Genomic DNA, 115,343 nt, shown 5'->3' with positions numbered 1-115,343 from the left:
TTCCGCGTCAGTCATGTCGTCGAGAGTTTTGCTTTGCCAGAAAGGGATGTCGTTCATCAGGATGTCCACACGTCAAAAGAAAGCGCACCTTATAACGAGTCTGGCACGTTGTTGCAAGTTTTGCCGCCCTCTTCAGGCGGCAAGATGGGGTTACAGCACGCGGGTTTTAAGCGACAGGCCGTTGAAACCGACCTCAAGCTCGTCACCGCTGAGTAGCGGGCCAACGCCTTCTGGGGTTCCGGTCAGGATCACATCGCCCGGCTTCAGGGTAAAGAAGCGACTCATGTAGGCGATCAGCGGCACAATCTTATGGATCATGTCTGCCGTGGTGCCCTGCTGGCGGATCTCACCGTTAACCTTGAGGCTGAGCGGCGTGTCCTGCGGATCGCCGGTAAATTCGCTCACCGGCACAAACGCCGAAATCGGGCAGGAATTATCAAACCCTTTGGCTTTTTCCCACGGCTGCCCTGCTTTCTTCATTTTGCCTTGAACGTCACGCAGGGTCAGATCCAGCGCCACGCCGTATCCGGCAATCGCTTTTTTAACATGTTCTTCTGAGGCCTGGCGCAGCGTCGCGCCGATCAGCACGGCAAGTTCAACTTCGTGATGCACCGAACCCAGCCCCTGGGGCAGCGCCAGCGGCTGGCGGATATCGCAAAGCGCCGTTTCAGGCTTAATAAACAGGACCGGTTCTTCTGGCGTCGCGCTGCCCATCTCCTGAATATGTTTTGCGTAGTTGCTGCCCACGCAAACCACTTTGCTGACGGGATAATCCAGTAATGCACCTTGCCAGTTATGATGTTGATACATGGTCGACCCCTAAACGGTTGATGTGTTGTGCCCAAAAACAGTTGAGACTATTTTTTACCGTTCGCCTCAAGATGCTGTTTTAATAAATTCTCGGGTGGCGGTGGAAGCTGTAAATAATAGCCTTGCTCGGCTAAGGCCGTTTTCACTTTATCCAGATCGGCGTTAATCAGTTTCTTACGACCATCGAGCGGCAGCAGCATCGCCAGCTGTGGTCGGCCAAAGTTCTTCATTAATTCTTCAGGCACGCGTGAAAAATCGTCTTTCTTTTCGACATAAAGATAGGTCTGGTCACGGCTTGTACTTCTGTAGATCACACAAAACATGTTTTTACTCTGAATTAATGGGTGGTTGCTTGCCTCAATATACTCCTGACTATAACATGCCTGATACTCTTCGGAATATCGCAGCGAGTGGTTGCGGTTAATAGCAAATTGAGTAAGGCCAGGATGTCAAACACGCCCATCGAGCTTAAAGGCAGTAGCTTCACCTTATCAGTGGTACATTTGCATGATGCAAAACCCGAGGTTATTCGTCAGGCGTTAGAAGACAAAATCGCCCAGGCTCCCGCCTTTCTGAAGCACGCCCCTGTTGTTATCAACGTCAGCGGTCTTGAGGCTCCGGTTAACTGGAAACTTCTCCAGCAGGCCGTCTCCTCGACCGGACTGCGTATCGTGGGCATCAGCGGCTGCAAAGATACTGAGCTGAAAGCGGAAATTGAGCGTGCGGGGCTGCCCCTTCTGAATGAGGGCAAAGAAAAAGCCTCGCGAGCGGCACCCGTTGCCGTGCAAACGCCCCCTCCTGCGGTGCAAAACGTTACTACCGTCACAAAAACGCGAATGATTGATGTGCCGGTTCGTTCCGGTCAGCGCATTTATGCACCAAACTGTGATCTGATTGTTACAAGCCACGTCAGTGCTGGCGCTGAGCTGATTGCAGATGGCAATATTCACGTATACGGTATGATGCGTGGACGTGCGCTCGCAGGTGCAAGTGGCGATCGAGATGCGCAAATATTTTGTACTCACCTGACGGCGGAACTGGTGTCCATCGCAGGTGAATATTGGCTGAGCGACAAGATCCCAGCCGAATTTTATGGCAAAGCGGCTCGCCTGCTTCTGGCAGACGACGCGTTGACCGTTCAACCGTTGAATTGATCCCTTTTTAACAAGGAATTTCTATGGCACGCATTATTGTTGTTACTTCGGGTAAAGGAGGCGTTGGCAAGACCACCTCCAGCGCGGCCATCGCTACTGGTTTGGCCCAGAAGGGAAAGAAAACCATCGTTATCGACTTCGATATCGGTCTGCGTAACCTCGACCTCATCATGGGATGTGAGCGTCGCGTCGTGTATGACTTCGTAAACGTCATTCAGGGCGATGCCACGCTTAACCAGGCGATGATCAAAGACAAGCGCACCGAGAACCTCTACATTCTCCCGGCTTCTCAGACGCGTGACAAAGACGCCCTGACCCGTGAGGGCGTGGAAAAGGTGCTCGACGATCTGAAAAAAATGGATTTCGACTTCATTGTCTGCGACTCCCCTGCGGGCATCGAAACCGGTGCCCTGATGGCGCTCTACTTCGCTGATGAAGCGATCATCACCACCAACCCTGAAGTTTCATCCGTGCGTGACTCAGACCGCATTCTGGGCATCCTCGCCTCTAAATCCCGTCGTGCGGAAAATGGCGAAGACCCGATTAAAGAACACCTGCTGCTCACCCGCTACAATCCGGGCCGCGTGAACAAAGGTGACATGCTGAGCATGGAAGACGTGCTGGAGATCCTGCGCATTAAGCTGGTGGGCGTTATCCCGGAAGATCAGTCCGTGTTACGCGCCTCTAACCAGGGCGAGCCAGTGATCCTTGATACAATGGCAGATGCAGGTAAAGCTTACGCCGATACCGTTGACCGTCTGCTGGGAGAAGAACGTCCTTTCCGCTTCATTGAAGAAGAGAAGAAAGGTTTCCTCAAACGCCTGTTCGGAGGATAAGTTATGGCATTACTGGACTTTTTTCTCTCGCGGAAAAAGAACACCGCCAACATCGCAAAAGAACGTCTGCAAATTATCGTTGCGGAGCGTCGTCGTAGCGACGCCGAGCCTCACTACCTGCCGCAGCTGCGCAAGGACATCCTGGAAGTGATCTGTAAGTATGTGCAGATTGACCCGGAGATGGTCACGGTGCAGCTGGAACAAAAAGACGGGGATATTTCGATTCTGGAGCTGAACGTTACGCTCCCGGAAGCGGAAGAGTCGCGTCCGTAGGTTTGTGTTTTCATCGCCCCGGTAAGCGCAGCGCCACCGGGGAAATATGCCGGGTATATCGCCCGGCATATTTTTTTATCGCGGATAACCGTCCAGCAGCGTATTCAGGCGATCGGCCATCAATTCCCCGCGCCAGCCTGCCATCATCTCCGGCACGCCATTCTGCGGCTTCAGCTTCCAGTGCCAGTTCAGCAGCTGGTTAATCTGACGACGTGAGGCGAGCAGTTCCGCACTCAGCTTGCTTTCCGTTGCAACCGCCTGCACCAGCGCTTTGATATCCTTAAACGCTTTGCGATAGCCCGGCATATCCATCAGGTTCAGCAGCGGTTCCGGCAGCGCATCTTCCGGCAGCTCCTGCGCTTTGGCGACAAGCGCCAGCAGGGTTTTACCGTGGAAGCGGATCTCGCTGCCCGAAAGGCCAATGCTGTCCAGCTCGCCCAGGCTGCCTGGCATATAGCGCGCGACTGCCCAGAGATGCTCTTCGCGAACCACAAAGTTAACGGCCAGATCGCGCTCGCGCGCTTTACGCAAGCGCCAGTCTGCCAGCAGCTGCAGGCATGCCAGCTGACGCGTGCGCAGCTGCCAGGCGTTGCTGATATCGCGCCAGGCCTCTTTCGGGTCAACCACTTCCTGACGACGCTGCTGGGTCATACGGCATTCGTCCAGCGCAGCAGCGAGCCAGCCGGAGGCTTCTGCCTCTTTCATCAGCTGTCCGGCAATCGGCAGCAGGTAAAACACGTCTGCCGCCGCATACTCCAGCTGACGCTCGGTTAGCGGACGCGCCAGCCAGTCGGTACGGGATTCGCTTTTATCCAGCGTCAGGCCCGTATACTCCTCCACCATGGCAGCAAAGCCCCATGAGAGCGGACGATTGCTGAATGCCGCGAGGATCTGCGTGTCAATCAGCGGCTGGGGCATGATGCCAAAGGTGTTCAGAAAGACTTCCAGATCCTCACTGCCTGCGTGCAGGTATTTCGTCACGGCGGTATCGAGCAGCAGGTCACGCATCGGCGTCCAGTCGGTAATGCCGAGAGGGTCAATCAGCGACACGTGTTTACCGTCATACATCTGAATCAAACCCAGCTGCGGATAATAGGTTCGGGTACGGACAAACTCGGTATCCAGGGCAATGGCAGGAAAGTCGCGCGTCACTTCGCACAGCGAAGCCAGCTCGTCGTTGGTCGTGATCATCTGGTAATTCAAAACGGGTTCTCTTTTGTTTGCGCCCATAAAAAACGCCGGCTTAACCGGCGTCTGGGCGATTAGCGTGAAGCTCAGGCCTTATTGTCTACTTTGCCACGGGCTTCGTCACGTAATTCTCGTCGTAATATCTTTCCGACGTTGGATTTCGGCAGCTCATCGCGGAATTCAACCAGCTTCGGCACCTTGTAGCCCGTCAGCTGACGACGGCAAAACGTTACCAGCGCCTCCTCCGTCAGGGAAGGATCTTTCTTGACCACAAATATTTTAACCGCTTCACCGCTGCTGCCGGAAGGGACGCCGACCGCCGCCACCTCGAGTACGCCGCTGTGCTGCATAACCACGTCTTCGATCTCATTCGGATAGACGTTGAAGCCGGAGACCAGGATCATGTCTTTCTTGCGATCGACGATGCGCAGGAAGCCCTCGTCATCCATTACCGCAATATCACCGGTGTGCAGCCAGCCGTCTTTGATGATTTCGTCGGTCGCATCGGGACGCTGCCAGTAACCCAGCATCACCTGCGGACCTCTGACGCAAAGCTCACCCGGCTCGCCCGGCGCGACTTCGTTATCGTTATCATCGACCAGTTTGGCCTCTGTCGAAGGAACCGGCAGACCAATGCTTCCACTGTGATAGTCGATATCGTGTGGATTCACGCTGACCAGCGGAGCACATTCCGTCAGCCCATAGCCTTCCAGCAAATACTGACCGGTGAGCTTCACCCAGCGCTCGGCGACCGCCTGCTGAACCGGCATGCCGCCGCCCGCAGAGAGATGCAGCGTGGAGAAATCCAGCTGCTGGAACTCTTTGTTATTAAGCAGCGCGTTAAACAGGGTATTAACCCCGGTCATGGCGGTGAACGGATATTTCGCCAGCTCTTTCACCAGGCCCGGGATATCGCGCGGGTTGGTGATGAGGATGTTCTGACCACCCAGTTCAATAAACAGCAGGCAGTTCATGGTCAGCGCAAAGATGTGATACAGCGGAAGCGCGGTGATCACCACTTCTTTGCCCGGATGCAGAAGCGGCCCGTAGGTGGCGTTCACCTGTTCAAGGTTTGCCAGCATATTGCGGTGGGTAAGCATGGCCCCTTTGGCGACGCCGGTGGTCCCGCCCGTGTATTGCAGAAACGCAAGATCTTCCGCCACCACTTCGGGTTTCACATACTGCATTCGGTAGCCCGCATGCAGCGCGCGGCGGAAGGAGATGGCGTCCGGCAGGTGGTATTTTGGCACCAGGCGCTTGACGTATTTAACGACAAAGTTAACCAGCGTGCCTTTGGCGGTCGAGAGTTGATCCCCCATGCGCGTCAGGATGACGTGTTTAACCTGGGTTTTGTCGACCACTTTTTCCAGCGTATGGGCGAAGTTGGACACAATGACAATCGCGGCCGCGCCGCTGTCGTTCAGCTGATGCTCCAGCTCGCGCGGGGTATACAAGGGGTTAACGTTGACGACAATCATCCCGGCTCGCAGGATACCGAACAACGCCACCGGGTATTGCAGCAGGTTCGGCATCATCAGCGCGACGCGGTCCCCTTTTTGCAGCCCCAACCCTTCCTGCAGATACGCCGCAAACGCGCGGCTACGCTCCTCAAGCTTACGGAACGTCATGACCTCGCCCATATTCACGAATGCGGGCTGGTCCGCGTAGCGCCTTACCGAGTGCTCAAATAATTCCACCAGGGATTGATAACGGTCAGGATTGATCTCAGCAGGAACATCTGCGGGATAACGGTTAAGCCAAACCTTCTTCAATGCATCACCTCTGAAATGAGTGTTCGTCGTCATCACAACCCCGATAATAAACAGTTTGTTAACATTATATTAACTCAGCGTACCAGTTTATTAATTGTTCACATTTAAGGTTGCGAAGCGCGTCACTCTTTTTTTTCGTTTTATCCGTAAAAAAACAGAGACAGCGGCTGAGCCGCTGTCTCTTTTCTAACAATAACAGTAAGTTACTCAGTAACGATCGTCTGAACCTGTGCAGGACCCGGGTTATACCAGCCCCAGCCCGGGTAGCCGTAACGATAAGGATGTGGACCCCACATCCACGGATCCATCGGCTGAGGCGGCATGATCACCTGCTGTGCCAGCCGCCAGCGTTTATATCCGTTGACCTGCATGGTCATAAATTTATACGGCGTGCTGCCGATTTTGCCCTGCACGGCGCCGGTAATCGGCCCGACGACGGTCACCAGCTGCCCGCGAAAATCGACCGGATCGAGGAAACCGCTGACGTCCGCATAGATACGTCCGCGAGAGGCCTCACCCAGTACCGGCCGCGCGCCGCTGTCCAGCGGAACGGTCGCTATCTCCAGGCGGGTTTTCCCCTGCTGGTTTTGTACGTCGATGACCTTACCGCCAAAGCGCGCTTCCTGGCCGACGTAAAGCTCAGGCGCATTCATCACCCGAACCAGATCCTGCTGTGGCGTCGGGCTGCTGCCCTTAATCGCATCAGGAACGGAAACGCATCCGCTCAGTGCTATGGCAACTGCGCCTGCCATAATAAGGCGTACTACTTTAGTTCGAACCGCCATGATGCGACTCCTTTTTCTCAGTTCCTGTTACTGAGATTCACTCGCGGCCCGGAAGTTTCTTCCACGCAACGGTGTTTCGCAAATAAACCGGCTCCGCGTGTTCAACGGCAACGGTTTTTCCTGCCGCGAGCAGCTGGCAGGCAATCGGAAGCATATCTTCCGCAGCCGGCAGCAGCATGTTGCCGTCTACCAGCGTCACCCCGGTGTCGTTTGCCATGTCTGGCCACGCCGGCCAGCCGGTGCCGACGGTTGCCCACTCACCGGAGAGCTGTTTCAGCCGCTCAGTGACCGCTTCCGGCTTGAGCACGGCTTCCGTCTCTTCGCCGTGCCACACGCCCAGCTCGTCGCGGGTGTATTCGGCCCAGTAAACTTCGCCCATGCGGGCATCAATCGCGGCCAGCACGCGCGTTGCCCCGGTCATGCGCCATGCGCCCTGCGCCATGGTGGCGAGGGTAGAGACGCCGATCATCGGCAGTTCGGCGCCCAGCGCCAGCCCCTGCGCAATACCAATCCCGATACGTACGCCCGTAAAGCTGCCGGGGCCACGGCCAAAGGCCAGCGCGTCGAGGTCGGTTAAGGAGGTGTTGCCCTGGGTTAAAATGGCTTTTACCAGGGGCAGAATGCGTTGGGTGTGTTCCCGTGGGCACTCTTCGAAATGAGCAGAAACAGCACCGTCGTTCAACAGAGCGACAGAGCAAGCCTCTGTCGCGGTATCAATAGCCAGAATTCGCATCAGTCGTCGCGCTCTCGCAAGGGTCAGTCACAAAATGGCGCGCATCTTAGCACACTCCGGGGTAAATTACTCCGCCGTTGGGTTTGCCAGGAAACGCACCGCGCGTTTTATGTCCCGCGTCCGCGGTGCGGGCGGCAGGCTGGCAAGGAAGGTCGCTCCGTAAGGGCGCATCACCAGCCGGTTATCGCAAATGACCAGCACCCCGCGATCGGTAACGTCGCGGATCAATCGCCCTACCCCCTGCTTGAGCGTAATCACCGCATCCGGCAGCTGTACCTCATCGAAAGGATCGCCCCCGCGCAGACGGCAGTCTTCCATGCGCGCCTTCAGCAGCGGATCGTCCGGAGAGGTAAACGGCAGCTTATCAATAATTACCAGCGAGAGCGTATCGCCGCGCACGTCCACCCCTTCCCAGAAGCTGCTGGTTGCCACCAGCAGGGCATTTCCGGCGCTGACAAACTGCTGTAACAGCTGGCCTTTACTGGTTTCACCCTGCAGCAGAACCGGCAGCGTCATGGTGGCGCGGAACTGCTCGGCGAGGTCACGCATCATGGCGTGAGAGGTGCAGAGCATAAAGCAGCGGCCGTTGTTGGCCTCGATCATCGGTTTTAACATCGCGGCCAGGTGGCGCGCCGCCCCCGGCTGGTTCGGCAGCGGCAGATTACGAGGCACGCAGAGCAGCGCCTGTTTTTCGTAATCGAACGGGCTCGGCAGGAGCAGCGATTCCGCATCCTCAATGCCAAGACGTTCCGTGAAGTGATGCAGATCGTCATTCACCGACAGGGTTGCCGAGGTGAAGATCCAGCTTCCCTGTTTTTGCGCCATCACCTCTTTAAACTTATCCGCTACCGTCAGCGGCGTGAGCGCCAGGGTGAAATGCCGCGAGGTGCACTCATACCAGTAGCTGAACCCCGGCTGGTTAATCTCTTTCAGCCGTTTGAGCCGCCCGCGATAGAGCGTGGCGCGTTCGAAGGCCGCATCCAGCAGCGCGGAACGGCCAAGCGACAGTTTTGCCACGTCGTAGCAGAGTTCGAGGGCATCATCGAGCAGCAACAGCGCGCGCTGGATGTTTTTGTCCGCCAGCAGCTCGCGCAGGTTACCGCGATAGCCCGGCTCACCAAGCTGTAAGCGGAAATCCTGCGCGCTTTGGGCAAGACGGTCGGCGCACTTCTGCAGCTGCTGGGTATCTTTGAGTTCGGTCCGGTAAGCGATGGTGAAATCTTTCGCCAGATCCTGCAGCTGGCGGCTGGAAAGCGACTGGCCGAAATACTGGCTGGCGATGTCCGGAAGCTGGTGGGCTTCGTCGAAGATCATCACGTCCGCCTCCGGGATCAGCTCGCCGAAACCGCTGTCCTTGACGACCATATCCGCGAGGAACAGATGGTGGTTCACCACCACCACATCCGCGTCCATCGCCGTTTTGCGCGCTTTCACTACAAAGCAGTCTTTATACAGCGGGCAGTCGCTGCCGAGGCAGTTGTCGTTGGTGCTGGTCACCAGCGGCCAGGCAGGCGAGTCTTCCGGCACGCTCGCGCAGGTGCTTATATCGCCCTCTTCGGTCTGGTTCGCCCAGGCGCGAAGGATAATGACGTCGCTGAGGGTTTGCACCGGCAGGTCACCGCCCGCCAGCGCATGCTGCTCAAGACGTTCCAGGCAGAGATAGTTGGAGCGCCCCTTCAGCAGGGCCAGACGCCCCTTGTATTTCAGCGCTTTCGCCACCGTGGGCAAATCGCGGCTGTAGAGCTGATCCTGCAGCGCCTTCGAACCGGTGGAAATAATCACCTTCTTCTTCGCGCGCAGCGCCGGAGCAAGGTAAGCATACGTTTTACCCGTGCCGGTTCCGGCTTCGACCACCAGCGGCTGAGCCTTATCGATGGCGCGTGCAACGGCGTGCGCCATCTGGCGCTGAGGTTCACGGGGCTTGAAGCCGGGAATAGCCTGCGCTAATTGACCTTCAGGGGAAAAATCGTCTGCCACGGTGCTCTCTCACTGTATTTTTGCACAGGGATTATGTCAGCCCAACCTCTCCTGTGCCACCCCAAATAGTGACGACACGAGAACAATATGGCAGTCTTGCCGCCTGACGACGAAAAATAACGAGGAAACGTTTATGACAATTGTGCGCATTGATGCCGAAGCCCGCTGGTCTGATGTGGTGATCCATAACCAGACGCTGTACTACACCGGCGTACCGGCTAACCTGGACGCGGATGCGTTCGAGCAGACGGCTAACACCCTGGCGCAGATTGACGCAGTGCTGGAAAAACAGGGCAGCGACAAATCCCGCATTCTGGATGCGACGATTTTCCTGGCAAACAAAGATGATTTCGCGGCGATGAACAAAGCCTGGGATGCATGGGTAGTGGCGGGTCACGCGCCTGTACGCTGCACCGTACAGGCCACGCTGATGAAACCGGAGTATAAGGTTGAGATCAAGATTATCGCGGCGGTGTAAGCCCGATTATTCTTCTGGATCTTCATCTTCATCTTCGAATCGCGCCACGATCCGCTCGCCGGAATGACTGGCGCGAATCTCCTCGGCGACAACCGTAATCGCCTGTCCGCTGCTCATCCCCTGGGACATCAATTCCTGAATTCGCTCAACCGCTTTCTGCTGCTGTTCATGGCTCAGAGAAGGTAAACCTGCAAACATCGTCAACTCCTGCTAAATTATTCGCGCTAATTATTTCACGCTGCCCGGTAGTATGCCACACATGAACATGCGCTTCCCCACTGTTATTACCTTGCCCTGGCGTGCAGACGCCGCTGAATTCTGGTTTGCCCGCCTGAGCCATCTTCCGTTTGCGATGCTGCTGCATTCCGGCCATGCGGACCATCCCTATAGCCGCTTCGATATTCTGGTGGCCGATCCGCTAAAGACGCTAACAACCGATGACCTGTCGTTAACGGACGATCCCCTGAAGCAGCTGCAGCAAGCCATTAACGCGCTGGGCTTATCTGCCGCACCAAACCCGGACCTCCCTTTCCAGGGCGGCGCGCTGGGCCTGTTTGGGTACGATCTGGGTCGCCGTTTCGAAACGCTGCCGGAGCATGCGCAGGCTGATATTTCCCTGCCAGACATGGCCGTGGGGCTGTATGACTGGGCGTTAATTGTCGATCATCAGAAAAAAAAGGTTTCACTGCTGAGCCATCATGACGTGCAGGCGCGTCTGGCGTGGCTGGAGGCGCAACGGCCTGCACCGGCACAGACGTTTACCCTTACCTCTGGCTGGCGCTCAAATATGACCGCAGCGGAGTATGCCGAAAAATTCGCGCGCGTTCAGGCGTATCTGCAAAGCGGTGACTGTTATCAGGTTAATCTCGCCCAGCGCTTCCAGGCGACATACCGGGGAGATGAGTGGCAGGCGTTTACCCGTCTTAACGCCAGCAACAAGGCGCCGTTCAGCGCGTTTGTCCGTCTGGAACGGGGGGCCATACTCAGCCTGTCACCCGAGCGCTTTATCCATCTGGCCGAGGGCACGATTCAAACCCGTCCGATTAAAGGCACGCTACCGCGTCTTGCAGACCCCGATGCCGATCGCCAGCAGGCGGAAAAGCTCGCCGCCTCGCCGAAAGACCGCGCCGAGAACCTGATGATTGTCGATCTGATGCGTAACGACATTGGCCGCGTCGCCGAACCGGGCAGCGTGCGCGTGCCGGAACTGTTTGTCGTCGAGCCTTTCCCGGCGGTGCATCATCTGGTCAGTACCATTACCGCGCGTCTACCCGCCTCTCGCACCGCCTGCGATCTGCTCCGCGCCGCGTTTCCGGGCGGCTCCATCACCGGCGCGCCAAAGGTACGGGCGATGGAGATCATTGATGAGCTGGAGCCGCACCGCCGCAACGCCTGGTGCGGCAGCATCGGCTATATCAGCCTGTGCGGCACCATGGATACCAGCATTACCATTCGCACGCTGACGGCCTGCGGCGGAAACCTTTACTGCTCGGCCGGGGGCGGCATTGTTGCCGATAGCCAGGTCGACGCGGAATATCAGGAAACCTTTGATAAAGTTAACCGTATCCTGAAACAACTGGAGTAATCACGGGTGGAAAAAGAGAACCTGACGCTGGACAATTTTTTATCTCGCTTTCAGCTATTACGACCGCAGGTCAACCGCGAAGCGCTGAACCAGCGTCAGGCGGCCGTGCTGATCCCGGTCGTGCGTCGCGCGCAGCCGGGCCTGCTGCTCACCCAGCGTTCTCCCCATTTACGCAAGCACGCGGGTCAGGTCGCCTTTCCGGGTGGCGCAGTAGACAGCTCCGACGCCTCGCTGATTGCCGCCGCGCTGCGGGAAGCGCAGGAAGAGGTGGCCATTCCGCCGGAGGCGGTGGAGGTCATCGGCGTGCTGCCGCCCGTCGACAGCGTTACCGGTTTTCAGGTCACGCCGGTGGTGGGCATTATCCCGCCCGGCCTGCAGTATCACGCCAGCGTCGATGAAGTTTCAGCGGTATTTGAAATGCCGCTTGAAGAGGCGCTCCGGCTCAGCCGTTATCATCCGCTCGATATCCATCGACGGGGGCATGACCATCGGGTCTGGTTGTCCTGGTATCAGCATTATTTTGTCTGGGGCATGACGGCGGGCATCATTCGCGAACTGGCGCTGCAAATCGGCCTGAAACCTTGACTATACTTTACATTTCACCCTTTTTCGCAGGTTTGCGATCCGCGTCGCGCTATTAGCAAAACCCATCGTTAACCATTAGTTTAATTCATGTGAATAGTTAAGCCGAGGTCGGTGTTCCCTCTTACACTATGCGCAGTTATAACATCGTTACTGGAACCCCGGTAACCCTGTCAGGAGTGTGAAAGTGATTAGTATATTCGACATGTTCAAAGTGGGAATTGGCCCTTCGTCTTCCCATACTGTTGGCCCGATGAAGGCCGGTAAACAGTTCGTCGATGATCTGGTCGAAAAAGGATTACTGGAAAGCGTTACCCGTGTCGCCGTGGATGTTTACGGCTCGCTGTCATTAACGGGTAAAGGCCACCACACCGATATCGCCATTATTATGGGTCTGGCAGGCAATATGCCGGATACCGTAGATATTGATGCCATCCCGGCATTCATCCGCGACGTGGAAACACGCGGCCGCCTGCTGCTGGCAAACGGTCAGCAGGAAGTCGATTTCCCGCAGGATGACGGCATGCGTTTTCGTAGCGACAACCTGCCGCTGCATGAAAACGGCATGACCATTCACGCTTACAGCGGTGAAAAAGAGATTTACAGCAAAACGTACTACTCCATCGGCGGTGGCTTCATCGTGGATGAAGAGCATTTTGGCAAAGATAGCGTCGGCGACGTCAGCGTACCTTACCCGTTCAAATCGGCTACAGAAATGCTGGGCTACTGCAAAGAGACCGGTCTTTCACTGTCCGGCATGGTGATGCAGAACGAACTGGCCCTGCACAGCAAAAAAGAGATTGAAGACTATTTTGCGAACGTCTGGCAAACCATGCGCGCCTGTATCGACCGCGGGATGAATACCGAAGGCGTTCTGCCGGGTCCACTGCGCGTACCGCGTCGTGCCTCTGCCCTGCGCCGTATGCTGGTGACCACGGACAAGTTCTCCAACGACCCGATGAACGTGGTCGACTGGGTAAACATGTTTGCCCTGGCGGTTAACGAAGAGAACGCCGCCGGTGGCCGCGTCGTGACGGCGCCAACCAACGGTGCGTGCGGTATCGTTCCGGCAGTGCTGGCGTATTACGATCACTTTATTGAACCCGTGACGCCGGACATCTACATCCGCTATTTCCTTGCGGCAGGTGCCATCGGTGCGCTGTACAAAATGAACGCCTCCATCTCCGGTGCGGAAGTGGGCTGTCAGGGTGAAGTGGGCGTTGCCTGCTCCATGGCGGCGGCAGGTCTGGCAGAGCTGCTGGGCGCAAGCCCTGAGCAGGTCTGCGTGGCGGCGGAAATCGGTATGGAACATAACCTCGGTCTGACCTGTGACCCGGTCGCGGGCCAGGTGCAGGTGCCGTGCATCGAGCGTAACGCGATTGCCTCTGTGAAAGCCATCAACGCCTCACGTATGGCGATGCGCCGTACCAGCGAACCTCGCGTATCGCTGGATAAGGTGATTGAAACCATGTACGAAACCGGCAAGGACATGAACGCGAAATACCGCGAGACGTCCCGCGGTGGCCTGGCCATTAAGGTGCAGTGCGACTAATACTGCCTTTCGCCCATCTGCAACGGATGGGCGAATTTCCCTCTTCTTTCTCGTCTCCTTCTGCTTTCCCCACTACACTTTTACTGTTGCGTCCGGCTTTTGTGGCTGGTGGCTTATCAGGCGACCGTTCATGCAAACTGCACAAACGATCATTAAAAACTATCGCCGAAAACGCGTTATCGTCTGTGTCACGGTTGCGCTCCTCACGCTCATCCTGACGTTAGGCATTCGCTTCATTTCACAGCGCAATGTTAACCAACAGCGGATCCTCGATTTTACCAGCCACACCGTACGCGCCCTTGATAACGTCCTGCTTTCTTTAGAGAACCGCCGCAGCGTGCTGCAGCCCCTGGTAGGGCAGCCCTGCCCGCAGGCGCACCTGGCGCTGCGAAAGCAGGCCGCCATTTTGCAGACAGTACGCTCCATCGCCCTGATTAACGAGGGTATCCTGTATTGCTCAAGTATTTTCGGGAGCCGCAATGTGCCCGTTCGCGACTTCCTGAAAGAATTACCCGCCAGCACGGCGAAGCTGATTTTATCGAGCGATCAGTGGCTGCTTAAGGGTAGCCCGATATTGATCCAGTGGTATCCCGTCTCACAGGACGGTGAAGCTGGCGTTATCGAAATCATCAATATCGACCTGATCGCCAAAATGATCCTCGAGCCCCAGCGCCCGCTCATCAATGACGTGGCGCTGACCGTAGGCGATCGCTTTCTGCGCTATGGACAACGCGTCAGCGACAGCCTGACGTTTGATGAGGAGGGCTCTCTTTTCCGGCAATCGTCAACCCGAAACCCTTTCACCATTACGGTCAGCGGGCCTGGCCCTGGAGAATTAGCCTTAAAAAGCCTGCCAGCCCAGCTGCCGCTGGGACTCATGCTCAGCCTGCTGCTGGGCTATCTCGCCTGGCTGGCAACGGCAAACCGGATGAGCTTTACGTGGGAGATCGATATGGGCATTGCGGCGCGGGAATTTGAGCTTTTCTGCCAGCCGCTGGTGAATGCCCGTACCCAGGCGTGCACCGGCGTGGAGATCCTGCTGCGCTGGAATAACCCCCGTCAGGGTTGGATCACCCCGGAGGTGTTTATCCCTCTGGCAGAAGAACATAACCAGATTGTCCCCCTGACCCGCTATGTCATCGCCGAAACGGTGCGCCAGATAGGCTACTTCCCTTCCAGCGCCGGTTTTCACATTGGGATTAACGTCGCCGCCAGCCATTTCCGTCATGCGGTGTTGATACAGGACCTGAACCGCCTCTGGTTCAGCGCCTGTCCGCGCCAGCAGCTGGTGATTGAACTCACGGAACGGGATGCGCTGCTGGATGCGGATTATCGCATCGTGCGCGAACTGCATCGCAAAGGGGTGAAGCTGGCCATCGACGATTTTGGTACCGGGAACAGCTCCCTCTCCTGGCTTGAAAAGCTTCACCCGGACGTGCTGAAAATCGACCAGTCGTTTACCACCGCCATCGGCACCGACGCCGTGAACTCGACGGTGACGGATATGATTATTGCGCTGGGACAGCGGCTGAATATTGAACTGGTGGCTGAAGGGGTCGAGACGGAGGAGCAGGCGCGCTACTTGCGCCGCTATGGCGTGCCTGTCCTGCAGGGTTTTTTCTATGCGCGGCCCATGCCGCTACGAGATTTTCCGAAGTGGCTGGCGGGAAGTTCATCCCCGCCAGCGCATCATAACGGGCACATCGTGCCCTTAATGCCGCTGCGCTAAGCCGGCTTACTCATCTTCGTCGTGGGCTGATTGTTCTTTAACAATACGAACCATATCAACGCGATAGTCGTTGGCTTCAACGATCGTAATGTGCAGCGGCGCCAGCTCGATCACATCGCCGACGCGCGGGATTTGCCCGTTAACCGCGATCACCAGACCGGCAACGGTCGCGATGTCTTCTTCATCGTTGATCACGTTTTCCAGCCCCAGCGTGTGCGAGAGCGCGTGCAGGTCGGTGGTACCTTTAACCAGCCAGCCTTCACCGTCGGCAACGATCTCTGGCGTTTCGTCGGCATCCGGGAATTCACCGGCAATCGCTTCCAGCACGTCCAGCGGCGTGACCAACCCCTGCACCACGCCAAACTCGTTGGTGACGATAACAAAGCTACCGCGAGCGCGGCGCAGCACCCCGAGCAGGTTGATAGGATCCAGCGTTTCCGGCACGACAATCGCAGGCGACGCGGCGGCAACGGCTTCCACGTTGACGCCCTCTTCCAGGGCCACCAGCATCTCTTTCGCCCGCACCACGCCGATTATCTCATCCAGCTCTCCGCGACACACCGGGAACAGGCTGTGCGGAGAAGAGAGCAGCTGCTGGCGAATTTCATCGACGCTCAGGTTTGCATCGACCCAGCTAATTTCCCCGCGCGGCGTCATGATGCCGCGCAGCGAACGGGAGGCCAGGGAGAGCACGCCGTTAATCATGTAGCGCTCTTGTTCCACAAACGCCCCTTCCGGGACCGGAACCGGGTTATGGTTTTCGGAATCAGACTGGACGTTCACCTGACGACGACCGCCCATCAGGCGCAGAATGGCGTCTGCGGTACGGGCGCGCAGCGGCTGATTCGACTGCTGCTTAATAAAGTTACGGCGCGCAATCTGGTTGAACAGCTCGATCAGGATCGAGAAGCCAATCGCGGCGTACAGGTAGCCTTTCGGAATATGGAAGCCAAAACCTTCCGCCACCAGGCTCAGACCAATCATCAGCAGGAAGCTCAGACACAGCACGACCACCGTCGGATGCTGGTTAACGAAGCGCGTCAGCGGCTTCGAGGCCAGCAGCATGACCGCCATCGCAATGACAACAGCCGCCATCATTACCGGCAGATGATTCACCATGCCGACCGCCGTGATCACCGCATCCAGCGAGAAGACCGCATCAAGCACCACGATCTGCAGCACCACCACCCAGAAGCTGGCATAGCCTTTACCGTGCCCATCATCGTGCTGACGGTTTTCCAGCCGCTCGTGTAGCTCTGTCGTCGCTTTGAAAAGCAGGAATATCCCCCCGATCAGCATGATTAAATCACGCCCGGAGAAGGTGTAGTCCATGACGGAGAACAGCGGTTTGGTCAGCGTGACCATCCAGGAGATGACGGAAAGCAGCCCCAGTCGCATAACCAGCGCCAGCGAGAGACCAATCAGACGCGCTTTATCACGCTGTTTTGGCGGCAGTTTGTCCGCAAGGATGGCGATAAACACCAGGTTATCAATGCCGAGAACAATCTCCAGCACCACCAGCGTGAGCAATCCCACCCAGATTGACGGGTCCATTAAGAATTCCATGACAAGCTCCTGCTAAAGGAATGACGAAACGGTGCCCCACTCAACGTGGGCAAAACAGAGGTAAACAGAGTCGATACGTGGCGAGGATCGCCGGTGAATAAGGCGCGAAATGGCCTGGTTGATGACTGACGTCGGTGACGGTCCATATAGTGGGCTGTAACCCTATACTCCTGAACGATTAAACGGAGGCTAAACATATCAGAGACACTGTGTTTTTAGCAAAGATTTACGTTCCTTTGCAAAGTTCTGTAACACAGCAGCTTTACGCTACAGATAAATCTGTAACGCGTGGCTAAATTACGGATCTTCATCACATAAATTATTTTTTCACTATCTAAAATAATTCGCGGAAGTCTTAGTTTTTTTGAACTCTAACCCTTATCTGAATCGATTCGGTTCGCCAATACGATTCTCAGTACGGCTGCCTGGCAGGCGTATTAATGATAATAAAAGGAGGTAGCAAGTGACCATTGCTATTGTCATAGGCACACATGGTTGGGCTGCTGAGCAGCTACTCAAAACGGCAGAGATGCTGTTGGGCGAGCAGGAAAACGTCGGCTGGATCGATTTCGTTCCCGGTGAAAACGCCGAGACGCTGATAGAGAAGTACAACGCTCAACTCGCGAAGCTGGATACCAGCAAAGGCGTGCTGTTTCTCGTTGATACATGGGGCGGCAGCCCGTTCAATGCCGCCAGCCGCATTGTCGTCGATAAAGAGCACTATGAAGTTGTCGCCGGGGTTAATATTCCCATGCTGGTGGAAACCTTCATGGCTCGCGACGACAATCCGGCGTTCGATGAGCTGGTGGCGCTGGCCGTTGAAACCGGTCGCGAAGGGGTAAAAGCTCTGAAGGCGCAGCCGGTTGAAAAACCTGCCCCTGCACCTGCAGCGGCACCAAAAGCGGCAGCACCTGCAAAACCGATGGGTCCGAACGATTACATGGTCATCGGCCTTGCGCGTATTGATGACCGCTTAATCCACGGCCAGGTCGCCACGCGCTGGACCAAAGAGACCAACGTTCGACGCATTATCGTGGTCAGCGACGAAGTTGCCGCCGATACCGTTCGTAAAACCCTTCTGACTCAGGTTGCTCCTCCTGGCGTTACCGCCCACGTCGTGGATGTCGCCAAGATGATCCGCGTTTACAACAACCCGAAATATGCGGGTGAGCGCGTAATGCTCCTGTTCACTAACCCGACAGACGTTGAGCGCATTGTTGAAGGCGGCGTGAAAATCACCTCCGTGAACATTGGTGGTATGGCATTCCGTCAGGGCAAAACGCAGGTCAACAACGCCATTTCAGTCGATGCGAAAGATATCGAGGCATTCAACAAGCTGAATGCGCGCGGTATTGAACTGGAAGCCCGTAAGGTTTCTACGGATCAAAAACTGAAAATGATGGATTTGATCGGCAAAGTTGGGAAATAAGCCCGCGCCGGTTCTCATATAAAGTTTATGTAATAGGAGAAGTGCAATGGAGATTACCACTCTTCAGATTGTGCTGGTGTTCGTCGTCGCATGTATTGCGGGTATGGAATCCGTACTTGATGAATTTCAGTTCCACCGCCCTCTGGTGGCCTGTACGCTGATTGGGGCCGTTCTGGGTGACATGAAAACCGGTATCATCATCGGTGGTACCCTGGAAATGATCGCCCTGGGCTGGATGAACATCGGCGCGGCGGTTGCGCCCGATGCGGCGCTGGCCTCTATCATTTCGACCGTTCTGGTTATTGCTGGTCACCAGAGTATTGGTGCCGGTATCGCCCTGGCGATCCCGCTGGCTGCAGCAGGCCAGGTTCTGACCATCATCGTTCGTACTATCACCGTTGCCTTCCAGCACGCGGCGGATAAGGCGGCCGAAAACGGCAACCTCACGGCACTGTCGTGGATCCACGTTTCATCCCTGTTCCTGCAGGCGATGCGTATCGCGATCCCGGCGGTTATCGTGGCGATCTCTGTTGGTACCAGTGAAGTGCAGAGCATGCTGAACGCCATTCCAGAAGTGGTCACCGGCGGTCTGAACATCGCGGGCGGCATGATCGTGGTCGTCGGTTATGCGATGGTCATCAACATGATGCGCGCTGGCTATCTGATGCCGTTCTTCTACCTCGGCTTCGTGACCGCTGCCTTCACCAACTTCAACCTGGTTGCACTGGGTGTTATTGGTGCGGTAATGGCGATTCTCTACATCCAGCTCAGCCCGAAATATAACCGCGTCGCGGGTGCCCCAGCGCAGGCTGCTGGTAACAACGATCTCGATAACGAACTGGACTAGCAGGTGAGCGAAATGGTTGATATGACAAAAACTACCACCGAGAAAAAACTCACTCCGGGTGATATTCGTGGCGTGTTCATCCGTTCTAACCTGTTTCAGGGTTCATGGAACTTCGAACGTATGCAGGCGCTGGGCTTCTGCTTCTCCATGGTGCCGGCGATCAAGCGCCTGTACCCGGAAAACAACGAAGCGCGCCGTCAGGCGATCAAGCGTCACCTGGAATTCTTTAACACCCATCCTTACGTAGCGGCTCCGGTTCTGGGCGTAACGCTGGCGATGGAAGAACAGCGTGCGAACGGCGCAGAGATTGACGATGGTGCTATCAACGGTATCAAAGTCGGCCTGATGGGTCCGCTGGCCGGTGTCGGTGACCCAATCTTCTGGGGTACCGTGCGTCCGGTCTTCGCGGCGCTGGGTGCCGGTATCGCGATGAGCGGCAGCCTGCTTGGCCCGCTGCTGTTCTTCATCCTGTTCAACGCCGTGCGCCTGCTGACCCGTTACTACGGTGTGGCCTACGGCTACCGTAAAGGGGTGGACATCGTTAAGGACATGGGCGGTGGCTTCCTGCAGAAACTGACTGAGGGGGCGTCAATCCTTGGCCTGTTTGTCATGGGGGCGCTGGTTAACAAGTGGACGCACGTGAACATCCCGCTGGTGGTATCGACCATCACCGGTCAGGATGGTCAGACGCGCGTCACCACCGTGCAGACGATTCTGGACCAGCTGATGCCGGGCCTGGTACCGCTGCTGTTGACCTTCGCCTGCATGTGGCTGCTGCGTAAGAAAGTGAACCCGCTGTGGATTATCGTTGGCTTCTTCGTCATCGGTATCGCGGGCTACGCTGTCGGCCTGCTGGGTCTGTAAGTTTCAATGCTATAGGCCGGGGGCTTGCCCCCGGTTTTTTATCTGGAGGATGAATGACTGTCACGGACATCGTACTGGTTTTATTTATTGCTGCCCTTCTGGCTTACGCGATCTATGACGAGTTCATCATGCCCCGCCTTCACGGCGAGACGCTGCTCTCCCTTCCCCTTCTGCGACGCGGGCGCGTGGATGCGTTTATCTTCGCGGGTCTCATCGTTATTCTTATTTACAATAACGTCACCAGCCATGGTGCAATATTAACCACATGGTTATTATGTGCGCTGGCATTAATGGCGGTTTATCTGTTCTGGATCCGCACGCCGAAAATCATTTTTAAATCCCGCGGATTTTTCTTCGCCAATGTGTGGATAGAATATAACCGTATTAAAGAGATGAATTTATCTGAAGACGGTGTGCTGGTGATGCAATTAGAACAACGCCGCCTGCTTATTCGGGTGAAGAATATTGACGACCTGGAAAAAATATACAACTTACTTCTTAAAACTCAATGATTTGAATATATAGCAATGGCTATATTCTGTGTTTATCTTGCGCAAGAAACATAGCCTAAGCTATATCCTTTTCGTTAATTTGCTCTCTATTTTTTAACGATAATTTCACGCTTAAAGACAAATGAAAATCGTTATCAACAAGCATTTAAATAATGCTTCTCCATTGTTGTTTTATATTCTCAAAATATGTTAAGGTTGCGCCCGTCGTTGGGGAGTAGCCGATTTCCTGCTCGCAGGAAATGTACGTGTCAACATACTCGTTGAAAAACGTGGCGCGTACGGATCGCTGACAGCACACCTTATGTGCAGCGCGATCAGGCGAGACCATAGATACATCAACTGCTGTTTACTGGGGGCAGTGATGTGTCATATGGATATCCCCGGTCTGGACGCTGTTATGAATATCTCCGCTACGATCCTCCTCGCTTTTGGCATGTCCATGGACGCTTTTGCGGCTTCCATCGGAAAAGGCGCCACGCTCCACAAACCTAAGTTCTCAGAAGCCCTGCGTACCGGCCTTATTTTTGGCGCTATCGAAACGCTGACGCCGCTTATCGGCTGGGGACTTGGCATGCTCGCCAGCCAGTTCGTGCTGGAGTGGAACCACTGGATTGCCTTCGTACTGCTGGTGTTTCTCGGCGGCCGAATGGTGATTGAAGGTTTTCGCGGCGGTGATGATGAAGACGAAGAGCCGCAGCACCGTCACGGGTTCTGGCTGCTGGTCACCACGGCGATTGCCACCAGCCTTGATGCAATGGCCGTCGGCGTCGGTCTGGCATTCCTGCAGGTCAATATTATCGCCACCGCGCTGGCCATCGGCTGCGCAACGCTGATCATGTCCACGCTGGGCATGATGGTCGGACGGTTTATCGGCCCGCTGCTGGGTAAACGCGCCGAGATCCTGGGGGGAATTGTGCTGATTGGCATTGGTGCCCAGATCCTCTGGGCACACTTCGCCGGTTAATCTTCGCGCTGCCAGACGTGGATACTGAAATCCGTCTGGCAGTTAAATATTGATTGTACAGCTAACGCTTCCCACACTTCCGGTTTTGCCCGCCATGCGAACGGCGTCATCTGCAGCAGCGCGGTGGCCTCTTCGCCTTTCAGCGTCATTTCATACGCCACGGTTTGCTCCTGCTTCAGGGTAAAACCGGCCAGCTGTTCAGAATGAAGGGCATGCAGTCGCACTTCGTCGTAGATCAGCCCTTTCAGCTCCATCAGATGACGCGGGCCCGGCGTTACGGTGACTACCCATCCGCCCGGTTTCACCACGCGAGCCAGCTCTTCCGCCTTGCAGGGCGCGTAAATACGGATAACCGCATCCATGCTGGCATCGTCAAACGGCAGCCGGTGGCTGGATGCCACGCAGAACGTCACGTCAGCGTAACGCTTTGCCGCCGCGCGAATGGCCACTTTCGACACGTCCAGACCGAATGTCAACGCGCCCTTCTCACGGGCGATCTGGGCAAAGCGTGCGGTGTAGTACCCTTCCCCGCAGCCGATATCGAGCATGGCGGTGGCTGAACCCGGCAGGATGTCATTCAGCATCTGCGCGACGGTCTCCCGCAGCGGCAGATAGTGCCCGGCATCCAGAAACGCACGACGCGCCTGCATCATCTCTGCACTGTCGCCTGGATCGCGGGAGCGCTTATGCTGCACCGGCAGAAGATTCACGTAGCCTTCTTTTGCCATATCAAACTGATGCCCCTGCGGACAGGTATAGCTTTTATCTGAGTGCGTCAGGGGGGCGTGGCAAAGGGGACAGCTGAAGGACATGGTGACTCCGGAGCATAATCAAAGGGCGAAGTGTACCGCTATTCGCCCTGGTTATAAACGCCCGGTTAACGCATAACGATAAGGTGATCGGAACCCGCCGGTAACCCGTCAGGTTTCACATTCTCCAGACGCAGCACGTTGCCCATAATCTCGCTGAAGACAGGTGCGGAAACGGCACCGCCGTAATAGGCGCCATTTTGCGGATCGTTAATCACCACCACCAGGGCAAAGCGCGGATCGCTGGCGGGCGCGACGCCGGCCGTATAGGCAACGTATTTATCGACGTACTTCCCGCTGTCGTCAATTTTCTTTGCCGTACCGGTTTTCACCGCCACCCGGTAATCACGAACGGCGGCCTTAACGCCCCCGCCGCCGGGCAGCGCAACGCTCTCCATCATGTGCTCCACCTCGTGCGCAATCTCTTCCGGCATGACGCGGTGCCCGATAACGGGTGGATCGATACGCGTAATCGAGAGAGGTCGCTCGAGCCCGAAGCCGCCAATCGTGGCGTAGACGTGCGCCAGCTGGAGCGGCGTCACCATCAGCCCATAGCCGAAAGCAAAGGTCGCGCGATCGAGCTGGCTCCAGTATTTACGATTTGGCAACAGCCCCGCGCTTTCGCCCGTTAAGCCAAGCCCCGTATTCGTGCCAAATCCAAAGTTGCGATAGGTATCAATAAGATGCTGGACAGGCATTGCCAGGGACAGTCGTGACACGCCGGTGTCGCTCGATTTTTGCAGGATCCCGGTCATCGTCAGTTCAGGATAATAGCCCACGTCGCGGATACGATGCCCGTCAAGGGTATACGGGTGAGTGTCAATCACGCTGTCCGGCTGGACCAGGCCCTGCTGCAGGGCCGTCATCAGCACCAGCGGCTTGACCGTCGAACCGGGCTCGAACGTATCGCTGATGGCGCGATTGCGGAAATCGTTTATCGTCGCGCCTTCCCGATTATTGGGATTGAAATCCGGATAGCTCGCCATGGCGAGTATTTCCCCGGTTGGGATATTAATTAGCACCGATGCACCAGACTCGGCCTTGTTCCAGGCCACGGCATTATCGAGCGCATCTTCGGTGATGGTTTGCAGCCGCTCGTCGATACTTAACTGGATGTTATGCGCCGGTGCAGGCGCCACTTCCGTCAGGTTTTCAACCACGCGACCGTATCGGTCTTCCCTTACCTGCCGCACACCCGGCTTGCCGGTCAGCTGCGCGTTAAAGCTTTTTTCCACGCCTTCAATGCCCTGCCCGTCAATATTGGTGAAGCCAATCAGGTTCGCTGCCACATGGCCGGCAGGATAAAAACGGCGTGACTCGTCGCGTAAATTGATGCCGGGCAGATTCAGCTTATCGATCCACTTCGCCTGAGCAGGATCGACCTGACGGGCAAGATAAATAAAACGCCCCTGCGGGTTGGCGTTGATTCGCGCCGAAAGTGTGCCCAGGGAGAGATGCAGCGCATTTGCCAACGCCTGCCAGCGTTCATCAACGCCAACGCCCCCTTTTGCCAGCACCGTTTTAGGGTCGGCCCAGACGGCCCGGACGGGCACGCTCACCGCCAGGGGGCGACCTTCGCGATCCATTATCATGCCCCGCGGCGCATCAATCGCCAGCTGGCGGAGGGAACGCATATCTTCCTGCTTCACCAGATTGTCAGGCTTGATGATTTGCAGCCAAGCAACGCGGCCCAGCAAAAAAGCCAGACTACAAAAAATAGCTAAACAGAGCAGCACAAAACGCGCCGGCGTGAAATTGCCAGCGGTCGTTATCAATTTCTTCTTCACCTGAACCCCAGGACTGTTAAACAACGCCCTGATTTAACGGGAAAAGATGGGGTTAAGGTGGCAAAACAGTGCTACTAACCTCGCAGCTTTGCAACAAGTTACTAACAAGACCGCAAATGGTAATATTTTGAAAGATAAAGGACATAAAAAAGCCCCGCGTTATGCGAGGCTTTATGTCTGAGATTGAAGCGCTAAGCGCTTCAGTCAGCAGCGGTTCGATCAGATAGCAGTTACGTTAACTGCAGCTGGGCCTTTCTGGCCGTCCTGAATTTCGAACTCAACGTTCTGGCCTTCAGCCAGAGTTTTGAAGCCGTTACCCTGGATTGCAGAGAAGTGTACGAACACGTCTTTGCTGCCGTCAGCAGGAGTAATGAAACCAAAACCTTTAGACTCGTTGAACCACTTAACTTGACCTTTAATCTTTGCCATTTTGCAAAATTCCTTAGAGTGTTTTCTTAGCCCGCAGGCATTAACTGAGATAAAACTGAGACATTACTGCATGAGGCACTAATATAAGGTTCGGCAGAGAAGCGGTATTCAACGACAACGTGTTTACTCAGGACTTCTTTACTGAAAATGCCACACATAAACAGAACTGTACCTCGTTTGACCCAAAACGTGTTATCACACACTATGTTTAATATGGCAAGCCATTTTTAAACATGTCTCGATCCGCCGCACAAATTCGAACAGTGCCTGTCAGGTTTTGCACAATTATGCGCATCACTTACAGACAGCTCTGCTGCGTAACAAAGACCCAGCGTTACTTTCACAAGCGCTGTAATCTAAGACTTTTTTAACATAGCTCAATCATTACGAAGCGTCCAGCAACCGGGAAAAGAAATCTTACGTCCTGATTGAGTTAGAACATTTTGTGAAAACTTATGCTTAAATCATTGTAACGCGACCAAATTGTTTCAGAGCAAAAACACTGTTAATAACCCGCGCCGAACTGTATTAAAATGCACCAGCTAATAAACAGTGTTATGCACCAAAATAATGAAATTTTTATGACTCTGCATCAAAAGAAGGCAAGCAAAACGTTTCGATAAAAATAAAACATTCTTGCACGCGTTTACATACAGAATATATGCACTACGTTATCGCTTCGTTTATAAGGATAAATATTCACCAACTTTCAGTATCCTGAAAGAATGATTAACCGGTGCTAAATTATCTAGCGCGTCAGTTAACTCCCGCACAGGTTCATCCAGGGATTCATCTGCCAGTTCAAACACGCCCCAGTGAATGGGAAACGCCAGAGGGCAGCCCAGCTGCTGCCACAATGCCACCGCAGATTGCGGATCCATATGATGGACAGCCATGAACCAGCGTGGGGCATAGGCTCCAATCGGTAACGCGGCAACATCTATATGGCCCAGACGTTCAGGTATCAACAGCAGCTCGGGCGAATACCCCGTATCTCCGCTGAACCAGAAACGATGATGTCGACCTTCCATAACCCAGCCGCACCATAATGAGCGATTGCGGTTCCATGGCGTGCGCATACTCCAGTGCTGTGCCGGTACGGCGGTCAGCGTCATCCCCTGCCAGGTGAAGCTCTGCCACCAGTCGAGCTCAACCACGCGTTTTGCCCCCCGGCGGCGAAACCAGCTGGCCAGGCCCAGCGGAACAAAAAAACTGACCTCGGGGAAGCGTTTGAGAATACGGCGAATGGTCGCGTCATCAAGATGATCGTAATGATTATGGGAGATGACGACCGCATCAAGCTGATGGAGTTGATCGACTGACAGCGCGGGAGGCGTTTTGCGCTGTGGTCCCAGGAAAGGGAGTGGAGAAGCGCGCCGTGAAAAAACCGGATCGGTAAGGATGATATTGCCGTCCAGCTGCAGCATCACGCTCGCGTGTCCCAGCCACCATACCCCATCTTCATGAGGTTGCGTAAGCTCAACCGGTTGCCACCACTGTTGGATAAAGTCTTCATAACCCAGCGCGGGTGGCTTCGGTAAACCGGCCTCTTTACGCGCTTTGCGCCAACGGTCAAGGTCGCCGGGTTGATGTCCAACAGGATCGGTATTACGAAAACCATTCGGAGTGTGATGTTTCAGGGAGGGGTCATACCAGGGATTTTTCCAGACCACAGCCACCTCCCGGACAAAAGATTAACGCTCAGCCACCAGGCGGATAAAGTCGTCTTCGTCTTTGTTATCTTCAGCGACCGCGTCTTTCGGCGCGTCTTTTTCTTCCGGTTCGTTAGCCTCACACAGACGGCGCAGCAGCGCATTCTGACGTTTTTGCTGATCGAGCAGAGCTTCCAGCAGTTCAATCTGCTCGTTAGTACGGGAACTGGCGCGGTTCACGAAAAACCAGATGACCAGGCCCACAAGCAGAACAACCAAAGAAATCATCAGGGATGCCATATTCAGCAGCCCTGAATTCAGTAACTCACCCATTTCACCACCTCAATAAAAACGTCTATTTTACCACTGGCGCGAAGGAAGGAAATCACCTTGAGAAAAAATGCGTATTACCACGGAATAAACTTATTGATTGCGCAAACGCCGCTAAAAAACTGTACATCCTGATCGCACATCACATTGATCGTCTGCGTCCATAACACCACGCACGCTATCAGCACGATAATCAGAATTACCCAGCGTATTTTTTTCACTCCACACTCCGTCTAAAAACCTGATGTAACGAGGTTATCACGCTTATCTTAAACAAGGACTAACTGTACCGCCATCGCGCTTTTTTTCAGAATCCTGCACTTGTTTCATCGTGTAAACCGTTTACGCTAGCTTTATGATAACAATGACAAAAGAGGTTAATGATGCGCTTCATTATTCGAACAATTATTGCACTGGCTATCGTCTGGATTGGCCTTCTGCTCACGGGTTACGGTGTGCTTGTGGGAAGCACCGAAAACGCAGCCGGGTTAGGGATTCAATGTAAATATTTAACGGCACAGGGCGTGAGCACTGCGCAATATTTGCATACTGACAGCGGGATCGTTGGCTTGACCCACTGTCCGGTCCTGCGTAAGACATCCGTCGTGATTGATAATGGCTAATCAGCCGATGACATGACTGATATAAAAAACGCCGCAACAGATGCGGCGTTTTTTTATGCGGGCAGAAATTAAAACGGGTAGTCGTGGTAACCCATTTGTTCAGAAATCTTACGTGCGGCAGTGTGCAGAATAGCCACATACTCATGCAGGCGCTCTTCGGAGAAGCGTAAGGTTGGGAAGGAGATACTTAAGCCCGCGATTACTACGCCAAAGCGGTCAAACACCGGAACGCCGATGCAGCGCAGACCCTCTTCCTGTTCTTCGTTATCTTCGCCATACCCCTGCTCGCGTACGCGATCGAGCACCGTTAACAGCGCGTCCGTGCTGGTAATGGTTCGCGAGGTACTTTGCTTGTATTCCACGCCTTCGAGGATCTGCTTCACTTCTTCACGATCGCGCCACGCCAGCAGAACCTTACCAATCGCGGTACTGTAGAGCGGGTTGCGACGACCAATGCGCGAATACATGCGCAGATTGTACATGGAGTCGATTTTATGGATGTAAACAATGCTGTCTTCATCCAGCGCGCCGAGATGGATGGTCTCTTTGGTCAGGCGAGAGATTTCACGCATCTGGATATCAGCGCTGCGGATCAGGTCAACATTTTGTAGCGCACGGGCGCCCAGCTCAAACAGCTTCAGCGTCAGAGAGTATTTTTCAGATTCACCTTCCTGGGCTACGTAGCCCAGCGACTTCATGGTTTGCAAAAAGCGATATACGGTGCTTTTAGACATCATCACGCGCTGCGACAACTCTGTAATACCTATTTCACGCTCTTCCCCCAGCGCCTGTAAGATGCCAAACACCTTCAGCACGGAAGAAACAGAATCTGGCTGTTTATCCAAATCCGCAATAGCCATTTACCACCTCATAGAGAGTGTTTTATAAAAATCAGAACCGGTTTTTATTATAAGTTCCCGTCATGTCACCTGCAATCAATCCGCGTTTACTTCGTTACAAATCTGCGACATATCGCGGCTGTAACAATGCTAAAATAGTTACCCTGAGAATAATTTCACGCTGAGCTTTTTTAATCCTAATGGAAAAGACCCTTTCCGATGGCCTGCCTTTACCCCAGCGGTATGGCGCTATAGCGACCATCATTATTGGTATCTCAATGGCCGTCCTTGACGGCGCAATCGCGAACGTTGCCCTGCCAACCATCGCCAGCGACCTGCACGCCTCTCCCGCCAGTTCGATATGGATCGTTAACGCCTATCAGATTGCGATTGTGGTTTCCCTGCTCTCGTTCTCTTTCCTGGGCGATATGTTCGGTTACCGTCGGGTGTATCAGTGCGGTCTGGTGGTTTTCACCTTCACGTCGTTGTTATGCGCCCTTTCAGATTCACTGCATACCCTGACGCTTGCCCGCATTGCGCAGGGTTTTGGCGGCGCGGCGCTCATGAGCGTAAACACGGCGTTAATCCGCTTAATTTACCCGCAGCGTCATCTGGGGCGAGGCATGGGGATAAACTCGTTTATTGTCGCCGTCTCTTCCGCCGCCGGGCCAACCATAGCGGCGGCGATCCTTTCCGTTGCGTCATGGCAATGGCTGTTTGCTATTAACGTGCCGCTGGGCATTGTCGCTATATTCTTTGCCCTGCGCTTTCTTCCCGCTAACGGTCCCAAAAGCACCATGCCGCGCTTCGATGTGGCGAGTGCGGTGATGAATGCCCTGACCTTTGGCCTGCTGATTACGGCGCTGAGCGGCTTTGCGCAGGGACAGTCCCTGATGCTTACCGCTGCGGAGCTCATCGCCCTGCTGGCGATCGGCTTCTTCTTTGTTCGCCGCCAGCTCACTCTCCCCGTGCCTTTGCTGCCGGTCGATCTGCTGCGTATTCCCCTCTTTTCCCTCTCCATTTGCACGTCCGTCTGCTCGTTCTGCGCCCAGATGCTGGCCCTGGTTTCTCTGCCCTTCTTTCTGCAGAGCGTGGTCGGCCGTTCAGAAGTGGAGACCGGCCTGCTGTTAACCCCCTGGCCGCTGGCGACCATGGTGATGGCGCCGCTGGCAGGTTACTTAATTGAACGCGTCCATGCCGGTTTATTGGGAGCGTTGGGGCTGGCGGTGATGGCGACAGGCCTTTTCGCGCTGGCTCTGCTACCGTCCTCGCCAACCGATCTGGACATAATATGGCGCATGATCCTGTGCGGCGCAGGGTTTGGCCTGTTCCAGTCCCCTAACAATCACACCATTATCACCTCCGCGCCGCGCCATCGCAGCGGTGGTGCCAGCGGCATGCTGGGGACCGCGCGCCTTCTGGGGCAAAGCACAGGTGCGGCACTGGTTGCCCTGATGTTTAACCTCGCCGGACAAAACGGCAACCACGTTGCGCTTCTCACCGCGGGAGCCCTTGCTTCCCTCGCGGCGGTCGTCAGCGGCCTGCGGATGACCCAGCCCAAAGTTCAGGCATAAAAAAAGCCGGGCGGAGTGTTCTCCTGCCCGGCTTATTAGGGTTCTTAGCGTTACTTCAGGTATTCCCCACTGCGCAGCGCTTCGATACGTTTATCCAGCGGCGGATGAGACATAAACAGCTCGCTCAGCGATTTGGATTTACCGTTAATGCAGAAGGCCATCATGCTGTTCGCTTCCTGCGGCTCGTAGCTGGTTTTCAGGCGCTGCAGCGCGGCAATCATCTTCTCACGACCAACCAGCTTCGCCGAGCCGGCATCCGCGTGGAATTCACGGTGGCGGGAGAACCACATGGTGATGATGCTGGCCAGAATACCGAATACCAGTTCCAGAACCATCGAAACGGCGAAGTAGATCAGCGGGTTGCCGTTGCTCTCTTCACCTTCGTCACGGTTGCCGCCCATAAAGCCTGCCGCGATCTGCGCCAGAATACGGGAGATGAAGATCACGAAGGTGTTCACCACGCCCTGAATCAGGGTCATGGTCACCATGTCACCGTTGGCGATATGGCTGATTTCGTGGGCAATAACCGCTTCGGCTTCGTCACGGCTCATGTTCTGCAGCAATCCGGTGCTGACGGCAACCAGTGACGCATCGCGACGGGCGCCCGTCGCGAAAGCGTTGATGTCCGGGGCATGGTAAATCGCCACCTGCGGCATAGCGATCCCGGCCTGACGGGATTGCTGAGCCACCGTATTCATCAGCCACTGTTCCATATCGTTACGCGGCTGTTCAATAACCTCACCACCCACCGATTTCAGTGCCATCCACTTCGACATCAGCAGGGAGATGAACGAGCCACCAAAACCAAACAGCAGCGCCATAATCAACAGACCCTGAACGCTGCTCGACTGAATTCCTGTCAGGCTTAGCACGAGCCCGAAAACCACCATGACCGCCAGGTTGGTGAGCAGGAAGAGCGCGATTCGCATCATAATTTTCTTTTTACCTCAGTTTAACAAAACGCACTATGCGATTACCCACATCGTATGGGTATTGCGGCTATTTTCAAGCATCCGGCGGGCGTAAGTCACCAGAAAGACACAACTTTACACAATTGGAAATCTGGCTGACGGAAGGATGAAGAACAAAAAGAAACAGGCACAATTCCTTGTGCCTGTTGGGTGATTATTTTGCCGGAGCGGGCTGTACGGCAGGTTTCTCTTTTTCCTGATTCGCCAGGTCGAGAGCGATATGCACCGTCTCGTCCAGATACGGATCCGGCTCCTGGTAATCTTTTGGCAGATCGTCCAGTTTTTTGAGCAGAGGCTTACCTTCGCGCTTGAAGCGATCGTTGATACGCGCCAAGCGGGTTGCATCGTCTTCGTTATTCTCTTTCTCACGCTGTGCGTAGTTCAGAGAAACGATATTCCGCTTATCTTTCAGGGCATTGAATCGTGCAATGTCCTTCATGATGTACTGGAACTCCGGATCTTTCGCGATGCGGTCGTTATGCGCTTTCAGCAGTTCAGGGCCAAATTGCGTCATATCACCCGCTTTCACGTAGGTCGCGGCATTGATGCTGTCCCACGGCAAGGCGTTATCTTCAAACTTCTCGCCGGTTTCGGTCTCTTCCGTGCCTGTCGGCATCATGATGTCCGGCGTTACGCCCTTACGCTGCGTACTGCCGCCGTTCACGCGGTAGAATTTCTGAATGGTGTACTGAACCGAGCCCAGCGCAGGCCATTCCGGACGCAGCATCTGATCGTAAATACGATTCAGAGAGCGATACTGCTGAACGGTGCCTTTCCCGAAGGTTGGCTCACCGACGATCAGCGCGCGGCCATAGTCCTGCATTGCAGCGGCAAAGATTTCAGACGCGGAAGCACTGAAGCGGTCAACCAGGACCACCAGCGGGCCTTTGTAGTAGACCACACCGTCGTTGTCGGCATCTTCACGCACTTTACCGTTGTTATCGCGCACCTGAACCACCGGACCAGATGGAATGAACAGACCGGAGAGTGAAACCGCTTCCGTCAGCGCCCCGCCGCCGTTACTGCGCAGGTCGATGATAATGCTGCTGACGTTCTGCTTTTCAAGCTTCTGCAGCTGAACCTTCACATCGTCAGTCAGGCCCACGTAGAAGCCAGGAATATCCAGAACACCCACCTTCTCTTTACCCACGGTTTTCACCGACATTTTCACCGCGCGGTCTTCCAGACGGATACGCTCGCGGGTCAGGGTAACGATACGGGTTTTGGTGCCTTTACCGGCAGGCAGAATTTCCAGACGAACCTTGCTGCCTTTCGGACCTTTGATCAGCGCAACCACGTCATCGAGACGCCAGCCGATCACGTCGACCATGTTCTGGCCTGTTTGTCCTACACCCACAATGCGATCGCCTACGCTAATCGCTTTGCTTTTGGATGCCGGGCCACCCGCGACCATGGAATTGATCACCGTGTAATCATCATCCATCTGCAGCACCGCGCCGATACCTTCCAGAGACAGGCTCATCTCGGTATTGAACTGTTCGGTGTTGCGTGGAGAGAGATAGTTGGTGTGCGGATCGATTTCGTGCGCAAAGGCGGTCATCGCGAGTGAGAAAACATCCTCACTGTTGGTCTGCGCCAGACGACGAATGGCGAATTTGTAACGACGCGTCAGCGTGTCACGGATCTCTTTTTCGTCTTTGCCGGTCAGCTTAAGACTCAGTTCGTCGTATTTAACTTTACCGTCCCATAGCGCATTCAACTCGGCTTCATCTTTCGGCCAGGGTGCTTTACTGCGATCCAGATTAAAGGTGTCAGTACCGGTAAAGTCCATCGGACGTTCCAGCACTTTCAGCGCGTACTGATAGCGTTCAAAGCGGCGCTTTTGCGACAGGTTGTAGAGATCGTAGAACAGATCCAGCTTGCCAGAACGCAACTCGTCACCCACCTCGGATTTGCGCTTAGCGAACTGCTCGACATCGCTGGCGAGCAAAACGTTATGGCTGTAATCCAGCAAGTTCAGATAGCGGTCAAAGATTTTGGCCGAAAAGGCCTGATCGAGATCGAACTGACGATAGTGCGAGCGGGTAAAACGTGAGGTCACGCGCTCGCTCACCGTCGCGTGCTGCGTCTCTTCCTTGAGAACCGGAATTTGATCAACACGCGTGATATCGTCCACTGCAAAAGCGTGACCTGTTATGGCAAACAGGCCCGCCAGCGCGGTGAGCTTAAAAAAAGTGTTCATGCCAGGCTTGGCCTCCGTTTCAGAACAACAAGTGTTCTGCGCGTACAATCATTGACATACCAGAAGTCAGCTGTACACGAACGCCATCTTTGGTGATTTCCAGTACGGTGGCGTCCATAGCATTGTTACCCGCTTTTACCTTCAGCGCCTGACCTACGCTCAGGGCGTTAATGTCAGAAACCGGCTTATGGCGCGGCTCTTCACGAGGGGCGCGCGGGGCTTTTGCTGCTGGTTTGTCTGCACGCGGTTTGCGATCGTTATTATCGTGACGGCGCGGCGCAGGGCGTGGTTTACGCTCACGACGAGGCGCTTCTTCCTGGCCGTTTGCCGCTGCGGCTTCGCGTTTTTTCGCCTGCTGTTCTGCACGTTGTGCCTGAACGCGTGCTTTGGCTTCTTCAAGCTGCTTGCGCGCGTGCTCAACGTGCTGCTCGTCCAGCTCACCACACGGGTTGCCGTCGAGATCCACGCGGGTCGCGCCAGGTTTGATACCGTACAGGTAGCGCCAGCTCGAAGTATAAAGACGTAAGGCGGAACGCAGCTGAGTTTTGCTGAGGTTCATTTCCCCTTCAACACGCGCCACCAGATCCTGAAAAATACCGACTTTCAGGGGACGAGCTTCACCTTCCGCGCTGAAGCACTGCGGGAAACGCTCGGCCAGAAATGCGATAACTTCTTTACTGCTATTCAACTTAGGTTGATTTTCCATGAAATTTCCTGATTACAACGGACGTTGCCAACAAGCGCAGGCATGAACAGGCGTCATTATAATGACGCTATCAGTAAATGCTACGTTATCCGTTGATTATCCTGCGACGCTCGCAAAGAATTTTTGATAATCGGTTGCGGCGAGTACGTTTTCCAGATTCGCCACCAGCTCGCGCAGCCCCTGTTCGTCCTCGGTTGTAAAGCGACTGAAGACCGTACTGTCGATATCCAGAACGCCAATAATCTGATTTTTGACCACCAGCGGCAGAACGATTTCAGAATTACTGGCGGCGTCACAGGCAATGTGCCCGTCAAACGCATGAACGTCTTCCACACGCTGGACCTGATTTTCGGCCACCGCCGTGCCGCATACGCCACGCCCTACCGGAATACGCACGCAGGCCAGTTTGCCCTGGAACGGACCGAGCACCAGCGTTTCACCTTCCAGGAGGTAAAAGCCGGCCCAGTTCACGTCAGAGAGACGTTCAAACAGCAATGCGCTAGTATTTGCCAGAGTGGCTAAGAAGCTGGTCTCACCCGCCATCAATGCCTTAAAATCGCGGTTCAGATCCGCGTAGAATTCTGTTTTGTTCATTATTCAATCACTTAGTTGTCTTACAAATTTACCGCATAGCCTATTAAAATAAGCATTAAATGCGCTCATGCTCAAGATGAATCCGTTCATGAGTTATTATAACTTTCAACAATACTTATTTGTGCGCAGCTGATGGCCTTAAAAACAACCAAAATTACGCCGACAAGAAAGATAACTGTCCATACGGTAAGCGAAGCTTTGCCACGTGCACATTATCAGCGTTGCCCCCAGTGCGATACGCTTTTTATGTTGCCGAAGATGAAATCGCACCAAAGTGCCTTTTGTCCCCGCTGCGACGCCAAAATTCGCGACGGCCGCGACTGGTCGCTCACCCGCCTCGCCGCCATGGCCGTCACCATGCTGCTGCTAATGCCCTTCGCCTGGAGCGAACCGCTGCTGAAACTCTACCTGCTTGGCGTGCGCATTGACGCCAACGTGCTGCAGGGTATCTGGCAGATGACCCGTCAGGGCGATCCCATCACCGCTGCCATGGTGCTGTTCTGCACCGTTGGCGCGCCGCTGGTGCTGGTCGCCGCCATTGCCTATCTGTGGTTTGGCAATATTCTCGGCATGAACCTTCGCCCGGTGCTGCTGATGCTGGATAAGCTCAAAGAGTGGGTGATGCTGGATATTTATCTGGTGGGCGTGGGCGTTGCGTCAATAAAGGTGCAGGACTACGCCTTTTTGCAGCCCGGCATCGGACTTTTTGCTTTCATCAGCCTGGTATTGCTGAGCATCCTGACGCTGATCCACCTGAACGTTGAACAGCTCTGGGAGCGATTTTACCCTCAGCGCCCCGCCACGCGTCCTGATGAAAATCTACGCGTCTGTCTGGGATGCCACTATACCGGCTTGCCCGACGCGCGTGGGCGCTGCCCGCGGTGTCACATTCCGTTGAGACTGCGGCGCAACAACAGCCTGCAAAAATGCTGGGCCGCGCTGATCGCCTCCCTGGTGTTTCTGATCCCAGCCAATATGCTGCCGATCTCCATCATTTACGTGAATGGCGGGCGTCAGGAGGATACTATCCTCTCCGGGATTATCTCCCTTGCGCACAGCAACGTCGGGGTGGCGGCGATCGTCTTTATTGCCAGTATCCTGGTTCCCTTTACCAAAGTGGTGGTGATGTTTACCCTGCTCATCAGCATTCACTTTAAGTGTGAACAAGGCTTACGGACCCGCATTCTACTGCTGCGGTTCGTCACCTGGATTGGCCGCTGGTCAATGTTAGATCTGTTCGTGATTTCGCTGATGATGTCGCTCATCAATCGCGACCAGCTACTTGCTTTTACAATGGGACCCGCGGCTTTTTATTTCGGCTCTGCGGTGATATTGACTATTCTTGCTGTGGAATGGCTGGATAGCCGCTTACTTTGGGATGCACATGAGTCAGGAAACCCCCGCTTCGCCGACTGAAGCGAGAATTAAAACAAAACGCCGCATTTCGCCATTCTGGTTGCTGCCCGTCATCGCCCTGATGATTGCAGGCTGGCTGATCTGGACGAGCTATGAAGATCGCGGGAGTACCGTCACCATTGATTTCCAGACCGCCGACGGCATCGTCGCCGGGCGAACGCCCGTTCGCTTCCAGGGGGTTGAAGTGGGTACGGTTCAGGACATCTCCCTTGGAAAAGGGCTGAACAAGATTCAGGTGCGGGTCAGTATTAAATCTGACATGCAGGATGCCCTGCGCAGCGAAACGCAGTTCTGGCTGGTCACGCCAAAAGCGTCTCTGGCCGGCGTGTCAGGGCTGGATGCGCTCGTGGGCGGTAACTATATCGGCATGATGCCGGGTAAAGGAGAGCCACAGGATCACTTTGTTGCCCTGGATACACAGCCCAAGTACCGCCTCAACAACGGCGATTTAATGATTCATCTGCAGGCGCCGGATCTCGGTTCTCTGAACAGCGGTTCGCTGGTCTATTTCCGCAAAATCCCGGTTGGCCGCGTGTACGATTACGCGATCAACCCGAATAAACAGGGCGTCACCATCGACGTGCTGATCGAGCGTCGCTTCACCAATCTGGTGAAAAAAGGCAGCCGCTTCTGGAACGTCTCCGGCGTGGATGCGGACGTCAGCCTGAGCGGTGCGAAAGTGAAGCTGGAGAGTCTGGCCGCGCTGGTGAATGGTGCCATTGCTTTTGACTCCCCGGAAAACTCAAGCCCTGCCACCGCGGATGACTCATTTGGATTGTACGCAGACCTGGCGCACAGCCAGCGCGGCGTGATCGTCAAACTCGCTCTGCCCGATGCTAAGGGGCTAAAAGCGGGTTCAACGCCGCTGATGTATCAGGGGTTGCAGGTTGGTCAGCTCACCAAAATGACGCTCAACCCGGGCGGCTCGGTCACAGGAGAAATGACTGTCGATCCGAGCGTGGTCGACCTCCTGCGCGAGAAAACGCGTATCGAAATGCGCAGTCCAAAGCTCTCCCTGAACGATGCCAGCCTCAGCACGCTGTTGACCGGCAATACGTTTGAACTCATCCCCGGTGAAGGTGAGCCCAGCAATAGCTTCGTGATTGCCCCGGCGGATAAATCCCTGCTGCAAAAGCCGGGCGTAGTGACCGTCACGCTGAATGCGCCAGAAAGTTACGGAATCGAAGCCGGCCAGCCGTTAATTTTACACGGCGTGCAGGTCGGCCAGGTGCTGGAGCGTAAGCTCTCCGCGAATGGCGTGACCTTCTCGGTCGCCATCGATCCGCAGTACAGCGACCTGGTGCACGGCGACAGCAAATTCGTGGTAAACAGTCGCGTCGATGTGAAGGTGGGACTGGACGGCGTGGAATTCCTCGGCGCCAGCGCCAGCGAATGGGTTAACGGCGGCATCCGCATTCTGCCCGGCGATAAAGGCCCCGTTCGCGACAGCTATCCGCTGTATGCCAACCTGGAGAAAGCGGTTGAAAACAGCCTGAGCGATCTCCCTACCACCACGCTGACATTAAGCGCCGAGACGCTGCCGGACGTACAGGCAGGTTCCGTGGTGCTGTATCGCAAGTTTGAAGTTGGGGAAGTGATCGCCGTTCGCCCGCGTGCGGACGCGTTTGATATCGAACTGCATATCAAGCCGGAGTACCGCAAGCTGCTGACGCCAAACAGCGTCTTCTGGGCCGAAGGCGGCGCGAAAGTCCAGCTTAACGGTAACGGGCTGACCGTGCAGGCCTCACCGCTCTCTCGCGCGCTGCGCGGGGCGATTAGCTTCGATAATCTTAGCGGCGCGGGCGCGAATCTGCGCAAAGGAGATAAGCGTATTCTCTTCCCGTCCGAAACCGCCGCACGCGCCGTGGGTGGACAGATTACCCTGCACGCGTTTGATGCCGGTAAGCTGGCGGAAGGCATGCCAATCCGCTATCTGGGCATTGATATTGGACAAATCCAGAAGCTGACGCTGATTACCTCGCGCAACGAGGTGCAGGCCACCGCCGTGCTGTACCCGGAATATGTGCAGACCTTCGCCCGCACGGGTTCGCGCTTCTCGGTGGTGACGCCGCAGATCTCGGCCGCAGGCGTTGAGCATCTCGACACCATCCTGCAGCCGTACATCAACGTTGAGCCGGGCCAGGGCAATGCACGTCGTGATTTCGAGCTTCAGGAAGCCACGATCACCGACTCGCGCTATCTTGGCGGCCTGAGCATCGTGGTGGAAGTGCCGGAAGCCGGCTCGCTGAGCATCGGCACCCCGGTTCTGTTCCGCGGCATTGAAGTGGGTACGGTCACGGGCCTGACGCTCGGTACGCTCTCCGACCGCGTAATGGTGGCGTTACGCATCAGCGAACGCTACCAGCACCTGGTCCGTAATAACTCGGTATTCTGGCTGGCATCCGGCTATTCGCTGGACTTTGGCCTGACGGGAGGCGTGGTGAAAACCGGCACCTTCAACCAGTTCATTCGCGGCGGTATCGCGTTTGCCACGCCGCCGGGCACGCCGCTGGCGCCGAAAGCGCAGCCGGGTAAACACTTCCTGCTGCTCGAAAGCGAACCGAAAGAGTGGCGCGAATGGGGAACCGCCCTGCCGCGTTAATCTGAAAGGCTCCGGTGTCAACGCACCGGAGCCTTTATGTTACACTGCGCACCTGAACTTTTCCCTGTGGTGTGCCCGTGGCTCAAAACTCCGTATTTCTTCCTGAACAATTCCTGGCGCAGATGCGCGAGGCGCTTCCTTCTCACCTGTCGTTAGATGATTTTATCGCCGCCTGCCAGCGTCCGTTACGCCGAAGTATTCGCGTCAACACGCTGAAAATCAGCGTCGATGATTTTCTGGCGCTGGTCTCGCCGTACGGCTGGCAGCTTACGCCGGTCCCGTGGTGCGCCGAGGGGTTCTGGATCGAACGCGATGACGAAGCCTCGCTGCCGCTGGGCAGTACCGCTGAACATCTGAGCGGCCTGTTCTATATTCAGGAAGCCAGCTCGATGCTGCCGGTGGCCGCCCTGTTCGCCGATGGCAATGCGCCTGAACGCGTGATGGATGTTGCCGCCGCTCCTGGCTCAAAAACCACGCAAATTGCCGCCCGAATGGGTAACCACGGGGCGATCCTCGCCAACGAGTTTTCCGCCAGCCGCGTGAAGGTGCTGCATGCCAACATCAGCCGCTGCGGTATTCATAATGTTGCCCTGACGCACTTCGACGGACGCGTGTTTGGCGCCGCTTTACCGGAAGCCTTCGATGCCATTCTGCTGGACGCGCCCTGCTCCGGCGAAGGGGTGGTGCGTAAAGATCCCGACGCGTTAAAAAACTGGTCAGTTGAGAGCAACCTGGAGATCGCCGCCACGCAGCGCGAGCTGATCGACAGCGCATTTCACGCGTTGCGCCCTGGCGGCACGCTGGTCTATTCAACGTGCACCTTAAACCGCGATGAAAACGAAGACGTCTGCCTGCGGCTGAAAGCGAACTACCCGGAGGCAGTTGAGTTCCTGCCGCTTAACGGCCTGTTCGCCTCGGCACAGGAGGCGGTCACGCCGGAGGGTTTCCTTCACGTGTTCCCGCAGATTTACGACTGCGAAGGTTTTTTTGTGGCGCGTTTGCGTAAAACGCAGGCGGTTGCTCCCCTGCCCGCACCTAAATTCAAGGTCGGCAACTTCCCGTTTTCCCCTCTTAAAGGTCGCGATGCAGCACAGCTTGAAGCCGCCGCCAAAAAGGTTGGGCTGGTCTGGGATGAGAGCCTGCACCCCTGGATGCGTGATAAAGAGATATGGCTGTTCCCGGCACAGATCGAGCCGCTTATCGGAAAGGTCCGTTTTTCCCGAATCGGTATCCGCCTGGCGGAAGTGCATAATAAAGGGTATCGCTGGCAGCATGAGGCCGTTATCGCCCTTGCCGGAGGCGAGAATACCTTTGCCCTGACGCATCAGGAAGCCGAAGAGTGGTACCGTGGTCGCGATGTCTATCCGGACAGCACGCCATCAGGCGATGAAGTGATAGTGACGTATCAGGGATATCCGCTGGGGCTGGCAAAAAAGGTCGGTTCAAGGCTGAAAAACAGCTATCCGCGCGAGCTGGTTCGGGACGGCCGTCTGTTTACCGGTAACGATCGCACAGCCTGAAAAAAAGCGCATTTTTTTACTGGCGATTTTGCTCTCCTTGTCTACGATCAAAAATGGGTGATCGCACTGGTCATACCAGATTTTGACAACCGACCCGGAGAGCACTATGACGAAAACCAGCGTGCGTATTGGCGCTTTTGAGATCGACGACGCAGAGCTGCGCGGCGAAGCACAAGGCGATCGAACGTTAAGTATTCCCTGCAAATCCGACCCGGATTTGTGCATGCAGCTCGATGCATGGGATGCAGACACCAGCGTCCCGGCAATACTTGATGGCGAACATTCTGTCCTTTACCGTGAGCATTACGATAGTAAAACCGATGCCTGGGTCATGCGTCTTGCCTGACCTAAAGAGAACCCGCCCGAAGGCGGGTTATTTATTACTGCAGCTGCGCCAGCGTAAAGTAACCGTCGAAAACAGCCCCCGTATCAATGTAGTGAAGATTATTAAAATCGTATCTTCTGTCGAGAGGCGTATGTCCAAACCAGAAATGATCCGCGCCGCTGATGCCCTCTCCTTTACCCACCATAAATCCCATCAGCCTGTCGCGGTTCCATAAGACGCGCTGGGCACTGACCGGTTTTTGCCATCGGTATTCCGCGGCCGGATAATCAGCATGGGCAATCACATTCAGACCGTTCGCACAGGTTATCTCGATGATATGCGGTAAATCGCGACAGGCATCGAGCAACGACAGGGCAAGCTGTTGCTGGTCGCGTTCAAGATGCGAAAACCATATTCCGCCATTCATCGTCCAGAGTGAAAAATCGTTATTATCCAGACTGTCGAGAGCCATTTGCTCATGGTTTCCCCGCACGGCACGAAACCATTTTTCATGAATTAACTGCAGGCATTTAACGCTATCAGGGCCACGATCGATCACATCCCCGACCGAAATAAGTAAATCCTCATACGGGTTAAAGTGACGGCGTTTAAGTTCATCCATAAGCCACTGGTAACAACCGTGTATATCGCTGACAACCCAGACGTGACGCCACATCCCACCTTCAATTCGCTGATACATAGAACCTCCTTTAAACAGTATAGCCGCCGCAGAAAAGGCGACAGACCGGCGCGGTCGTCACGAAGTGAAACAAACGGTAAACCAAACAGAAATAAAGATCCTCGCGCTATTAATCCCTTTTTATTGGCTCTTTAGAATAAGGGGATAAAAAAAGAGGGGTCTTCACGTGTCTAATACGCACCTGCATAACGATGTTTTCTATCCGCATCGCACAAACATTATTTCCGAGCTGGTGAACGGCAAACGCGTGCCGGGTCCAATCTGGCGTAAACGCGAATATCGCCTGAAGTTCCTTTTACGCTCGCTTCTGTTCTGGTCTTCTACCCATCGCATGCTGGAAGCCCTTTCGGGTCGCGACGATTTCGACAGGCTGCTGGCCTCTCAAATTACGTTGCCCAGCAAGACCCACCGACAGTATCTGATGCGCGGCCTGACGGCTAACGATCGCGCCGACGCCATCGTCAACCATTACTACTGGATTGATAGCCTGAAAGAGAGCGGTCTCGCTCAGGCCCTGAGCAGCCCGCAGGAGCAAACCGTTGTGCAGTTCCATGCCAAAGACGGTGTTACCTATACGGTCAATGCCTCCTCTGCGGGGAAAGCCGAGCGCGAAGGCGAAAGCACGCTGTGGCTTCGCGACAACGAGGATACGCTGCTGGCCAGCCTGACCTTTAGCGTCGCGCGCAGTAACGGTCAGCAAGTCATGGTCATCGGCGGGCTTCAGGGGCCCCGCCGCAGCGTATCGCGAGACGTCATTAAGCAGGCTACCCGCGCCTGTCACGGCCTGTTCCCTAAGCGCGTGTTAATGGAAGTTCTTTTTCAGCTGGCTGCACAGTCATCTGTCCGGGCGATTTTTGCCGTCAGCGATGAAGGGCACGTTTTCCGCGCGTTGCGATATCGCCTGAGCAAAGGCCGCCATTTCCACGCCAGCTACGATGAATTTTGGGCGTCTCTGGACGGTAAAAAACTTTCAAGCTTCTGCTGGCAACTGCCGCTGCAGATGGAGCGTAAATCCCTTGAAGAAATTGCCAGTAAAAAACGCGCCGAATACCGCCGTCGCTTTGAGCTGCTCGATGAAATAGAGGCATCCGTTAAGTCCCACTTTTAAGCCTGGCCGGCGTCTTCGCTCACTGCATAGCGGATGCATTCCGTTTAAAAAAGAATGATAAAGCAGTGCACTATTGCACAGGGCGAGGGCGCTCAGTTAGCATTGCGCGAAATGAAACCGGCGAATGCGTTGGGAAGAGCGCAATGTGGGCGCAAAAATGAGGGACTTCGGTAATGATCTATGACTGCTTCTTATATTACGATGAAGATATGCTTCTCGAAATCAGGCTAAACACGCTCGCGGACGTTGTCGATCGCTTTGTTATCGTTGAGTCAACGCATACCTTTACCGGTAAAAAGAGGCCGCTGCATTTTGACATTAATAAATACAGCCAGTTTAAAGATAAAATTATCTACGTTGTTCATGATAAAGAACCGATTACGAAAGCCGCTGAAGAATCACACCCTGCTCGGGAGGTGATTCCGGTTCTGCCAGAGGGGATGGTGGTGGATGCGTGGGCAAATGAAGCCGCGCAGAGGAATGCCATCATGCAGGGTTTGACGCATGCCAACGATAATGATTTGATTTTAGTTTCCGATGTCGATGAGATATTTTCACCACAGGTGGTGGCATCGATAAATCCCAAAAAGCTCTGCACCACTATTTATCAGAATTTCTATAATTATCAGTTCAACCTGCAGGTTTTTAATACTGACAACACGCCAAGAAAATGTAAATTACCGAGAGCCACACAATATAAAAATCTCGTTAGTTTCTTTGGCGGCGAACCTGAATCATTCAGGAATCTCAAACGCACCCGAAGCGTTAAAAACTGGTCCTGGCTAAAGTGGAACTGGTTCAAGATTAACAACAGCATTATTGACAATGGTGGCTGGCACTTCTCGTGGGTAATGACACCCGAGCGCATCTCAGAAAAAATGTCGACCATATCCCATACTGAATACGATCTTCCTGAGTTTAACAACCCGGAACACATCATGAAGGTCATTAAAAATGCGGAAGATATCTGGGGGCGCGACAGGACGTTAATCAAGCAAGAACTAACGGTTGAAAACTTCCCGGAGTACATTGTCCGCCACAAAGACAAATTCAGCGCGTTCATTATTTAGCTTAGGGATGCCCTTTTGCTCGCCAGAGGGCGTTTGCTCAGCGGTCGCTCGGCCACAAAATTTTAACAAAGATCCCAAAAAACCCTGGACGCACGCGGTCCTGAGTATGTTATGGTTTAGACAGGATATGGAATGTTCGAGAAAGTTTCGGGTGATTTAGAGTCAACACCGAACAATGCTTTGAAAAACATACAGATAAAAAGAGACCGAATACGATTCCTGTATTCGGTCCAGGGAAATGGCTCTTGGGAGAGAGCCGTGCGCTAAAAGTTGGCATTAATGCAGGCTAAGTCGCCTTGCCTTTTAAGAATAGATGACGACGCCAGGTTTTCCAGTCCACAGCAAAAGCGGTCGGAAAAAAAGCGCCAGAGCATCATTAAAAGTGAAAAACCGCAGTGCTTTCGCAAGCATCTGCGGTTTTTTATTGGAAACCCGAACGTTAGCAGAGCTTGTCGGCGCGCTCGATAAACGGCGCCAGACTCATTTTTTGTCCCGGATGCGCCGGGTCATCGATCTGAATAATGCTAATCGGCTGGCCGCTGCTCTTGCCGCTGGCTACCTGCTGCTCTGCGGTATCATTCAGCGGGTATTGCACCAGCGTGCTCGGGTTGATGGCATACAGCGCATGGTCTGGACGGCAGGTCAGCATTACCTCTTCGCGATTGAACGCCCATTTGTCCTTACCCACTTCAAAACGACTCACGGTGATGACCTGCGGTGCGGCAAGCGCGCTCCCCGTACAGGCCAGCAATAAGAGAGAAAATACTGTCTTTTTCATATGATATTTAACCTTGTCAGAAGGGTTCCCAGGTGGCGAACAGACTGACCGTTGCCAGCACCAGCGCTCCCAGCACCACTTCTGCCTGTGTCATCCTGATAAAAATCTGTTGTGCTCGCCCGCTCTCCGGACGAAACCGTGGCACCAGAAAATACCGATTTGCCAGCGCAATTACCACCATCAACGCCACCAGCGCACATTTGAACAACAAAAACCGCACGTAGCCAGCCTGCCAGGGAATATCGAGGCCCAGTATCATGAGCGCATTTATCACCCCGGAGAGCAGGACGCCCGCAACGGCGTAATGCCCCACGCGCGAGAAGCGCATCATGGTAAAGATGGCGGCATTCTGCCAGCGCCCTTTCGCCAGACGCATACAGAACAGCAGGGGCATTAATCCGCCAAGCCAGGTGGCGGCACATATCAGGTGAAAAGCATAATTAAGACGCTGCAGCGCCCCCGTCGGACCGTCGTTCATCGCCGCATGCCCTACCCCAGCCAGCAGGATAAGCTGTCCCATTGCGAGCAGCAGCAGCCGCGAACCTTTCAGCGGCGCAAGCCATGCCGCACCGACCGTCAGCGCAGCGAGGATTATTTGCCACAGCCAGACGCCGCCAAACCGGGTTCCCATCACGCTGAACCATACCTGTGGCGCAAACACATCTCCCCAGCCGTTGCCCATCAATCCGCCCTGCAGCACAAACATCAGGACCGCAGCCGCCAGGCTCACTAAGGCCGCCACTTTCTGCTGCGACAGAAAACGCCGGGACAGCAGACGGTGAAGAGACGAAGGCGCAAACCAGACGCTGTAAAGCGCATTGCCAAACACCAGCATCAGCGCCCCGAAATGGATAAAGCGTAGCCCGATATAACACAGCGTCAGCATGCTATTTCACGCTAAAGTGATAGCTGCCTTTGGTTTTATGGCCATCCACGGAAACCACATGCCAGTCCACCTGGTAAGTCCCTGATGCCAGCGTTTGTTCCAGCGGCACGGTAAGCTGAGCTTTGTTCTTTTCGTCGCGCGTAGCGGTTCCCGTTTTGATGACCTGCTTTTGCGCATCCGTTACCACCACACCGCTAAATCCAGGTTCGATACCTTCTGAAAAATTCAGCGTAAGTGCCTGCGGTGCGGTCACCACGCTGTCTGCTGCCGGGATCTGCTGTTTAAGATGTGCATGTGCCAGCACGGAAGGCGTCATCATTGTCGAGGCCACAAAAACCAGTGCGCAGACCGCGCGGGAAGCGGAGAAACCCATCCTATCATTCCTTTTTGTTATGTCTGTATGCTAAAGAATAACGCTGTATAATAAACGAGTCGAGGATCATCCTGCCTCCGCTTGTCATCGTCGTGCAATCGCGGTAACGTTGCCGCCGCATAAAAAGGAGAAGGTAATGAAGATCAATCTGGCCGCCCTTCCGCAGGACGAGATGGATAAAGTGAATGTCGATCTCGCTGCCGCTGGCGTCGCGTTCAAAGAGCGTTACAACATGCCCGTCGTGGCTGAAGTCGTGGAACGGGAACAGCCCGCCCATCTGCGCGACTGGTTTCGCGAAAGACTCATCGCCCACCGCCTCGCCTCGGTCAACCTCTCCCGTTTACCGTACGAGCCTAAAGTTAAATAAGCTTAACGAGTCGTTACATTTCCTTACGCGGAATCTGGCAGGATAAGAAAACCCTGATTATTTTAGGTGTATTCTTAAATCTCTGCGACTCAGTGTATAAGGAAGTCACGATGTCACATTGGAATATAGCGGCAGCCCAATATGGCGGGCTGCATCAGACTGTAGATGACCATGTTACGCACCACCTGCGCTTCATCGCCGAAGCAGCACGGCAGCGGTGCGATCTGCTGGTTTTCCCTGAACTCTCATTAACGGGCTCTGGCTCGCCGACGTTACCTCCCCCGCCCGATGACGCGCAGCTGGAGCCGCTGCTCAACGCGGCACATCAACACCAGATCACCGTTATTGCCGGGCTCCCCCTGGAACAGAATGGCCAGCGCCAGAAAGGCCTTGTGCTGTTTTCGCCCGCTCGCCATCGCATTTTGCGCTATCCGCAAGGGGGCGGTGCCAGCCTCGTGCCGGGGGATAAACACCTTACCATCCTTGATGCACATCCCGATTCGCCCAATCTCGATCCCCGGGCAACGCTTGTTACCAGCTGCCAGTCGGTGGGGGATAATCGCTGGCGGCAGTCCATCAGTAACCTGCAGCGCTTCGCGCATAAATATGCCATTGCGGTGCTGATGGCGAACGCCTGCGGCGGCAGCGCGCTCTGGGATGAAAAAGGCCAGCTGATCGTGCGCGCGGATAAGGGCGAGCTTCTGGTGACCGGCACGCTCGGCGGAGAGGGTTGGCAAGGCGATATCATTCCTTTAGGCTAGGCGTTTTAAGCTCAGGAGTTTTCAATGCTGCGCGTCATCGATACCGAAACTTGCGATCTTCAGGGCGGAATAGTGGAAGTGGCCTCTGTCGACGTGGTTGATGGTAAAATCGTCAACCCAATGAGCCATCTGGTGCGTCCCGATCGCCCCATCAGCCCTCAGGCGATGGCTATCCATCGCATTACCGAATCGATGGTGGCGGATAAGCCGTGGATCGAAGAGATCATTCCGCACTACTACGGTAGCCCGTGGTACGTCGCGCATAACGCCAGCTTTGACCGCCGGGTATTGCCTGAAATGCCGGGGGAATGGATTTGCACCATGAAGCTGGCGCGTCGTCTCTGGCCGGGGATTAAATACAGCAACATGGCGCTGTACAAGTCCCGCAAGCTCAGCGTTCGTACCCCTGAGGGGCTTCACCATCACCGCGCCCTGTATGACTGCTATATCACCGCCGCGTTGCTGATTGATATTATGAATATCTCTGGCTGGACGCCGGATGACATGGCGACGATCACAGGACGTCCCGCGCTGCTGACCACGTTTACCTTTGGTAAATATCGCGGGAAGCCAGTGTCCGAGGTGGCGGATAAAGACCCGGGCTATTTGCGCTGGCTGTATAACAACCTCGACAGAATGAGCCCGGAGCTGCGCTTAACGCTGAAACATTATCTGGGCGACGCTTAACGCTCCGCACGGCCTGGCAGCGTGTCCTGCGCCAGGCCTATTAAAAAGGCATATTCCAGAGCAACCCCTTCGTACGATTTAAATCGCCCCGATTTCCCCCCGTGTCCGGAATCCATGTCGGTACACAGCAGCAGCAGATTGTCATCGGTTTTCAGCTCACGCAGTTTTGCCACCCATTTTGCCGGCTCCCAGTATTGCACCTGAGAATCATGCAAACCGGTGGTGACCAGCATATGCGGGTAGGATTTCGCCTCCACGTTATCGTACGGGCTGTACTCTTTCATATAGCGGTAGTACATCTCATCCTGCGGATTCCCCCACTCCTCAAACTCCCCGGTAGTAAGGGGAATGGATTCATCGAGCATGGTCGTGACCACATCGACAAACGGAACCTGCGCGACAATCCCCTTAAAGCGGTCGGGACGCTGGTTGATCGCTGCCCCCATCAGCATACCGCCCGCGCTGCCCCCCATCCCAAAGCAGAGCTGCGGATCGCCGTAGCCCTGCTCAATCAGCGCATCGCAGACGTCGAGGTAGTCATTGAAGGTGTTTTTCTTCTTCAGGAATTTCCCGTCTTCATACCAGTGCTGGCCCAGCTCACCGCCGCCGCGAATATGGGCGATGGCGAAAACAAAACCGCGATCGAGCAGGCTTAACCGGCTGCTGCTGAAATCGGCGTCCATGCTTGAGCCATACGAGCCGTAGCCGTACACCAGAATCGGGTTTTTGCCTTTCTGGAAATGAGCCCGATGGTAAACAAGAGAGACCGGCACCTCCACGCCATCACGGGCAGTGACCCACAGGTGCTCGCTGCGGTAGTTTTCGGACTCAAACCCTTTTACCTCGGTCTGTTTAATCACCTGGCGCTGCCCGGTATCCATATCCAGCTCAAACAGGGTGTCCGGCGTGGTCATGGAGGAGTAGCCGTAGCGCAACCGCGACGATTCGGGTTCAGGGTTGAACCCAATCCACGTCACGTAGGCCGGGTCATCGAACGCAATCCCCACCACTTCCCGGGTTTTTCGGTTGATTTGTCGGATACTGGTCAGCCCGCGCTGACGCTCTTCCACCACCAGCCAGTCGGTAAAGAGGGTGAACCCTTCCAGCATCACCTGATCCCGCGCGGGGATAAGCACCTCCCACTTGCGCTCATCGCGCACTTTGGTTTTATAGAGACCAAAGTTTTTGCCCTCGCGATTGGAGCGCAAATAAAAGCTGTGCTGGAAGTGGTCCAGGCTGTACTCGTGATCCTTGCGGCGCGGCAGGAAACAGAGCGGCTGGGCGTCCGGCAGTTCGGCATCCAGCAGCAGGACTTCCGACGTCGTCGCGCTGGCAAGGAAGATAATCACATAGTGGCGTGAGGAGGTTTTATGCAGGCTGACATAGAAGGTTTCGTCTTTCTCTTCATAAACCAGCTCGTCGTCAGCGGAGTCCGTTCCCACGGTATGTCGCCACACCTGGTAAGGCAGCAGCGTCGACGCGTGTTTTTTGACGTAGTAAACCGTCTCGGAATCATTTGCCCAGACAAAATCCGGGGAGACGTTTTCCAGCATTTCCGGATACCAGTTGCCGGTCTCCAGATTGCGAAACCGCAGGCCGTACTGGCGGCGGGAGAGATAATCCTCCGCCAGCGCCATCACCGCGTTGTCAGGGGAAATGGACATGCCGCCCAGGGTATAAAACTCGCTGTGGGCGGCGCGCTGGTTGGCATCCAGCAGAATATCCCACTCATCCCATTCGGCGCTTAACACCGACTGACGCTGGTAGATGGGATACTCATTGCCGGGCTCGTAAATATGGCGATAGCGATAGCCGTTTTTGGTCCAGGGCGCGGAGATATCGCGCTGGGGAATACGCTGCACCATTTCATTCAGGAGCTGGTCCTGAAGCGTCTGCTGGCTGGACATGACCTTGCGGCCATAGTCGTTTTCCTCGTGCAGGTAGTCGAGTACCTCTGGCCGGGAGCGCGAATCGTCCCTCAGCCAGTAATAGTTGTCTATACGCGTATCGCCATGCGTGGTGATCGCATAAGGAGTACGTCGGGCTTTCGGTGGCATGTCATCATTCTTTTAAGTTTTACACCCTATAAGGTTGGCAAAACCCACGCATGATGCAAGCGAAACAGCGTCGCGACGGCGACGACTATCCCTGTAACGCCTGTTTTTGCTCCCGGATATCCCGCTCAATGCCCTCGCGCACGTCCTGAGGGATCTTTAACGCATCGCCCAGGGCGTTAAGGTAGCTCCGCTCCATAAAATGATCGATATCGATGGCGGCACAGCTGAGGAAATAGAGCTCCAGCGCCTCTTCCTCATTTTTCACACTTTGGGCAAGACGCTGCGGCTCGAGCGGCTGTTCAATCGCCTGCGCCACCAGCACTCTTCCCTTCTCTTCAACGCCGGCCTCGCGCAGCTGCTGCTCGATCGCCGATCGTTCCTTATCGTCAATATGCCCGTCGCTTTTCGCGGCAAAAACCAGCGCAAGAATGAGCCGTTCGGTACGCAGATCCAGCGGCGAGGTGTGCTCGCCGTAATGCGGTTCATCGCTGTGCGCGGTCCGTATTCTGTCCTTGTATTTATTCCACAGCACGGTGCCCGCGATGGCGCCGCCGCCGGCCAGCAGCGCGCCTGTACCATACTTTGCCAGCAGCTTGCGTGAGGATTTATTCGCGACCAGCAGGCCTGCCAGCCCGCCGAGCGCCCCGGGTACCAGCAGTTTGCTGAGGTCCCGCTCGCCAGACGATGTTTTCTGCCCTAACAGGGATTGCAATTGATTTAACCAGCCAGACATGGTTTCCCTCACTTAACGGTGAACATGTTTCACAGCGTAAGCGAGCAGGCGTCAGGAAATGTCTGGTCGGGCTAAAGATGCGCAAATTTCTGTCCCCTCGTTTAGCCGTGCACGAGACAGACGCAAACGTTTTCGTTTATACTGCGCGCAACTTTTTCAGGGGGATTGTTATGATTCGTTTAGGAACTGCGCTGCGACCTGCGGCGACGCGAGTGATGCTGTTGGGATCGGGCGAGCTGGGGAAAGAGGTCGCCATTGAGTGCCAGCGTTTAGGTGTGGAAGTCATTGCCGTAGACCGTTACGCCGACGCACCCGCCATGCACGTCGCCCATCGTTCTTATGTGATTAACATGCTGGATGGCGATGCCCTTCGCGAGCTGATTACGCGCGAAAAACCCGATTTTGTCGTGCCGGAAATTGAGGCCATCGCCACCGATACGCTGATCGCCCTGGAGCAGGAAGGCCAGCGCGTGGTGCCCTGTGCGAAAGCCGCAAAGCTGACCATGAACCGCGAAGGCATTCGTCGCCTGGCGGCGGAAGAGCTGGGATTGCCCACCTCGAGCTACCGTTTTGCTGGCGATAAGGCCGCGTTTCTGCAGGCCGTCGAGGAAATTGGCTACCCGTGCATCGTTAAGCCGGTGATGAGTTCCTCCGGAAAAGGACAGAGCTTTATCCGCGACAGCGGCACCCTGGATAACGCGTGGGATTATGCCCAGCAGGGTGGCCGTGCCGGAGCCGGTCGCGTAATCGTCGAAGGCGTCGTGAAGTTTGATTTCGAAATCACCCTGCTGACCGTCAGCGCCGTTGACGGCGTCCATTTCTGCGACCCGATTGGTCACCGTCAGGAAGATGGCGATTACCGCGAATCCTGGCAGCCGCAGCAGATGAGCGCCCTGGCGCTGGAGCGTGCTCAGGAGATCGCCCGTAAAACCGTCCTGGCGCTGGGCGGCTATGGCCTGTTCGGCGTGGAGCTGTTTGTGTGCGGTGATGAGGTGATTTTCAGCGAAGTCTCCCCTCGCCCGCATGACACCGGCATGGTCACGCTGATTTCGCAGGATCTCTCCGAGTTCGCCCTGCACGTGCGCGCCTTCCTCGGCCTGCCCGTCGGCGGTGTTCGTCAGTATGGCCCTGCCGCCTCGGCGGTGATCCTGCCGCAGTTAACCAGCCAGAACGTCACGTTTGATAACGTCGACGGGGCGGTGGGCGCAGGATTGCAGGTACGCCTGTTCGGCAAGCCGGAGATCGACGGAACTCGCCGTCTTGGCGTGGCATTAGCCACCGGGGATAACGTTGACGACGCCGTGGCGAGAGCGAAAGCGGCCGCTGCGAGCGTCAAGGTTGCAGGATAAAAAAACGGGCCGTAAGGCCCGTTTTTCATGCGGCGAGTGGCTTACTGCTTCGCACCTTCAACCGCTTCACGAGCCAGTTTGGTGATGCGATCCCAGTCGCCCGCTTCCAGCGCATCCGCCGGAACCAGCCATGAACCGCCGATGCACAGCACGCTTTTCAGCGCCAGGTAGTCACGGTAGTTGGCAGGAGAGATACCGCCCGTCGGGCAGAAGCGTACCTGAGAGAAGGGACCCGCAATCGCCTGCAGCGCTTTGGTGCCGCCGTTCGCTTCAGCCGGGAAGAATTTAAACTCTTTCAGACCGTAGTCCATGCCCAGCATCAGTTCAGAGACGGTGCTGATGCCCGGGATCAGAGGAATGGTACCTTCGGTGGCGGCTTTCAGCAGCGGCTCGGTCAGGCCAGGGCTGATGGCGAACTGCGCGCCTGCTTCGGTCACTTCCGCCAGCTGCTGCGCGTTGAGAACGGTACCCGCACCGATGATGGCGTCAGGCACTTCTTTCGCGATAGCGCGGATAGCATCCATCGCGCAGGCGGTGCGCAGGGTCACTTCCAGAACGCGAACGCCACCCGCAACCAGCGCTTTCGCCATCGGTACAGCGTGCTCCAGCTTGTTTACCACGATAACCGGCACGACAGGGCCAGTGGTCAGGATTGCTTCTGCACTTGTTTTCCAGTTTTTCATCAGAGTTTTCTCTCGCCAGATCGTTAAAATCAAGTCGTCTTAAAACGTAATACAGGTTGCGCCCTGCTCCGCACCGGAGAGTTTCTCACGCAGCGCGCTGAACATTTCGCGTCCGGTCCCCACGCGCGATGCGCTCAGGTCAGGAATATGGGGCTGACGTGCCGCCAGCTCGGCTTCATCCACCAGCAGGATTAACTCGCCCGTCTGGCCGTTCACGCGGATCATGTCACCGTCGCGTACTTTCGCCAGCAGACCGCCGTCGTAGGCTTCCGGCGTCACGTGGATGGCTGAAGGCACTTTACCGGATGCCCCGGAGAGGCGTCCATCGGTGACTAGCGCAATTTTGAAACGGCGGTCCAATAATACACCAAGTGGTGGCATAAGTTTATGTAATTCTGGCATCCCGTTGGCTTTAGGCCCCTGGTGACGCACCACCACCACGCAGTCTTTATCGAGCAGACCGGCGTCAAAGGCGGGTAACACGTCATGCTGGCTTTCAAATACCACCGCCGGCGCTTCGATAACCTGGTTCTCTTCCGGTACGGCAGAGGTCTTCATTACCGCACGACCGAGGTTGCCGCTCAGCACTTTGGTGCCGCCGTGAGGAGAGAACGGTTTGTCGATAGTGGCAATCACCTGCGCATCAAGAGACGCGCTCGCCCCTTCACGCCAGTCCAGCTCGCCGTTGTTCAGCCACGGCTCCTGGGTGTAGCGCTGAAGGCCAAAGCCCGCCACGGTATTCACGTCTTCATGCAGCAGCCCGCCTTTCAGCAGCTCGCGCATCAGCAGCGGTACACCGCCTGCGGCCTGGAAGTGGTTAATATCCGCCGGACCGTTCGGGTACAGCCGTGCCATCAGCGGCACCACGGAAGAGATCTCGGAGAAGTCATCCCAGTTAATCAGAATGCCCGCCGCACGCGCCATGGCCACCAGGTGCATGGTGTGGTTGGTTGAGCCCCCGGTTGCCAGCAGCGCAACAATCCCGTTGACGATGACTTTTTCGTCAACCATTTTGCCCATCGGCATCCATTCGTTGCCGTTGCCGGTCAGACGCGTGACCTGACGGGCCGCGGCCTCGGTCAGCGCCTTGCGCAGCGGCGCATCCGGCTGGATAAAGGACGAGCCCGGAAGCTGCATCCCCATAAATTCCACGACCATCTGGTTAGTGTTAGCCGTACCGTAGAACGTACAGGTCCCCGGCGCATGATAGGACGCGGCTTCCGCCTCCAGCAGCGCCTGACGGTCTGCTTTCCCTTCCGCGTACAGCTGGCGGATACGCACTTTTTCTTTGTTCGGCAGACCGCTCGCCATTGGGCCGGACGGGACGAAGATCGCAGGCAGATGCCCAAACGACAGCGCCGCCATCACCAGGCCCGGGACAATCTTGTCGCACACGCCGAGGTACAGCGCGCCATCAAACATGTTGTGTGACAGGCCCACCGCGGCAGACATCGCAATCACTTCGCGGCTCAGCAGGGACAGCTCCATGCCGTCCTGCCCCTGCGTCACGCCGTCGCACATGGCAGGTACACCGCCCGCCACCTGGCCCACCGCATTTACGCTGTGCAGCGCGTTGCGGATGATAGTGGGATAGACCTCATACGGCTGGTGCGCGGAAAGCATATCGTTATAGGAGGTAATGATGGCGATATTGTTACGCAACATGCTTTTCAGCGACGCTTTATCATCAGGCTGGCAGGCGGCGAAGCCGTGCGCCAGGTTCCCGCAGGCCAGCTGTGATCGGTGGACGGTGCTGCTCTTTGCCTGTTCAATCCGGGCGAGGTAGGCCGAACGGGTCTCTTTCGAGCGCTCGATAATGCGCTGTGTTACGCGTAACAATGTCGGATTCATAAAAGCTCCTCTAAATTATCTGTCCGGCTCGGGAGTTTACAAAGTCGCTGGCAGTTGTTAACAACGCTGAAACGCTTGCTGTCCGGAGCTCAGGGGCAAAATCACTTCCGGCAGTGTAATAAAAAAAGCTCCGCGGGTGAATCCACGCGGAGCTTAAAAGTTGAAAATTGTGCCACTAGCTGTGTTAGATCATGTTACCGGTAAAATAACACTTTCGAGCTAGAGGATTATCTTACTCAAACTCGTTCCAGGAGCGGCCATCGCGGGTGATCATTGCCACCGACGCGACAGGTCCCCAGGTACCCGCCTGATACGGTTTTGGCGCATCCTGATCGGCAGCCCAGGCTTCGGTGATGGAGTCGACCCATTTCCACGCCTCTTCCACTTCGTCGCGACGCACGAACAGCGCCTGGATACCGCGCATGGTTTCCAGCAGCAGACGCTCGTAAGCATCGGCCAGGTGCGTCTGATTAAAGGTTTCGGAGTAGCTCAGATCCAGCTTGGTGGTCTGCAGGTTGTGTTTATGATCCAGCCCCGGCACTTTGTTCAGGATCTGGATATCCACCCCTTCGTCCGGCTGCAGACGAATAGTCAGTTTGTTCTGCGGCAGTTCCTGCCAGGACTCTTTGAACAGGTTCAGTTCCGGGTTTTTGAAGTAAACCACCACTTCGGAACATTTGGCCGGCAGACGTTTACCGGTGCGCAGGTAGAACGGAACGCCCGCCCAGCGCCAATCGTCGATATCCACGCGGATCGCCACGAACGTCTCGGTGTTGCTGGACTTGTTAGCGCCCTCTTCTTCCAGGTAGCCCGGCACTTTTTTGCCTTGCGCAAACCCGGCGGTGTACTGGCCGCGGACGGTCTTCTCACGCACGTTGGAGCGATCGATGCGGCGCAGTGACTTCAGCACTTTAACTTTTGCGTCACGGATGCTGTCAGCCGTCAGGTCAGACGGTGGAGACATGGCAATCATGCACAGAATTTGCAGCAGGTGGTTCTGGATCATGTCGCGCATCTGACCGGCCTGGTCAAAGTAACCCCAGCGACCTTCAATCCCCACCTCTTCCGCCACGGTGATTTCCACGTGGTCGATAGTGCGGTTGTCCCAGTTATTCACAAACAGGGAGTTAGCGAAACGCAGCGCCAGCAGGTTCAGTACCGTCTCTTTACCGAGATAGTGGTCGATACGGTAGACCTGGCACTCTTCAAAGAACTCGCCCACCTGGTCGTTGATTTCACGCGAGGTTGCCAGCGACGTACCCAGCGGCTTTTCCATCACGACGCGAGCCGGTTTGGCGTTCAGTTTGGCTTCGCCCAGACCTTTGCAGATGGCGCCGAAGGTGCTTGGCGGCATGGCGAAATAGTTAATGGTGACACGGTTTTTCTGATCCAGCATCGCGCCTAAGCGGGTAAACGCGCTGACGTCATTAACGTCCAGGTTGCAGAAATCGAGGCGTCCACTCAGGGTATCCCACAAACTTTCATCAATTTTTTCCTTCATGAAAGTTTCGAGCGCCTCGCGGACGACTTTGGTATAAGCGTCCTTATCCCAGTCTGCGCGCCCGACACCCAGGATACGGGTATCCGGATGAATTTGGCCCGCTTTCTCCAGTTGATACAGGGAAGGCAGCAATTTTCGGCGTGCAAGATCGCCTTTCGCGCCGAAAATGACCAGGTCACATGCCTGGGCTGTTTGCGTTACCGCCATGTCATTCTCCTCAGTTGGATCACCTGGTACTTCTGCCAGGTATCGTTGTAATTTTATTACAATGCACTGTACTGCTTTTACGTCATTCCCGAAACCATTAGCGCTTATCGTCGCGTGCGATAACGCGATTTTTCCCCCTTTGGAAGATTACGACGGCGCAATGACGCAACAACCGTCGTTTCTTTGCGCAACGGGGTCACAGCAAAACCCGACACCGATCAAGTAATGAAAAAAAACAACAACATTATCTTGTCGATTGTTACCCTTAATGGAAGCCACAAGGGTAATATCGGTTAAATCGAATCACGATTTCATCAATTTATGAAATCGTTTACACCCATGAGCGTCCTGTTAACATGAACATGCTGGAAAAAATCCAGTTTCAACTGGAACACCTTAGCAAATCCGAGCGAAAAGTGGCCGAGGTCATTCTCGCCTCCCCCGCTCAGGCGATTCATTCAAGCATCGCCGCTCTGGCACAGGAAGCGGGTGTTAGCGAACCGACGGTCAATCGCTTTTGCCGCAGCCTCGAAACGCGCGGCTTTCCTGATTTTAAACTGCATCTGGCACAAAGTCTGGCTAACGGCACCCCATATGTTAATCGTAATGTGGATGAAGACGACAGCGTTGATGCCTATACCGCGAAAATTTTTGAATCGGCTATGGCTTCGCTTGACCACGTCCGCCAGTCTCTGGACATGAGTTCCGTGAATCGCGCGGTGGATTTGCTCACCCAGGCCAAGCGGATTGCGTTCTTTGGTCTCGGGTCGTCTGCCGCAGTGGCGCATGACGCCATGAACAAATTTTTCCGCTTTAACGTCCCGGTGATTTATTCCGATGACATTGTGCTGCAACGCATGAGCTGTATGAATTGCAGTGAAGATGACGTCGTGGTACTGATTTCGCACACCGGCCGCACCAAGAGTCAGGTAGAGCTGGCGCAGCTGGCCCGTGAAAACGATGCCATGGTGATTGCCCTCACCACGGCAGGCACGCCGCTGGCGCGTGAGGCGACGCTGGCGATCACCCTCGACGTGCCGGAAGACACCGACATTTATATGCCGATGGTTTCCCGACTGGCGCAGCTCACCGTTATTGACGTGCTGGCAACCGGTTTTACCTTACGTCGGGGCGCAAAATTCCGGGATAACTTGAAGCGGGTCAAGGAAGCGCTGAAGGAATCGCGTTTTGATAAAGAATTGCTTATAAAGAGCGATGTTCCCTGATAGTTGATAACGAAGACGTAACCAATAATTACGATGTAACGATTTACGGCATTCGGTCCCCTCTCCGCTGCCTTGCAGCAGATGAAGGCCGATTCAATGTTCACGCAACACCAAAGTTGTTTCAGTCAACGGAGTATTACATGTCCAGAAGGCTTCGCAGAACCAAGATCGTAACCACCTTAGGCCCGGCCACCGATCGCGATAATAATCTTGAGAAAATTATCGCCGCCGGCGCCAACGTGGTGCGTATGAACTTCTCTCACGGTACGCCAGAAGACCATAAATTACGTGCCGATAAGGTGCGTGAAATCGCAGCCAAACTGGGCCGCCACGTTGCTATCCTCGGCGATTTGCAGGGTCCAAAAATTCGTGTATCGACCTTTAAAGAGGGTAAAGTATTCCTCAATATCGGCGACAAATTCCTGCTTGATGCCAACCTGGGCAAAGGCGAAGGCGATAAAGAGAAAGTCGGTATCGACTATAAAGGCCTGCCGGCTGACGTGGTGCCGGGCGATATCCTGCTGCTCGACGACGGTCGCGTACAGCTGAAGGTGCTGGAAGTTCAGGGCATGAAAGTGTTCACCGAAGTCACCGTCGGCGGCCCGCTCTCCAACAATAAAGGCATCAACAAACTGGGCGGCGGCCTCTCTGCAGAAGCGCTTACCGATAAAGACAAAGCGGACATCGTGACGGCTGCGCTGATCGGCGTTGACTACCTGGCGGTCTCCTTCCCGCGCTGCGGCGAAGATCTGAACTATGCGCGTCGCCTGGCACGTGATGCAGGCTGCGATGCTAAAATCGTCGCGAAAGTTGAACGCGCGGAAGCCGTTTGCGATCAGGATGCCATGGACGATGTGATCCTCGCCTCTGACGTGGTAATGGTTGCGCGTGGTGACCTGGGCGTGGAAATTGGCGACCCTGAGCTGGTAGGGATCCAGAAAGCGCTGATTCGTCGCGCACGTCAGCTGAACCGCGCGGTGATCACCGCCACTCAGATGATGGAATCGATGATCACCAACCCAATGCCAACCCGCGCAGAAGTCATGGACGTGGCTAACGCCGTGCTGGACGGTACCGATGCGGTGATGCTCTCTGCGGAAACCGCTGCGGGCCAGTATCCGGCAGAAACCGTGGCCGCCATGGCGCGCGTCTGCCTGGGCGCTGAAAAGATCCCAAGCATCAACGTTTCTAAACACCGTCTGGACGTGCAGTTTGACAACGTGGAAGAAGCGATTGCGATGTCTGCGATGTATGCGGCAAACCATCTGAAGGGCGTTACCGCGATCATCACCATGACCGAATCTGGCCGCACCGCGCTGATGACCTCTCGTATCAGCTCTGGTCTGCCGATCTTCGCCATGTCCCGTCACGAACGTACCCTGAACCTGACGGCGCTGTACCGCGGCGTGACGCCAGTTCACTTCGACAGCACCAATGACGGCGTAGCTGCGGCGCACGATGCCGTAAACCTGCTGCGCGACAAAGGCTATCTGGTGTCCGGTGATATCGTCATTGTGACCCAGGGCGACGTGATGAGCACCATCGGCTCAACCAACACCACGCGCGTTATGACCGTCGAGTAATAATGTCTGTGTTAAAAAGCCCTCTCCAGATGGAGAGGGCTTTTATTATTTCCGCGGATAAAGCTCTTTGCGTTTATAGGGCTCAGTTTCACCCGGCTTACGCGTTTTAAGCAGCTTCAGGATCCACGTGTACTGTTCGGCATGCGGCCCCACCAGGATTTCCACCTCTTCGTTCATTCGACGCGCAATGGTGTGGTCGTCCGCGGTCAGCAGATCATCCATCGGCGGACGGACCTCAATATTCAGGCGATGCGTTTTGCCGTCATAGACCGGGAACAGCGGGATCACGCGGGCACGACAGACTTTCATCAGGCGACCAATCGCGGGGAGCGTCGCTTTATAGGTCGCAAAGAAATCGACAAACTCGCTGTGCTCTGGGCCGTGGTCCTGATCCGGCAGATAGTAGCCCCAGTACCCCTGACGCACCGACTGAATGAAGGGCTTAATGCCATCGTTACGCGCATGCAAACGTCCGCCAAAACGACGACGCACCGTATTCCAGACAAAATCGTAGATTTTATTTCCCTGGTTATGGAACATCGCCGCCATTTTCTGGCCCTGAGACGCCATCAGCATCGCCGGAATATCAACGCCCCAGCCGTGGGGGACGAGGAAAATGACTTTCTCGTCATTGCGGCGCATCTCCTCGATGATGTCCAGCCCTTTCCAGTCAACGCGATCGACGATTTTATCCGGCCCTTTCAGCGCCAGTTCAGCCATCATCGCCATTGCCTGCGGGGCGGTGGTGTACATTTCATCAATGATTGCCTCGCGCTCGGCGTCGCTTTTCTCAGGAAAACAGTAATAAAGGTTGATCTGCGCGCGACGGCGGGCGCTCTTGCCTAAACGCCCGGCCAGACGGCCAATTTTCCCCAGAACGGGATCGCGTATAGAGGCAGGCAGCATCGCCATCCCCGCAAAGGCGTAAACACCAAGCCAGGCGCCCCAGTTGCGCGGATGGCGGAAGGATTTTTCAAACTCAGGAATGTATTCAATATTGTTTTTTTTGGTTTCCATGCTGGATCCAGGGTCTGATGACGCAAAATTTTATTCAGATAGTGTAGCGAGGCAGTCGTCCACGCACAAAAGAAAAAGCCGGCGTCAGTGTGCGCCGGCTTTTTTAACAAAAACAGAGGGCTTAGTTTAAGCTCAGCTGCGGCATCACCTCTTTCACCTGCGCCAGATAATCAGTACGATCTTTACCTGTCAGGCCTTCGGTGCGCGGCAGTTTCGCCGTCAGCGGGTTCACGGCCTGCTGGTTGATCCACACTTCATAGTGCAGGTGCGGGCCGGTAGAGCGTCCGGTATTGCCGGAGATCGCGATACGGTCACCACGCTTCACCTTCTGGCCCGGCTTCACCAGCAGCTTACGCAGGTGCATATAGCGGGTCGTATAAGTGCGGCCATGACGTACCGCGACATAATATCCGGCGGCACCGCTACGCTTGGCCACCACCACTTCGCCATCTCCCACCGCCAGTACCGGCGTGCCCTGCGGCATGGCAAAGTCAACGCCACGGTGCGGCGCGACGCGCCCGGTTACCGGGTTCAGACGACGCGGGTTAAAGTTAGAGGAGACGCGGAACTGTTTTGCCGTCGGGAAGCGCAGGAAACCTTTTGCAAGGCCCGTACCGCTGCGGTCATAGAACTTACCGTCTTCGGCACGAATTGCGTAGTAATCTTTGCCTTCGGAGCGCAGACGTACGCCCAACAGCTGGCTTTGCTCGCGCTTGCCGTCCAGCATTTCGCGGGACATCAGGACGGAGAACTCATCGCCCTTCTTCAGCTTGCGAAAATCCATCTGCCACTGCATGGCTTTGATCACCGAGCTGATTTCAGCGCTGGTCAGGCCTGCATCTCGCGCGCTGGAGACAAAGCTCGCGCCCACGGTACCTTTCAGAACGCTGTTAACCCAGTCGCCCTTCTGCATTTCGCTGGTCATTTTGAAACCGTTTGCAGTGCGATCGTAGGTGCGGGTTTCGCGGCGGGACATTTCCCAGGTCAGACGCTGGAGATCGCCATCCGCCGTTAATGTCCAGGAGAGCTGCTGTCCGATTTTCAGGTTACGAAGATCTTTATCCGCAGCCGCCAGCTGGCTGATATTGCCCATGTCTATGCCGTACTGGTTCAGCACGCTACTCAGCGTATCCCCGGTAGAGACAACATATTCGTGGATACCCGCCTCGTTCTCGGTTTTATCGTCCAGCTCATCCTGCGGGATAGCTTCATCTTCCTGAGCCGCCTGGTCGATAGGCTCACTGGCTTCAGGCAGCAAAGAACGGATTTCGCTCTTTTCAAGCTCAATGGTTTTAATGATAGGGGCAGAACTCGGGTGGTAAACATAGGGCCGCCAGACGGCGACCGCTAAGGTGAGAACTGTAAGCGACCCCAGCATAACGCGGTGGGGTCGTGGCAGATTGTTAAATGCCAGGGCGACAGAGCGGGCTATCTGTTGCACGTATTCACTTCCTCGTTAATCTCCTTTCAGGCAGCTCGCATACTGGTTCGCCAGTTGGCTGAGGAACTGCGAATAGCTCGCTTTGCTCAACTGGATATTCGTACCTAGCGGGTCAAGGGTTCCCATGCGCACGGATGTTCCCCTGGCCACGGCTTCTACGACCGCTGGCCTGAACTGTGGCTCAGCAAAAACGCATGTCGCTTTTTGCTCAACCAACTGTGTTCTGATTTCATGTAAACGCTGCGCACCAGGCTGAATTTCAGGGTTGACGGTGAAGTGGCCCAGTGGGGTCAAACCGTAGTGTTTTTCGTAATAGCCGTAGGCGTCATGAAAAACGAAATACCCTTTACCTTTCAACGGTGCGAGCTCATTACCAACCTGCTTATCGGTTGCGGCTAATTGTGCCTCAAAATCCTTCAGGTTGGCGTCTAGTTTGGCTCGACTTTGCGGCATAAGTTCCACTAATTTGTCGTGGATTGCAACCGCTGAAAGCCCCGCTATCTCTGGGGATAACCAAAGATGCATGTTGTACTCGCCGTGATGGTGATCTCCATCACCTTTTTCGCCGTCTGCGGCATGATGGTCATGTTCGTCGCCGTCGTCATCCGCCCCTTTCATGAGCAACGGTTTCACGCCGGAGAGTTCGGCAATCGCGACCTGTTTTTCGCCAGCAACCTGTTTTGCTGACTTTTGCATAAACGCTTCCATTTCAGGACCAATCCAGACGACTAAGTCCGCGTTTTGTAAGCGTTTTACATCTGACGGGCGCAGGGAATAGTCATGCTCAGATGCACCATCAGGGAGCAGAACCTGGGTTTCCGTTACCCCGTCGGCAATGGCCGACGCGATGAATCCGAGTGGTTTAAGCGAAGCGACAACCGCAGCGTTAACATCTTGTGCGGTTGTACCCCAAAGGGCAGCGGATAATGCTGCGAAAAGAAGCGTATTTTTATGTAACATAATGCGACTAATCATCGTAGTGAATGCGTGGAATGTGATATTATAACATTCGTTGACTTCTTCAAGCTTAAAATGACATGACGACATTGGTTTCTCTTGAAAATATTTCGGTCTCATTCGGGCAGCGCCGCGTCCTCTCTGACGTGTCGCTCGATCTGAAGCCCGGCAAAATTCTGACGCTGCTCGGCCCCAATGGCGCAGGCAAATCCACCCTGGTGCGCGTGGTGCTGGGTCTGGTCGCACCCGATGAAGGCGTGATTAAGCGCGAGGAAAAATTGCGTATTGGTTATGTGCCGCAAAAACTTCATCTCGACGCCACGCTGCCGCTGACGGTCAGCCGTTTCCTGCGTCTGCGCCCCGGCACCCGTAAAGCCGATATTCTCCCGGCGCTGAAACGCGTGCAGGCGGGCCATCTTGTCGATGCGCCGCTGCAAAAACTGTCCGGCGGTGAAACTCAGCGTGTTTTACTTGCCCGCGCGCTGCTGAGCAGCCCGCAGCTGCTGGTACTGGATGAACCAACTCAGGGTGTGGATGTGAATGGTCAGGTTGCGCTTTATGATTTGATCGACCAGCTCCGTCGGGAACTTGATTGCGCCGTGCTGATGGTGTCTCACGACCTGCATCTGGTAATGGCAAAAACCGACGAAGTGCTGTGTCTCAACCACCATATCTGCTGTTCCGGTACGCCTGAAGTGGTGTCAATGCACCCGGAGTTTATCTCCATGTTCGGCCCCCGCGGCGCTGAACAGCTGGGTATTTACCGTCATCATCATAATCATCGCCATGATTTACAGGGACGAATCGTACTGCGTCGGGGAAATGGACACTCATGATTGAACTGTTACTGCCCGGCTGGCTGGCCGGGATTATGCTTGCCTGCGCCGCGGGTCCGCTCGGCTCGTTTGTTGTCTGGCGCAGAATGTCCTATTTTGGCGATACCCTGGCGCATGCGTCCCTGCTGGGCGTAGCCTTTGGTCTGCTGCTGGATGTAAACCCCTTCTACGCGGTGATTGTGGTCACGCTGCTGCTGGCCGCCGGTCTGGTCTGGCTGGAAAAGCGCCCTCACCTCGCCATTGATACGCTGCTTGGCATTATGGCGCACAGTGCCCTGTCTCTGGGCCTGGTGGTGGTCAGCCTGATGTCGAACATCCGCGTGGATCTGATGGCCTACCTCTTCGGCGACCTTCTGGCCGTAACGCCGGAAGATCTCATCGCTATCGCCGTTGGCGTGGTGGTGGTGCTCGCTATTCTGCTCTGGCAGTGGCGGAATTTACTGGCCATGACCGTCAGTCCGGATCTGGCATTTGTCGACGGCGTGAAGCTGCAGCGCGTAAAACTGCTGCTGATGCTGGTGACGGCGTTAACGATTGGTGTCGCAATGAAGTTTGTCGGCGCGCTGATTATTACGTCGCTGCTGATCATCCCTGCCGCCACGGCGCGTCGTTTTGCCCGTACGCCGGAGCAGATGGCCGGCGTAGCCGTGATTATCGGAATGATTGCGGTAACGGGGGGATTAACCTTCTCGGCGTTCTATGACACGCCAGCGGGGCCGTCAGTGGTGCTCAGTGCGGCGGTGCTGTTTATCTTCAGTATGATGAAAAAGACCGCGAACTAACATGGAGGGCGCTGAGGCCCTCACCCTGCCCCTCTCCCTCAGGGAGAGGGAACACAACATTACGGCATTGCCGGTGGCGTAATGCCGAAATGATTCCACGCCCGCACCGTTGCCATACGTCCACGCGGGGTGCGTTGCAGGAAGCCCTGCTGGATCAGATACGGCTCCAGCACATCTTCAATCGTCTCACGCTCTTCCCCAATAGCCGCAGCCAGGTTATCCAGCCCGACAGGGCCGCCAAAGAACTTGTCCAGCACCGCCAGCAGCAGTTTACGGTCCATATAGTCAAAGCCTTCGGCATCGACGTTAAGCATATCCAGCGCCTGAGCGGCGATCTCCGCGGAAATCGAGCCATCGTGCTTCACCTCGGCAAAGTCACGCACGCGGCGCAGCAGGCGGTTGGCGATACGCGGCGTACCGCGGGAACGCTTCGCCACTTCAAACGCGCCCTCTTCGCTCATTTCGAGCCCCATATAGCGGGCGCTACGGCCAACGATGTGCTGGAGATCCGCCACCTGGTAAAACTCGAGACGCTGCACTATGCCGAAACGGTCGCGCAGCGGAGAGGTCAACGACCCGGCGCGGGTGGTGGCGCCAATCAGGGTAAACGGCGGCAGATCGATTTTGATGGAGCGCGCGGCCGGGCCTTCACCGATCATGATATCCAGCTGGTAATCTTCCATCGCCGGATAGAGCACTTCCTCGACCACCGGCGACAGGCGGTGGATCTCATCGATAAACAGCACGTCATGCGGTTCGAGGTTGGTCAACATCGCCGCGAGATCGCCCGCCTTCTCCAACACGGGGCCGGAGGTGGTGCGCAGGTTGACGCCCATTTCATTGGCAACGATATTCGCCAGCGTAGTTTTGCCTAAACCCGGAGGGCCAAAAATGAGCAGGTGATCGAGCGCATCGCCGCGCAGCTTTGCCGCCTGGATGAAAATCTCCATCTGGGAACGAACCTGCGGCTGGCCGATATACTCATCAAGCAGTTTTGGGCGGATCGCGCGATCCACCACGTCATCTGCCTGAATAGTGCCTGCCGACACCAGGCGGTCTGCTTCAATCATCCTTTACCTCACAATGCAGCGCGCAGCGCTTCACGAATCAGGGTTTCACTGCTGGCGTCCGGTTTGGCAATTTTGCTCACCATTCGGCTGGCCTCCTGAGGTTTATAGCCCAGCGCCACCAGCGCGGCAACCGCTTCCTGCTCGGCATCATCATCCGTTGCAGGGCCGCCAGGAGAGGTCAGTACCAAATCGGCAGCCGGAGTGAACAGATCGCCATGCAGACCTTTAAAGCGGTCTTTCATCTCGACAATCAGGCGCTCGGCGGTTTTCTTACCAATGCCCGGGAGCTTAATCAGCGCCGCAGGATCTTCGCGCTCAACGGCATTCACAAACTGTGGTGCCGACATGCCGGACAAAATCGCCAGCGCCAGCTTCGGACCGACGCCGTTAGTTTTAATCAGCTCGCGGAACAGGGTGCGTTCCTGCTTGTTATTGAATCCGTACAGCAGCTGGGCATCTTCACGCACCACAAACTGGGTAAAGACAATCGCCTCTTTGCCCGCGTCCGGCAGCTCGTAGAAGCAGGTCATCGGCATATGGACTTCATAGCCCACGCCACCCACTTCCAGCAGCACTAACGGGGGTTGTTTTTCAATGATGATGCCTCTGAGTCTGCCTATCACGTGACGCTCCTGCGTTCTGGGAGAAATTAACTGCCGACATAATAAAAAAAGGCTGGATGTTTATCCAGCCTGATTTCTGATTATCGTAACCTGCCTCGCGCCAGATTGAGTCGCGACTCGCTCATTTGCATCGCGTTCTGGCTGACGTGACAGTGGGTAATCGCAATCGCCAGCGCATCCGCGGCGTCGGCCTGCGGGTTCGCGGGAAGCTTCAGCAGGGTACGCACCATATGCTGCACCTGGCTTTTCTCCGCGCTCCCAATGCCCACCACCGTCTGCTTGACCTGACGCGCCGCATATTCGAATACCGGCAAATCCTGGTTCACGGCAGCGACGATGGCAACACCGCGCGCCTGACCGAGCTTTAGCGCTGAATCGGCGTTTTTCGCCATAAAGACCTGCTCAATGGCGAAATAGTCCGGCTGAAACTGGGTGATGATCTCCGACACGCCCGCATAAATGAGCTTCAGGCGCGAAGGAAGATCGTCCACTTTGGTGCGAATACAGCCGCTGCCCAGGTAGGTTAACTGGCGTCCCACCTGACGGATAACGCCATAACCGGTGACGCGTGAGCCTGGGTCAATCCCGAGAATAATCGACATCACGCGTCTCCCGTAAACGGTTTACAGGCTCTCATCAGAGAGTCGCTGCAACCTCATCAGAGATTTCACCGTTGTGGTACACTTCCTGCACGTCGTCGCAGTCTTCGAGCATGTCGATCAGACGCAGCAGTTTCGGTGCCGTTTCCGCATCCATGTCCGCTTTGGTGGACGGGATCATGGACACTTCAGCGTTGTCCGCTTTCAGGCCAGCCGCTTCCAGCGCGTCGCGCACGGCACCCATCTCTTCCCACGCGGTATAAACGTCGATAGCACCGTCATCGAAGGTCACCACGTCTTCCGCACCGGCTTCCAGCGCCGCTTCCATGATCGCATCTTCGTCGCCTTTCTCGAAGGAGATGACGCCTTTTTTGCTGAACAGGTAAGCAACGGAACCGTCAGTGCCCAGGTTGCCACCGGTTTTGGTGAACGCGTGGCGCACTTCCGCAACGGTACGGTTACGGTTGTCGGACAGACACTCAACCATCACCGCAGTACCGCCAGGGCCGTAACCTTCATAAATGATGGTTTCCATGTTCGCGTCTTCGTCACCGCCCACGCCACGTGCGATTGCACGGTTCAGGGTGTCACGCGTCATGTTGTTTGACAGCGCTTTATCTACCGCCGCGCGCAGACGCGGGTTAGAAGCCGGATCGCCGCCGCCCAGACGCGCTGCTGTCACCAGCTCGCGAATGATTTTGGTAAAGATCTTACCGCGCTTGGCATCCTGTGCCGCTTTGCGGTGTTTGGTGTTGGCCCACTTACTATGACCTGCCATAAAAAGTTCTCCAAAAATCGCGCCTTCTCAGGCTGCGTTAATTACAAATTCTTCAATCGCCTGCCGGTTGCTCCACGACTTGGTCAGTGCGGCGGCATCCGCCGCATTCACCCAGCGGTAGGTCAGGTGTTCGGTAAACACGATCTCCCGTTCATGGGGGAGCGCGAGACAGAACCACGACTCCGTATTACGCTCGGTACCCGGCGCGTAGCGATGACGTAAATGGCTAAAAATTTCAAACTCCACCGTGCGCTGGCAGTCCTTCAGGGTCAGTTGCTCGCGGGCAACGTCAATGGTGACCTCTTCCTTTACTTCGCGCGCGGCGGCCTGCGACGCGGTTTCCCCCTCTTCCAGACTGCCGGTAACCGACTGCCAGAAATCAGGGTCATCGCGCCGCTGCAACATCAGCACCCGCTTCGTGTCTTCTGCATAAATGACCACCAGGACCGAAACGGGAAGCTTATATGCCATATCAGTTTTTCTCTTCCTTCTTCACCACTTCAATGCCCAGCTCGGCCAGAGAGGCCGGGTTGGCAAAGCTTGGCGCCTCGGTCATCAGACACGCTGCGGCAGTGGTTTTCGGGAAGGCAATAACATCACGAATGTTATCGGTGCCGGTCAGCAGCATGGTCAGTCGGTCAAGACCGAAGGCCAGGCCCGCGTGCGGCGGCGTACCGAATTTCAGGGCGTCCAGCAGGAAGCCAAACTTCTCGCGCTGCTCCTGCTCGTTGATGCCCAGAATGCCGAACACGGTCTGCTGCATTTCACCGCTGTGAATACGCACGGAACCGCCGCCCACTTCGTAGCCGTTGATCACCATGTCATAAGCGTTCGCGACCGCATCTTCCGGTGCCGCTTTCAGCTCTGCCGCCGTCATGTCTTTTGGCGAGGTGAACGGGTGGTGCATTGCGGTCAGGCCGCCTTCACCGTCGTCTTCAAACATTGGGAAATCGATAACCCACAGCGGTGCCCATTTGTTTTCGTCGGTCAGGCTCAGGTCTTTGCCAAGCTTCAGACGCAGCGCGCCCATCGCATCCGCCACGACTTTCTTGTTGTCTGCGCCGAAGAAGATCATGTCGCCGTCCTGCGCGCCGGTGCGCTCAAGGATCGCTTCCACGATGTCCGCGTTAAGGAATTTCGCTACCGGGCTGGTGATGCCTTCCAGACCTTTCGCACGCTCGGTCACTTTAATATAGGCCAGACCTTTCGCACCGTAGATCTTGATGAAGTTGCCGTAGTCGTCGATCTGCTTGCGGCTCAGTGCCGCACCGCCCGGTACACGCAGGGCGGCCACACGGCCTTTAGGATCGTTAGCCGGGCCAGCGAAGACGGCAAACTCAACGCCTTTCACCAGGTCTGCTACGTCCACCAGCTCCATCGGGTTACGCAGGTCTGGTTTGTCAGAGCCGTAACGACGCTCGGCTTCAGCGAAGGTCATGATAGGGAAATCGCCCAGCTCAACGCCTTTCACGTCGTTCCACAGGCTACGCACCAGGGCTTCCATCACTTCACGCACCTGCTCGGCGGTCATGAAGGAGGTTTCCACATCGATCTGGGTAAATTCTGGCTGGCGGTCAGCGCGCAGGTCTTCGTCGCGGAAACATTTCACGATCTGATAGTAGCGATCGAAGCCGGACATCATCAGCAGCTGTTTGAACAGCTGTGGAGACTGCGGCAGCGCGTAGAATTTGCCTTTATGAACGCGGGATGGGACCAGGTAATCGCGCGCGCCTTCCGGCGTGGCTTTGGTCAGCATCGGGGTTTCGATGTCGAGGAAACCGTGGTCATCCATAAAGCGACGCACCAGGCTGGTGATTTTCGCACGGGTTTTCAGGCGCTGAGCCATTTCCGGACGACGCAGATCCAGGTAGCGGTATTTCAGACGCGCTTCTTCAGTGTTGACGTGGTTGGAGTCCAGCGGCAGCGCTTCTGCACGGTTGATGATCACCAGATCGGACGCCAGCACTTCGATGGCACCCGTTGCCATGTCGGCGTTGACGTTTTTCTCGTCACGCGCGCGCACGGTGCCGGTAACCTGAATGCAGAACTCATTACGCAGCTCAGAGGCCAGCTTCAACGCATCTGCGCGATCCGGGTCGAAGAACACCTGGACGATACCTTCGCGGTCGCGCATATCGATGAAGATAAGGCTACCAAGATCACGACGACGATTGACCCAACCACACAGGGTGACCTGCTGTCCGACGTGGGACTGACGCAGCTGCCCGCAATATTCTGTACGCATGAGATATCCCTTAATTAGCCGCAGGCTAAATGTCGCCTGGTATGCAGGCTACTATGTCGCAGCTTTCTGTATGTCACAACTGGATGAAAAAAGGCGGCTATTATACTGGAAATTCCGCCGGACGATAAGAGCGAACCACGGCCAGGCGGTCGTTTGCTGCACTCTTATTGCGCATTCTCACAAAAATTAACAAAATTATCCGCCCAGGAACAGGCCATCACGTCGTATGGTGTCTGGAAGTGATTCATTTAACGGGAGTAACGATGTTAACACTTGATGCCAGTAAAACCGCACTTGTCGTGATTGATTTACAGGAAGGCATTCTGCCCTTCGCCGGCGGCCCGCATACCGCGGATGATGTGGTCAGCCGCGCAGCTCGCCTGGCGGAAACATGTCGTGCCAGCGGTGCGCCTGTTGTCATGGTGCGCGTCGGCTGGTCCGCTGATTACGCTGAAGCGTTAAAACAGCCCGTTGATGCAAAGGCTTCCGCACACGCCCTGCCTGAAAACTGGTGGACGTACCCGGCCGCACTCGGCAAACGCGACAGCGACATCGAAGTGACCAAACGCCAGTGGGGCGCATTTTACGGTACCGACCTCGAGCTGCAGCTCCGCCGTCGCGGCATCGACACCATCATCCTGTGCGGCATTTCCACCAACATCGGCGTGGAGTCTACCGCCCGCAACGCGTGGGAGCTGGGCTTTAACCTGGTGATCGCCGAAGATGCCTGCAGCGCGGCCTCCGCGGAACAGCACCAGGGCAGCATGACCCATATCTTCCCGCGCATCGGCCGCGTGCGCAGCACGGATGAGATTGTCAGCGCGCTATGATGTACGTGGGCCTGCCCCAGTGGTCGCACCCGAAATGGGTGCGCCTTGGCATCACCAGCCTTGAGGAGTATGCCCGGCACTTCAACTGTGTCGAGGGTAACACCACCCTGTATGCGCTCCCTAAAGCCGAGATTGTTACGCGCTGGCGGGAACAAACGACCGACGACTTCCGCTTCTGCTTTAAGTTTCCGGCCACCATTTCCCATCAGGCCGCGCTGCGCAACTGCGGGGATTTGACCGAAGAGTTTTTTACGCGCATGTCGCCGCTGGCGAACCGCATCGGTCAGTACTGGATCCAGCTGCCCGCCACGTTTGGCCCGCGCAATTTACCTGCGCTCTGGCAGTTCCTGGATGCCCTGCCCCGTGAATTCGCCTACGGCGTTGAAGTCAGGCATCCTGAATTTTTTGCGAAGGGCGAAGCAGAAAAAGCGCTCAATCGCGGCCTGCTTGAGCGTTCCGTTAACCGGGTGATCCTCGATAGCCGGCCGGTGCACAGCGCTGTCCCCCATAGCGAAGCCATCGTTGAAGCTCAGCGTAAAAAACCGAAAGTGCCGGTCCATGCCATCATGACCGCGCATAACCCAATGGTCAGGTATATCGGCAGCGATAACATGCAGCAAAATCAGGCGATGTTCGCCGTCTGGCTGCAAACGTTAGCGAAGTGGGAACACACCACCACGCCGTATCTCTTTTTGCACACGCCGGATATCGCCCAGGCGCCCGAACTGGTCGATGCTCTGTGGCAGGCCTTGCAGGCTGCGGTGCCGTCCGTGGGCAGCGCCCCTTCCATCCCACAACAATCTTCTCTTTTCTGATATCACCCCCTATCATAGTGAAGTGCCATCTGCCAAAAACAGGGAGTTTGTATGGTCAGCGCGCTGTATGCGGTGTTAGGTGCATTACTGCTGATTAAGTTTTCATTTGATGTTGTGCGCCTCAGAACGCTGTACCGCGTCTCTTACGGTGACGGCGGGTTTTCCGAGCTACAAAGCGCTATCCGCATTCACGGCAATGCGGTCGAATACATCCCCGCAGCCTTAATCCTGCTGCTTTTTATGGAGATGAATGGCGCAGAAACCTGGATGGTGCACATCTGTGGCCTGCTTCTTATTGCTGGCCGCCTGATGCACTATTACGGTTTTCACCACCGCTTAATCCGCTGGCGTCGTTCCGGCATGAGCGCGACCTGGTGTTCGCTTTTGCTGATGGTGCTGGCTAACCTGTGGTATATGCCATGGGAGTTGGTTTTCTCCCTTCATTAGCGCACAATACGCCACTTTATTTTTCCCGGATTTTTACGTTATGTCAGATCGCGACACGCTTTTTTCCGCGCCTATCGCCAGCCTGGGCGACTGGACCTTCGATGAACGGGTAGCCGAAGTCTTCCCGGATATGATCCAGCGCTCTGTTCCCGGTTATTCCAATATTATCTCTATGATCGGCATGCTGGCTGAGCGCTTCGTTCAACCCGGCACGCAGGTCTATGACCTGGGCTGCTCGCTCGGCGCGGCAACGCTGTCGGTTCGTCGTAACGTTCACCACGAAGGCTGCCGAATCATTGCCGTCGATAACTCCCCGGCCATGGTTGAGCGCTGCCGTCGCCACATTGACGCGTATAAAGCCCCTGTTCCGGTCGACGTGGTGGAAGGCGATATCCGCGAGATTGAGATCAATAACGCCTCGATGGTGGTGCTGAATTTCACCCTGCAGTTCCTGGTGCCTGAAGACCGCCAGCTGCTGCTGGACAAAATTTATCAGGGGCTGAATCCCGGCGGCGCGCTGGTGCTCTCAGAGAAATTCAGCTTCGAAGATGCCGAGGTTGGCGAACTGCTGTTCAATATGCACCACGATTTCAAACGGGCGAACGGCTACAGCGAGCTGGAGATCAGCCAGAAGCGCAGCATGCTCGAAAACGTGATGCTGACGGATTCCGTAGAAACCCACAAAGCGCGCCTGCGCAAAGCCGGATTTGAGCACAGCGAACTGTGGTTCCAGTGCTTTAACTTCGGCTCTCTGGTGGCGTTGAAAGCGGGAGAATCCGCATGATCGAATTCAGCAACTTATATCAGCTGATTGCCAAAAACCAGCTTTCCCACTGGCTGGAAACCTTGCCCGCGCAGATTGCCGCCTGGCAGCGCGATCAGCAGCACGGCCTGTTAAAGCAGTGGTCAAACGCGGTGGAGTATCTGCCCGAACTGACCCCGCATCGTCTGGACCTTCTGCACAGCGTAACCGCCGAGAGCGAAGAGCCGCTCCCGGCCGGGCAGATCAACCGCATCGAAACGCTGATGCGTAACCTGATGCCGTGGCGCAAAGGGCCGTTTTCACTTTACGGCGTGAACATCAATACCGAATGGCGCTCGGACTGGAAATGGGATCGCGTTCTGCCTCACCTTTCCGACCTGACCGGACGTACCATTCTGGACGTAGGCTGCGGCAGCGGTTACCACATGTGGCGCATGATTGGCGCGGGGGCGCATCTGGCGGTAGGTATTGACCCGATGCAGCTGTTCCTGTGCCAGTTTGAAGCGGTGCGTAAGCTGCTGGGTAACGACCAGCGCGCGCACCTGCTGCCGCTGGGCATTGAACAACTCCCTGCCCTGAAAGCCTTTGATACCGTCTTCTCCATGGGCGTGCTGTACCACCGTCGTTCCCCGCTGGAACACCTGTGGCAACTGAAGGATCAGCTGGTCAGCGGCGGCGAGCTGGTGCTGGAAACGCTGGTGATTGAAGGCGATGAACATGCCGTTCTGGTCCCGGGCGATCGCTACGCGCAGATGCGCAACGTTTACTTCATCCCTTCCGCGCTGGCGCTGAAGAACTGGCTGGAGAAGTGCGGGTTTGTGGATGTGCGGATTGCCGACGTCAGCGTGACCTCAATTGAGGAACAGCGCCGCACCGACTGGATGATCACCGAATCGCTGGAGCAGTTCCTCGACCCTGCCGACCACAGCAAAACCATCGAAGGCTATCCGGCCCCGATGCGTGCGGTGTTGATTGCGACGAAGCCGTAGCCTTTTAGCCGGGTGGCGGCTGCGCCTTACCCAGCCTACTCGTAGCACGTTTTCTCCGAAATAGTTCAAGTTGCAGCAAGGCGGCAACGCAGCGAATCCCCGGGAGCTTACATCAGTAAGTGACCGGGGTGAGCGAGGCGGCCAACGCAGCTGCGGCTTGAAATATGAAGGAGAAAAAAAGGCCCCTGTTGAAATTGCAGGGGCCTGGTACAAGCAAGCATCATATTGGGCGACATGATGCGCGGTAAAAATCGGTACGTTGCTACACGTGATGGCGCTCAATCAGCGACTTCATTTCCGCAACCGACTCTCCCTCTACGCCATAGCGTGAATACTCATCCGCTTCAGCATCCGTCGACATTGACAATCCTGTATTGCGATAACGCATGGGCGAAGGTATCCATTTACCCGCGGAGCTGTGCAGCTCTTCTACCCCTGCGTTTAAAAACCGTTCCAGATTGCTGGCGCGGACTCCCGCACCCGCCATTATTATTGGAACACCGGAATGTGCTTTTAGTTCCGTAATTAATTGCAGTCCTTTTTCAGCTGACGCCTGCTGACCCGATGTCAGGATGCGCGCCACGCCAAGTTCTTCAAGCGTTTCAAAAGCCTGGAGCGGATCTTTACACATATCAAATGCGCGATGAAAAGTGACGGCCAGCCCCTGCGCGGCGCTCATAATCTGACGCATGCGCGGTATATCGATGTTGCCGTCTTCATTCAGCAGGCCGGTCACCAGCCCCGGAAACCCCAGGTCCCGAACGAGTGCGATATCATCAAGCATGGCACTGAACTCGCCCGCCGTGTAACAAAAATCACCGCCGCGCGGACGAATAATCGGGTGAACGGGAATGGTGACGGCCTGACGGGCAGACCTCAACACGCCGTAAGACGGCGTCAGCCCGCCCTCTTTGGGTGCCGCACACAGTTCAATGCGGTCAGCCCCGTGCTTTTGCGCGGTCACGGCACACTCCACGCTGTAACAACAAATCTCCAGCAGCGCCATTTAATCCTCCTGAAATTCCACTAAACGAAACATCATGACACGCCGTCCGTTTTCAGTCCCGGCGTGAACTCACATCTCTTACGCTTCGCTGGCAACGATCTGCTCAATGGTCCACGGATGAAACTTCACCGTGACCTGTCCGTCAGTGACGGCCAGCGTCGGGTTAGGTAACCGCTCGCGCTCGCCTTTGGGTGAACTCGTCTTCACAAAAATCCCCGGCTTGCTTAAGCCTTCGTCGGAAAGGAGGGCCAGCGCGCGCGCGTTCAACGTTTCCGGCTCACCCGGCAGGACTATTTCGATATGCTCCCAGCCTTCGTGCGGATAGCGTTTCTCGCCCGGCCACGGCAGCTCAACCACGCTGAATTGCCAGTGCGCCACGTTCACCGGTTCATGCAGTTTGAACAGGCAAATGGGGCGACCATTGATGATGTTCTCGGAGAGCAATTCGCCGCACCGTTCGAACCCGCGACGCCAGCGCTCGGCCGTGGCATTCTGATGACAGCGCAAAGAGATGTGATCGGCCTCAAGCGGCGCAATATCCAGACCAAGACGGGTGGCAAGTTCTGTGAACGCCTGGGTGAAGCGCGGTAAATCTGCGGAAATATCATGCAGTTCGTCAATGGATTGCCAGTTCGCCATAAGTCACTCTCTTTTCATGTCGCAAAGCCGCTAATTTACTCTGTTGCCCTGTTTTGACCAACCGCAGAATCCGGCTTTTTGCGACTGCATGATTATGCACACCTTCACCGCCTGGATTCTGAGCAATCTTCAGGCCCCGCAATGCTGACGCCAGAGGGCATTTGCAGTATACTCCCGCCCTAAATTCTTTAACTGGCGCGGGCGGTTGTAAGCCCGCATCAAAAACGTAAGGTATCCAGGTGAATATTCAGGCTCTTCTCTCCGAAAAAGTCAGTCAGGCACTGATTGCCGCAGGCGCACCTGCGGATTGCGAACCGCAGGTTCGTCAGTCAGCAAAAGTACAGTTTGGCGACTATCAGGCTAATGGCGTGATGGCAGTGGCTAAAAAACTGGGCATGCCGCCGCGACAGCTCGCTGAGCAGGTACTGACGCATCTGGATCTTTCCGGCATTGCCAGCAAAACCGAAATCGCCGGTCCGGGCTTTATCAACATCTTTCTTGAGCCTGCATTCCTGGCAAGCCACGTTGACGCGGCCCTGAAATCTGACCGTCTGGGCGTTTCCCAGCCGGAGGCGCAGACCGTCGTGATCGACTACTCTGCGCCGAACGTGGCGAAAGAGATGCACGTTGGCCACCTGCGCTCCACTATCATCGGTGATGCCGCGGTGCGCACGCTCGAGTTCCTCGGTCACAAGGTGATCCGCGCGAACCACGTGGGCGACTGGGGTACCCAGTTCGGCATGCTGATTGCTTACCTGGAAAAACAGCAGCAGGAAAACGCGGGTGAAATGGCGCTGGCGGACCTGGAAGGGTTCTACCGCGAAGCCAAAAAACACTACGACGAAGACGAAGCCTTTGCCGAGCGCGCGCGCAGCTACGTGGTTAAACTGCAGGGTGGCGACCAATACTTCCTCGAGATGTGGCGCAAGCTTGTCGACATCACCATGTCGCAGAACCAGCTGACCTATAACCGTCTGAACGTCACCCTGACCCGTGACGACGTGATGGGTGAAAGCCTCTATAACCCAATGCTGCCCGGCATTGTGGCTGACCTGAAAGCCAAAAACCTGGCGGTAGAGAGCGAAGGCGCAACGGTGGTGTTCCTTGATGAGTATAAAAACAAGGAAGGTGAACCGATGGGCGTGATCATCCAGAAAAAGGATGGCGGCTACCTCTACACCACCACAGACATCGCCTGCGCGAAATACCGTTACGAGACGCTGCATGCTGACCGCGTGCTGTACTACATCGACTCCCGTCAGCACCAGCACCTGATGCAGGCGTGGACCATCGTGCGTAAAGCCGGTTACGTGCCGGATTGCGTGCCGCTGGAACACCACATGTTCGGCATGATGCTGGGTAAAGACGGCAAGCCGTTCAAAACCCGTGCGGGCGGTACCGTGAAGCTGTCCGACCTGCTGGACGAAGCGCTGGAACGCGCTCGCCGTCTGGTGGCCGAAAAGAACCCGGACATGTCTGCCGATGAGCTGGAAAAACTGGCCAACGCCGTGGGTATCGGTGCGGTGAAATACGCGGATCTCTCCAAGAACCGTACCACCGACTATATCTTCGACTGGGATAACATGCTGGCGTTTGAAGGCAACACGGCGCCTTACATGCAGTATGCCTACACCCGCGTGCTCTCGGTGTTCCGTAAGGCGAACATTGATGAAAACGTACTGGCGAATGCGACAGTGACCATCACGGAAGATCGTGAAGCGCAGCTGGCAGCGCGCCTGCTGCAGTTTGAAGAGACGCTGACGGTTGTCGCGCGTGACGGCACGCCGCACGTGATGTGTGCTTACCTGTACGATCTGGCGGGTCTGTTCTCCGGCTTCTACGAACACTGCCCTATTCTGTCTGCGGAAAACGAATCGGTCCGCAACAGCCGCCTGAAGCTGGCGCAGCTCACGGCGAAGACCCTGAAGCTGGGTCTGGATACCCTGGGTATCGAAACCGTAGAACGCATGTAATACAAAAAACCCGGCAAGCGCCGGGTTTTTCTTATCAGAAATACTTCCGCAAATATTCCGTTAAACAGAGAATCGCCATCGCCTGTCCGTACGGCATCGACGTCAGCGGGATCTGGCGATAAAACTCAAGATCGCTGCCCATGCCCGTGCCGAACGACGTTTGCAACAGCTCGCCTTCCGGCGAAATATTTTTGACGATACCGCGAATCGCTTTTTCTGCCACTTCGGCATACTCCGTGCCAACGTAGCGCTTGCGCACGGCTTTCAGAATGCCGTAGGCAAACCCTGCCGTGGCGGACGCCTCAAGATAAGAATGTGGATCGTCGAGCAGCGTATGCCATAGCCCGCTGTCGTCCTGATATTTCGCCAGCGCGGCAATCTGCGCATTCAATACCTGCACCAGGTAGCGGCGCACGGCGCTGTTTTCCGGCAGATCCACAAGCTCAAGGAAGTCCGGGATCGCGATGGTGAGCCAGCTGTTGCCGCGCGCCCAGCGGGCACGGGCAAAGTTATGGTTGCCGTCGTAGCTCCAGCCGTGGAACCACAGCCCGGTCTCCCGGTCCATCAGGTTCTGCACGTGCAGCAGGAACTGATACACCGCCTCTTCAACGTATTCCGGTTTGTTGAGCAGCTTGCCGATTTTCGCCAGCGGCAGCACCGTCATCATCAGCGTGTCATCCCACATCTGTTGATGGTTTTCTTCCGCCAGGGTGATGTGCTGCATCCCGCCGTGTTCCGTACGCGGCATCTCGGCCATCGCCCATTCCGCCCAGCTTTCCAGCCACGGCCGCCAGGCCTGATTTTTGGTCTCTTCGTAGCGATAAGCCAGCGTCAGGAACGGCGACATGGTATTCACGTTTTTGGTGGTCGCGCCTTCCGCAAAGCGGTCGGCAAACCAGCTGTCGATGATGTCTCGCATACCTTCGTCGCCGGTCTGGCAGTAATATTGCCAGATACCGTACAGGCCAACGCCGTGCGTCCACTCCCATCCGGCCCAGCCTTTAGTGTCGATCACGCGCCCGTCGTCCAGCCGCAGCAAAAACTCACCCGTTTTGTCGTGGATATTGACCAGGCTATGCGTCACCTTTTGAATCAGCGATTTCAGCTCGTCCCGGGCGATAAAGCGCTCTGGCTGACGTAATAACGGGCTATGTTTGACAGGCCAAACTTTCATTATCTTAACCTCTGTTGTATGTCGAATTCAGTACCGCGCGATCCTTCAGCGAGGGTGCCGCTGGCTTATTGCGATTCAGATAACCGATGTTGTTATTGCCCCAGAGTGACTCATAAGGCATACCGGCCAGCATCTCAACGGTGGCGCGGGCGTGTGGCGTCGCTGACTCAGGCATCGCATGACCACACTCACGCATTTTCGCGGTCTCCTCGCGCAGCGTGCTGTGGGTCTGCAAATTGAGCCTGAAGCGCAGGGAAACGAGGAAGCCGCAGAACAGCACCAGGATCGTGCCCACGCTCAGGATCGTCAAAATGGTGTGGCTCACTTCCGCAGGCTGCACTTTCTGGCCGCTGACAAAGCCGGACATCTGCATCACGATGCCCACCAGCATCACCGCACCGGCCTGTGACGCCTTACGGGTCAGGGTCATGATGCCCGCGAAGATCCCTTCGCGGCGCTGGCCGGTGATCGCTTCATCCACGTCAGCAATGTAGGTATAGGTGTTCCACGGCACGTAGTTGATACCGCCGCGACCGAGACCGGCAACCGCTGAGATCAGCAACAGCAGAGCGTAGACGTCACTCAGGCCCGCGTAATAGAGCATGGCGTAAGAGAGAGACGCCAGACCAAACAGCACCACGACCATGCGGTAGGACGGTGCAGGCCCGAAACGGATGCACAGCGGGATCATGGCGATAACCGCAAAGAACTGGAAAATAGCCATCGTGCCCAGCAGATTGGACGCCATTGACGCTTCCTGCATCAGCACGAACACCACGTAGTAGGTGAATACCGCATTAAACACGTCCTGCGCGATATAGCCGCCAAGGTACATGCCCAGATGCTGACGGAAAATCTTGATGCGCAGCGTGGAGCTTAACTCAACGATCAGGCGGTTGAGGCTCTGTCCCTGCGTCAGCTTCTTCTTCTCTTCTTCAGCACGCAGCGCCGCTTCTGACCACTCTTCGCGCGGGCGTTCCCAGGTAAAGAACCAGACGAAGGTTAGCATCAGCGCGCAGAGCAAGGAGAAGACCAGGCTTGCGTAGAAGAAGGAGATGGCGTTTTCTTTCCCGAAGTGGGTTAACAGGATCCCCGGCAGGAAGGAGGCCAGAATGGCGGACATCTGCGCCATAGAGATACGCGCCCCGGAGAACTTGGTTTTCTGTTTAAAGTCATCGGTCATTTCCGGTACCAGCGTTTCGTACGGCACCAGAATCATGGTGTAGACAATATCAAACACCAGATAGGTCAGCAGGTAGTACCAGAAGCTCATGTCCCCAACCCACATCAGCGAGTAGCTGAACACGCACGGAATCCCCAGCAGGATAAAAAACTTACGACGGCCGAAGCGCTTACCGAGCCAGGTCGTCCCAAAGTTATCGGTTAAAAAGCCCATTAACGGGCTAACGACGGCATCCAGCACCCTTGCAGCGGCAAAGATAAACGTTGCTTCGATCGGTGAGAGCCCGCAGAAGGTGGTATAAAAATATAAAAGCCAGGCCGCCGTCAGGGCGGTGGTACCCGCCCCGAGGAAATCGCCTGACCCGTAAGCGAGATAATTTGCGAGCCCAATTTTACGTGTTCTCATTGCCGTCACCCCTAATCAGTTTTGGGAGACTCCCTGCAAGCAAGCGTCTTCCGGGAGCTTTTAGACGGCTACAGTAAATGCATCGACCGGTTGATACCTTTCTGTTTCTGCCATCACTAAGAGGGTCAATGGCAATAATGCAAAGAGTACCGTCACGCGCGTCACTGATTTATAAAACAGCGTTTCTATTTGATCAAAAGGTGAGGTCAGTTTTGAGAGCCAGCCATCAAAATTGCTGATGGCTGGTGAAAAGGCAGGGTGTTAGCGGTAGTTCACGATGACAGAATTACTCTGTACTTTCAGCGCCGGGATTAAACGTCCCCCGCCCGGCACTTCCCAGATGAAACGCAAAGGTTCAATGGCCGGTACGCCGTTGAACGCCTGCGTCGTGCCATTTTCGCCGTCAATTTCCGTGCAGCGCGTCTGAGAACAGAGGCGCACCCGCAGCCCTGCGGGCGTTGGGCCAATCAGCCGGTAATTCCAGACCACAAGGCCCATCTGACCGGACACGCCTTCAGAAGGCGACAGCGGGTTAGATGACATAGCAACGCCCCGGTTGCTGAGGGTCACTCCCATGCTGCTTGCCTGCCAGGTGCCTTCCCCGGCAGCGTGCGCCGCCAGCGGGAAGAACAAAATCCAGAGCCATTTACGCATTATTTTCCTCCAATCGTCGCGGTCATGCGGATGTGACGGTTATCCGACAGCTCCATATTCGACAGCACGACCAGCTGGTTCAGGCTACGACGCAGGAAGCGCGACAGCAGCGGACGCAGCGCATGGTTAACCAGCAGCACCGGCGGCGCGCCCAGCATCTCCTGGCGCGCCAGCGCCTCCTGCGTTTGCGCCAGCAGACGGTCCGCCAGGCCCGGCTCCAGGCCGCCCCCGCCCTGCAGGGCCTGCAGCAGCAGGCGTTCAAGCGGCGTATCGAGGCCAATGACCTGCACTTCTCCGGTTCCCGGGAACCACTGCTGGGTGATCGCACGACCCAGCGCCACGCGTACCACCGCCGTCAGCTCGTGCGGATCGCTTTGTATCGGCGCATGCTCGGCAAGGGTTTCGAGAATGGTGCGCATATCGCGGATCGGCACTTTCTCTTCGAGCAGGTTTTGCAGCACCTTGTGCAGCGTGGTTAAAGTCACCACGCCCGGGACCAGATCTTCCGTCAGCTTCGGCATCTCCTGCGTGACGCGGTCAAGCAGCTGCTGCGCTTCCTGACGGCCAAACAGCTCTGCCGAGAATTGCCCGATCAGGTGATTAAGATGGGTCGCCACCACGGTACTGGCTTCAACAACCGTATAGCCCTGGATTTGCGCCTGCTCTTTCAGGGCACTTTCAATCCAGATAGCGGCCAAGCCAAAGGCCGGATCGATGGTTTGCTCGCCCGGCAGCGTGCCTGCGGCGGTGCCCGGGTTAATCGCCAGCCAGCGGCCCGGATAGGCATCACCGCTGCCAATTTCGACCCCTTTCATGAGAATGCGGTAGCGCGCGGGCGGCAGGTCCATATTGTCGCGGATGTGTACAACCGGCGGCAGGAAGCCCATATCCTGGGCGAATTTTTTACGGATACTGCGGATACGGCCAAGCAGCTCGCCATCCTGCTGGAAATCGACCATCGGAATCAGGCGATAGCCCACTTCCATTCCCAGGGAATCTTCCAGCTGAACGTCGTTCCAGGTCGCTTCGACGGCCTGGGTATTCTCCGGCATTTTTACCTGAACAGGTTCCGCTGCCGGTTTGATTTCACGGCCACGCATCCACCAGGCAAGCCCCAGCAGACCCGCCGTAAACAGCAGGAAGACGAGGTTTGGCATCCCCGGCACCAGGCCGAGCAAACCCAGAACGGCAGCGGCCAGCAGCATAACGCGCGGGTTGCTGAAGAGCTGGCCCACCATCTGCTCGCCAACGTCCTGATCGGTACTCACGCGGGTTACAATCACACCCGCCGCCGTGGAGATAACCAGCGCCGGGATCTGTGCGACCAGACCATCACCAATGGTCAGCAGCGTATAGCTTTCCGCCGCGTGCCCCATGTCCATCCCGTGCTGCAATACCCCCACCAGCAGGCCGCCGACCACGTTAATCACCATGATCAGAATGCCTGCGATAGCGTCACCGCGCACAAACTTGCTCGCACCGTCCATGGAGCCGTAGAAGTCCGCCTCCTGCGTCACTTCCGAACGGCGTTTTTTGGCTTCATCTTCGGCAATAAGGCCGGCGTTCAGGTCGGCGTCGATCGCCATCTGTTTGCCCGGCATCCCGTCCAGCACAAAACGCGCGCCCACTTCCGCGATACGCCCTGCACCTTTGGTGATAACCATAAAGTTGATGATAACGAGGATAACGAACACCACGATACCGATAGCGAAATTGCCGCCCACCAGGAAGTGGCCGAACGCCTCCACCACTTTACCTGCCGCTGCCGCGCCGGTATGACCTTCCATCAGGATGATACGCGTGGACGCGACGTTCAGCGCCAGTCGGAGCAAGGTGGTAAACAGCAGAATGGTCGGGAACGCGGCAAACTCCAGGGTACGCTGGGTGAACATCGCCACCAGCAGCACCATAATGGACAGCGCAATATTGAAAGTGAAAAGCAGATCGAGGATGAATGCCGGGAGCGGCAGTACCATCATCGACAGAATTAGCAGGATCAGAATCGGCCCGGCAAGGATCTGCCATTGAGTCGATTTCAGGTTGCCGGGCAGGCGCAACATTGCCACCAGATTAGCCATCAGTGTCCTTCTCGTTCATAAAATCCAGCGCGGCAGGCACCGGAAGGTTTTCAGGTTTCACAGGCCGCTGACCGCCAGCCAGACGCCAGCGCTTCAACTGCCACACCCAGGCCAGCACTTCCGCCACGGCGGCGTAGAGTTGTCCCGGGATCTGTTGTCCGATATCCGCATGGCGGTACAGCGCACGCGCCAGCGGAGGGGCTTCCAGGATCGGCACGCGGTTTTCAGTACCAATTTCCCGGATACGCAGTGCGATCAGCCCCGCTCCTTTCGCAACGACTTTCGGCGCGCTCATTTTGTTTTCGTCATAGCGCAGCGCAACGGAATAGTGTGTCGGGTTGGTGACGATGACATCGGCCTTCGGCACATCGTCCATCATCCGGCGACGGGCGGCGGCACGCTGCATCTGGCGGATGCGCCCTTTCACGTGCGGGTCACCTTCCATCTGCTTATATTCGTCACGGATATCCTGACGCGACATGCGCAGCTTTTTGAAATGGGTATAAAGCTGGAAGATCACGTCAAAACCCACCATCGGGATAATGCTGAGCACCACCAGCAGCGCGCAAAGCCCAACCAGATTCAGCGCGTTGCTCATCGCGGTGAGCGGCGATTCGCTGATAAGACGCATCATTTCCGGCCAGTGGTACCAGAGGTAAAATCCCGCGGAACTGCCCATCAGCACCGATTTGAGAACGGCTTTGAGCAGCTCAGCCCCGGTCTGCGCAGAGAACATTTTCGCGATACCCGGCAGCGGGTTCAGTTTGGAAAATTTCGGTTGCAGCGATTTGGCACTAAAAACCAGGCCGCCGAGCATCACCGGAGAGACCAGCGCGACCAGCACAACCCCGGTTATCAGGGGCAGCAGCGCGACCATGGCCCCTTTAATAAGCTGAATAATCTGGATGAGGATCAGATTCGGATCGTTGACCATGCTGTGGTCAAAACGTAAGCCGGTGGACAACATTCCCGCCAGCTTGCGGGCGAGCGACTCCCCGCCCCACCAGATAATGCACACCCCTACGATAAGGATCAGCAGGGAGGTCAATTCTCGGGATCGGGGGATCTGCCCTTCCTCACGCGCCTTTTCTAGTCGGTGGGGTGTGGGGGCTTCCGTTTTGTCGTCGTTCTCTTCTGCCACAGTGCATGCTCAGCCCATTACGTCACGGGTATCATGCCAGCACCGCCTTTCATCAATGGGCTGAAAAAACCCTATAACCGGGTCTTTTTATCCTGTTTAAGCCCCCCTCTGCAATTCGGGTTAGGGAAAAAAGGGCAAGGAATGTTCGAACGAACATTCTCCAGCTTTTGTGATGTGTTTCATATTACAAAATGAATTAAGCGCAGTTTTAAAGAACATTCACTCTAAAATATCCCGAAAGAAAATTAACATAACCGTCGATTTTAACCTCCCGGCATTGCAGGAATGATATAACTATGTAAATTTAATAATTCACAGCAATCGAAACCATATAAATCATTCCCCCACATAATCCAAAAATGGATAAATCTATATAACATTAATCCTGAGACTACCTTACCAGCAGAAAATTAAATGTTATAATTTCATACGACATAATTTACTTTTCACCAGAAAGCAAAATGTATGCCAGATATTTCTTTTTACTTAAAGGGACATTTAATATGGATTTCAAAAAGAATATTATTGCGGGCTTAGCCCTTGCAACACTGTCGATGAATGGTTTCGCCGCAGAAATGAATGCCGGCACTATTCACTTTACGGGTGAAATTATCGAATCAAGCTGTACCATTCAGGGTGACGACGGCACGGACAGTACTATCCCACTGGGTACCTATCCTACATCATTGTTTAATACCGTTGGGAAGGAGACCGCACTTACGGAGTTCTCCATTACGCTGGCGAACTGCCCGTTAACAAGCGCTGGGCTTCCGGCTGTTCAGCTGACCTTTAACGGCCCAACGACCCTGACCAAGACCAAGACGCTGCTGGACGTCAGTAAAATTACTACCACGGGCGAAACCGCGGCCACCGGTATCGGCATTGCCGTCAGCCCGGCGGGTAAAGATGATAAGCTCATCACGATGGACGGCGCTGAAGGGCAGATCTATATCGAACTGGCGACAAAATCCGAAGATACGATTAAAGCTGATTTTAATGCCCGCTATAAATCATTTGCAGATGCGGTTACCGCCGGTCCAGCAGATGCTGATATGACGGTAAATATTCTTTACCGTTAATAATCGTATTACTGATATTCATAATATATATATTTAGGCGTCATGACGTTTAAGGAGTCATGATCTGATAATAGTCCGGACTCGGACTATTATCATTTCCCTTCAACCTCCTTTATTAAAGGTTTCACCATGCGCATTTTACTCCGGGTCTTATTATGCATTCCTGTTATTGCGAGCACCTTTTGTCACGCAGCAGGTATTCAGATCGGTCGCACACGCATAATCTACGATGCCGCGAAAAAGGAAGTTGCTCTGCCCTTACAAAATAATGATAAAGAGCTTCCATGGTTAATACAGTCATGGACGGATACTGGTGATGGCAAAACGCACGGACCGTTTATCGTGACACCGCCTCTCTTTCGGCTCGATCCGCAAAAAGAGCAAAGCCTGCGTATTACCTGGAACGGGACAACCTTAGCAGGCGATAAAGAGTCTCTGTTCTATATGAACGTACGAACCGTTCCTGCCACGGCTACGGATGAGGGAGACAAAAACGTCCTGCGGTTAATCTATAAAACGCGTCTGAAACTGTTCTGGCGCCCTGTCGGACTGAGCGGTACGCCCTCTGAATCCTGCAAAAACCTGCGCTTCGCGCGTCATGGTCAGCTGCTCACTGTCATCAACGAGGGGGCGTTTTACAGCGTCTTTGATTCACTTGCGCTGGGAGCGCACAAAGTGGAGAAAGCCGACATGGTTGCCCCTAAATCCCGCGCTGACATTCCTCTCCCTGACAATGCTCAGGGAACGAGCGTCACCTGGCGCTGCATAACCGATTACGGCAATGCTTCCGAAAAATATACCGCCACCCTGGCGCAGGATTAAAAGACCGCGATGATGACAGGACGTAATGATATGTCATACGAGCGGCTCTTTAGACCGAATCCGCTTCTTCGCTGCCTTGGCGGTGTCTTGCTCATCGCGAGCTTCTCGACGCTGGCCCGTGAGTATCGTTTCTCTCCCTCATCGCTTGAAGGAGACATGCTGGCCCAGCAGGATATCGACCTTTCACTCTTTTCAAAGTCGAATGCTCAGCTACCCGGCACCTATTCTTCACGAGTGCAGGTGAACGAACACCGCCTGAGCACCACCAGTATCGCTTACGTCAGCTCGCCGGAAGGGTCACTGATACCGCAGCTCACACCGGATATGCTGCGGGCATGGGGGGTTGCTATCGACCAGTATCCCGCCTTGCTTGCGTTACCCGCCAATAAGGCTTTGCCTAAAGATATCAGCAACTATATCCCCCAGGCCTCCGCGCGGCTTGATTTTTCAAACATGACATTAGCGTTGAGTATTCCTCAGGCCGCGTTAAGAAGTACCGGTCGCGATTACATCGATCCTTCGCGCTGGGACGACGGTGTCCCCGTGTTGTTCAGTGACTACGCTTTCTCAGGATCAAAAAATCAGGAGAGCGGCGACAACAGCGCCACCAGTCAGTATCTGAATTTGCGCACCGGCGCCAACATGGGTGGCTGGCGAGTGCGCAACTATTCAACGTGGAGCAATTCAGAGAATGAAAACCTGTGGGAAAACATCAATACCTTCCTCCAGCATGACGTTGACGCCCTCAAGGCACAGTTCACGGCCGGAGAAAGCAACACGCGGGGCGAGGTATTTGATAGCTTACAGTACCGGGGCGTTAACCTTGCGTCGGATGAAGAGATGCTTCCCTACAGCCAACGCGGCTATGCCCCTGTCATACGCGGCATCGCCAGTTCAAATGCGGAAGTCTCGGTGCGCCAGAATGGCTACCTCATCTATCAGCAAAATGTCGCGCCGGGCGCGTTCGAAATCGACGATCTCTACTCCACGACCAACAGCGGCGATCTGGACGTTACGGTGAAAGAGGCTGACGGCACCGAGCATCGCTTTACGCAGCCCTACTCCAGTATCGCGGTTATGCTGCGGCCTGGGCGTATGAAGTACGAAATGACAGCAGGCCGTTATCGTGCTGAAAGCGGGAGCGACCAAAAGGAACCCGATTTTTTCCAGGGAAGCATGATTTACGGTTTAAATAACCTTCTCACCTGGTTTGGAGGGCTGACGCTCTCGAAAGACTATAACGCAGCCAATACCGGTGCCGGTCTGGCGCTCGGGCCGCTGGGCTCGCTGTCCGCTGACGTTACCATGGCCGATACCCGGCTAGACGATAACAGCCAGCATTCCGGCCAGTCATGGCGTTTGCTTTATACCGGTAAACTGGATTCGACCGATACCAACTTCAGCCTCGGCAGCTACCGATACTCCAGCCGCGGGTATTACAGCTTTGCCGACGCCAACCAAAAACTTGACGCTCACGAAGACGATCTGCAGTTTCGTTACAATAAACGCAACCGCATTCAGGCCAGCGTTAGCCAAACCGTTGCTGGGGTGAGTCTGTATCTTAACGGTTATCAGCAGGATTACTGGGGCACCTCTAAAAAAGAGCGCAGCCTGTCTCTGGGATTCAATACCGTTGTTGCCGGCACGAGCTATCACATTGCCTATACGTACAGCAAAACCAACGGCGACGAGTCTGACAGGATGGTCTCTTTGGGATTTAGCATTCCTCTCGCCAGATGGCTGCCACGCGCCTGGAGTAGCTATAACATCAGCAACACTAAAAATGGCTATACGCGGCAAAACGTGGGCCTCAACGGCACGCTTCTGGAGGATGAGCGTCTGAGCTACTCGTTGCAGCAGAGCCACTCCAACCACGACGGGGAAGATATCAGCAGCGTCTATGGCAGCTACCGTTCGCAATACGCCAATCTGACCACCGGATATTACGCTTCCACCGATCACTCTCAGCAGCTTAACTACGGCATTAGCGGCGCTATTGTTGCCCATCCTCAGGGCATCACGCTGGCTCAACCTTTAGGAAGCCAGTTTGCTATCGTCAACGCCAACGACGCTTCCGGCGTCCGTTTCCTGAACCAGCGGGGTATTCAGACCGACTGGCAGGGTAACGCGGTCATTCCATCACTCACTCCGTACCAGGAGAACAATATTCGTATTGATACCTCGAGCCTGCCGGAAAATGTGGACAGCAGCGATACCGCCATCACCGTCATTCCCTCGCGCAACGCGGCGGTGCTGGCCAGATTTGATGCCCACACAGGCTACCGGATGCTGGTCACCCTGAAGCGTCCAAACGGTCTCCCCGTTCCGTTCGGCGCCATCGCGACCAGTAGCGACCCGGTGATGAGCGGCATTGTCGATGAAACCAGCACCGTCTATCTGTCAGGCATTGGAGAGACCGCGCAGCTCACCGTGAAGTGGGGCAACGGCACGGGCCAACAGTGCCGCGCCAGCATTACGCAACAGTCAGCCAACCAAACCGAAAGCCCTAACGGTATTCGCTCGGTTAGCGAGCTTTGTCAGCAGGAATAAGCACATGACAACTATATTCAAGAAACGGGCCGTCTGGGCTTCATTGGCCACGGCACTGAGCCTGACCGCAACCAGCCCGAGCATGGCCGCGACTTTACTTCATGACTGCTTCGGTGCGCCGCAAGCCTACACCACGACGTTCGATCATGAGTTTTCGTCCAGCGAAAATATCGCCAATCATGACTATGATGTGCCAAATCATCTGGTCGGCAATGGCCCGGTGATAGTGGCCAACTGCAGCTGTCCCGGGAATATATTTTCTTCGAGCATGGTTTATGAAAAAACCTTCGCCGGAAGCCCGTTGAAACCGGGAACAAGCGGATACGGCTATTTGACAGAAAAGATCGATGCCGATATCACCGCCTATGCGGATGCAATCAACTCTCCGGACGGCACTTCTTTGACCCCGATAGCTGTCAATGAATACCCGACGTCCAGAGCTAATATGCGTAACACTAGCGAGAATGCACTCGCCAAAACGGAGGGAGATGCCAACGTTTGCAGTAGTGGCACCCAGCCGAGCAACGCCGCTACAGTAAAGCGTAATTTCCGCTGGAACGTCGTGGCGATCCTTCTTCACATTAAAAAACCCATCCTGGGTCAAGAGGTGATCCCTTCGACGATCGTCGCGCAAAACTATGCCTGTCTTTATTTCGGCTCGGGGGGAAGCTGCGATCCCGGGCAGGCAGATCAGGTCTCTGATATCTGGTTTAGCGGCACGCTTTCTGCGCCGCTAAGCTGCGTTATCAACGAAGGCAGCACCATTGAGGTTGAGTTCGGCAGCATCGTCAGCAAGCAATTCGTCATCAAGGGGCAACCGCCAAAACGTTATGCCATCAAAAACGTCGATATTGCCTACCACTGTGATGATAACGCAGTGGGAAACACGGACCGGATAAAGCTCACGCTGACCGCAGATCAGGGGGTCGCGGACAGCAGTACGCCGTACATTGCAAAACTTCTGGACAGAGACGATCTCGGGGTGCGTGTATATGATGAACACAGTCAGAACGTCGCGCTGGACGGGACCTATGAGTTTCCGGTGACGATGGACGCGCAGGGAAACGGTGTGGTCAAAATTCAGGCTGTACCGGTCAGCACGACCAATGCCTCTCCGGCCCCGGGCCGCTTTGAAGGTAACGTGACGGTGAAGATGGATCTTCGCTAACCGAACTACCCTCAGGTTGACGCCGCAGCCTGAGGGTAATCAGAACAATCAGAAGCCGAGGCTATCGAGCAGATCGTCTACCTGATCCTGGCTTGCCACAACGCCCGCCTTGCTGGCGTCGAGCTGTGGACCATTGAGCAGGCTTTCGTTCTCACGTTTTGGACGGGCTGCAGGTTCAGGGATGTTCTCCAGCAGAACCATCAGCAGCTGACGCTCAATCTCCTGGATAACATCCATCATGCGCTTGATCACCTGACCGGTCAGGTCCTGGAAATCCTGCGCCATCATGATGTCCAGCAGCTGGGCGTTGGTGAAGCTGGTGTGCCCCGGCACATCCCCCAGGTACTGACGGGTATCCGTCACCAGCTCTCGTGCATCCGCCAGCTCGATAGGATTCTCAAACCACTCGTCCCAGCGTTTGCTCAGCGCTTTCGCCCCCTTTTCCATCGCATCCTGGTGCGGCTGTGACGCTTCAACGCTGTTCAGCGCACGTTCCGCGGCCTGAGCGGTCATCTGCACAACATAGTCCAGACGATCGCGGGCATCAGGAATGGCTTCCGCCGCTTCGGCAATCGCCTGATCCAGACCCAGCTCACGCAGGCTGTCACGCAGCATGCGCGTCAGGCTGCCGATGCGGACGATAATATCGCTCGGCGAGTGTTCTTCAACGGGTTTCATAGCAGGTTGCAACATTTCCATCACCTCACATGCCGAGTTTCTCGAAGATCTTACCGAGCTTCTCTTCCAGGGTTGCCGCGGTGAATGGCTTCACCACATAGCCGCTTGCGCCCGCCTGTGCAGCGGCAATGATGTTCTCTTTTTTCGCTTCTGCAGTAACCATCAGAACCGGCATAGACGCCATTCCGGCATCGGCACGAATGGTTTTCAGCAGTTCCAGACCGTCCATGTTTGGCATGTTCCAGTCGGAGATAACAAAACCAAACCCGCCAGCCTGCAGTTTGTTCAGCGCATCAACGCCGTCTTCTGCTTCTTCAACGTTGTTGAAGCCCAGCTCTTTCAGCAGGTTGCGCACGATGCGACGCATGGTGGAAAAGTCATCCACAACCAAAAACTTAAGCTCTTTATCCGCCATAAAATAATACTCCTGAGTCAAATACGTATTGCCTGTCCGGCACTGATTTTCGCCAGCATCTGCTGGCTTACCTGGCTAAGATCGACCACTTCGCTCACGCCACCCATATTGATGGCCTCGCGCGGCATGCCGAACACCACACAACTTGCTTCATTCTGCGCAATCGTCCAGGCGCCAGCCTGGTGCATTGCAAGCATTCCGGCGGCACCATCGTTGCCCATCCCCGTCAGGATCACCCCAACGGCGTTGCGCCCCGCATGTTTCGCCACCGAATGAAACAGCACATCCACCGACGGACGGTGCCGGTTGACCGGCGGTCCGTCATGAATTTTGATTTGATAGTTAGCGCCGCTGCGCGACAGCTCCATATGCTTGTCGCCCGGGGCGATATAGGCATGTCCCGGGAGCACGCGCTCGCCGTCTTCCGCCTCCTTCACGCTGATCTGGCACAGCTTGTTCAGGCGTTCGGCGAACGAACGGGTAAAGCCTGGCGGCATATGCTGAGTGATCAGAATACCCGGACTTGAAAGCGGCAATGGCTGGAGTACATGACGAATTGCCTCTGTTCCTCCGGTTGACGCTCCAATAACCAGCAGTTTTTCCGAGCTGAGTAAGGGACCGGCCTTCAGGGTCGCAGGCGCGGCCAATGGCGTATGGGCAGCAAGCTTCGCTCGCGACGCGGTGCGGATCTTCTCCGCAATCATTTCGCTGTAGGCCAGCATCCCTTCGCGAATGCCGAGCTGCGGTTTGGTGACAAAATCCACCGCCCCCAGCTCCAGCGCGCGCAGGGTGATTTCCGATCCTTTTCCGGTCAGGGAGGAGACCATCACCACCGGCATGGGCCGAAGCCGCATTAATTTTTCGAGGAAATCTATGCCATCCATGCGCGGCATCTCGACATCCAGCGTTAGCACGTCGGGGTTATATTTTTTAATTAAATCCCGCGCTACCAGAGGATCGGGCGCAGTCGCCACCATCTCCATGTCGCTGTGGCTATTGATAATTTCAGTCATGATCTGACGCATCAGCGCTGAATCATCGACAGACAACACCCTGATTTTACTCATGCTTTTTCCTTACTCAGCGCATATACCGTTTGCCCACGCAGGCTAAACTCACGCGCGAGGTTGCTGAAGTTTTCCGAGTGCCCGGCAAACAGTAAACCGTCAGGCTTGAGCAACGGAACAAACCGACGCAAAATGTCCTGTTGCGTCGTTTTATCAAAATAGATCATGACGTTACGGCAAAAAATGGCATCGAACGGCCCCGGCACGTTGTACTGCTTATCCAGCAGGTTAACGGGCGCGAATTCGACGCAGTTCGCCAGCTCCTGGCGTACGCGCACCAGGCCTTCATGCGGGCCCGTGCCGCGCATGAAATAACGCTGCAGCTGCTGCGGCGACAGCGTTTTCAGTTCATCCTGGCGATACACGCCGTTACGCGCCTTCTCCAGCACCTCGGTATCGATATCGCTGGCGTAGACTTTCCAGCGTCCGGGCGTCATGCCCAGGGTGTCAGCAAGGGTTATCGCCAGCGAGTACGGCTCTTCACCCGTCGAGGCGGCCGCGCTCCATACGCGATACTCCCCGGTGCGACGGCGGGCGTGCTCGGCGAGGACCGGGAAGTGGTGAGCTTCACGGAAAAACGCCGTCAGGTTGGTGGTTAACGAGTTAATAAAAGCCTGCCACTCTGCGCTGTTCTGGTTCGCCTCGAGCATGCTCAGATAGCGGCCAAAATCATCCAGCCCCAGCGTACGCAAGCGCCGCACCAGACGGTTGTAGACCATGTCCCGCTTATGATCCGCAAGCACGATCCCCGCACGCTGGTAGATTAACTGACATATCCGACGAAAATGCGCGTCGGACAGCGCGAGGCGCTGTGTCATCTGCAACAATAATGACGTTTGCCCAGGGGGCATTGGTGATGTCATAGCGCCTTCTTAATTACATTCAGGATACAACTGGCACGGCCTGCGACCGCCCGACTTCTGTTACTGCTTCAACGTGCTCTTTCACATTAAATACCGCGACCAGTCCGGTCAGACGATCCGCCTGGCTGGCCAGCTGATCGGTTGCCGCTGCCGCTTCCTCAACTAACGAGGCGTTCTGTTGCGTCACCTGATCCATCTGGCTGACGGCCTGGGCAACCTGCTCAATCCCGCGACGCTGTTCATCCGACGCAGAGGCAATCTCGCCCATGATGTCGTTCACCCGCGTCACGGAGGTGACGATCTCGTGCATGGTTTTCGCCGCCGTATCCACCAGCGTTGAGCCCTGCTGAACGCGCGAAACCGACTCTTCGATCAGCACCTTAATCTCTTTCGCCGCGTTGGCGCTGCGGCTCGCCAGGTTACGTACTTCCCCCGCCACCACCGCAAACCCGCGCCCTTGCTCACCGGCGCGCGCCGCTTCCACGGCGGCATTCAGCGCCAGAATGTTGGTCTGGAACGCGATACCGTCAATCACGCTGATGATGTCACCAATTTTCTGCGAGCTGGTGGCAATCTCCTGCATGGTGCTGGCGACATGGGACGCCTGGTCGCCGCCTTTCTTCGCCGTCATCGCCGCCTGTTTTGACAGGTCAGACGCCTGACGCGCGTTATCGGCGTTCTGGCCTACCGTCGCGGTTAACTGCTCCATGCTGGCCGCCGTCTGCGCCAGCGAGGCCGCCTGCTGCTCGGTGCGGGACGAGAGATCGTTGTTCCCCGCCGCAATCTCAGAGATCCCGCTGTGCATGGCATAACTGCCCTGCCGCACGTCGCTCACCGTTTCCCGCAGGGATCCCTGCATCGCCTTCAGGCTGGCAAAGATCGCCGAAATTTCGTTCTTGCCGAACACCGCCACCGGACGCGCCAGGTCCCCTTTCGCAATGCTGTCGAAGTGGCTGCTGATAATCGCCAGCGGCTGCACGATCATTCTGCGCGACCAGAGCAGCGCCCCGCCGGTCAGCAGCCCTGCCAGAATCACCACCACGGCAAAGATGATGCCCGACATGTGATAGCTTTGACGGCTCTGGTCACCGGCACGCTGAACAGACTGGTTAATATCCTGCTGCCACGCGTTAAAGCTGCCGTCAAACGCCGCCTGAGACGCCTGAACCGGTGCGGTCATAAAGTCCGAAAGCTGGTTGTTCTCAAGCCACGTCGCCTGGTGGTCCAGATCGCTGTACCACTGCTCAAAGTTCGTCTTCATGGCGGCCTTCAGCGCTTTCTCTTTCTCACTGTCGGCGGCCTGCGCCGTAAAGGCTTTAAACTGTGCGTCAGCCTGCTTCAGACTGTCGCGCGCGGTCGCCATCAGCGCTTTAATGTCATCCGGCGGATAACTCAGCGCGGTTAAGGTTCCCGCCTTGTTCAGCGCAGTGCTTGCCTGCAACAGCACGGCACGCGTTTGTGCCAGTGCGGAGCGCTGCTGATTACTCGCCTCAACTTCCTGCAAATTCTGATAGCCATCGCGAAACGCCCAAAAAGACAACCCGTTACTGCCAACCTGCAACACACCGCAAAGGATCAGAATCAAAAACAGTGTGGTCGAGATACGAATACGATTTAACATCCACGCTCCCATCAAGCGGCAAGCAGCCGCGGTTTAATTGTCAGTCAAAATGTTTCCCAGTTTTCATCTTGTCCGGTCGTCGCGGTGCGCGTACGGTTTACAGCCGATTCAGCGGCTGGCACGCGATACGTCGCCTGCGGGGTGACCGTGTTTCCAGCGAGTGAAGCGAGACGAAACGCCGAGACGGCCATCTTCAGACGGCTCGCCTGGTCTTCCAGAGCAGCGGCCGCCGCAGCGGACTCCTGCACCAGCGCGGCGTTTTGCTGTGTCACGCGATCCATTTCCGATACCGCCAGGGCAACCTGGTCGATACCACGACTCTGCTCATCGGACGCAGAGGCGATTTCCCCCATGATGTCCGTCACGCGGGTGACGGCATTCACGATGTCATTCATGGTCTCCCCGGCGCTTTCCACCAGCACGGAGCCGGTATCCACGCGGGAGACGGAATCTTCAATCAGGGACTTAATCTCTTTTGCCGCGTTGGCGCTGCGGCTGGCCAGGTTGCGCACTTCTCCGGCCACCACGGCAAACCCGCGCCCCTGTTCACCCGCGCGCGCCGCTTCCACGGCGGCGTTCAGCGCCAGAATGTTGGTCTGGAAGGCAATGCCGTCGATAACGCTGATGATGTCGGCGATTTTCTTCGAGCTGTCGGCGATTTCGTGCATGGTTTTCACCACGCCATCCACCACGCGGCCGCCGCGCTGCGCCGTCTCGGAGGCGCTTTCCGCCAGCTGAGACGCCTGGCGGGCGTTATCGGCGTTCTGCTTCACGGTCGCGGTGAGCTGCTCCATGCTGGCGGCCGTCTCTTCCAGGGCGGACGCCTGCTGCTCGGTACGGGATGAGAGGTCGTTATTCCCCATCGCAATTTCGCTGGTGCCGGTGTAGATAGCCTCCGACCCGTTGCGCACGTTCGCGACGGTTTCGATTAACGAACGCTGCATATGGTCAACGCTGTTTGCCAGCTCGGTGATCTCATTGCGCCCGGAAACGGTCAGCGTTTTGGTCAGGTCACCGCCGGCAATTTCACGAATGTGGGCAATGACGCGCCCGAGAGGGTTCAGCAGGATATGGCGAATGCCGTACCAGACCGCGACCAGCACAATGACCAGCGCCAGCGCCATCACGGCCATCTGCCATTTTGCAAAGCGGTAGTCATTCTGGCTTGCCGTAAAGGCCGAGTGATAGAGATCGCCACTGACCTTCGCGTATTCCCCCAGCGCCGCGCCGAGTGCGTTTTGCATCCCCTGCGTTGGCTGCGCGAAATAGGCGTCCATATTGCCGCTCTCCAGGAACTGAATCAGCTCTGTCAGGCCGGTATGGTAGGCATTGTATTTTTCATCGATATTCTGGCTCACCTGCTCCATAGCAGGCTGCGGGGCGATCTTTTTGAAGGCGTCGTAATGTTTCGCGGCGTCAGCGAGGGTGGCACGGGCATTTTTCAACAGATCGGTTTTCGCGCTGCTCTGCTGATTGTTGGGGTCCATCATCATGCGCGCGGACGAGCGGCTCAGGTTGATACGCGTTTGCAGCATCAGATCCCACGTCGACGTGAGTTCACTCTGCTGCAGGCGGAGATCGTTCGAGGCCGCGAAGCTGTCCTGGTTCTGTTTTAATGACGAGAAAAAAAGCCCGCCGGAGATGAGCTGAAGAAGTGCGAAAATGACCAGCACCATCATGAGCATTGTGACAACGCGGATACGGTTCAACATACAACACCTTCTCATAGATTTATTAACGGTGTTATCGGCACAGCCCACAGGAACTTTACATTTGCGAAAGGGAAAAGCGCGGGGTTAAAACGCCACGTCGACAATCAGCGTGTCGGTGTAGGTTCCGGCGGGCGGCGTGGCCTGATTGGTCAGGACTTTCGCGGTGTAGTTGTAGGTGCGCAGTAAACCGTCGGTACTGACCTGGGACGATACCGCGCTGGACCAGCGCTCGCTGCCGCTGCCGCCCCAGCGGTTACCGGTGGCTTCCTTATAGATGTCGTAGCTCATGGCGTTGCTGCCGCTCACCATCCGCCGCACGTTGTTCAGCGCGTTGGCACCGTTATTAATGCCGATGGTATACGAACTTCCTTTGGTACAGGTGACGGCAATCGCCTGCGAGACGGTGGGGAAACTTTGCACCAGCGGCGCGCTGTTGAAGTTCACATCTGGCGTGGTCATGGCGCTGCAGTCGTTGGTAACGGTCATATCCAGCAGGATGGTGGTTGTCGCGGTTCCCGTCTGATTGATTGTGCAAATGCCGAGCGCGCCGACGGAGCAGACGCTGTAGTTAATGCTGAAGGTTAACTGCACCTGATATGGCCCGGCAGTGACGTTTTGCCCGGCGACGGTGCGGAAATAGAGCGGAATGTTGTACTGCTTTGACCCCAGCAACCCCAGCAGGGTACTCCCGCTCCAGGTATACGATTTACTTATCTGTACCTCGCTGCTGCTCGCGCATCCCGATAATCCGCACAGCCGGGTGGGGATCGCGTCGGTGATGGCCGCATTATCCGTGCGTTTCATCGTGGCCCGGCTGCTGCCCGAGACAGATGCCGCGGTGTAGGTCAGCGTTACCGAGTCGCTGGTCAGCAGATTCAGTACGGCATCGCAGGCCACCACCAGCGTGCCGGTGGTTTGAACTTCTCCGGTTCCGCTAAGCGCGAACGAGGTGACGCTGCCAAACGACGCATTAACCGTACTGACGGTACACGCCGCCCAGCCGCCGCCGGAGAACAGCAGCAGGATGAATAGCAGCAGGCGCGTCATGGCTCCTCCCGGCAAACCAGCGGCCCGTAGGTTTTCAGCTTGTGCTCCGGATTGGCCCCCACGGTCAGGGTAGTCTTACAGCGCCTCCCGTCAGGTGCAATCACCTCCAGCGGGTTCACATCGCTGAGATTTTCCAGCCAGGCGATGCCGTCATACCCCACCACCGCATTGCTGCGCGAGGCGCGTCGAACCTGGCTTCCCACCGGCAACGCCTTCCCGCGCGCGTCATGCAGAATAACGCTTGCCACCCTCTCCTGCTCCATCGGGAAATCGACCAGATAGCCGCTGTGACGCCGAATCGCGATCCGCCGCTCGGTCTCTTTCAGACGGGTATCCGCCGGCAGATTCAAAGTATCAATCCGGTAGCTTGCCGGGTAATACGCTGACACCCCGCTGACCAGCAGGTAGCCGTTGTTATTGGTTTTACCGACGGGCTGGTTCTCATAGCTGACGGGCACGTCCGGGTGGCCGTCGGTACTGATGACCACAAACGCATCGTTGATCTTATTCGCCGCGAACAGCTCGCCGTCCATCAGCACAACGGCGCCCATCGCCTCGCCCCACCAGGTCATGGTATCCCTTTCGCCATAGCCGCCGCCCTGCAGCTCGATGTTGTTATTGCGCCAGCCCAGCGTACCCTGTTGATAATCACTGGATCTTGACTGGTTGGCCCAGGCCATGTTCCAGCTGAACCCACCGTCAGAAGGCATGGAGTGGTTGTAGTTAATGCGCTGGGTACTGCCTGCATCCGGGGTGTTTTCAACGGTGACGGCAGCGCTGTCGCGCGCCCCCAGCGGCACCTGCAGCGACAGCGCGACCGTCCAGTCTCCCCGCTGCCGATCCCGGCTGCCGGCCAGGTAAATACTGCTCGCTCCCCACAGGTTTCGGCTCCAGGAGAGATTGAGCAGCTCGGTTTTTTGGCTGTCAAAACTCTCCACGCCGATCCAGGCCGCACCGATATTGCCGTACCGTCCCAGATTGAAGGTCAGCGAATACTGGTCCGTATTACGCCTAAAGCTGGCGATGGGCTTATCGTTTTCGTCATATACCGTCGGCTGATCGTAAAGGGCCAGATTGCCAAAGCCGCGGTCGCGACGCGTGTGCTGGGTGGCGACGCTAAACTCGCTGGTACTGTACTGGTAACCCCAGTTGATTTGCCCGCCCGCATCACCGCGCATGCGGCTTTGCGAGTAAGAGGTATTCACCACGCCAAACTGGCCGAGTTTTATCACCGTCCCCGCGCCGCCCAGCGCCAGCTCCTGCGCCCCTTCCGCGTGGCCCTCGAGGGTTAGCCAGTCCGTCATCCCGTAGCGATACGAGCCGCTGCCGGCTGCCGGACCGTAGTCAAAATTCTTGATGCCGTAATTACGCCGCAGGCTGCCGAGCGTCACGGCGCCGTCGCTCAGCCCTTGTTTGAGCAGGTCGCTGGTGACGTAAAACGGTAGCGTGGTGCTTACCTGGCGCCCCAGCGCATCCGTTGTGACCAGCACCGCATCCCCGGCGCCGTTGATATAGGGCAGATTAGTCAGGGTGAAGGGGCCCGGCTGAAGCTGGGTTGAGCCGGAGCGATAGCCGTTGATAAAAAGATCGACCGAAGTGGGTACCGCGGCTTCCCCCGCGAACTCGGGCAGCGGCCATGTCACCAGGTCAGGACGCAGGGAGAAATCCCGCCCGACGCTTATCCCCCCCATCCGCACGCTGGAGCTCCAGCTCAGGGCATCGCTGATCACGTCCCCGGCGCTCCAGCTCATCGCGTCATCTTCGTTGGTGAACAGCAGGGTCGTGTCATAGCGGACATACCCTTCCTGCTGTCCGTCGTTACCGGTGAAATTTTCCCGCGCGTAACCGGTCGAGGAAAACGAGCCGTTCTCGTTGAAGTAGCGGAACTCATGCCAGATCGACGCCTGACCGCCGATATGTTCCGTGTGGTTGGTGTAGAGATCGTAATTCAGCAGCGCCCCGCGCCCGTAGTGCGGTTTGGCCTGCGCCGCTTGCGCGCTGAAAGGCGTCACGCGGGCCGTCACCCAGTCGCGGGGAACGTTAAGCAGCAGGCGCTGCGCGGCGCTGTCGTACTCCACCCGAGCCTGAGCAAGCGAGGAGAGATTTACCTCGCCGGTGGGAACGTGCGCCGGGGGCAGCCCCGCGCGCAGCAAATCGGCGCTGGAGATAAAGAAAGCGCCTTTACGCTGCGTCACGGGCACGACCAGGCCGGTATCGTAGTGATTGACCACGATGGCCAGCTGGAAAACCGCTTCATCATTTATCGCCTGTGCCTGGGGAGGCGGCGGTAAACTGTCGTCGCCGGGCCCGGCCAGGGTCGCTGAACTGACGCATAGCAGTATCATCATCGCCGGCTTCAGTTGACGGGCGTCGACTGCCATTGTTCGTCCCTGGCATTAATCTGCGCGCTCATCCGCTCTGGCTGACGAACGCTAGCGGGTATAGGCCAGCTGCGGGTGCTGCCCGGCAGGACGTAACCCAGCAATCCCTCCGCCACCGTGCGTTTCTGACCGCCCTGCTCCAGCGCCACCTGGCTCAGCCTGACGTGAACATCACCCCGATTTTTGACCTCCAGCGCAGGCTTTCCCTCCGCCTGCGTCACCCGCCAGCTCAGGTTTTGGGTCTCCGCCAGCGCGTGATGCGCGCCCTCTTTGATGGTCGGGATCCCCTGTCCATATACGAACAGAGGGATGGAGTAACGCATCTGCAATTTCAGGCCGATGGCGGGTTCGGCTTTGGCATCTGGCTGGGGAATTTCATCGACGATAATACGATAGGCCTGTTCGACCCCTGCGGGAACTGAAGCCTGTTTGATAAGGCGAATAAGCTGCTTGTTGCCTGTGCCAATCGTGACGATGGGCGGGCTGGCGACCACGTCCTGCTGCGCGGTATAGCGCTCGTGTCCGTCCTCCTGCTTCCAGCGCACGATGCGAACCTGCATCGTCGTGGCGCTGTTTCCCTGATTCTGGATCCACAGTTCCGTGGCGTTGGCGTCTGCAGCAAGCCAGGGATCGATGGGCCAGAGCAGGATGGTGGCCGCCGCCTGCGCCTGGCCAGCAACCGCCATTCCCAACGCGCCCGCCAGACAAACCGGTCTGAAAAATGGCTTCATCAACACTCTCCCTTTATTACCATGACAAGGTCACGGTGAGCTGATCGGAATAGGTTCCCGCCGGGCTAAACCCGGTCAGTAGCGCCACGCCAAAAAGCGGCAGCGCGATGTTATTGCTGTTGGTATAGGTCACCGCTATCGCCTGGTTGACGCCAATTTCGCTGTTCGCGGCCAGCGAGCTGCTGCTGTAGAGCCGGTATGGCACCATATCGACGCCGTTCGCGCGCTTCATGCGGCGAACGGATGAATAATTTTGACCGCCATTAATGCTCATGCTCAGCGCCACGCCTGGCGTACAGGCGATGGACAACGCCCCGTTTGGCACAAAGCTAGTGCTCACCGGCGCGCTCTCGACGCCGTTATGGCTGCCAAAATCCAGCGTACCGAGAAGCCCTCCGCTACCGGTGGCCACCGCGCATCCCGGGACAATCGTCGCGCTGACCTTAAACGACTGGGATGTCACCGCATCCGCCGTGGGTATCGTGAGCAATCCGACGATCAGCGCGAAAAAAGGCTGCACGCGTCCCTCTGCGCGTTTGCGCAGACCTGTGAGAGATGCCTTCATGGCGGTTCGGGACTAGTAGGTGACGCTGACGTTAATCGTGTCGGTGTAGGTTCCCGGAACGACCGTCACGCTGTTACCGCCGCCGGTAATCCGTCCGTAGAGGGTGTAACTGTCCACCCCTCCGGCCGTAGACGCGATCGGCAGCGCGGCGTTATTGGCAATCACGGTGTTAAACCCGCTGTCGCTGTACAGGCTGTAAGCCACGCCCTGTGCCGCGTTGGCCGTATTCACCAGATAGCGTTCAGGCGTGCCCGGCGAACCGACAACCGAGCCGGGCGCGGTGGAGTGGGTATTACCGGTGATCGCGACCGTATAGCTGGCGGTCGTACATTGAATGGTGAAGGTGTTTCCGCCGCTGGCGCCGCTCAGCTGCGTCGTAAGCGTGGAAAAGGTTGCCGGATGGGTACCGAAATCGAGCGTACCGAAGTTAATACCACTCTGCGCGGGCGAGCCGTTTATCAGACACCCGTTTGTCAGCGTCAGCGTTGCACCGATGGTGCCGCTGCTGGTGACGGCCAGCGCCTGATGGGCCGTTGTCGCAGCCAGTAAGGTGCCTGCGCAGATCAAAAGAAGTTTTCTTTTCATTTACCACCCTCCAGAAGACGTCTCCGTTCCCTTGCCACATTTTATTTTTGTCGTTCAAGATGTTAGCCCCGCTTAACGTTCCTCTGAGGGGGTTATTGAGAATTTAGTTTACGGATATCGCTTCGACCACCCGACCCTTAACGCATAAGGCATATGTCTTATTGACTCAACTTTCTTATAAATAACAGCAAGTTAAATCAATTCAGGCAGCAATTTCATTCTATCCGGGGAGAATATATCCATTAAAGTGTGACGACGATCACAATATATCGTCAGCACATTAACAACAAAATTAATAAAAATTAAAAAGGAGTTGTATCCCCCTACACTTTGCGTCAATTTATGTGCCGAATAATTTCCCGCATCGTAATAAAAAATTTATATGTATCGACGCGGGCCACATCTGAAGCGCATAGAGGATCTTTTTTCGTGGCAAGTGCAAACAAACTCACACTCTTCATCGTGATATTCATGCTGGCGGGTATTCTTTCAGGGGCAGCAATTCATGAGTATGCATCTGCGGATGCCATCAAAGCCTGGTCGGATAATATTACCCTTCTGACCGATATTTTCCTCCGCCTGATCAAAATGGTCATTGCACCGTTGGTCTTCAGCACGCTCACCGTCGGCATTATGAAGCTGGGCGAAACCTCCACCATTGGCCGCGTTGGCGGCAAAGCGATGGTGTGGTTTATCAGCTCATCCGTGCTCTCTATCCTGGTTGGCCTGTTTATCGTCACGCTGGAGCATCCGGGAAGCGGTCTGAACCTGACGGTTCCGACAGAAGCGGTGGATACCGGCCTGGCCGTGGGCGGCATGACGCTGAAAGCGTTCCTGTCGCACACCATTCCGACCAGTATCGCGGGGGCGATGTCGAACAATGAGATCCTGCAGATTGTGGTGTTCTCGATGTTCTTCGGCATCGGCGGCGCGTCGCTGGGGCAGAAATTCAACGCGCCGCTGGTGGCCGCGCTGGATGTGGTTTCCCATATCATGCTGAAGGTAACGGGTTACGTGATGTACGTTGCTCCGCTGGCCATTTTCGCGGCGATTTCATCCGTCATTGCCACGCAGGGTCTGGGCATTCTGCTGAACTACGCCTCCTTTATTGGCGGCTACTATGTTGCCATTCTTCTCACCTGCATGGTGCTGCTGGCCGTGGGCTACATGGTGCTGAAAAAAGAGGTGTTTCGCCTGGTCAGCATGCTGAAAGATCCGGTCCTGGTGGCGTTTACCACCAGCAGCTCTGAAGCCGCCTACCCGAAAACGCTGGAGCAGCTGGAGCGCTTTGGCTGCTCGCGCAACATCGCCTCTTTCGTTCTGCCGATTGGCTACTCCTTCAACCTGGTGGGTTCGATGGTGTACTGCTCTTTCGCCTCGATGTTTATCGCTCAGGCGTACAACATTCACCTGAGCTTCTCTGAAGTGACGGTGCTGATGCTGACCCTGATGCTGGCGTCGAAAGGGATAGCCGGCGTACCGCGTTCTTCACTGGTGGTGCTGGCAGCAACCATTCCGAGCTTTAATATTCCGGTGGCGGGGATTCTGCTGCTGATGGGGATCGACCACTTCCTGGACATGGGCCGTTCCGCAATTAACGTGCTGGGGAATGGGATCGCGACTGCGATGCTGTCACAGAATGAAGGCGCGCGGGAAGCGGAAGCTGAAGCTGAGCTGGTAAAGCAGGAAGCGTAAGGTGAAAAAAAGGGTGAGGCCTGATGCCCTCACCCCTGCCCTCTCCCACAGGGAGAGGGAGCAAACACAAAAAACGGCAACCTGGGTTGCCGTTTTGCATTTACCTACGCTACGTGACTCGCGGCGATATCCAGCAGCGCCATCTCATCGCTGTTCAGCAGCTTCTCGATGTTCACCAGAATCAGCATACGCTCGCCGAGCGCGCCCAGGCCGGTCAGGTATTCGGTCGACAGCGTGACCGCAAACTCCGGCGCAGGACGAATTTGGTCAGAGGTCAGGGAAAGCACATCAGATACGCCGTCCACCACGATACCTACCACGCGCTGCCCCAGATTCAGAACGATCACCACGGTGTTGTCGTCGTAGTCAACGTCGCCCTGGCTGAACTTCACGCGCAGGTCCACGATTGGCACAATGACGCCACGCAGGTTGGTGACACCTTTAATAAAAGCAGGCGTGTTAGCGATGCGGGTAACCTGGTCGTAACCACGGATTTCCTGCACTTTCAGGATATCGATGCCGTACTCCTCATCGCCTAAAGTGAATACCAGGAATTCCTGCCCTGATGGCTCGCCCGCCAGTTTCGTTACATTACTCATACCGGTCATGTTATTACCTTCTACTTAATCAGGCGGCTGTGTACGCCACACGTTGTTCACGATTTAATCCCTGAAGCGCCGACACATCGACGATCAGCGCCACGCTACCATCACCCAGAATGGTGGCGGCAGAAATACCCGGCACTTTGCGGTAGTTACTTTCGAGGTTCTTCACTACCACCTGGTGCTGACCAATCAGCTGATCGACCAGCAGCGCGTAGCGGCGGCCCGCGCTTTGCAGGATCACAACGATGCCCTGCGTGGCCTCTGTCTTCGCCCCGTCCACTTCGAACACTTTCCACAGCTCCACCAGCGGCAGGTACTCACCGCGCACTTCGAGCACGCGCTCGCCGCCCGCCAGCGGATGCAGATCTTCTTCACGCGGCTGCAGGGATTCCATCACGGCGTTCAGCGGCAGGATAAAGACTTCGTCCGCCACTTTGACAGACATGCCGTCGAGGATCGCCAGCGTCAGCGGCAGCAGGATGCGAATGGTGGTGCCAGAACCCTGTTTAGACTGGATCTCAACGTGGCCGCCCATCTCCTGGATGTTACGTTTCACCACGTCCATGCCTACGCCGCGTCCGGACACGTCGGTCACCTGCTCTGCGGTAGAGAAGCCCGGCGCGAAGATGAGCATGCCCACTTCTTCGTCGGTCATGTTTTCATTGACCGCCATCCCCTGCGAAATCGCTTTTGCAAGGATGCGCTCGCGGTTAAGACCCGCGCCGTCGTCGGTCACTTCGATGCAGATGTTCCCGCCCTGGTGTTCAGCAGAGAGGATCAGGTTACCGACCGGGGATTTTCCGGCGGCAATGCGGTTTTCCGGCAGTTCGATACCGTGGTCGAGGCTGTTACGCACCAGGTGCGTTAACGGGTCGATAATGCGCTCGATCAGGCTCTTATCCAGTTCGGTTGAGCTGCCCATCAGGGTTAGTTCAATCTGTTTATTCAGCTTGCTGGCAAGGTCGCGAACCAGACGCGGGAAGCGGCTGAAGACATATTCCATCGGCATCATACGGATGGACATGACCGATTCCTGCAGGTCGCGGGCGTTACGCTGCAGCTGGCCCATGCTGGTGATCAGATCGCCGTGCGTGACCGGGTCCAGTTCGTTAGAACGCTGGGCCAGCATCGACTGGGTGATCACCAGTTCGCCAACCAGGTTAATCAGCTGGTCGACCTTCTCAACCGCAACGCGGATGCTGGTTGACTCGCTGGAGCGGGCGGCAGGTTTCTCACCGCGGCCAGGTGCCGCGGCCTCTTTTGGCACTGCCTTCAGCGCCGGAGCCGCAGGAGCCACAGCCGGTGCGGCGGCCTGAGCGACAACGGCCACCTCTTCCGCAGCGGCAGGGGCGTCAACCGCGGGCGTTTCGGTTTCGAAGGCGATCTGGTCAGCTTCAATCACAAAGCACAGTACCGCCACGATATCGTCCTGGCCAATACCGTCATCAAGCGTCGCGGCAAGGCTGTCTTTGCCTTTTACCACGTTGCTTAACTTCGCCAGGTTACCCAGCTCTTCTTCCAGCAGGTTAACTTCATTCTCTTTGAGACGTGACAGCACAACGCGCAGTTTGCCCGCTTGTGCAGCGGCTGGCGCGGCCTCGTCGGCAGCAACCGCATCGACAACGCTCAGTTTCGCCGCAGGGACAACGGCTGCAGCGACCTCACCTTTTGCTTCCAGGGCGAGCTGGCGCAGCGCATTGCAGATGTATTCAAAGCTGGCGGCATCAGGCTCTGCCGAACTTTTATAGGCGTCGAGCTGTTCCTGCATAATATCTTTGGTTTCCAAAAACAGGTTGATAATGTCGGTATTGAGCTGCATCTCACCGCGTCGCGCTTCATCAAGCAGGTTTTCCATTAAATGGGTCGTTTCCTGCAGGATGGTAAATCCAAACGTTCCGGCTCCGCCTTTAATAGAGTGCGCCGCACGGAAGATGGCATTGAGCTGCTCGGAGTCCGGTGCTTCGGGCACCAAATCGAGCAAGTGTTGCTCCATATCGGCCAACAATTCGTCGGCTTCATCAAAGAATGTCTGGTAAAAATCGCTAATATCCATGCTCACGCTATCACCTCGGATTGGCTGGTGGCGATGTTGGAACGGCAGCCGAAGGAACGGCCCCAGGCTGTTTTAAATCGTCCAGTGACTCATTCTGACTTTCGGCGTTTTCATGCAGGATGGCCTGCTCCGCCTGCTGGTTCAGCACTAAAAGACTGATACGACGGTTGATGGCATCATCCGGCCCGCGGTCGGAAACGCGCATGGTTGCGGCCATGCCGACTACGCGCAGTACCTTGCCATCATCAAGCCCACCTACCACCAGCTCGCGACGCGAGGCGTTGGCACGATCGGCAGAAAGCTCCCAGTTGCTGTATCCCTTCTCCCCACTGGCGTACGGGAAATCATCCGTGTGTCCTGACAGGCTGATTCGGTTAGGAATGCCGTTCAGCACCGGTGCAATGGCACGCAGAATATCGCGCATGTACGGTTCGACTTCCGCACTTCCGGTTTTAAACATTGGGCGGTTCTGGCTGTCGATAATCTGAATACGCAGCCCTTCCTGCACCAGGTCGATCTTCAGATGCGGGCGCAGCGCGCGCAGCTTCGGATCCGCTTCAATAAGCTGATCGAGATCGCCCCGCAGTTTCTTCAGACGCGCCTGCTCCATCTTTCTTTTCAGCTCGTCGATGTTCGGCTCTTTTTTCACCTCACCCTTCTGCTGGGTGTAATCATCGCCGCCGCCCGGGATCGGGCTTTCGCTGTTAGAGATACGCGGCCCACCGGCCACCGCCGTTGCCAGCGGCGTACGGAAATATTCGGCAATCTGGATCAGTTCTTTTGGGCTGGAGATGGAGATCAGCCACATCACCAGAAAGAACGCCATCATTGCGGTCATAAAGTCGGCGTACGCAATTTTCCACGAGCCGTGTGCGCCATGCCCGCCGCCCTTGTGCTTGCGTTTTTTTACGATGACGATCGGATGGGACTGGTTTTTCATGCGTCCTCAGTTGTCGTCTGTTGGTTTGGGTTTTTCACCGCACGCACGTGTTCTTCAAGCTCGATAAACGACGGACGCTCGCTGGAGTAAAGCGTTTTACGGCCAAACTCAACCGCGATCGGTGGCGCGTAACCGTTGAGGTTAGAGAGCAGCGTGATCTTCACGCACTGCATCATTTTGGTGGTTTCCGCACTCTTCTGGCGCAGAACGCTCGCCAGCGGAGAGATGAAGCCGTACGCCAGCAAAATACCGAGGAAAGTCCCCACCATCGCGTGGGCAATCAGCGCACCCAGCTCGGCTGCCGGACGGTCTGCCGAGGCCAGGGCGTGAACCACGCCCATTACCGCAGCAACGATGCCGAATGCCGGAAGCGAGTCGCCGACCAGCGCCAGGCTGTTGGCCGGCACTTCAGATTCGCTTTCGTGGGTTTCGATCTCTTCGTCCATCAGCGCTTCGATTTCGAAGGTGTTCATGTTGCCGCTGATGATGAGTCGCAGATAGTCGACGATGAAATCCAGCATCATGGCGTCAGCAAGAATTCGCGGATAGCTGGCAAAAATTTCGCTCTCTTTCGGGTTTTCAATATCCCGTTCAAGCGAGAACATGCCCTGCTGACGCGACTTCGCCATCAGGCGATAGAGCAGTGCCAGCAGATCCATATACATGCTTTTGGTGTATTTCGAGCGACGGAACAGCAACGGAATCGCTTTCAGCGTGCCCTTGATCGATTTACCGTTGTTACCAACGATAAAAGCCCCTACCCCTGCACCGCCGATGATAATAAGTTCAGCCGGTTGATAGAGTGCTCCAAGGTGCCCGCCGGTCATCATGTAACCGCCGAAAACTGTACCGAGAACTACCAGGTAACCTAATAAGATAAGCACGACATCATCCTTCCGCTAGTGACTATGGCAAGGACGTCCAGCTCGCAGCGTTTACCGTTTGCGGGGTAAAAAAAAGCAGCGGTAATTGCTTACCGCTGCTGGAATCTTTCCCACACGTTCGGGTTAAACAGCTTGTTCGATCTGTTCATCCAGCAGTTGTGGAATAATATCGGCAGCATCCCGGGAAAGTTTACGTCTTTTTACTGCGCGGGATGGAGGCTGACATAAACTACAGGCGAAGCTGCCTGCAGGTTGATGAGCATGGGTAATAAAATTGCCGTCGCAGCAGTTGCAGCGCGACAGTTCAAGCATTCCGCTCTCAACAAAACGCACCAGCGTCCATGCGCGGGTCAGCGCCAGCAGAGGGCCTTCTTCCTGCTGTGGGCATTGTTCAAGGTAAAGTTTGTACGCTTTGATCACGGCGTCAACGCCGCTACACAAACCGGTTTTGAGAAGATACTGCCAGGCATTACAGAACATGGAAGCATGAATATTCTGCTCCCACGTCATAAACCAGTCGGTAGAAAACGGCAGCATGCCTTTCGGCGGGGGACTACCACGTAACTCTTTGTACAGTTTGATGAGACGACCACGGCTCAGCTGAGTCTCGCTTTCCAGCATTTGTAAACGAGCACCCAGTGTAATCAGCTCCATGGCCAACTGTATGTCACGCGCTTCCTGAACAATGCTTTTCTCGCTCATTGCTAGGCCCTTTTCTTACGGGCTACGTCATCAGGCTGGCTGATTTCGTTAAGCAAGCGAGTGGAAAGAAGAATACCGGTATGGATCTGTTGAAGATCGTCCACACGGGATTCCTGCGTCAGACGCGTTATTGTCTGTGAATCATCGAAACGGAACTGGCAAACCAGTTGATTCGTTTCAGCCAGTTTAACCATCTGCGGGAGGGTTAAGCCGCCCAGCATGGTTGCCATTTCTTCGTTAATACCCAGACGAAACATCGCGGACGCCTTGTCCTGACTAATCAAACGCTGCGCGAGCAGTAAATACGACAAATTGATGTCATAGATATGTTTTAGCAACTCGGATGTATGCATTGTTCCCATCCCGAATAACCAACTATTATTTTTATGCGGAAAGACCGCACCCCGTGATGTCGCCGGGAAATCACCCGGTATAAAAAAGAAAAGGCTAAATGCATAGTTGAATTTAGGTTTGTATTCACTGAAACCGTAAGAGAGAAACCGCGAATGCGTCTCTTACATGATTTATCATTTCTTACAAATAACTAAGATTTTTCCTAATTCGACGCAAACTCTACTCGTCAGTTTTGACACATACAATCCAGCCACCCTCAAATTTAAAAAAAATGTGATCCACGTCACACAATTTAAGTGAATATGACCCATAAATCCATCAGTATGACTTGTAATTTGGTCAAAATTTAGCCAATCGGTACTGTTTTGTATTCTTAATTGACGAATACTCATGCAGAAGGGTGATCCAAACTGGCATGCAACGTGCTTTTCATGCCGTAAGCGCCGCTCGGAAACATTTACATCAGGCCCCTCTCCTGGAAACATTTTTCTTACCGTGAAAAAACATATAGTTATGCAGGTAGCACAAAAAAGATGTTTCAGGACGTGATCATTCGAAATGAGTTTGTAACGCATCAAAACGATTTAACAGTCCAGGCGTGGATTTGTGTGATTTACGTTAAGTTGTTAATTTTTTTCATTTAGGCGCATTTTTCAGTTATTCTTCTTATAAGAATAATTAATGAATAATTATGATAAGCTTCACACTAATGTCGTAATCTGCTCTTGCAGAACCGGAGATTTCGCGGTAAAGGTGGTTAAACGCTGTCTTTCAGACATCTAAGGAGTGCGCCATGAGTTACTCCCATCTTCTTGTTTCCGTTGCAGTTTCCCCCGAAAGCCATCAGCTCGTCGCCCGGGCGGTTTCCATTGCCAGACCCCACAATGCCCGCATCAGCCTCATCACCCTCGCCGCAGAGCCGGAGATGTATAATCAGCTGGCCGCCCCCATGCTGGAGGATATTCGCGAGGTTCTGCAGGAAGAAACGCAGCAATTTCTGCGCGAATTAGTGGAAAAGGCACAATATCCTGTTTATGAAACTGTTATTGCGACCGGGGAACTTAACGCCCATATTCTCGATATGTGTCGCAGACAAAATATAGATTTAGTGATTTGCGGGAACCATAACCACAGCTTTTTATCGCGGGCAGCCTGCGCGGCGAAATCTATTGTCGCGTCGAGCCAGGTCGATGTGCTGTTAGTGCCGCTTGGGGGGCATTAGCCCCCCAGCAGTAAATCAGGCGAGTTTAGGGAAGGTCGCGATCTTTTTTTGCAGATCGCCTTCATGGCTTTGCGGAGCGATATTCCGGAGATCCTGAATAAAACGCGCCTGCCAGTGGTTAATATCGTTCTTCCGGATTGTCTCCATCATGTCAGCATGACGGGAAATACGTTCCGTGAGCGGCATTGTCAGGGCACGATTCAGCGCGTTCGCCACGTCATCCCTGTCGTAAGGGTTAACGATGAGCGCCGACGTGAGCTCATTTGCGGCTCCGGCAAACTGGGAAAGCACCAGAACACCCGGGTCGGCAGGATCCTGGGCCGCCACATACTCTTTCGCCACCAGATTCATCCCGTCGCGCAGCGGCGTGACCAGCCCAACGTCCGCATAGCGGAAGACCTTCATCAGGATCTTACGGTCAAAGTGTTGATTCAGGTAAAACAGCGGCGTCCAGCCCAGCTGGCCGTAGCGGCCATTAATGCGCCCTGCTTCTGTCTCCAGCTGATGGCGAATATCCTGGTAGGCCTGAACCTCACCGCGCGACGTCGGCGCAATCTGGGTATAGCGAATTTTCCCGTGATGCTGCGGGTATTTATCCAGCAGCGTTTCATACGCCAGGAAGCGTTCCGGCAGCCCTTTGGAATAATCAAGACGTTCAACCGAGAAGATATTTTTCACGTGCTTGAGTTCATTCTTAAGCTGCGCCAGCTTCGGCGGCAGCGGGCCAGAAGCCTGCTCCGCGATTTCGTCAGGTTCAATCCCTATTGGATAGACCTCGGTGTGGAAGGTTTTCCCCCACGCCGTATGGGTTTTCCCGCCTTTGGTCACCAGACGCGCTTTGCCAGACACGGAGTCAAGGAACGCGAGGCGGTCATTTTCGGTCTGGAAGCCCAGCAAATCGTAATCACACAGCGCCTCCAGCAGCTCTTCATGCGGCGGCAGCGCGGTAAAAATTTCCGGCGTCGGGAACGGGATGTGCAGGAAGAAGCCAATCCGGTTATTCACCCCCCTCTTTCGCAGCTCTCTCGCGAAGGGCAACAGGTGATAATCGTGGATCCATAAAATATCGTCTTCCTCTATTAATGGCAGCAGTTTATCCGCCAGCAGCGCATTTACGCGCGAGTAGCCTTCGAAGGATTCACGCTGGAATTTGACCAGGTCAAGACGATAGTGGAACGCAGGCCACAGGACGGCATTTGAGAACTGCGAGTAATACTCGTCATAGTCTTTCTCTTTCAATGCAAATGAAGCCCACGTAATGTTTCCGCGCGTCACCTTGTTGAGCGGTTTCTCCTCTTCACTAATTTCTCCACCCCAGCCAAACCACAGCCCGCCAGCGGCTTTTAAGGCACCTAACACCCCTACCGCCAGGCCACCCGCGCTGGCTTTTTTATCATCCGGCGGTGCGATTCGGTTAGAGACGACGACTAAGCGACCCATAATGGTTTCCCCCTTTGCTTTGCGCTATTTGTTGTTGTTGCTGGTTAGCGATGTCAGATATCCACTGCCAGACGCTGGCGACATCCGCCAGCCGCCATTCGGCAACGGTGTCACCAGGCCCCACCTTGACGGCGATCCCTCCGGCCTGATTCACGACGCGAAACCCGGCCTCGTCGGTCAGGTCATCCCCAATGAAAACGGGCGTTCGCCCTTTGAAAGGCGGCGACGCCATAAACGCGGCGATGGCCGCGCCTTTATTAATCCCTTTCGGTTTTAACTCCACGACGCATTTGCCGGGCTGCAACGCCAGCTGTGGATGGGCATCCGCAACCGTTTGAGCCAGCGCCAGTACGGCCTCCTCATGCTGCGGCGCCTGACGATAATGCAGGGCAAAGGCCATGCCTTTGGCTTCCAGCTCGGTGCCAGGCAGCGCTTCCAGCGCAGCAGAAAGCTGCTTCTGGAGCGTTTGCGTGAGTGCGTCAGGGAGTGAAACGATATGCGTGTGGTCATGGATGTCGCGGCGCTCCGCTCCGTGTACACCGGCCAGCGGAAAGTGGTAAGGACTGGCGAGCGTATCCAGCTCGGCCATTGAGCGCCCTGATATCAATGCCAGTGCTCCCTCGTTCATGAGCGAGAGCTGATGCAAATCCTGTAACACCGCATCCGGAATAGACACCTGGTCAGGGTGCGGTTTTATCCCGGCGAGCGTGCCGTCGAGATCGAAAAAGAAAGCATAGTGTCCGGGCAGTACAGGCGGTGCGGTTAACATGTCAGCCACCCTTTTCCTCCTTACGGTTTACGAGAGGTAAACGCCTTTACCTCTTTCATAGCCATGTAAGTATAGACAGTGTGACGTCGCTCGCCATTTGACAACCGCCCCGCCAGTTTTACTGGCGGGGCGGTTAAGGGGTCAACTATGGTTATAAGTTGAGCAATAAAAGACGGGAAAAAGGGTTACAGGGTACGCTTCGCTTTTTGCTTGTAACGGTCGAAAATCACCGCTGCCAGCAGGATCAGACCACGAACCACGTACTGCGAGAACGGCGAAATATTCAGCAGGTTCATGGCATTCTCCACCGTGCCTAAAATCAGGATACCGGCCACCACATATGAGATTTTTCCGATGCCACCCTTGAGGGAAACGCCCCCTAAAACGCAGGCCGAAATGACGATCAGCTCGTAGCCAATAGAGGTCATCGGCTGGCCGCTTGTCATACGCGAAGCCAGGATAATCCCCGCGGCGGCAGAAACCAGCCCTGAGAGCACGAAGATAATAATCTTGGTTCGCACCACCGGTACCCCGGCCAGACGGGCGGCCTCTTCGTTACCGCCAATCGCCAGCGTATTACGGCCAAAGGTGGTCCGGTTGAGCAGGAAGCCGAACAGGATCAGGCAGGCCACGGTCAGCCAGATTGGCGCAGGCAGCCCCAGCCAGTTGGCGTAACCCAGGGTAAAGAAGCGCTCGTCTTCAATCCCCACCGCTTTACCGTCGGAGATGATATAGGCTAGCCCGCGGACAATTTGCATTGTCGCAAGCGTGGTGATCAGGGCGTTAATCTTCAGGCGTGCGATAACAAACCCGTTCACCAGACCGCTGATGACGCCGAGTAGCAGACCGGCGAGAACGCCAATCCACAGGCTCTCCGTCATGTTGATCACCACTGCCGTCGTGACGCCCGCACAGGCAATCACCGACGCCACCGACAGGTCAAAATCGCCAGAGGCCAGGCAGAACAGCATCCCGCAGGCCACCATCCCGGACATGGAAATGGCCAGCCCCAGCCCCTTCATATTAATGAAGGTGGCAAAGTTAGGAACAAAGATCGCGCAGGCGAGGAACAGCGCGGCAAAGACCACCAGCATGCCGTACTGATCCCAGATACGTCCAAAACTCAGCGCCGACTTCGACTTCGGCGCTCCGGATGTAGTAACAGAGGACATCATTAACTCCTTACTCAGGCGACAGCCTGGCTGACTTTAGGCATGGCGAGGTTCAACGCCTGTTGTTCATTCGCCTGTTCATGAAGTAATTCACCGGCAATTTCGCCTTCACGCATCACCACAATGCGGTCGGCCACGCCAAGCACCTCCGGCAGATCGCTGGAGGCGAAGAGCACCGCCACGCCGCGTTTTGCCAGCTCATAGATCACGTTATAAATCTCGTGTTTTGCCCCCACATCGATACCGCGCGTCGGCTCATCCAGCAAAATGACCTTCATATCTTCCGACAGCCAGCGGCCTAAAATCGCCTTCTGCTGGTTTCCGCCTGACAGATTCATGATCAGCTGTTCCGGACCCGGCGTTTTAATATTCAGCGAGCGAATATGGTGGTCGGCGTTGCTCGACTCCCAGCCATCGTTTATCAGGCAGCCTGCGCGAATAAACTTGCGGCGAGCGGAAATATTGATGTTGTCGCGTACCGAATGCACCGGAATAATCCCCTCGGCTTTACGGTCTTCCGGGCAGAGCATCATGCCCGCCCTGATCGCGTGGGCCGGTTTCTGGATATCGACCCGTTCACCATCAATAGAAACTTGCCCATCGGTAATACGGGTACCGCCGAACAGGCCTTTCATTAATTCACTGCGCCCCGCCCCCACCAGACCAAACAGGCCGACAATTTCGCCGCTGCGAACGGATAACGAAATCGGCGTGCGCACGCCCGGCGCTTTGACGCTGTCCAGGCGCAGGCGTTCAGGGCCGTACTGACGCGGCTGCCAGTGATAAATATCACCCAGCTCGCGTCCGACCATCGCCTGAACAAGCTGGTCATGGTTAACCTGCTGCATGTCGGTAAAGGTGCGCACATAGCGCCCGTCTTTAAAGACGGTGATGGCGTCGCTCAGGGCAAATATCTCTTCCATGCGGTGCGAGACATACAAAATCGTACGGCCTTCCTGACGCAATTCGCGGATCACGCGGAACAGATTTTCAATTTCACGCGCAGAGAGCGAACTGGTGGGCTCATCGAAGGCGATAATTCTGGCGTTACGCGCCAGCGCCTTGGCAATTTCAACCATCTGCCACTGGCCGATGGAGAGATATTTCAGCGGCGTCTGGGGATCGACGTCCAGACCCAGGTGTTTAAGCTGCAGCCCCGCTTCATAATTAAGTAGCGAACGATTTACCACGCCGCCTTTGTGCGGGAGCTGTCCTAAATAGATATTTTCCGCCACGGTCATCTCAGGAATGAGGTGCAGCTCCTGATAGATGATCGCCACCCCGGCATTGAGCGCCGCCGTGGTATCGGCAAACGCCACCTCTTCGCCGCGAATGGCCAGCGTGCCGGTCGTAGGCGCGTAGTTGCCGCTGAGGATCTTCAACAGCGTGGATTTCCCCGCGCCGTTTTCCCCCATCAGGGCGTGAACCTGGCCGGCATAGCAGTCGAAGCTGATATCGGTCAGCGCGTTAACACCGGGAAAAGTTTTCCCGATGCCGCGAAAAGAGAGATACGGATCAGACTGTCGCATAACGTCTCCGTGATTCCTGTAGTGTGTACGTCTGGCCCCTCACGATGCATGAGGGGCACAATCACAGCGTATTACTTACCGCCCAGCCCTTTTTTCGCCAGCTCCTCTTTGAAGTTGTCGCGGGTAATCAGCACCACGTCGGTCACTTCGGTAAATTTCGGCGGTTCGGCCCCTTTGGTTACCCAGTTGTAGAGCATCTCACTGGATTTGTAGCCGTGAACGTCCGGGCTCGGCAGAAGAGAACCGTAGAAGCCGGTAGCCTGCGCTTTGGACAGCTCGCTGACGGCGTCAACGCCGTTGATGCCAATCCCGATCACGTCAGGCGCTTTGAAGCCCTGGCCTTCCGTCGCGCGTACCCCGCCCAGCACGGTGTTGTCGTTCATGCCGACCACCAGCCAGTGTTTGACCTCCGGATGCTGGACAAGCATAGAGTTCGCGGCGTCGAAAGCGCCCGGGATATCGTTGGATTTGGTTGGGACTTTATAGATCTGTTTTTCCGGGAAGCCAGCCGCTTTCAGCGCATCCATTGAACCGGTAGTACGACGACGGGCGGTGTCCAGCTCGTCAGCCGTGATTGCCATTACCGCGGTCTCTTTGACATCCCAGCCGCGCTTTTGCATCTCTTTATAGAGTTCCTGGCCCTGGCGTTCGCCAATTTTGGTCGCCGCCATCATGACCAGCGGGACGGTGTCCATCGGCTTGCCTTTGGCGTTAACGAACTGATCGTCAACCGCGATGACCTTCATATCGTAACCGCGCGCTTTCGCCGCGATTGCCGACCCCAGCTTTGGATCCGGAGTACAGATAACGAAACCTTTTGCACCGCTGGCCGCCAGGCTGTCGATGGCGTTCAGGGTTTTTTCGCCGTCAGGCACGGCGATTTTAATGACTTCAAAACCTAAATCTTTCCCGGCTTTATCTGCGAATTTCCACTCAGTCTGGAACCAGGGCTCTTCGGGCTGTTTTACCAAAAAACCGAGTTTTAAATTCTCAGCGATAGCGGATTGTGACATAACGGCAGCCAGACCGATGGCCGCCAGCGCTTTAGTAAATTTGTGCATGGTAAACTCCAGCTTTAGCAATCTTTTCTGTAGGGAATAAGTGCGTGCTTCTTATTTAATCGGACTTAAAACAAGGCATTAGCGCTTACCTCGTCATAAGCGTTATTGCTGGTGATAGTTTTAGCGGGAAATTAATCATCCATAAGAGAGCCCCATCACACCGCAGAATTACAGTAATTGCGTACATAAATTCAGCGAAAAATGACATAAAAAAGGCGGGATTTGTCAGACAAATAGAAAGGGGTTAAGCAGAATTATCCATAAGATTAGCCAAGATATCCCTGATGCCTCTCTGCGGGCAAAACGGCACCTGGCGTTAAGGGGTTCAACATGTTTTTCATCACGAATGTACAACTCACCTGAAAAAACGTTATTCCGCAGAATTTGATTTAGCGCAATTTTATTGACACATCATATATTCGAAATGATTAATCCGTATTTTTCCTTTTCCCGGAGTAATATTCCAACTTAATATTTTCGAAAGAGTAACAGTGTGTCATCACGATAAAAATCGTTAATTATTAGGCCATTAAGTCACATTCAATTCATGGCGAGCTAATTGTATTTCTGTACTATATTAAACTTTGTAATGTATGGTAAATATAGTCTGATTAAGAGTTTTCTTAGACCCAATACAAGGGTATGCTTATTTATATCGAACACAGGAAGTGAATTTCGGTCGACTTCGGTCACGGCAGAATGTCTATTTCTGCTCTTCTCTTCGTATTTGCCTGGCGCTCAGGTTACGCAACGGACATCACGTCCCACAGTCAATAAGGATATGAGTATGGCTACCCAAACGATGATGCAAAAACTTAACGCGCAGATGAACCTTGAGTTCTACGCCTCGAATCTGCACCTTCACTTAAGCGCGTGGTGTGCCGAGAATAGTCTTACGGGGTCTGCCACATTCTTTCGCTCTCAGGCGCAAAGTAACGTCACCCACATGATGCGTGTCTTTAACTTCCTGAAAGCCGCAGGGGCAAATCCTGTCGTTAAAGCCCTTGATGGGATCAACGAAAACTACTCTTGCCTGGAAGAACTGTTTCAGAAAACGCTTGAAGAGTACGAGCAACGCTGCAGCACGCTCAGCAAACTTGCCGATGAAGCCAAAGCGCAGCAGGATATTACAACGCTCAAATTCTTACGCGATATGGACAAAGAGCAGCAGCAGGATGGCATGCTGCTGAAGACGCTGGCGGATGAGATCCATAATGCGCAGCAGGCGGGTTTATGTCCTGAGCAAACCGAC

111 protein-coding genes and 1 pseudogene (2 of these 112 only partly in view) are annotated in these 115,343 nt (G+C 55.6%); 42 read left to right on the top strand and 70 right to left on the bottom strand.

The annotated features are described in order from the left end of the window. The 3 genes from HCH49_RS03435 to HCH49_RS03425 form a co-directional block, all read right to left on the bottom strand. On the bottom strand, positions 1 to 57 hold the start of the coding sequence (locus HCH49_RS03435) for a YcgN family cysteine cluster protein (RefSeq protein ID WP_033145818.1). 384 nt of this gene lie to the left of the window's left edge; only the first 57 of its 441 coding nucleotides appear in the window; the start codon lies at positions 55 to 57; its stop codon lies off the left edge, out of view. A 93-nt stretch (positions 58 to 150) separates the two neighbouring features. Next, complete coding sequence (locus tag HCH49_RS03430) at positions 151 to 810, bottom strand: fumarylacetoacetate hydrolase family protein (protein ID WP_029742142.1); 660 nt, start codon at positions 808 to 810, stop codon at positions 151 to 153. A gap of 47 nt (positions 811 to 857) precedes the next feature. After that, positions 858 to 1,133, bottom strand: coding sequence for a YcgL domain-containing protein (locus HCH49_RS03425; protein WP_029742143.1), 276 nt, complete (start codon positions 1,131 to 1,133; stop codon positions 858 to 860). A gap of 123 nt (positions 1,134 to 1,256) precedes the next feature. Between HCH49_RS03425 and minC the strand changes: the two genes are divergently transcribed. The 3 genes from minC to minE are packed head-to-tail and all read left to right on the top strand — an operon-like array spanning position 1,257 to position 3,073. Beyond that, positions 1,257 to 1,964, top strand: coding sequence for a septum site-determining protein MinC (minC, locus tag HCH49_RS03420; RefSeq protein ID WP_023312186.1), 708 nt, complete (start codon positions 1,257 to 1,259; stop codon positions 1,962 to 1,964). A gap of 23 nt (positions 1,965 to 1,987) precedes the next feature. Then, positions 1,988 to 2,800, top strand: coding sequence for a septum site-determining protein MinD (gene minD / locus HCH49_RS03415; protein WP_023312187.1), 813 nt, complete (start codon positions 1,988 to 1,990; stop codon positions 2,798 to 2,800). Between the two features lie 3 nt (positions 2,801 to 2,803). Continuing rightward, the gene (gene minE / locus HCH49_RS03410; protein ID WP_008500504.1) at positions 2,804 to 3,073 is read left to right on the top strand and encodes a cell division topological specificity factor MinE; all 270 of its coding nucleotides are present in this window, start codon (positions 2,804 to 2,806) and stop codon (positions 3,071 to 3,073) included. Positions 3,074 to 3,148: 75 nt separating this feature from the next. On the opposite strand, the gene rnd is transcribed toward minE, so the two are convergent. From rnd to HCH49_RS03385, 5 genes are all read right to left on the bottom strand, one after another. Beyond that, positions 3,149 to 4,276, bottom strand: a complete 1,128-nt coding sequence (gene rnd / locus HCH49_RS03405; RefSeq protein ID WP_115504063.1) for a ribonuclease D — start codon at positions 4,274 to 4,276, stop codon at positions 3,149 to 3,151. A 71-nt stretch (positions 4,277 to 4,347) separates the two neighbouring features. Beyond that, entirely contained in the window at positions 4,348 to 6,033 is a 1,686-nt protein-coding gene (gene fadD / locus HCH49_RS03400) for a long-chain-fatty-acid--CoA ligase FadD (protein ID WP_023312189.1), read from the bottom strand. 203 nt (positions 6,034 to 6,236) lie between these two features. Further along, a complete protein-coding gene (locus HCH49_RS03395) occupies positions 6,237 to 6,818 on the bottom strand; it encodes a Slp family lipoprotein (protein WP_033145820.1) in 582 nt (193 codons plus the stop codon). A 37-nt stretch (positions 6,819 to 6,855) separates the two neighbouring features. After that, complete coding sequence (tsaB, locus tag HCH49_RS03390; protein ID WP_221702182.1) at positions 6,856 to 7,551, bottom strand: tRNA (adenosine(37)-N6)-threonylcarbamoyltransferase complex dimerization subunit type 1 TsaB; 696 nt, start codon at positions 7,549 to 7,551, stop codon at positions 6,856 to 6,858. Between the two features lie 66 nt (positions 7,552 to 7,617). Next, positions 7,618 to 9,528, bottom strand: coding sequence for an ATP-dependent DNA helicase (locus HCH49_RS03385; RefSeq protein ID WP_221702181.1), 1,911 nt, complete (start codon positions 9,526 to 9,528; stop codon positions 7,618 to 7,620). A 133-nt stretch (positions 9,529 to 9,661) separates the two neighbouring features. On the opposite strand from HCH49_RS03385, the gene HCH49_RS03380 reads away from it, so the two are divergent. Beyond that, the gene (locus HCH49_RS03380; RefSeq protein WP_008500498.1) at positions 9,662 to 10,006 is read left to right on the top strand and encodes a RidA family protein; all 345 of its coding nucleotides are present in this window, start codon (positions 9,662 to 9,664) and stop codon (positions 10,004 to 10,006) included. Between the two features lie 6 nt (positions 10,007 to 10,012). Here the strand turns inward: HCH49_RS03380 and HCH49_RS03375 are convergent, their stop codons facing one another. Continuing rightward, positions 10,013 to 10,204 (bottom strand): YoaH family protein, encoded by a 192-nt coding sequence (locus HCH49_RS03375; protein WP_033145823.1) that lies wholly within the window; start codon positions 10,202 to 10,204, stop codon positions 10,013 to 10,015. A 61-nt stretch (positions 10,205 to 10,265) separates the two neighbouring features. Between HCH49_RS03375 and pabB the strand changes: the two genes are divergently transcribed. The 4 genes from pabB (at position 10,266) to HCH49_RS03355 (ending at position 15,454) form a co-directional block, all read left to right on the top strand. Further along, positions 10,266 to 11,591, top strand: coding sequence for an aminodeoxychorismate synthase component 1 (pabB, locus tag HCH49_RS03370; RefSeq protein ID WP_221702881.1), 1,326 nt, complete (start codon positions 10,266 to 10,268; stop codon positions 11,589 to 11,591). A gap of 6 nt (positions 11,592 to 11,597) precedes the next feature. Beyond that, the gene (locus HCH49_RS03365; protein ID WP_048977605.1) at positions 11,598 to 12,176 is read left to right on the top strand and encodes a CoA pyrophosphatase; all 579 of its coding nucleotides are present in this window, start codon (positions 11,598 to 11,600) and stop codon (positions 12,174 to 12,176) included. Between the two features lie 184 nt (positions 12,177 to 12,360). Next, positions 12,361 to 13,725, top strand: coding sequence for an L-serine ammonia-lyase (gene sdaA / locus HCH49_RS03360; protein WP_023312197.1), 1,365 nt, complete (start codon positions 12,361 to 12,363; stop codon positions 13,723 to 13,725). Positions 13,726 to 13,855: 130 nt separating this feature from the next. Further along, a complete protein-coding gene (locus tag HCH49_RS03355; RefSeq protein WP_221702180.1) occupies positions 13,856 to 15,454 on the top strand; it encodes a cyclic diguanylate phosphodiesterase in 1,599 nt (532 codons plus the stop codon). Between the two features lie 6 nt (positions 15,455 to 15,460). Here HCH49_RS03355 and yoaE read toward each other — a convergent pair whose 3' ends face one another. Both yoaE and HCH49_RS22340 read right to left on the bottom strand, forming a co-directional pair. Continuing rightward, positions 15,461 to 17,020 (bottom strand): CNNM family cation transport protein YoaE, encoded by a 1,560-nt coding sequence (gene yoaE, locus HCH49_RS03350; protein WP_033145827.1) that lies wholly within the window; start codon positions 17,018 to 17,020, stop codon positions 15,461 to 15,463. Beyond that, complete coding sequence (locus tag HCH49_RS22340) at positions 17,008 to 17,166, bottom strand: protein YoaL (protein WP_370883520.1); 159 nt, start codon at positions 17,164 to 17,166, stop codon at positions 17,008 to 17,010. Before HCH49_RS22340 ends, yoaE begins: the two co-directional genes overlap by 13 nt. Before the next feature lie 317 nt (positions 17,167 to 17,483). On the opposite strand from HCH49_RS22340, the gene manX reads away from it, so the two are divergent. The 5 genes from manX to mntP all read left to right on the top strand — a co-directional run bounded on the left by manX (position 17,484) and on the right by mntP (position 21,636). Continuing rightward, positions 17,484 to 18,449: a PTS mannose transporter subunit IIAB gene (manX, locus tag HCH49_RS03345; protein ID WP_032658500.1), complete on the top strand. Its 966-nt coding sequence runs from the start codon at positions 17,484 to 17,486 to the stop codon at positions 18,447 to 18,449. A 46-nt stretch (positions 18,450 to 18,495) separates the two neighbouring features. Then, positions 18,496 to 19,296: a PTS mannose transporter subunit IIC gene (gene manY, locus HCH49_RS03340; RefSeq protein ID WP_008500490.1), complete on the top strand. Its 801-nt coding sequence runs from the start codon at positions 18,496 to 18,498 to the stop codon at positions 19,294 to 19,296. Between the two features lie 12 nt (positions 19,297 to 19,308). Beyond that, complete coding sequence (locus tag HCH49_RS03335) at positions 19,309 to 20,160, top strand: PTS mannose transporter subunit IID (protein ID WP_006810994.1); 852 nt, start codon at positions 19,309 to 19,311, stop codon at positions 20,158 to 20,160. 53 nt (positions 20,161 to 20,213) lie between these two features. Further along, the gene (locus HCH49_RS03330; protein ID WP_221702179.1) at positions 20,214 to 20,672 is read left to right on the top strand and encodes a DUF986 family protein; all 459 of its coding nucleotides are present in this window, start codon (positions 20,214 to 20,216) and stop codon (positions 20,670 to 20,672) included. Positions 20,673 to 21,069: 397 nt separating this feature from the next. Then, entirely contained in the window at positions 21,070 to 21,636 is a 567-nt protein-coding gene (mntP, locus tag HCH49_RS03325) for a manganese efflux pump MntP (protein WP_029741998.1), read from the top strand. Here mntP and rlmA read toward each other — a convergent pair. The 7 genes and pseudogenes from rlmA to mgrB all read right to left on the bottom strand — a co-directional run bounded on the left by rlmA (position 21,633) and on the right by mgrB (position 26,864). Continuing rightward, positions 21,633 to 22,448, bottom strand: a complete 816-nt coding sequence (gene rlmA / locus HCH49_RS03320; protein ID WP_033145829.1) for a 23S rRNA (guanine(745)-N(1))-methyltransferase — start codon at positions 22,446 to 22,448, stop codon at positions 21,633 to 21,635. The two genes, mntP and rlmA, sit on opposite strands and share 4 nt — an antisense overlap. A 65-nt stretch (positions 22,449 to 22,513) precedes the next feature. Next, entirely contained in the window at positions 22,514 to 24,232 is a 1,719-nt protein-coding gene (ftsI, locus tag HCH49_RS03315; protein ID WP_033145830.1) for a peptidoglycan glycosyltransferase FtsI, read from the bottom strand. 219 nt (positions 24,233 to 24,451) lie between these two features. Continuing rightward, the gene (gene cspE / locus HCH49_RS03310) at positions 24,452 to 24,661 is read right to left on the bottom strand and encodes a transcription antiterminator/RNA stability regulator CspE (protein WP_001062678.1); all 210 of its coding nucleotides are present in this window, start codon (positions 24,659 to 24,661) and stop codon (positions 24,452 to 24,454) included. A 13-nt stretch (positions 24,662 to 24,674) separates the two neighbouring features. Then, a pseudogene (locus HCH49_RS03305) lies at positions 24,675 to 24,819 on the bottom strand (DUF2627 domain-containing protein). Between the two features lie 525 nt (positions 24,820 to 25,344). After that, positions 25,345 to 26,334, bottom strand: a complete 990-nt coding sequence (locus HCH49_RS03300) for an MBL fold metallo-hydrolase (protein ID WP_221702172.1) — start codon at positions 26,332 to 26,334, stop codon at positions 25,345 to 25,347. A 21-nt stretch (positions 26,335 to 26,355) separates the two neighbouring features. Next, on the bottom strand, positions 26,356 to 26,646 hold the full coding sequence (locus HCH49_RS03295; protein ID WP_008500484.1) for a YebO family protein: 291 nt from the start codon (positions 26,644 to 26,646) through the stop codon (positions 26,356 to 26,358). Positions 26,647 to 26,720: 74 nt separating this feature from the next. Continuing rightward, a complete protein-coding gene (gene mgrB, locus HCH49_RS03290; protein ID WP_006175995.1) occupies positions 26,721 to 26,864 on the bottom strand; it encodes a PhoP/PhoQ regulator MgrB in 144 nt (47 codons plus the stop codon). Positions 26,865 to 27,026: 162 nt separating this feature from the next. Here mgrB and HCH49_RS03285 point away from each other — a divergent pair, with 162 nt between their 5' ends. Beyond that, on the top strand, positions 27,027 to 27,266 hold the full coding sequence (locus HCH49_RS03285) for a YobH family protein (RefSeq protein ID WP_033145832.1): 240 nt from the start codon (positions 27,027 to 27,029) through the stop codon (positions 27,264 to 27,266). Positions 27,267 to 27,334: 68 nt separating this feature from the next. Here HCH49_RS03285 and kdgR read toward each other — a convergent pair whose 3' ends face one another. Then, positions 27,335 to 28,126: a DNA-binding transcriptional regulator KdgR gene (gene kdgR, locus HCH49_RS03280; RefSeq protein ID WP_023312208.1), complete on the bottom strand. Its 792-nt coding sequence runs from the start codon at positions 28,124 to 28,126 to the stop codon at positions 27,335 to 27,337. Positions 28,127 to 28,305: 179 nt separating this feature from the next. On the opposite strand from kdgR, the gene HCH49_RS03275 reads away from it, so the two are divergent. Next, positions 28,306 to 29,679 (top strand): MFS transporter, encoded by a 1,374-nt coding sequence (locus HCH49_RS03275; protein ID WP_039263641.1) that lies wholly within the window; start codon positions 28,306 to 28,308, stop codon positions 29,677 to 29,679. Between the two features lie 50 nt (positions 29,680 to 29,729). Here HCH49_RS03275 and htpX read toward each other — a convergent pair whose 3' ends face one another. From htpX to HCH49_RS03255, 4 genes are all read right to left on the bottom strand, one after another. Beyond that, positions 29,730 to 30,611, bottom strand: a complete 882-nt coding sequence (htpX, locus tag HCH49_RS03270; RefSeq protein ID WP_014884290.1) for a protease HtpX — start codon at positions 30,609 to 30,611, stop codon at positions 29,730 to 29,732. A 193-nt stretch (positions 30,612 to 30,804) separates the two neighbouring features. Then, positions 30,805 to 32,853 carry a carboxy terminal-processing peptidase gene (prc, locus tag HCH49_RS03265; protein WP_029741991.1) on the bottom strand — a complete coding sequence of 683 codons (2,049 nt, stop codon included), beginning with the start codon at positions 32,851 to 32,853 and terminating at the stop codon, positions 30,805 to 30,807. Between the two features lie 19 nt (positions 32,854 to 32,872). Continuing rightward, positions 32,873 to 33,559: an RNA chaperone ProQ gene (proQ, locus tag HCH49_RS03260; RefSeq protein WP_221702171.1), complete on the bottom strand. Its 687-nt coding sequence runs from the start codon at positions 33,557 to 33,559 to the stop codon at positions 32,873 to 32,875. Positions 33,560 to 33,655: 96 nt separating this feature from the next. After that, entirely contained in the window at positions 33,656 to 34,153 is a 498-nt protein-coding gene (locus HCH49_RS03255; protein WP_008500476.1) for a GAF domain-containing protein, read from the bottom strand. 132 nt (positions 34,154 to 34,285) lie between these two features. On the opposite strand from HCH49_RS03255, the gene yebS reads away from it, so the two are divergent. The 4 genes from yebS (at position 34,286) to HCH49_RS03235 (ending at position 40,037) form a co-directional block, all read left to right on the top strand. Beyond that, positions 34,286 to 35,569, top strand: coding sequence for a membrane integrity lipid transport subunit YebS (gene yebS / locus HCH49_RS03250; protein WP_023312213.1), 1,284 nt, complete (start codon positions 34,286 to 34,288; stop codon positions 35,567 to 35,569). Continuing rightward, complete coding sequence (locus HCH49_RS03245) at positions 35,538 to 38,171, top strand: PqiB family protein (RefSeq protein WP_033145835.1); 2,634 nt, start codon at positions 35,538 to 35,540, stop codon at positions 38,169 to 38,171. The genes yebS and HCH49_RS03245 overlap by 32 nt, the downstream gene beginning before the upstream one ends. A gap of 77 nt (positions 38,172 to 38,248) precedes the next feature. Further along, positions 38,249 to 39,691 carry a 16S rRNA (cytosine(1407)-C(5))-methyltransferase RsmF gene (gene rsmF, locus HCH49_RS03240; RefSeq protein ID WP_409410427.1) on the top strand — a complete coding sequence of 481 codons (1,443 nt, stop codon included), beginning with the start codon at positions 38,249 to 38,251 and terminating at the stop codon, positions 39,689 to 39,691. Between the two features lie 106 nt (positions 39,692 to 39,797). Next, positions 39,798 to 40,037, top strand: coding sequence for a YebV family protein (locus HCH49_RS03235; RefSeq protein ID WP_008500472.1), 240 nt, complete (start codon positions 39,798 to 39,800; stop codon positions 40,035 to 40,037). Between the two features lie 34 nt (positions 40,038 to 40,071). Here the strand turns inward: HCH49_RS03235 and pphA are convergent, their stop codons facing one another. Then, on the bottom strand, positions 40,072 to 40,716 hold the full coding sequence (gene pphA / locus HCH49_RS03230; RefSeq protein ID WP_033145837.1) for a protein-serine/threonine phosphatase: 645 nt from the start codon (positions 40,714 to 40,716) through the stop codon (positions 40,072 to 40,074). Between the two features lie 166 nt (positions 40,717 to 40,882). Here pphA and HCH49_RS03225 point away from each other — a divergent pair, with 166 nt between their 5' ends. Next, positions 40,883 to 41,824, top strand: coding sequence for a VirK/YbjX family protein (locus HCH49_RS03225; RefSeq protein ID WP_094935590.1), 942 nt, complete (start codon positions 40,883 to 40,885; stop codon positions 41,822 to 41,824). A 173-nt stretch (positions 41,825 to 41,997) separates the two neighbouring features. Then, positions 41,998 to 42,894, top strand: coding sequence for a benzoate transporter (locus tag HCH49_RS03220; protein ID WP_221702169.1), 897 nt, complete (start codon positions 41,998 to 42,000; stop codon positions 42,892 to 42,894). Positions 42,895 to 43,333: 439 nt separating this feature from the next. Here the strand turns inward: HCH49_RS03220 and HCH49_RS03215 are convergent, their stop codons facing one another. Genes HCH49_RS03215 through yobA form a run of 3 tightly spaced genes read right to left on the bottom strand, consistent with a single transcriptional unit; the run spans position 43,334 to position 44,931 of the window. Beyond that, positions 43,334 to 43,672: a YebY family protein gene (locus HCH49_RS03215; protein ID WP_221702166.1), complete on the bottom strand. Its 339-nt coding sequence runs from the start codon at positions 43,670 to 43,672 to the stop codon at positions 43,334 to 43,336. A 16-nt stretch (positions 43,673 to 43,688) separates the two neighbouring features. Beyond that, entirely contained in the window at positions 43,689 to 44,558 is an 870-nt protein-coding gene (copD, locus tag HCH49_RS03210) for a copper homeostasis membrane protein CopD (protein WP_033145841.1), read from the bottom strand. Between the two features lies 1 nt (position 44,559). Continuing rightward, positions 44,560 to 44,931 carry a CopC domain-containing protein YobA gene (gene yobA, locus HCH49_RS03205; RefSeq protein ID WP_033145842.1) on the bottom strand — a complete coding sequence of 124 codons (372 nt, stop codon included), beginning with the start codon at positions 44,929 to 44,931 and terminating at the stop codon, positions 44,560 to 44,562. Positions 44,932 to 45,067: 136 nt separating this feature from the next. Here yobA and HCH49_RS03200 point away from each other — a divergent pair, with 136 nt between their 5' ends. The 3 genes from HCH49_RS03200 to exoX all read left to right on the top strand — a co-directional run bounded on the left by HCH49_RS03200 (position 45,068) and on the right by exoX (position 46,746). Next, a complete protein-coding gene (locus HCH49_RS03200) occupies positions 45,068 to 45,298 on the top strand; it encodes a DNA polymerase III subunit theta (RefSeq protein WP_008500465.1) in 231 nt (76 codons plus the stop codon). 110 nt (positions 45,299 to 45,408) lie between these two features. Further along, positions 45,409 to 46,059 carry a carbon-nitrogen hydrolase family protein gene (locus HCH49_RS03195; protein WP_033145843.1) on the top strand — a complete coding sequence of 217 codons (651 nt, stop codon included), beginning with the start codon at positions 45,409 to 45,411 and terminating at the stop codon, positions 46,057 to 46,059. 24 nt (positions 46,060 to 46,083) lie between these two features. Next, positions 46,084 to 46,746, top strand: coding sequence for an exodeoxyribonuclease X (gene exoX, locus HCH49_RS03190; protein WP_010432611.1), 663 nt, complete (start codon positions 46,084 to 46,086; stop codon positions 46,744 to 46,746). Here the strand turns inward: exoX and ptrB are convergent. Beyond that, complete coding sequence (ptrB, locus tag HCH49_RS03185) at positions 46,743 to 48,803, bottom strand: oligopeptidase B (protein WP_213729595.1); 2,061 nt, start codon at positions 48,801 to 48,803, stop codon at positions 46,743 to 46,745. The two genes, exoX and ptrB, sit on opposite strands and share 4 nt — an antisense overlap. 85 nt (positions 48,804 to 48,888) lie before the next feature. Further along, entirely contained in the window at positions 48,889 to 49,536 is a 648-nt protein-coding gene (locus HCH49_RS03180; RefSeq protein ID WP_087822784.1) for a tellurite resistance TerB family protein, read from the bottom strand. 170 nt (positions 49,537 to 49,706) lie between these two features. On the opposite strand from HCH49_RS03180, the gene purT reads away from it, so the two are divergent. Next, entirely contained in the window at positions 49,707 to 50,885 is a 1,179-nt protein-coding gene (purT, locus tag HCH49_RS03175) for a formate-dependent phosphoribosylglycinamide formyltransferase (protein WP_045888028.1), read from the top strand. Between the two features lie 41 nt (positions 50,886 to 50,926). Here the strand turns inward: purT and kdgA are convergent, their stop codons facing one another. The 3 genes from kdgA to zwf all read right to left on the bottom strand — a co-directional run bounded on the left by kdgA (position 50,927) and on the right by zwf (position 55,127). Beyond that, positions 50,927 to 51,568 carry a bifunctional 4-hydroxy-2-oxoglutarate aldolase/2-dehydro-3-deoxy-phosphogluconate aldolase gene (gene kdgA / locus HCH49_RS03170; protein WP_014884307.1) on the bottom strand — a complete coding sequence of 214 codons (642 nt, stop codon included), beginning with the start codon at positions 51,566 to 51,568 and terminating at the stop codon, positions 50,927 to 50,929. Between the two features lie 39 nt (positions 51,569 to 51,607). Next, the gene (edd, locus tag HCH49_RS03165; protein WP_221702165.1) at positions 51,608 to 53,419 is read right to left on the bottom strand and encodes a phosphogluconate dehydratase; all 1,812 of its coding nucleotides are present in this window, start codon (positions 53,417 to 53,419) and stop codon (positions 51,608 to 51,610) included. A gap of 232 nt (positions 53,420 to 53,651) precedes the next feature. Further along, positions 53,652 to 55,127: a glucose-6-phosphate dehydrogenase gene (gene zwf, locus HCH49_RS03160; RefSeq protein ID WP_023312228.1), complete on the bottom strand. Its 1,476-nt coding sequence runs from the start codon at positions 55,125 to 55,127 to the stop codon at positions 53,652 to 53,654. 356 nt (positions 55,128 to 55,483) lie between these two features. Here zwf and HCH49_RS03155 point away from each other — a divergent pair, with 356 nt between their 5' ends. Beyond that, positions 55,484 to 56,353 (top strand): MurR/RpiR family transcriptional regulator, encoded by an 870-nt coding sequence (locus HCH49_RS03155; RefSeq protein ID WP_023312229.1) that lies wholly within the window; start codon positions 55,484 to 55,486, stop codon positions 56,351 to 56,353. Positions 56,354 to 56,493: 140 nt separating this feature from the next. Further along, on the top strand, positions 56,494 to 57,936 hold the full coding sequence (pyk, locus tag HCH49_RS03150) for a pyruvate kinase (protein ID WP_008500455.1): 1,443 nt from the start codon (positions 56,494 to 56,496) through the stop codon (positions 57,934 to 57,936). 45 nt (positions 57,937 to 57,981) lie between these two features. Here the strand turns inward: pyk and lpxM are convergent, their stop codons facing one another. From lpxM to znuA, 3 genes are all read right to left on the bottom strand, one after another. Further along, positions 57,982 to 58,953, bottom strand: a complete 972-nt coding sequence (gene lpxM, locus HCH49_RS03145) for a lauroyl-Kdo(2)-lipid IV(A) myristoyltransferase (RefSeq protein ID WP_221702163.1) — start codon at positions 58,951 to 58,953, stop codon at positions 57,982 to 57,984. Between the two features lie 121 nt (positions 58,954 to 59,074). Further along, positions 59,075 to 60,394, bottom strand: coding sequence for a murein DD-endopeptidase MepM (mepM, locus tag HCH49_RS03140; RefSeq protein ID WP_024909694.1), 1,320 nt, complete (start codon positions 60,392 to 60,394; stop codon positions 59,075 to 59,077). Positions 60,395 to 60,409: 15 nt separating this feature from the next. Continuing rightward, the gene (znuA, locus tag HCH49_RS03135) at positions 60,410 to 61,354 is read right to left on the bottom strand and encodes a zinc ABC transporter substrate-binding protein ZnuA (protein WP_033146550.1); all 945 of its coding nucleotides are present in this window, start codon (positions 61,352 to 61,354) and stop codon (positions 60,410 to 60,412) included. Between the two features lie 77 nt (positions 61,355 to 61,431). Here znuA and znuC point away from each other — a divergent pair, with 77 nt between their 5' ends. Then, on the top strand, positions 61,432 to 62,187 hold the full coding sequence (gene znuC / locus HCH49_RS03130) for a zinc ABC transporter ATP-binding protein ZnuC (RefSeq protein ID WP_023312233.1): 756 nt from the start codon (positions 61,432 to 61,434) through the stop codon (positions 62,185 to 62,187). Continuing rightward, positions 62,184 to 62,969: a zinc ABC transporter permease subunit ZnuB gene (znuB, locus tag HCH49_RS03125; RefSeq protein WP_029741768.1), complete on the top strand. Its 786-nt coding sequence runs from the start codon at positions 62,184 to 62,186 to the stop codon at positions 62,967 to 62,969. Before znuC ends, znuB begins: the two co-directional genes overlap by 4 nt. A 59-nt stretch (positions 62,970 to 63,028) precedes the next feature. On the opposite strand, the gene ruvB is transcribed toward znuB, so the two are convergent. The 6 genes from ruvB to aspS form a co-directional block, all read right to left on the bottom strand. Then, entirely contained in the window at positions 63,029 to 64,039 is a 1,011-nt protein-coding gene (gene ruvB, locus HCH49_RS03120; protein ID WP_023312235.1) for a Holliday junction branch migration DNA helicase RuvB, read from the bottom strand. An 8-nt stretch (positions 64,040 to 64,047) separates the two neighbouring features. Beyond that, positions 64,048 to 64,662, bottom strand: a complete 615-nt coding sequence (gene ruvA / locus HCH49_RS03115) for a Holliday junction branch migration protein RuvA (RefSeq protein ID WP_023312236.1) — start codon at positions 64,660 to 64,662, stop codon at positions 64,048 to 64,050. Positions 64,663 to 64,742: 80 nt separating this feature from the next. After that, positions 64,743 to 65,264: a crossover junction endodeoxyribonuclease RuvC gene (gene ruvC / locus HCH49_RS03110; protein WP_003859749.1), complete on the bottom strand. Its 522-nt coding sequence runs from the start codon at positions 65,262 to 65,264 to the stop codon at positions 64,743 to 64,745. A gap of 34 nt (positions 65,265 to 65,298) precedes the next feature. Next, entirely contained in the window at positions 65,299 to 66,039 is a 741-nt protein-coding gene (locus HCH49_RS03105) for a YebC/PmpR family DNA-binding transcriptional regulator (RefSeq protein ID WP_008500447.1), read from the bottom strand. Between the two features lie 27 nt (positions 66,040 to 66,066). Beyond that, the gene (gene nudB / locus HCH49_RS03100; RefSeq protein ID WP_033145850.1) at positions 66,067 to 66,510 is read right to left on the bottom strand and encodes a dihydroneopterin triphosphate diphosphatase; all 444 of its coding nucleotides are present in this window, start codon (positions 66,508 to 66,510) and stop codon (positions 66,067 to 66,069) included. 1 nt (position 66,511) lies between these two features. Beyond that, the gene (gene aspS / locus HCH49_RS03095; RefSeq protein WP_221702161.1) at positions 66,512 to 68,284 is read right to left on the bottom strand and encodes an aspartate--tRNA ligase; all 1,773 of its coding nucleotides are present in this window, start codon (positions 68,282 to 68,284) and stop codon (positions 66,512 to 66,514) included. A gap of 263 nt (positions 68,285 to 68,547) precedes the next feature. Between aspS and HCH49_RS03090 the strand changes: the two genes are divergently transcribed. From HCH49_RS03090 to cmoB, 5 genes are read left to right on the top strand one after another with little or no spacing between them, the layout of a single operon-like run. Next, entirely contained in the window at positions 68,548 to 69,114 is a 567-nt protein-coding gene (locus HCH49_RS03090) for a hydrolase (protein ID WP_033145852.1), read from the top strand. After that, positions 69,111 to 69,929 carry a DUF72 domain-containing protein gene (locus tag HCH49_RS03085; protein ID WP_087822787.1) on the top strand — a complete coding sequence of 273 codons (819 nt, stop codon included), beginning with the start codon at positions 69,111 to 69,113 and terminating at the stop codon, positions 69,927 to 69,929. The genes HCH49_RS03090 and HCH49_RS03085 overlap by 4 nt, the downstream gene beginning before the upstream one ends. 51 nt (positions 69,930 to 69,980) lie before the next feature. Then, complete coding sequence (locus HCH49_RS03080; RefSeq protein WP_021240443.1) at positions 69,981 to 70,376, top strand: MAPEG family protein; 396 nt, start codon at positions 69,981 to 69,983, stop codon at positions 70,374 to 70,376. A gap of 40 nt (positions 70,377 to 70,416) precedes the next feature. Next, the gene (cmoA, locus tag HCH49_RS03075) at positions 70,417 to 71,160 is read left to right on the top strand and encodes a carboxy-S-adenosyl-L-methionine synthase CmoA (protein WP_167818528.1); all 744 of its coding nucleotides are present in this window, start codon (positions 70,417 to 70,419) and stop codon (positions 71,158 to 71,160) included. Continuing rightward, positions 71,157 to 72,128 carry a tRNA 5-methoxyuridine(34)/uridine 5-oxyacetic acid(34) synthase CmoB gene (gene cmoB, locus HCH49_RS03070; RefSeq protein ID WP_087822789.1) on the top strand — a complete coding sequence of 324 codons (972 nt, stop codon included), beginning with the start codon at positions 71,157 to 71,159 and terminating at the stop codon, positions 72,126 to 72,128. The genes cmoA and cmoB overlap by 4 nt, the downstream gene beginning before the upstream one ends. A 262-nt stretch (positions 72,129 to 72,390) precedes the next feature. Here cmoB and cutC read toward each other — a convergent pair whose 3' ends face one another. Both cutC and HCH49_RS03060 read right to left on the bottom strand, forming a co-directional pair. Next, positions 72,391 to 73,134, bottom strand: coding sequence for a copper homeostasis protein CutC (gene cutC, locus HCH49_RS03065; RefSeq protein ID WP_033145856.1), 744 nt, complete (start codon positions 73,132 to 73,134; stop codon positions 72,391 to 72,393). A gap of 78 nt (positions 73,135 to 73,212) precedes the next feature. Next, complete coding sequence (locus HCH49_RS03060; RefSeq protein ID WP_033145857.1) at positions 73,213 to 73,773, bottom strand: VOC family protein; 561 nt, start codon at positions 73,771 to 73,773, stop codon at positions 73,213 to 73,215. A gap of 239 nt (positions 73,774 to 74,012) precedes the next feature. Between HCH49_RS03060 and argS the strand changes: the two genes are divergently transcribed. After that, positions 74,013 to 75,746, top strand: coding sequence for an arginine--tRNA ligase (gene argS, locus HCH49_RS03055; RefSeq protein WP_033145858.1), 1,734 nt, complete (start codon positions 74,013 to 74,015; stop codon positions 75,744 to 75,746). 34 nt (positions 75,747 to 75,780) lie between these two features. Here argS and HCH49_RS03050 read toward each other — a convergent pair whose 3' ends face one another. From HCH49_RS03050 to flhB, 5 genes are all read right to left on the bottom strand, one after another. Further along, positions 75,781 to 76,920, bottom strand: a complete 1,140-nt coding sequence (locus tag HCH49_RS03050) for a glycoside hydrolase family 105 protein (protein WP_048977670.1) — start codon at positions 76,918 to 76,920, stop codon at positions 75,781 to 75,783. Positions 76,921 to 76,924: 4 nt separating this feature from the next. Then, the gene (locus tag HCH49_RS03045) at positions 76,925 to 78,508 is read right to left on the bottom strand and encodes an MFS transporter (protein ID WP_221702159.1); all 1,584 of its coding nucleotides are present in this window, start codon (positions 78,506 to 78,508) and stop codon (positions 76,925 to 76,927) included. Positions 78,509 to 78,769: 261 nt separating this feature from the next. Further along, positions 78,770 to 79,162: a flagellar protein FlhE gene (locus HCH49_RS03040; protein ID WP_033145861.1), complete on the bottom strand. Its 393-nt coding sequence runs from the start codon at positions 79,160 to 79,162 to the stop codon at positions 78,770 to 78,772. Continuing rightward, positions 79,162 to 81,240 carry a flagellar biosynthesis protein FlhA gene (gene flhA / locus HCH49_RS03035; RefSeq protein ID WP_033145862.1) on the bottom strand — a complete coding sequence of 693 codons (2,079 nt, stop codon included), beginning with the start codon at positions 81,238 to 81,240 and terminating at the stop codon, positions 79,162 to 79,164. The genes HCH49_RS03040 and flhA overlap by 1 nt, the downstream gene beginning before the upstream one ends. Then, on the bottom strand, positions 81,233 to 82,381 hold the full coding sequence (gene flhB, locus HCH49_RS03030; RefSeq protein ID WP_221702156.1) for a flagellar biosynthesis protein FlhB: 1,149 nt from the start codon (positions 82,379 to 82,381) through the stop codon (positions 81,233 to 81,235). Before flhB ends, flhA begins: the two co-directional genes overlap by 8 nt. 461 nt (positions 82,382 to 82,842) lie before the next feature. Here flhB and HCH49_RS03025 point away from each other — a divergent pair, with 461 nt between their 5' ends. The 4 genes from HCH49_RS03025 to HCH49_RS03010 all read left to right on the top strand — a co-directional run bounded on the left by HCH49_RS03025 (position 82,843) and on the right by HCH49_RS03010 (position 88,000). Next, a complete protein-coding gene (locus HCH49_RS03025; protein WP_310590834.1) occupies positions 82,843 to 83,460 on the top strand; it encodes a fimbrial protein in 618 nt (205 codons plus the stop codon). 129 nt (positions 83,461 to 83,589) lie between these two features. Further along, entirely contained in the window at positions 83,590 to 84,282 is a 693-nt protein-coding gene (locus HCH49_RS03020; protein WP_087822791.1) for a molecular chaperone, read from the top strand. A gap of 9 nt (positions 84,283 to 84,291) precedes the next feature. Further along, positions 84,292 to 86,832 (top strand): fimbria/pilus outer membrane usher protein, encoded by a 2,541-nt coding sequence (locus HCH49_RS03015; RefSeq protein ID WP_260454020.1) that lies wholly within the window; start codon positions 84,292 to 84,294, stop codon positions 86,830 to 86,832. 4 nt (positions 86,833 to 86,836) lie between these two features. Beyond that, positions 86,837 to 88,000: a fimbrial protein gene (locus HCH49_RS03010; protein WP_033145867.1), complete on the top strand. Its 1,164-nt coding sequence runs from the start codon at positions 86,837 to 86,839 to the stop codon at positions 87,998 to 88,000. Positions 88,001 to 88,048: 48 nt separating this feature from the next. On the opposite strand, the gene cheZ is transcribed toward HCH49_RS03010, so the two are convergent. The 11 genes from cheZ to HCH49_RS02955 form a co-directional block, all read right to left on the bottom strand. Further along, positions 88,049 to 88,693 (bottom strand): protein phosphatase CheZ, encoded by a 645-nt coding sequence (cheZ, locus tag HCH49_RS03005; protein ID WP_023312251.1) that lies wholly within the window; start codon positions 88,691 to 88,693, stop codon positions 88,049 to 88,051. Between the two features lie 10 nt (positions 88,694 to 88,703). Continuing rightward, a complete protein-coding gene (gene cheY / locus HCH49_RS03000) occupies positions 88,704 to 89,093 on the bottom strand; it encodes a chemotaxis response regulator CheY (RefSeq protein ID WP_008500431.1) in 390 nt (129 codons plus the stop codon). Positions 89,094 to 89,110: 17 nt separating this feature from the next. Next, positions 89,111 to 90,160, bottom strand: a complete 1,050-nt coding sequence (locus HCH49_RS02995; protein WP_029741783.1) for a chemotaxis response regulator protein-glutamate methylesterase — start codon at positions 90,158 to 90,160, stop codon at positions 89,111 to 89,113. After that, the gene (gene cheR, locus HCH49_RS02990; RefSeq protein WP_023312253.1) at positions 90,157 to 91,023 is read right to left on the bottom strand and encodes a protein-glutamate O-methyltransferase CheR; all 867 of its coding nucleotides are present in this window, start codon (positions 91,021 to 91,023) and stop codon (positions 90,157 to 90,159) included. The genes HCH49_RS02995 and cheR overlap by 4 nt, the downstream gene beginning before the upstream one ends. Before the next feature lie 19 nt (positions 91,024 to 91,042). Beyond that, complete coding sequence (gene tap / locus HCH49_RS02985) at positions 91,043 to 92,644, bottom strand: methyl-accepting chemotaxis protein IV (RefSeq protein ID WP_221702155.1); 1,602 nt, start codon at positions 92,642 to 92,644, stop codon at positions 91,043 to 91,045. A 44-nt stretch (positions 92,645 to 92,688) separates the two neighbouring features. After that, positions 92,689 to 94,356: a methyl-accepting chemotaxis protein II gene (tar, locus tag HCH49_RS02980; protein ID WP_064672730.1), complete on the bottom strand. Its 1,668-nt coding sequence runs from the start codon at positions 94,354 to 94,356 to the stop codon at positions 92,689 to 92,691. Between the two features lie 84 nt (positions 94,357 to 94,440). Then, entirely contained in the window at positions 94,441 to 95,403 is a 963-nt protein-coding gene (locus HCH49_RS02975) for a spore coat protein U domain-containing protein (RefSeq protein ID WP_069303012.1), read from the bottom strand. Then, positions 95,400 to 97,784, bottom strand: coding sequence for a fimbria/pilus outer membrane usher protein (locus HCH49_RS02970; protein WP_221702154.1), 2,385 nt, complete (start codon positions 97,782 to 97,784; stop codon positions 95,400 to 95,402). The genes HCH49_RS02975 and HCH49_RS02970 overlap by 4 nt, the downstream gene beginning before the upstream one ends. Beyond that, positions 97,760 to 98,515 (bottom strand): molecular chaperone, encoded by a 756-nt coding sequence (locus HCH49_RS02965; RefSeq protein ID WP_221702148.1) that lies wholly within the window; start codon positions 98,513 to 98,515, stop codon positions 97,760 to 97,762. Before HCH49_RS02965 ends, HCH49_RS02970 begins: the two co-directional genes overlap by 25 nt. 16 nt (positions 98,516 to 98,531) lie before the next feature. After that, positions 98,532 to 99,080: a spore coat U domain-containing protein gene (locus HCH49_RS02960; RefSeq protein ID WP_214538492.1), complete on the bottom strand. Its 549-nt coding sequence runs from the start codon at positions 99,078 to 99,080 to the stop codon at positions 98,532 to 98,534. Between the two features lie 12 nt (positions 99,081 to 99,092). Continuing rightward, on the bottom strand, positions 99,093 to 99,665 hold the full coding sequence (locus HCH49_RS02955) for a spore coat protein U domain-containing protein (RefSeq protein ID WP_023312260.1): 573 nt from the start codon (positions 99,663 to 99,665) through the stop codon (positions 99,093 to 99,095). 429 nt (positions 99,666 to 100,094) lie between these two features. On the opposite strand from HCH49_RS02955, the gene HCH49_RS02950 reads away from it, so the two are divergent. Next, positions 100,095 to 101,360 carry a dicarboxylate/amino acid:cation symporter gene (locus HCH49_RS02950; protein ID WP_033145875.1) on the top strand — a complete coding sequence of 422 codons (1,266 nt, stop codon included), beginning with the start codon at positions 100,095 to 100,097 and terminating at the stop codon, positions 101,358 to 101,360. 104 nt (positions 101,361 to 101,464) lie between these two features. Here the strand turns inward: HCH49_RS02950 and cheW are convergent, their stop codons facing one another. The 6 genes from cheW to flhD form a co-directional block, all read right to left on the bottom strand. Then, positions 101,465 to 101,968, bottom strand: a complete 504-nt coding sequence (gene cheW, locus HCH49_RS02945; RefSeq protein WP_023312262.1) for a chemotaxis protein CheW — start codon at positions 101,966 to 101,968, stop codon at positions 101,465 to 101,467. Positions 101,969 to 101,987: 19 nt separating this feature from the next. Continuing rightward, a complete protein-coding gene (cheA, locus tag HCH49_RS02940) occupies positions 101,988 to 104,024 on the bottom strand; it encodes a chemotaxis protein CheA (protein ID WP_094935637.1) in 2,037 nt (678 codons plus the stop codon). A gap of 4 nt (positions 104,025 to 104,028) precedes the next feature. Then, complete coding sequence (motB, locus tag HCH49_RS02935; RefSeq protein ID WP_032658606.1) at positions 104,029 to 104,958, bottom strand: flagellar motor protein MotB; 930 nt, start codon at positions 104,956 to 104,958, stop codon at positions 104,029 to 104,031. Further along, a complete protein-coding gene (motA, locus tag HCH49_RS02930) occupies positions 104,955 to 105,842 on the bottom strand; it encodes a flagellar motor stator protein MotA (protein ID WP_008500417.1) in 888 nt (295 codons plus the stop codon). The genes motB and motA overlap by 4 nt, the downstream gene beginning before the upstream one ends. 123 nt (positions 105,843 to 105,965) lie before the next feature. Beyond that, on the bottom strand, positions 105,966 to 106,544 hold the full coding sequence (gene flhC / locus HCH49_RS02925) for a flagellar transcriptional regulator FlhC (protein ID WP_013096051.1): 579 nt from the start codon (positions 106,542 to 106,544) through the stop codon (positions 105,966 to 105,968). A gap of 2 nt (positions 106,545 to 106,546) precedes the next feature. Then, a complete protein-coding gene (gene flhD, locus HCH49_RS02920) occupies positions 106,547 to 106,897 on the bottom strand; it encodes a flagellar transcriptional regulator FlhD (RefSeq protein WP_008500415.1) in 351 nt (116 codons plus the stop codon). Between the two features lie 794 nt (positions 106,898 to 107,691). Between flhD and uspC the strand changes: the two genes are divergently transcribed. Then, positions 107,692 to 108,120, top strand: coding sequence for a universal stress protein UspC (gene uspC / locus HCH49_RS02915; protein WP_033145878.1), 429 nt, complete (start codon positions 107,692 to 107,694; stop codon positions 108,118 to 108,120). A 15-nt stretch (positions 108,121 to 108,135) separates the two neighbouring features. Here the strand turns inward: uspC and otsA are convergent, their stop codons facing one another. The 5 genes from otsA to araF form a co-directional block, all read right to left on the bottom strand. Next, on the bottom strand, positions 108,136 to 109,560 hold the full coding sequence (gene otsA, locus HCH49_RS02910; protein WP_221702145.1) for an alpha,alpha-trehalose-phosphate synthase: 1,425 nt from the start codon (positions 109,558 to 109,560) through the stop codon (positions 108,136 to 108,138). After that, positions 109,535 to 110,338: a trehalose-phosphatase gene (gene otsB, locus HCH49_RS02905; RefSeq protein WP_033145880.1), complete on the bottom strand. Its 804-nt coding sequence runs from the start codon at positions 110,336 to 110,338 to the stop codon at positions 109,535 to 109,537. The genes otsA and otsB overlap by 26 nt, the downstream gene beginning before the upstream one ends. 176 nt (positions 110,339 to 110,514) lie before the next feature. After that, positions 110,515 to 111,501, bottom strand: a complete 987-nt coding sequence (gene araH, locus HCH49_RS02900) for an L-arabinose ABC transporter permease AraH (RefSeq protein ID WP_029742191.1) — start codon at positions 111,499 to 111,501, stop codon at positions 110,515 to 110,517. A gap of 14 nt (positions 111,502 to 111,515) precedes the next feature. Then, positions 111,516 to 113,030: an L-arabinose ABC transporter ATP-binding protein AraG gene (araG, locus tag HCH49_RS02895; protein WP_029742192.1), complete on the bottom strand. Its 1,515-nt coding sequence runs from the start codon at positions 113,028 to 113,030 to the stop codon at positions 111,516 to 111,518. A gap of 71 nt (positions 113,031 to 113,101) precedes the next feature. Then, entirely contained in the window at positions 113,102 to 114,091 is a 990-nt protein-coding gene (araF, locus tag HCH49_RS02890) for an arabinose ABC transporter substrate-binding protein AraF (RefSeq protein WP_003859687.1), read from the bottom strand. Between the two features lie 787 nt (positions 114,092 to 114,878). Between araF and HCH49_RS02885 the strand changes: the two genes are divergently transcribed. Then, positions 114,879 to 115,343 carry the 5' portion of a non-heme ferritin-like protein gene (locus HCH49_RS02885; protein ID WP_023312270.1) on the top strand. 39 nt of this gene lie beyond the right edge of the window, so 465 of the gene's 504 nt are visible here — the first part of the coding sequence; the start codon lies at positions 114,879 to 114,881; its stop codon lies beyond the right edge, outside the window.

The sequence above is a fragment of the Enterobacter sp. Y17 genome (assembly GCF_019730495.1).
Lineage (GTDB): Bacteria > Pseudomonadota > Gammaproteobacteria > Enterobacterales > Enterobacteriaceae > Enterobacter > Enterobacter asburiae_B.
Note: the sequence above shows the minus strand (reverse complement) of the source record. Positions and strands in the feature narration are given on the sequence as shown.

Coding starts and splice junctions, on each gene's coding strand:
- HCH49_RS03355 (WP_221702180.1), top strand. CDS start 13,856: ATGCAAACTGCACAAACGATCATTAAAAACTATCGCCGAAAACGCGTT.
- HCH49_RS02955 (WP_023312260.1), bottom strand. CDS start 99,665: ATGAAAAGAAAACTTCTTTTGATCTGCGCAGGCACCTTACTGGCTGCG.
- kdgR (WP_023312208.1), bottom strand. CDS start 28,126: ATGGCTATTGCGGATTTGGATAAACAGCCAGATTCTGTTTCTTCCGTG.
- HCH49_RS03220 (WP_221702169.1), top strand. CDS start 41,998: ATGATCTATGACTGCTTCTTATATTACGATGAAGATATGCTTCTCGAA.
- flhD (WP_008500415.1), bottom strand. CDS start 106,897: ATGCATACATCCGAGTTGCTAAAACATATCTATGACATCAATTTGTCG.
- edd (WP_221702165.1), bottom strand. CDS start 53,419: ATGAATCCGACATTGTTACGCGTAACACAGCGCATTATCGAGCGCTCG.
- aspS (WP_221702161.1), bottom strand. CDS start 68,284: ATGCGTACAGAATATTGCGGGCAGCTGCGTCAGTCCCACGTCGGACAG.
- manY (WP_008500490.1), top strand. CDS start 18,496: ATGGAGATTACCACTCTTCAGATTGTGCTGGTGTTCGTCGTCGCATGT.
- cheY (WP_008500431.1), bottom strand. CDS start 89,093: ATGGCGGATAAAGAGCTTAAGTTTTTGGTTGTGGATGACTTTTCCACC.
- motB (WP_032658606.1), bottom strand. CDS start 104,958: ATGAAAAACCAGTCCCATCCGATCGTCATCGTAAAAAAACGCAAGCAC.
- HCH49_RS03285 (WP_033145832.1), top strand. CDS start 27,027: ATGCGCTTCATTATTCGAACAATTATTGCACTGGCTATCGTCTGGATT.
- HCH49_RS03060 (WP_033145857.1), bottom strand. CDS start 73,773: ATGGCGAACTGGCAATCCATTGACGAACTGCATGATATTTCCGCAGAT.
- proQ (WP_221702171.1), bottom strand. CDS start 33,559: ATGGAAAATCAACCTAAGTTGAATAGCAGTAAAGAAGTTATCGCATTT.
- exoX (WP_010432611.1), top strand. CDS start 46,084: ATGCTGCGCGTCATCGATACCGAAACTTGCGATCTTCAGGGCGGAATA.
- HCH49_RS03080 (WP_021240443.1), top strand. CDS start 69,981: ATGGTCAGCGCGCTGTATGCGGTGTTAGGTGCATTACTGCTGATTAAG.
- minD (WP_023312187.1), top strand. CDS start 1,988: ATGGCACGCATTATTGTTGTTACTTCGGGTAAAGGAGGCGTTGGCAAG.
- HCH49_RS03105 (WP_008500447.1), bottom strand. CDS start 66,039: ATGGCAGGTCATAGTAAGTGGGCCAACACCAAACACCGCAAAGCGGCA.
- cspE (WP_001062678.1), bottom strand. CDS start 24,661: ATGGCAAAGATTAAAGGTCAAGTTAAGTGGTTCAACGAGTCTAAAGGT.
- araH (WP_029742191.1), bottom strand. CDS start 111,501: ATGTCCTCTGTTACTACATCCGGAGCGCCGAAGTCGAAGTCGGCGCTG.
- HCH49_RS03025 (WP_310590834.1), top strand. CDS start 82,843: ATGTATGCCAGATATTTCTTTTTACTTAAAGGGACATTTAATATGGAT.
- yebS (WP_023312213.1), top strand. CDS start 34,286: ATGGCCTTAAAAACAACCAAAATTACGCCGACAAGAAAGATAACTGTC.
- pphA (WP_033145837.1), bottom strand. CDS start 40,716: ATGTATCAGCGAATTGAAGGTGGGATGTGGCGTCACGTCTGGGTTGTC.
- HCH49_RS03020 (WP_087822791.1), top strand. CDS start 83,590: ATGCGCATTTTACTCCGGGTCTTATTATGCATTCCTGTTATTGCGAGC.
- flhA (WP_033145862.1), bottom strand. CDS start 81,240: ATGGCTAATCTGGTGGCAATGTTGCGCCTGCCCGGCAACCTGAAATCG.
- tar (WP_064672730.1), bottom strand. CDS start 94,356: ATGTTGAACCGTATCCGCGTTGTCACAATGCTCATGATGGTGCTGGTC.
- HCH49_RS03235 (WP_008500472.1), top strand. CDS start 39,798: ATGACGAAAACCAGCGTGCGTATTGGCGCTTTTGAGATCGACGACGCA.
- nudB (WP_033145850.1), bottom strand. CDS start 66,510: ATGGCATATAAGCTTCCCGTTTCGGTCCTGGTGGTCATTTATGCAGAA.
- cheR (WP_023312253.1), bottom strand. CDS start 91,023: ATGACATCACCAATGCCCCCTGGGCAAACGTCATTATTGTTGCAGATG.
- purT (WP_045888028.1), top strand. CDS start 49,707: ATGATTCGTTTAGGAACTGCGCTGCGACCTGCGGCGACGCGAGTGATG.
- flhC (WP_013096051.1), bottom strand. CDS start 106,544: ATGAGCGAGAAAAGCATTGTTCAGGAAGCGCGTGACATACAGTTGGCC.
- cutC (WP_033145856.1), bottom strand. CDS start 73,134: ATGGCGCTGCTGGAGATTTGTTGTTACAGCGTGGAGTGTGCCGTGACC.
- HCH49_RS02965 (WP_221702148.1), bottom strand. CDS start 98,515: ATGAAGCCATTTTTCAGACCGGTTTGTCTGGCGGGCGCGTTGGGAATG.
- tap (WP_221702155.1), bottom strand. CDS start 92,644: ATGTTAAATCGTATTCGTATCTCGACCACACTGTTTTTGATTCTGATC.
- HCH49_RS03090 (WP_033145852.1), top strand. CDS start 68,548: ATGTTAACACTTGATGCCAGTAAAACCGCACTTGTCGTGATTGATTTA.
- HCH49_RS03425 (WP_029742143.1), bottom strand. CDS start 1,133: ATGTTTTGTGTGATCTACAGAAGTACAAGCCGTGACCAGACCTATCTT.
- znuC (WP_023312233.1), top strand. CDS start 61,432: ATGACGACATTGGTTTCTCTTGAAAATATTTCGGTCTCATTCGGGCAG.
- tsaB (WP_221702182.1), bottom strand. CDS start 7,551: ATGCGAATTCTGGCTATTGATACCGCGACAGAGGCTTGCTCTGTCGCT.
- HCH49_RS03245 (WP_033145835.1), top strand. CDS start 35,538: ATGAGTCAGGAAACCCCCGCTTCGCCGACTGAAGCGAGAATTAAAACA.
- ptrB (WP_213729595.1), bottom strand. CDS start 48,803: ATGCCACCGAAAGCCCGACGTACTCCTTATGCGATCACCACGCATGGC.
- yobA (WP_033145842.1), bottom strand. CDS start 44,931: ATGGGTTTCTCCGCTTCCCGCGCGGTCTGCGCACTGGTTTTTGTGGCC.
- HCH49_RS03215 (WP_221702166.1), bottom strand. CDS start 43,672: ATGAAAAAGACAGTATTTTCTCTCTTATTGCTGGCCTGTACGGGGAGC.
- HCH49_RS03050 (WP_048977670.1), bottom strand. CDS start 76,920: ATGAAAGTTTGGCCTGTCAAACATAGCCCGTTATTACGTCAGCCAGAG.
- pyk (WP_008500455.1), top strand. CDS start 56,494: ATGTCCAGAAGGCTTCGCAGAACCAAGATCGTAACCACCTTAGGCCCG.
- HCH49_RS03255 (WP_008500476.1), bottom strand. CDS start 34,153: ATGAACAAAACAGAATTCTACGCGGATCTGAACCGCGATTTTAAGGCA.
- kdgA (WP_014884307.1), bottom strand. CDS start 51,568: ATGAAAAACTGGAAAACAAGTGCAGAAGCAATCCTGACCACTGGCCCT.
- HCH49_RS22340 (WP_370883520.1), bottom strand. CDS start 17,166: ATGGACCGTCACCGACGTCAGTCATCAACCAGGCCATTTCGCGCCTTA.
- HCH49_RS03085 (WP_087822787.1), top strand. CDS start 69,111: ATGATGTACGTGGGCCTGCCCCAGTGGTCGCACCCGAAATGGGTGCGC.
- uspC (WP_033145878.1), top strand. CDS start 107,692: ATGAGTTACTCCCATCTTCTTGTTTCCGTTGCAGTTTCCCCCGAAAGC.
- HCH49_RS03015 (WP_260454020.1), top strand. CDS start 84,292: ATGATGACAGGACGTAATGATATGTCATACGAGCGGCTCTTTAGACCG.
- rlmA (WP_033145829.1), bottom strand. CDS start 22,448: ATGTCCTTCAGCTGTCCCCTTTGCCACGCCCCCCTGACGCACTCAGAT.
- HCH49_RS03195 (WP_033145843.1), top strand. CDS start 45,409: ATGTCACATTGGAATATAGCGGCAGCCCAATATGGCGGGCTGCATCAG.
- HCH49_RS03040 (WP_033145861.1), bottom strand. CDS start 79,162: ATGCGTAAATGGCTCTGGATTTTGTTCTTCCCGCTGGCGGCGCACGCT.
- HCH49_RS03295 (WP_008500484.1), bottom strand. CDS start 26,646: ATGGGTGAGTTACTGAATTCAGGGCTGCTGAATATGGCATCCCTGATG.
- cmoA (WP_167818528.1), top strand. CDS start 70,417: ATGTCAGATCGCGACACGCTTTTTTCCGCGCCTATCGCCAGCCTGGGC.
- HCH49_RS02995 (WP_029741783.1), bottom strand. CDS start 90,160: ATGAGTAAAATCAGGGTGTTGTCTGTCGATGATTCAGCGCTGATGCGT.
- HCH49_RS03180 (WP_087822784.1), bottom strand. CDS start 49,536: ATGTCTGGCTGGTTAAATCAATTGCAATCCCTGTTAGGGCAGAAAACA.
- HCH49_RS03200 (WP_008500465.1), top strand. CDS start 45,068: ATGAAGATCAATCTGGCCGCCCTTCCGCAGGACGAGATGGATAAAGTG.
- ruvC (WP_003859749.1), bottom strand. CDS start 65,264: ATGTCGATTATTCTCGGGATTGACCCAGGCTCACGCGTCACCGGTTAT.
- HCH49_RS03380 (WP_008500498.1), top strand. CDS start 9,662: ATGACAATTGTGCGCATTGATGCCGAAGCCCGCTGGTCTGATGTGGTG.
- cheW (WP_023312262.1), bottom strand. CDS start 101,968: ATGACCGGTATGAGTAATGTAACGAAACTGGCGGGCGAGCCATCAGGG.
- HCH49_RS03010 (WP_033145867.1), top strand. CDS start 86,837: ATGACAACTATATTCAAGAAACGGGCCGTCTGGGCTTCATTGGCCACG.
- yoaE (WP_033145827.1), bottom strand. CDS start 17,020: ATGGAATTCTTAATGGACCCGTCAATCTGGGTGGGATTGCTCACGCTG.
- pabB (WP_221702881.1), top strand. CDS start 10,266: ATGAACATGCGCTTCCCCACTGTTATTACCTTGCCCTGGCGTGCAGAC.
- HCH49_RS03335 (WP_006810994.1), top strand. CDS start 19,309: ATGGTTGATATGACAAAAACTACCACCGAGAAAAAACTCACTCCGGGT.
- zwf (WP_023312228.1), bottom strand. CDS start 55,127: ATGGCGGTAACGCAAACAGCCCAGGCATGTGACCTGGTCATTTTCGGC.
- HCH49_RS03045 (WP_221702159.1), bottom strand. CDS start 78,508: ATGAGAACACGTAAAATTGGGCTCGCAAATTATCTCGCTTACGGGTCA.
- HCH49_RS03430 (WP_029742142.1), bottom strand. CDS start 810: ATGTATCAACATCATAACTGGCAAGGTGCATTACTGGATTATCCCGTC.
- ruvB (WP_023312235.1), bottom strand. CDS start 64,039: ATGATTGAAGCAGACCGCCTGGTGTCGGCAGGCACTATTCAGGCAGAT.
- araF (WP_003859687.1), bottom strand. CDS start 114,091: ATGCACAAATTTACTAAAGCGCTGGCGGCCATCGGTCTGGCTGCCGTT.
- copD (WP_033145841.1), bottom strand. CDS start 44,558: ATGCTGACGCTGTGTTATATCGGGCTACGCTTTATCCATTTCGGGGCG.
- HCH49_RS03395 (WP_033145820.1), bottom strand. CDS start 6,818: ATGGCGGTTCGAACTAAAGTAGTACGCCTTATTATGGCAGGCGCAGTT.
- lpxM (WP_221702163.1), bottom strand. CDS start 58,953: ATGGAAACCAAAAAAAACAATATTGAATACATTCCTGAGTTTGAAAAA.
- htpX (WP_014884290.1), bottom strand. CDS start 30,611: ATGATGCGAATCGCGCTCTTCCTGCTCACCAACCTGGCGGTCATGGTG.
- otsA (WP_221702145.1), bottom strand. CDS start 109,560: ATGGGTCGCTTAGTCGTCGTCTCTAACCGAATCGCACCGCCGGATGAT.
- mntP (WP_029741998.1), top strand. CDS start 21,070: ATGAATATCTCCGCTACGATCCTCCTCGCTTTTGGCATGTCCATGGAC.
- HCH49_RS02960 (WP_214538492.1), bottom strand. CDS start 99,080: ATGAAGGCATCTCTCACAGGTCTGCGCAAACGCGCAGAGGGACGCGTG.
- HCH49_RS02975 (WP_069303012.1), bottom strand. CDS start 95,403: ATGACGCGCCTGCTGCTATTCATCCTGCTGCTGTTCTCCGGCGGCGGC.
- minC (WP_023312186.1), top strand. CDS start 1,257: ATGTCAAACACGCCCATCGAGCTTAAAGGCAGTAGCTTCACCTTATCA.
- HCH49_RS03275 (WP_039263641.1), top strand. CDS start 28,306: ATGGAAAAGACCCTTTCCGATGGCCTGCCTTTACCCCAGCGGTATGGC.
- HCH49_RS03375 (WP_033145823.1), bottom strand. CDS start 10,204: ATGTTTGCAGGTTTACCTTCTCTGAGCCATGAACAGCAGCAGAAAGCG.
- znuB (WP_029741768.1), top strand. CDS start 62,184: ATGATTGAACTGTTACTGCCCGGCTGGCTGGCCGGGATTATGCTTGCC.
- araG (WP_029742192.1), bottom strand. CDS start 113,030: ATGCGACAGTCTGATCCGTATCTCTCTTTTCGCGGCATCGGGAAAACT.
- HCH49_RS02970 (WP_221702154.1), bottom strand. CDS start 97,784: ATGGCAGTCGACGCCCGTCAACTGAAGCCGGCGATGATGATACTGCTA.
- cmoB (WP_087822789.1), top strand. CDS start 71,157: ATGATCGAATTCAGCAACTTATATCAGCTGATTGCCAAAAACCAGCTT.
- cheZ (WP_023312251.1), bottom strand. CDS start 88,693: ATGTTGCAACCTGCTATGAAACCCGTTGAAGAACACTCGCCGAGCGAT.
- prc (WP_029741991.1), bottom strand. CDS start 32,853: ATGAACACTTTTTTTAAGCTCACCGCGCTGGCGGGCCTGTTTGCCATA.
- znuA (WP_033146550.1), bottom strand. CDS start 61,354: ATGTTACATAAAAATACGCTTCTTTTCGCAGCATTATCCGCTGCCCTT.
- minE (WP_008500504.1), top strand. CDS start 2,804: ATGGCATTACTGGACTTTTTTCTCTCGCGGAAAAAGAACACCGCCAAC.
- HCH49_RS03330 (WP_221702179.1), top strand. CDS start 20,214: ATGACTGTCACGGACATCGTACTGGTTTTATTTATTGCTGCCCTTCTG.
- HCH49_RS03155 (WP_023312229.1), top strand. CDS start 55,484: ATGAACATGCTGGAAAAAATCCAGTTTCAACTGGAACACCTTAGCAAA.